The organism is Nevskia ramosa DSM 11499 (genome assembly GCF_000420645.1).
In the GTDB taxonomy this organism is placed as follows: domain Bacteria; phylum Pseudomonadota; class Gammaproteobacteria; order Nevskiales; family Nevskiaceae; genus Nevskia; species Nevskia ramosa.
This window is the reverse complement of the sequence record NZ_ATVI01000006.1, coordinates 736,518-847,577: the sequence shown is the minus strand read 5'-3', so window position 1 is coordinate 847,577 and position 111,060 is coordinate 736,518. Positions and strand designations below refer to the sequence as shown.

Annotated in this window: 114 protein-coding genes, 1 tRNA gene and 1 pseudogene (2 of these 116 running past the window's edge); 45 read left to right on the top strand and 71 right to left on the bottom strand. The window is 63.3% G+C overall.

Annotation, left to right across the window (positions count from 1 at the left end):
- Both G513_RS0110780 and G513_RS0110775 read left to right on the top strand, forming a co-directional pair.
- Positions 1-1,185, top strand: the 3' portion of a protein-coding gene (locus G513_RS0110780; protein WP_022976854.1) for a flavin-containing monooxygenase. 762 nt of this gene lie to the left of the window's left edge; the window shows 1,185 of its 1,947 coding nt (coding positions 763-1,947); its start codon lies off the left edge, out of view; it ends in the stop codon at positions 1,183-1,185.
- 8 nt (positions 1,186-1,193) lie between these two features.
- Complete coding sequence (locus G513_RS0110775; protein ID WP_022976853.1) at positions 1,194-1,664, top strand: nuclear transport factor 2 family protein; 471 nt, start codon at positions 1,194-1,196, stop codon at positions 1,662-1,664.
- Between the two features lies 1 nt (position 1,665).
- Here the strand turns inward: G513_RS0110775 and G513_RS0110770 are convergent, their stop codons facing one another.
- Positions 1,666-2,208 (bottom strand): HD domain-containing protein, encoded by a 543-nt coding sequence (locus tag G513_RS0110770; protein ID WP_022976852.1) that lies wholly within the window; start codon positions 2,206-2,208, stop codon positions 1,666-1,668.
- Between the two features lie 123 nt (positions 2,209-2,331).
- Between G513_RS0110770 and G513_RS0110765 the strand changes: the two genes are divergently transcribed.
- Positions 2,332-3,276: a helix-turn-helix domain-containing protein gene (locus tag G513_RS0110765; protein ID WP_022976851.1), complete on the top strand. Its 945-nt coding sequence runs from the start codon at positions 2,332-2,334 to the stop codon at positions 3,274-3,276.
- Here the strand turns inward: G513_RS0110765 and G513_RS0110760 are convergent, their stop codons facing one another.
- The 13 genes from G513_RS0110760 to G513_RS22535 form a co-directional block, all read right to left on the bottom strand.
- Positions 3,277-3,693 (bottom strand): tautomerase family protein, encoded by a 417-nt coding sequence (locus tag G513_RS0110760; protein WP_022976850.1) that lies wholly within the window; start codon positions 3,691-3,693, stop codon positions 3,277-3,279.
- 19 nt (positions 3,694-3,712) lie between these two features.
- Positions 3,713-4,468 carry an SDR family NAD(P)-dependent oxidoreductase gene (locus G513_RS0110755; protein WP_022976849.1) on the bottom strand — a complete coding sequence of 252 codons (756 nt, stop codon included), beginning with the start codon at positions 4,466-4,468 and terminating at the stop codon, positions 3,713-3,715.
- Between the two features lie 67 nt (positions 4,469-4,535).
- Complete coding sequence (locus G513_RS0110750) at positions 4,536-5,468, bottom strand: catechol 2,3-dioxygenase (RefSeq protein WP_028475401.1); 933 nt, start codon at positions 5,466-5,468, stop codon at positions 4,536-4,538.
- 82 nt (positions 5,469-5,550) lie between these two features.
- The gene (gene dmpG, locus G513_RS0110745) at positions 5,551-6,612 is read right to left on the bottom strand and encodes a 4-hydroxy-2-oxovalerate aldolase (RefSeq protein ID WP_022976847.1); all 1,062 of its coding nucleotides are present in this window, start codon (positions 6,610-6,612) and stop codon (positions 5,551-5,553) included.
- Entirely contained in the window at positions 6,609-7,517 is a 909-nt protein-coding gene (locus G513_RS0110740) for an acetaldehyde dehydrogenase (acetylating) (protein WP_022976846.1), read from the bottom strand. The genes dmpG and G513_RS0110740 overlap by 4 nt, the downstream gene beginning before the upstream one ends.
- Positions 7,514-7,768 carry a 2-hydroxymuconate tautomerase gene (gene thmT, locus G513_RS22550; protein WP_022976845.1) on the bottom strand — a complete coding sequence of 85 codons (255 nt, stop codon included), beginning with the start codon at positions 7,766-7,768 and terminating at the stop codon, positions 7,514-7,516. The genes G513_RS0110740 and thmT overlap by 4 nt, the downstream gene beginning before the upstream one ends.
- A 22-nt stretch (positions 7,769-7,790) precedes the next feature.
- A complete protein-coding gene (locus tag G513_RS22545) occupies positions 7,791-8,876 on the bottom strand; it encodes a Rieske 2Fe-2S domain-containing protein (RefSeq protein WP_022976844.1) in 1,086 nt (361 codons plus the stop codon).
- Between the two features lie 11 nt (positions 8,877-8,887).
- Entirely contained in the window at positions 8,888-10,021 is a 1,134-nt protein-coding gene (locus G513_RS22540; RefSeq protein WP_051144408.1) for a Rieske 2Fe-2S domain-containing protein, read from the bottom strand.
- A gap of 47 nt (positions 10,022-10,068) precedes the next feature.
- On the bottom strand, positions 10,069-10,851 hold the full coding sequence (dmpH, locus tag G513_RS0110720; RefSeq protein ID WP_022976842.1) for a 2-oxo-3-hexenedioate decarboxylase: 783 nt from the start codon (positions 10,849-10,851) through the stop codon (positions 10,069-10,071).
- Positions 10,852-10,867: 16 nt separating this feature from the next.
- Entirely contained in the window at positions 10,868-11,668 is an 801-nt protein-coding gene (dmpE, locus tag G513_RS0110715) for a 2-oxopent-4-enoate hydratase (protein WP_022976841.1), read from the bottom strand.
- 148 nt (positions 11,669-11,816) lie between these two features.
- A complete protein-coding gene (locus tag G513_RS0110710) occupies positions 11,817-13,328 on the bottom strand; it encodes a 2-hydroxymuconic semialdehyde dehydrogenase (RefSeq protein WP_022976840.1) in 1,512 nt (503 codons plus the stop codon).
- A gap of 17 nt (positions 13,329-13,345) precedes the next feature.
- Positions 13,346-13,780, bottom strand: coding sequence for a GlcG/HbpS family heme-binding protein (locus G513_RS0110705; RefSeq protein WP_022976839.1), 435 nt, complete (start codon positions 13,778-13,780; stop codon positions 13,346-13,348).
- Positions 13,777-14,154 (bottom strand): 2Fe-2S iron-sulfur cluster-binding protein, encoded by a 378-nt coding sequence (locus tag G513_RS22535; RefSeq protein WP_022976838.1) that lies wholly within the window; start codon positions 14,152-14,154, stop codon positions 13,777-13,779. The genes G513_RS0110705 and G513_RS22535 overlap by 4 nt, the downstream gene beginning before the upstream one ends.
- 197 nt (positions 14,155-14,351) lie before the next feature.
- Here G513_RS22535 and G513_RS0110690 point away from each other — a divergent pair, with 197 nt between their 5' ends.
- Both G513_RS0110690 and G513_RS0110685 read left to right on the top strand, forming a co-directional pair.
- A complete protein-coding gene (locus tag G513_RS0110690; protein ID WP_022976836.1) occupies positions 14,352-15,257 on the top strand; it encodes a LysR family transcriptional regulator in 906 nt (301 codons plus the stop codon).
- 789 nt (positions 15,258-16,046) lie between these two features.
- Complete coding sequence (locus G513_RS0110685) at positions 16,047-18,599, top strand: HWE histidine kinase domain-containing protein (RefSeq protein WP_028475396.1); 2,553 nt, start codon at positions 16,047-16,049, stop codon at positions 18,597-18,599.
- An 8-nt stretch (positions 18,600-18,607) separates the two neighbouring features.
- Here G513_RS0110685 and G513_RS24890 read toward each other — a convergent pair whose 3' ends face one another.
- From G513_RS24890 to G513_RS25780, 10 genes are all read right to left on the bottom strand, one after another.
- On the bottom strand, positions 18,608-19,720 hold the full coding sequence (locus G513_RS24890; protein ID WP_022976835.1) for an Rv3169 family protein: 1,113 nt from the start codon (positions 19,718-19,720) through the stop codon (positions 18,608-18,610).
- Positions 19,721-19,764: 44 nt separating this feature from the next.
- Entirely contained in the window at positions 19,765-20,025 is a 261-nt protein-coding gene (locus G513_RS22525; RefSeq protein ID WP_051144386.1) for a cytochrome C oxidase subunit IV family protein, read from the bottom strand.
- Positions 20,026-20,029: 4 nt separating this feature from the next.
- The gene (locus G513_RS0110670) at positions 20,030-20,635 is read right to left on the bottom strand and encodes a cytochrome c oxidase subunit 3 (RefSeq protein WP_022976834.1); all 606 of its coding nucleotides are present in this window, start codon (positions 20,633-20,635) and stop codon (positions 20,030-20,032) included.
- 136 nt (positions 20,636-20,771) lie between these two features.
- Positions 20,772-21,557: a hypothetical protein gene (locus G513_RS0110665; protein WP_022976833.1), complete on the bottom strand. Its 786-nt coding sequence runs from the start codon at positions 21,555-21,557 to the stop codon at positions 20,772-20,774.
- A gap of 85 nt (positions 21,558-21,642) precedes the next feature.
- A complete protein-coding gene (locus tag G513_RS0110660) occupies positions 21,643-22,113 on the bottom strand; it encodes a hypothetical protein (RefSeq protein ID WP_156891537.1) in 471 nt (156 codons plus the stop codon).
- Positions 22,110-23,279, bottom strand: coding sequence for a phosphotransferase family protein (locus G513_RS24885; protein WP_022976831.1), 1,170 nt, complete (start codon positions 23,277-23,279; stop codon positions 22,110-22,112). The genes G513_RS0110660 and G513_RS24885 overlap by 4 nt, the downstream gene beginning before the upstream one ends.
- Positions 23,279-24,181: an SDR family oxidoreductase gene (locus G513_RS22515; RefSeq protein ID WP_022976830.1), complete on the bottom strand. Its 903-nt coding sequence runs from the start codon at positions 24,179-24,181 to the stop codon at positions 23,279-23,281. The genes G513_RS24885 and G513_RS22515 overlap by 1 nt, the downstream gene beginning before the upstream one ends.
- Before the next feature lie 15 nt (positions 24,182-24,196).
- Positions 24,197-25,018 (bottom strand): enoyl-CoA hydratase/isomerase family protein, encoded by an 822-nt coding sequence (locus tag G513_RS22510; protein ID WP_022976829.1) that lies wholly within the window; start codon positions 25,016-25,018, stop codon positions 24,197-24,199.
- A gap of 47 nt (positions 25,019-25,065) precedes the next feature.
- Positions 25,066-25,593 (bottom strand): MarR family winged helix-turn-helix transcriptional regulator, encoded by a 528-nt coding sequence (locus G513_RS0110640; RefSeq protein ID WP_022976828.1) that lies wholly within the window; start codon positions 25,591-25,593, stop codon positions 25,066-25,068.
- 489 nt (positions 25,594-26,082) lie between these two features.
- Entirely contained in the window at positions 26,083-26,610 is a 528-nt protein-coding gene (locus tag G513_RS25780) for a hypothetical protein (protein ID WP_156891535.1), read from the bottom strand.
- Positions 26,611-26,899: 289 nt separating this feature from the next.
- Between G513_RS25780 and G513_RS0110635 the strand changes: the two genes are divergently transcribed.
- Entirely contained in the window at positions 26,900-27,817 is a 918-nt protein-coding gene (locus G513_RS0110635; RefSeq protein ID WP_156891533.1) for a hypothetical protein, read from the top strand.
- Positions 27,818-28,183: 366 nt separating this feature from the next.
- Here the strand turns inward: G513_RS0110635 and G513_RS0110630 are convergent, their stop codons facing one another.
- The 4 genes from G513_RS0110630 to G513_RS26395 form a co-directional block, all read right to left on the bottom strand.
- Positions 28,184-31,276, bottom strand: coding sequence for an AAA family ATPase (locus tag G513_RS0110630; RefSeq protein ID WP_022976826.1), 3,093 nt, complete (start codon positions 31,274-31,276; stop codon positions 28,184-28,186).
- On the bottom strand, positions 31,273-31,983 hold the full coding sequence (locus tag G513_RS24880; RefSeq protein WP_022976825.1) for an ABC-three component system middle component 1: 711 nt from the start codon (positions 31,981-31,983) through the stop codon (positions 31,273-31,275). Before G513_RS24880 ends, G513_RS0110630 begins: the two co-directional genes overlap by 4 nt.
- A gap of 2 nt (positions 31,984-31,985) precedes the next feature.
- On the bottom strand, positions 31,986-34,415 hold the full coding sequence (locus G513_RS0110620; protein ID WP_022976824.1) for an ABC-three component system protein: 2,430 nt from the start codon (positions 34,413-34,415) through the stop codon (positions 31,986-31,988).
- 577 nt (positions 34,416-34,992) lie between these two features.
- Positions 34,993-35,493, bottom strand: a complete 501-nt coding sequence (locus tag G513_RS26395) for a helix-turn-helix domain-containing protein (protein WP_084711445.1) — start codon at positions 35,491-35,493, stop codon at positions 34,993-34,995.
- Positions 35,494-35,573: 80 nt separating this feature from the next.
- Between G513_RS26395 and G513_RS0110610 the strand changes: the two genes are divergently transcribed.
- The 4 genes from G513_RS0110610 to G513_RS0110595 all read left to right on the top strand — a co-directional run bounded on the left by G513_RS0110610 (position 35,574) and on the right by G513_RS0110595 (position 38,179).
- Entirely contained in the window at positions 35,574-35,783 is a 210-nt protein-coding gene (locus G513_RS0110610; protein WP_022976822.1) for a hypothetical protein, read from the top strand.
- Between the two features lie 5 nt (positions 35,784-35,788).
- Entirely contained in the window at positions 35,789-36,868 is a 1,080-nt protein-coding gene (locus G513_RS22495; protein ID WP_022976821.1) for a replication initiator protein A, read from the top strand.
- A 313-nt stretch (positions 36,869-37,181) separates the two neighbouring features.
- Positions 37,182-37,922 (top strand): AAA family ATPase, encoded by a 741-nt coding sequence (locus G513_RS22490; RefSeq protein ID WP_022976820.1) that lies wholly within the window; start codon positions 37,182-37,184, stop codon positions 37,920-37,922.
- Positions 37,919-38,179 carry a ribbon-helix-helix domain-containing protein gene (locus G513_RS0110595; protein WP_022976819.1) on the top strand — a complete coding sequence of 87 codons (261 nt, stop codon included), beginning with the start codon at positions 37,919-37,921 and terminating at the stop codon, positions 38,177-38,179. Before G513_RS22490 ends, G513_RS0110595 begins: the two co-directional genes overlap by 4 nt.
- 603 nt (positions 38,180-38,782) lie before the next feature.
- Here G513_RS0110595 and G513_RS0110585 read toward each other — a convergent pair.
- Positions 38,783-39,568 carry a hypothetical protein gene (locus tag G513_RS0110585; RefSeq protein WP_022976818.1) on the bottom strand — a complete coding sequence of 262 codons (786 nt, stop codon included), beginning with the start codon at positions 39,566-39,568 and terminating at the stop codon, positions 38,783-38,785.
- 538 nt (positions 39,569-40,106) lie between these two features.
- Between G513_RS0110585 and G513_RS0110580 the strand changes: the two genes are divergently transcribed.
- On the top strand, positions 40,107-40,661 hold the full coding sequence (locus G513_RS0110580) for a CopG family ribbon-helix-helix protein (RefSeq protein ID WP_022976817.1): 555 nt from the start codon (positions 40,107-40,109) through the stop codon (positions 40,659-40,661).
- Positions 40,662-40,726: 65 nt separating this feature from the next.
- On the opposite strand, the pseudogene G513_RS26475 reads toward G513_RS0110580, so the two are convergent.
- The 5 genes and pseudogenes from G513_RS26475 to G513_RS0110555 all read right to left on the bottom strand — a co-directional run.
- Positions 40,727-40,798: pseudogene (locus G513_RS26475) on the bottom strand (DUF4113 domain-containing protein); the annotation flags it as partial.
- Positions 40,789-40,869 (bottom strand): DUF4113 domain-containing protein, encoded by an 81-nt coding sequence (locus G513_RS26470; protein ID WP_366511656.1) that lies wholly within the window; start codon positions 40,867-40,869, stop codon positions 40,789-40,791. The gene G513_RS26470 and the pseudogene G513_RS26475, both read right to left, overlap by 10 nt.
- Before the next feature lie 620 nt (positions 40,870-41,489).
- On the bottom strand, positions 41,490-42,179 hold the full coding sequence (locus tag G513_RS0110565) for a hypothetical protein (RefSeq protein WP_022976814.1): 690 nt from the start codon (positions 42,177-42,179) through the stop codon (positions 41,490-41,492).
- Between the two features lie 219 nt (positions 42,180-42,398).
- Positions 42,399-43,274: a peptide arginase family protein gene (locus G513_RS24875; RefSeq protein WP_022976813.1), complete on the bottom strand. Its 876-nt coding sequence runs from the start codon at positions 43,272-43,274 to the stop codon at positions 42,399-42,401.
- A 37-nt stretch (positions 43,275-43,311) separates the two neighbouring features.
- Positions 43,312-44,238 (bottom strand): tyrosine-type recombinase/integrase, encoded by a 927-nt coding sequence (locus tag G513_RS0110555; RefSeq protein ID WP_028475395.1) that lies wholly within the window; start codon positions 44,236-44,238, stop codon positions 43,312-43,314.
- 72 nt (positions 44,239-44,310) lie between these two features.
- On the opposite strand from G513_RS0110555, the gene G513_RS0110550 reads away from it, so the two are divergent.
- The 8 genes from G513_RS0110550 (at position 44,311) to G513_RS0110520 (ending at position 48,659) form a co-directional block, all read left to right on the top strand.
- Positions 44,311-44,775, top strand: a complete 465-nt coding sequence (locus G513_RS0110550; protein WP_022976811.1) for a hypothetical protein — start codon at positions 44,311-44,313, stop codon at positions 44,773-44,775.
- A gap of 203 nt (positions 44,776-44,978) precedes the next feature.
- Entirely contained in the window at positions 44,979-45,146 is a 168-nt protein-coding gene (locus G513_RS25775; RefSeq protein WP_022976810.1) for a hypothetical protein, read from the top strand.
- A gap of 174 nt (positions 45,147-45,320) precedes the next feature.
- Complete coding sequence (locus tag G513_RS0110540) at positions 45,321-46,499, top strand: AAA family ATPase (protein ID WP_022976809.1); 1,179 nt, start codon at positions 45,321-45,323, stop codon at positions 46,497-46,499.
- Positions 46,500-46,724: 225 nt separating this feature from the next.
- Positions 46,725-47,045 carry a helix-turn-helix domain-containing protein gene (locus G513_RS0110535; RefSeq protein ID WP_022976808.1) on the top strand — a complete coding sequence of 107 codons (321 nt, stop codon included), beginning with the start codon at positions 46,725-46,727 and terminating at the stop codon, positions 47,043-47,045.
- Between the two features lie 2 nt (positions 47,046-47,047).
- On the top strand, positions 47,048-47,770 hold the full coding sequence (locus G513_RS22480; RefSeq protein ID WP_051144384.1) for an ImmA/IrrE family metallo-endopeptidase: 723 nt from the start codon (positions 47,048-47,050) through the stop codon (positions 47,768-47,770).
- A gap of 77 nt (positions 47,771-47,847) precedes the next feature.
- The gene (locus tag G513_RS25450; RefSeq protein WP_084711443.1) at positions 47,848-48,063 is read left to right on the top strand and encodes a hypothetical protein; all 216 of its coding nucleotides are present in this window, start codon (positions 47,848-47,850) and stop codon (positions 48,061-48,063) included.
- Between the two features lie 10 nt (positions 48,064-48,073).
- Entirely contained in the window at positions 48,074-48,358 is a 285-nt protein-coding gene (locus G513_RS25445; RefSeq protein WP_084711442.1) for a DUF3892 domain-containing protein, read from the top strand.
- A 34-nt stretch (positions 48,359-48,392) separates the two neighbouring features.
- Positions 48,393-48,659, top strand: a complete 267-nt coding sequence (locus tag G513_RS0110520) for a YuaX family protein (protein ID WP_022976805.1) — start codon at positions 48,393-48,395, stop codon at positions 48,657-48,659.
- A gap of 143 nt (positions 48,660-48,802) precedes the next feature.
- On the opposite strand, the gene G513_RS0110515 is transcribed toward G513_RS0110520, so the two are convergent.
- The 9 genes from G513_RS0110515 to G513_RS0110475 form a co-directional block, all read right to left on the bottom strand.
- The gene (locus G513_RS0110515) at positions 48,803-49,756 is read right to left on the bottom strand and encodes a PD-(D/E)XK motif protein (RefSeq protein WP_022976804.1); all 954 of its coding nucleotides are present in this window, start codon (positions 49,754-49,756) and stop codon (positions 48,803-48,805) included.
- The gene (locus G513_RS0110510) at positions 49,749-52,064 is read right to left on the bottom strand and encodes a Z1 domain-containing protein (protein WP_022976803.1); all 2,316 of its coding nucleotides are present in this window, start codon (positions 52,062-52,064) and stop codon (positions 49,749-49,751) included. Before G513_RS0110510 ends, G513_RS0110515 begins: the two co-directional genes overlap by 8 nt.
- The gene (locus G513_RS0110505; protein WP_022976802.1) at positions 52,054-54,069 is read right to left on the bottom strand and encodes an ATP-binding protein; all 2,016 of its coding nucleotides are present in this window, start codon (positions 54,067-54,069) and stop codon (positions 52,054-52,056) included. The genes G513_RS0110510 and G513_RS0110505 overlap by 11 nt, the downstream gene beginning before the upstream one ends.
- The gene (locus G513_RS22475) at positions 54,066-55,745 is read right to left on the bottom strand and encodes a DNA cytosine methyltransferase (RefSeq protein ID WP_022976801.1); all 1,680 of its coding nucleotides are present in this window, start codon (positions 55,743-55,745) and stop codon (positions 54,066-54,068) included. Before G513_RS22475 ends, G513_RS0110505 begins: the two co-directional genes overlap by 4 nt.
- On the bottom strand, positions 55,742-56,368 hold the full coding sequence (locus G513_RS25440) for a very short patch repair endonuclease (RefSeq protein WP_022976800.1): 627 nt from the start codon (positions 56,366-56,368) through the stop codon (positions 55,742-55,744). Before G513_RS25440 ends, G513_RS22475 begins: the two co-directional genes overlap by 4 nt.
- Positions 56,369-56,376: 8 nt before the next feature.
- A complete protein-coding gene (locus G513_RS26545) occupies positions 56,377-56,742 on the bottom strand; it encodes a ParC-related protein (RefSeq protein WP_494921956.1) in 366 nt (121 codons plus the stop codon).
- 421 nt (positions 56,743-57,163) lie between these two features.
- Positions 57,164-57,394, bottom strand: a complete 231-nt coding sequence (locus G513_RS25770; protein ID WP_156891531.1) for a hypothetical protein — start codon at positions 57,392-57,394, stop codon at positions 57,164-57,166.
- Between the two features lie 98 nt (positions 57,395-57,492).
- Positions 57,493-58,029, bottom strand: a complete 537-nt coding sequence (locus tag G513_RS0110480) for a hypothetical protein (RefSeq protein ID WP_022976798.1) — start codon at positions 58,027-58,029, stop codon at positions 57,493-57,495.
- A complete protein-coding gene (locus G513_RS0110475; RefSeq protein ID WP_022976797.1) occupies positions 58,023-58,478 on the bottom strand; it encodes a DUF7673 family protein in 456 nt (151 codons plus the stop codon). Before G513_RS0110475 ends, G513_RS0110480 begins: the two co-directional genes overlap by 7 nt.
- A 56-nt stretch (positions 58,479-58,534) precedes the next feature.
- Between G513_RS0110475 and G513_RS26465 the strand changes: the two genes are divergently transcribed.
- Positions 58,535-58,822, top strand: a complete 288-nt coding sequence (locus G513_RS26465; RefSeq protein WP_022976796.1) for a helix-turn-helix domain-containing protein — start codon at positions 58,535-58,537, stop codon at positions 58,820-58,822.
- A gap of 34 nt (positions 58,823-58,856) precedes the next feature.
- Here G513_RS26465 and G513_RS22465 read toward each other — a convergent pair whose 3' ends face one another.
- The 3 genes from G513_RS22465 to G513_RS0110455 all read right to left on the bottom strand — a co-directional run bounded on the left by G513_RS22465 (position 58,857) and on the right by G513_RS0110455 (position 61,248).
- Complete coding sequence (locus G513_RS22465) at positions 58,857-59,975, bottom strand: tyrosine-type recombinase/integrase (RefSeq protein WP_051144406.1); 1,119 nt, start codon at positions 59,973-59,975, stop codon at positions 58,857-58,859.
- A gap of 94 nt (positions 59,976-60,069) precedes the next feature.
- Positions 60,070-60,146, bottom strand: a tRNA-Ile gene (locus G513_RS0110465).
- A 181-nt stretch (positions 60,147-60,327) separates the two neighbouring features.
- Positions 60,328-61,248: an AraC family transcriptional regulator gene (locus G513_RS0110455; protein WP_022976794.1), complete on the bottom strand. Its 921-nt coding sequence runs from the start codon at positions 61,246-61,248 to the stop codon at positions 60,328-60,330.
- A 224-nt stretch (positions 61,249-61,472) separates the two neighbouring features.
- Between G513_RS0110455 and G513_RS24870 the strand changes: the two genes are divergently transcribed.
- The 6 genes from G513_RS24870 (at position 61,473) to G513_RS0110425 (ending at position 67,357) form a co-directional block, all read left to right on the top strand.
- Positions 61,473-61,778 carry a hypothetical protein gene (locus G513_RS24870; protein ID WP_051144383.1) on the top strand — a complete coding sequence of 102 codons (306 nt, stop codon included), beginning with the start codon at positions 61,473-61,475 and terminating at the stop codon, positions 61,776-61,778.
- Between the two features lie 11 nt (positions 61,779-61,789).
- Entirely contained in the window at positions 61,790-62,680 is an 891-nt protein-coding gene (locus G513_RS0110445) for an HvfB family MNIO-type RiPP peptide maturase (protein WP_022976792.1), read from the top strand.
- The gene (locus G513_RS0110440) at positions 62,673-63,446 is read left to right on the top strand and encodes an HvfC family RiPP maturation protein (RefSeq protein WP_033417614.1); all 774 of its coding nucleotides are present in this window, start codon (positions 62,673-62,675) and stop codon (positions 63,444-63,446) included. Before G513_RS0110445 ends, G513_RS0110440 begins: the two co-directional genes overlap by 8 nt.
- A 15-nt stretch (positions 63,447-63,461) precedes the next feature.
- Positions 63,462-64,241: a DODA-type extradiol aromatic ring-opening family dioxygenase gene (locus G513_RS0110435; RefSeq protein ID WP_028475390.1), complete on the top strand. Its 780-nt coding sequence runs from the start codon at positions 63,462-63,464 to the stop codon at positions 64,239-64,241.
- Positions 64,242-64,480: 239 nt separating this feature from the next.
- Entirely contained in the window at positions 64,481-65,653 is a 1,173-nt protein-coding gene (locus tag G513_RS0110430; protein WP_022976789.1) for a hypothetical protein, read from the top strand.
- An 87-nt stretch (positions 65,654-65,740) separates the two neighbouring features.
- On the top strand, positions 65,741-67,357 hold the full coding sequence (locus G513_RS0110425) for a peptide chain release factor 3 (RefSeq protein ID WP_022976788.1): 1,617 nt from the start codon (positions 65,741-65,743) through the stop codon (positions 67,355-67,357).
- 23 nt (positions 67,358-67,380) lie between these two features.
- Here the strand turns inward: G513_RS0110425 and G513_RS0110420 are convergent, their stop codons facing one another.
- From G513_RS0110420 to G513_RS0110395, 6 genes are all read right to left on the bottom strand, one after another.
- Positions 67,381-67,911 carry a cytochrome b gene (locus G513_RS0110420; RefSeq protein ID WP_022976787.1) on the bottom strand — a complete coding sequence of 177 codons (531 nt, stop codon included), beginning with the start codon at positions 67,909-67,911 and terminating at the stop codon, positions 67,381-67,383.
- Entirely contained in the window at positions 67,908-69,026 is a 1,119-nt protein-coding gene (locus G513_RS0110415; RefSeq protein ID WP_022976786.1) for a catalase family peroxidase, read from the bottom strand. The genes G513_RS0110420 and G513_RS0110415 overlap by 4 nt, the downstream gene beginning before the upstream one ends.
- A 158-nt stretch (positions 69,027-69,184) precedes the next feature.
- Positions 69,185-69,955, bottom strand: coding sequence for a DUF899 domain-containing protein (locus G513_RS0110410; protein WP_028475388.1), 771 nt, complete (start codon positions 69,953-69,955; stop codon positions 69,185-69,187).
- A 2-nt stretch (positions 69,956-69,957) separates the two neighbouring features.
- Positions 69,958-70,641, bottom strand: a complete 684-nt coding sequence (locus G513_RS0110405; RefSeq protein WP_022976784.1) for a Vgb family protein — start codon at positions 70,639-70,641, stop codon at positions 69,958-69,960.
- 49 nt (positions 70,642-70,690) lie between these two features.
- Positions 70,691-71,911 carry a hypothetical protein gene (locus G513_RS0110400; RefSeq protein WP_022976783.1) on the bottom strand — a complete coding sequence of 407 codons (1,221 nt, stop codon included), beginning with the start codon at positions 71,909-71,911 and terminating at the stop codon, positions 70,691-70,693.
- A 56-nt stretch (positions 71,912-71,967) separates the two neighbouring features.
- Positions 71,968-72,639 (bottom strand): hypothetical protein, encoded by a 672-nt coding sequence (locus G513_RS0110395; protein WP_022976782.1) that lies wholly within the window; start codon positions 72,637-72,639, stop codon positions 71,968-71,970.
- 92 nt (positions 72,640-72,731) lie between these two features.
- On the opposite strand from G513_RS0110395, the gene G513_RS0110390 reads away from it, so the two are divergent.
- Positions 72,732-73,385 (top strand): glutathione S-transferase family protein, encoded by a 654-nt coding sequence (locus G513_RS0110390; RefSeq protein WP_022976781.1) that lies wholly within the window; start codon positions 72,732-72,734, stop codon positions 73,383-73,385.
- 27 nt (positions 73,386-73,412) lie between these two features.
- Here the strand turns inward: G513_RS0110390 and G513_RS0110385 are convergent, their stop codons facing one another.
- Entirely contained in the window at positions 73,413-74,144 is a 732-nt protein-coding gene (locus tag G513_RS0110385) for an SIR2 family NAD-dependent protein deacylase (protein ID WP_022976780.1), read from the bottom strand.
- A 191-nt stretch (positions 74,145-74,335) separates the two neighbouring features.
- On the opposite strand from G513_RS0110385, the gene G513_RS22450 reads away from it, so the two are divergent.
- Positions 74,336-74,899, top strand: a complete 564-nt coding sequence (locus tag G513_RS22450; protein ID WP_022976779.1) for a glycine zipper 2TM domain-containing protein — start codon at positions 74,336-74,338, stop codon at positions 74,897-74,899.
- A 49-nt stretch (positions 74,900-74,948) separates the two neighbouring features.
- Here the strand turns inward: G513_RS22450 and G513_RS0110375 are convergent, their stop codons facing one another.
- The 3 genes from G513_RS0110375 to G513_RS0110365 all read right to left on the bottom strand — a co-directional run bounded on the left by G513_RS0110375 (position 74,949) and on the right by G513_RS0110365 (position 77,678).
- A complete protein-coding gene (locus G513_RS0110375) occupies positions 74,949-76,283 on the bottom strand; it encodes an MATE family efflux transporter (RefSeq protein ID WP_022976778.1) in 1,335 nt (444 codons plus the stop codon).
- A 332-nt stretch (positions 76,284-76,615) separates the two neighbouring features.
- Positions 76,616-76,972, bottom strand: coding sequence for a glyoxalase superfamily protein (locus G513_RS0110370; protein ID WP_022976777.1), 357 nt, complete (start codon positions 76,970-76,972; stop codon positions 76,616-76,618).
- Positions 76,973-76,988: 16 nt separating this feature from the next.
- A complete protein-coding gene (locus G513_RS0110365; RefSeq protein ID WP_033417428.1) occupies positions 76,989-77,678 on the bottom strand; it encodes a hypothetical protein in 690 nt (229 codons plus the stop codon).
- Between the two features lie 41 nt (positions 77,679-77,719).
- Between G513_RS0110365 and G513_RS0110360 the strand changes: the two genes are divergently transcribed.
- Positions 77,720-78,001 (top strand): acylphosphatase, encoded by a 282-nt coding sequence (locus G513_RS0110360; protein WP_022976775.1) that lies wholly within the window; start codon positions 77,720-77,722, stop codon positions 77,999-78,001.
- A gap of 21 nt (positions 78,002-78,022) precedes the next feature.
- On the opposite strand, the gene G513_RS0110355 is transcribed toward G513_RS0110360, so the two are convergent.
- The gene (locus G513_RS0110355) at positions 78,023-79,009 is read right to left on the bottom strand and encodes an acyl-ACP desaturase (RefSeq protein WP_022976774.1); all 987 of its coding nucleotides are present in this window, start codon (positions 79,007-79,009) and stop codon (positions 78,023-78,025) included.
- Positions 79,010-79,137: 128 nt separating this feature from the next.
- On the bottom strand, positions 79,138-79,680 hold the full coding sequence (gene folE / locus G513_RS0110350; protein ID WP_022976773.1) for a GTP cyclohydrolase I FolE: 543 nt from the start codon (positions 79,678-79,680) through the stop codon (positions 79,138-79,140).
- 159 nt (positions 79,681-79,839) lie between these two features.
- Between folE and G513_RS22445 the strand changes: the two genes are divergently transcribed.
- The 3 genes from G513_RS22445 to G513_RS0110330 all read left to right on the top strand — a co-directional run bounded on the left by G513_RS22445 (position 79,840) and on the right by G513_RS0110330 (position 82,096).
- Entirely contained in the window at positions 79,840-80,640 is an 801-nt protein-coding gene (locus G513_RS22445) for a ParB/RepB/Spo0J family partition protein (RefSeq protein WP_022976772.1), read from the top strand.
- A 170-nt stretch (positions 80,641-80,810) separates the two neighbouring features.
- The gene (locus G513_RS0110335) at positions 80,811-81,593 is read left to right on the top strand and encodes a M48 family metallopeptidase (RefSeq protein WP_022976771.1); all 783 of its coding nucleotides are present in this window, start codon (positions 80,811-80,813) and stop codon (positions 81,591-81,593) included.
- Positions 81,594-81,694: 101 nt separating this feature from the next.
- Positions 81,695-82,096, top strand: a complete 402-nt coding sequence (locus tag G513_RS0110330) for a CBS domain-containing protein (protein ID WP_022976770.1) — start codon at positions 81,695-81,697, stop codon at positions 82,094-82,096.
- 14 nt (positions 82,097-82,110) lie between these two features.
- Here the strand turns inward: G513_RS0110330 and mnmG are convergent, their stop codons facing one another.
- From mnmG to G513_RS0110315, 3 genes are all read right to left on the bottom strand, one after another.
- Positions 82,111-83,994, bottom strand: coding sequence for a tRNA uridine-5-carboxymethylaminomethyl(34) synthesis enzyme MnmG (gene mnmG, locus G513_RS0110325; RefSeq protein WP_022976769.1), 1,884 nt, complete (start codon positions 83,992-83,994; stop codon positions 82,111-82,113).
- Positions 83,995-84,059: 65 nt separating this feature from the next.
- A complete protein-coding gene (locus G513_RS0110320; protein ID WP_022976768.1) occupies positions 84,060-84,392 on the bottom strand; it encodes an Mpo1-like protein in 333 nt (110 codons plus the stop codon).
- 25 nt (positions 84,393-84,417) lie between these two features.
- Entirely contained in the window at positions 84,418-85,782 is a 1,365-nt protein-coding gene (locus G513_RS0110315) for an NADH:flavin oxidoreductase/NADH oxidase family protein (protein ID WP_028475384.1), read from the bottom strand.
- A 1,041-nt stretch (positions 85,783-86,823) separates the two neighbouring features.
- On the opposite strand from G513_RS0110315, the gene G513_RS25435 reads away from it, so the two are divergent.
- Positions 86,824-87,786: a polysaccharide lyase family 7 protein gene (locus G513_RS25435; RefSeq protein WP_169560601.1), complete on the top strand. Its 963-nt coding sequence runs from the start codon at positions 86,824-86,826 to the stop codon at positions 87,784-87,786.
- Between the two features lie 36 nt (positions 87,787-87,822).
- Here the strand turns inward: G513_RS25435 and mutM are convergent, their stop codons facing one another.
- From mutM to G513_RS22440, 6 genes are read right to left on the bottom strand one after another with little or no spacing between them, the layout of a single operon-like run.
- The gene (mutM, locus tag G513_RS0110300) at positions 87,823-88,641 is read right to left on the bottom strand and encodes a bifunctional DNA-formamidopyrimidine glycosylase/DNA-(apurinic or apyrimidinic site) lyase (protein WP_022976764.1); all 819 of its coding nucleotides are present in this window, start codon (positions 88,639-88,641) and stop codon (positions 87,823-87,825) included.
- A 9-nt stretch (positions 88,642-88,650) separates the two neighbouring features.
- Positions 88,651-89,556 (bottom strand): DUF4340 domain-containing protein, encoded by a 906-nt coding sequence (locus tag G513_RS0110295; RefSeq protein ID WP_022976763.1) that lies wholly within the window; start codon positions 89,554-89,556, stop codon positions 88,651-88,653.
- Between the two features lie 16 nt (positions 89,557-89,572).
- Positions 89,573-90,958, bottom strand: a complete 1,386-nt coding sequence (locus G513_RS0110290) for a GldG family protein (RefSeq protein ID WP_028475383.1) — start codon at positions 90,956-90,958, stop codon at positions 89,573-89,575.
- A gap of 8 nt (positions 90,959-90,966) precedes the next feature.
- On the bottom strand, positions 90,967-91,710 hold the full coding sequence (locus G513_RS0110285; RefSeq protein WP_022976761.1) for an ABC transporter permease: 744 nt from the start codon (positions 91,708-91,710) through the stop codon (positions 90,967-90,969).
- Complete coding sequence (locus G513_RS0110280) at positions 91,710-92,660, bottom strand: ABC transporter ATP-binding protein (RefSeq protein WP_022976760.1); 951 nt, start codon at positions 92,658-92,660, stop codon at positions 91,710-91,712. The genes G513_RS0110285 and G513_RS0110280 overlap by 1 nt, the downstream gene beginning before the upstream one ends.
- Before the next feature lie 30 nt (positions 92,661-92,690).
- Positions 92,691-93,572: a lysophospholipid acyltransferase family protein gene (locus tag G513_RS22440; RefSeq protein WP_033417426.1), complete on the bottom strand. Its 882-nt coding sequence runs from the start codon at positions 93,570-93,572 to the stop codon at positions 92,691-92,693.
- Positions 93,573-93,609: 37 nt separating this feature from the next.
- On the opposite strand from G513_RS22440, the gene dtd reads away from it, so the two are divergent.
- The 6 genes from dtd to G513_RS0110245 all read left to right on the top strand — a co-directional run bounded on the left by dtd (position 93,610) and on the right by G513_RS0110245 (position 102,021).
- A complete protein-coding gene (gene dtd / locus G513_RS0110270; protein WP_022976758.1) occupies positions 93,610-94,056 on the top strand; it encodes a D-aminoacyl-tRNA deacylase in 447 nt (148 codons plus the stop codon).
- Positions 94,057-94,078: 22 nt separating this feature from the next.
- Positions 94,079-94,258, top strand: coding sequence for a hypothetical protein (locus tag G513_RS0110265; protein WP_022976757.1), 180 nt, complete (start codon positions 94,079-94,081; stop codon positions 94,256-94,258).
- A gap of 124 nt (positions 94,259-94,382) precedes the next feature.
- Positions 94,383-95,273, top strand: a complete 891-nt coding sequence (ttcA, locus tag G513_RS0110260) for a tRNA 2-thiocytidine(32) synthetase TtcA (protein WP_022976756.1) — start codon at positions 94,383-94,385, stop codon at positions 95,271-95,273.
- Positions 95,274-95,295: 22 nt separating this feature from the next.
- The gene (locus tag G513_RS0110255; RefSeq protein ID WP_169560599.1) at positions 95,296-96,225 is read left to right on the top strand and encodes a TraB/GumN family protein; all 930 of its coding nucleotides are present in this window, start codon (positions 95,296-95,298) and stop codon (positions 96,223-96,225) included.
- Positions 96,203-97,990 carry an autotransporter assembly complex protein TamA gene (locus G513_RS0110250; protein ID WP_084711438.1) on the top strand — a complete coding sequence of 596 codons (1,788 nt, stop codon included), beginning with the start codon at positions 96,203-96,205 and terminating at the stop codon, positions 97,988-97,990. The genes G513_RS0110255 and G513_RS0110250 overlap by 23 nt, the downstream gene beginning before the upstream one ends.
- Positions 97,987-102,021 carry a translocation/assembly module TamB domain-containing protein gene (locus G513_RS0110245; protein ID WP_022976753.1) on the top strand — a complete coding sequence of 1,345 codons (4,035 nt, stop codon included), beginning with the start codon at positions 97,987-97,989 and terminating at the stop codon, positions 102,019-102,021. Before G513_RS0110250 ends, G513_RS0110245 begins: the two co-directional genes overlap by 4 nt.
- On the opposite strand, the gene G513_RS0110240 is transcribed toward G513_RS0110245, so the two are convergent.
- The gene (locus tag G513_RS0110240) at positions 102,018-102,692 is read right to left on the bottom strand and encodes an alpha/beta hydrolase (protein WP_022976752.1); all 675 of its coding nucleotides are present in this window, start codon (positions 102,690-102,692) and stop codon (positions 102,018-102,020) included. The genes G513_RS0110245 and G513_RS0110240 overlap by 4 nt on opposite strands.
- Positions 102,693-102,808: 116 nt before the next feature.
- Here G513_RS0110240 and lptM point away from each other — a divergent pair, with 116 nt between their 5' ends.
- From lptM to polA, 3 genes are all read left to right on the top strand, one after another.
- Positions 102,809-103,057 carry an LPS translocon maturation chaperone LptM gene (lptM, locus tag G513_RS26460; RefSeq protein ID WP_156891527.1) on the top strand — a complete coding sequence of 83 codons (249 nt, stop codon included), beginning with the start codon at positions 102,809-102,811 and terminating at the stop codon, positions 103,055-103,057.
- 11 nt (positions 103,058-103,068) lie between these two features.
- Positions 103,069-104,316, top strand: coding sequence for a diaminopimelate decarboxylase (lysA, locus tag G513_RS0110230; RefSeq protein WP_022976750.1), 1,248 nt, complete (start codon positions 103,069-103,071; stop codon positions 104,314-104,316).
- A 72-nt stretch (positions 104,317-104,388) separates the two neighbouring features.
- On the top strand, positions 104,389-107,223 hold the full coding sequence (gene polA, locus G513_RS0110225) for a DNA polymerase I (RefSeq protein WP_022976749.1): 2,835 nt from the start codon (positions 104,389-104,391) through the stop codon (positions 107,221-107,223).
- Between the two features lie 438 nt (positions 107,224-107,661).
- Here the strand turns inward: polA and yihA are convergent, their stop codons facing one another.
- Positions 107,662-108,261, bottom strand: coding sequence for a ribosome biogenesis GTP-binding protein YihA/YsxC (gene yihA / locus G513_RS0110220; RefSeq protein ID WP_033417425.1), 600 nt, complete (start codon positions 108,259-108,261; stop codon positions 107,662-107,664).
- A gap of 176 nt (positions 108,262-108,437) precedes the next feature.
- Here yihA and G513_RS0110215 point away from each other — a divergent pair, with 176 nt between their 5' ends.
- The 3 genes from G513_RS0110215 (at position 108,438) to G513_RS0110205 (ending at position 110,193) form a co-directional block, all read left to right on the top strand.
- On the top strand, positions 108,438-109,067 hold the full coding sequence (locus G513_RS0110215) for a c-type cytochrome (protein WP_022976747.1): 630 nt from the start codon (positions 108,438-108,440) through the stop codon (positions 109,065-109,067).
- A gap of 18 nt (positions 109,068-109,085) precedes the next feature.
- The gene (locus tag G513_RS0110210) at positions 109,086-109,736 is read left to right on the top strand and encodes a thiol:disulfide interchange protein DsbA/DsbL (protein WP_022976746.1); all 651 of its coding nucleotides are present in this window, start codon (positions 109,086-109,088) and stop codon (positions 109,734-109,736) included.
- Positions 109,737-109,881: 145 nt separating this feature from the next.
- Positions 109,882-110,193, top strand: coding sequence for a hypothetical protein (locus tag G513_RS0110205; protein WP_022976745.1), 312 nt, complete (start codon positions 109,882-109,884; stop codon positions 110,191-110,193).
- 12 nt (positions 110,194-110,205) lie between these two features.
- On the opposite strand, the gene apaG is transcribed toward G513_RS0110205, so the two are convergent.
- Together apaG and sufT are read right to left on the bottom strand one after the other, a co-directional pair.
- Positions 110,206-110,589 (bottom strand): Co2+/Mg2+ efflux facilitator ApaG/CorD, encoded by a 384-nt coding sequence (apaG, locus tag G513_RS0110200; protein ID WP_022976744.1) that lies wholly within the window; start codon positions 110,587-110,589, stop codon positions 110,206-110,208.
- Positions 110,586-111,060, bottom strand: partial view of a putative Fe-S cluster assembly protein SufT gene (gene sufT / locus G513_RS0110195; protein WP_022976743.1) — the 3' portion only. 74 nt of this gene lie beyond the right edge of the window; the window shows 475 of its 549 coding nt (coding positions 75-549); the start codon falls outside the window, past its right edge; its stop codon occupies positions 110,586-110,588. The genes apaG and sufT overlap by 4 nt, the downstream gene beginning before the upstream one ends.

The following is a 111,060-nucleotide window of genomic DNA, read 5'->3' as shown; positions in this document are numbered from 1 at the left end:
GCCGCGGCGCAATGGAGGATCAAGCTCCGTGGCCCGAATGGAGAAGAGACTGCGCGAGCGAATGTCGTGGTCAGCGGCGTCGGTCAGCTGAACCGACCGAGCTGGCCGAACATCGAAGGCCGCGATTCCTACGCAGGTCAGCACTTCCATTCGGCGCGCTGGGATGCATCGGTGAATCTCGAAGGCAAGCGGGTCGGCGTGATCGGCACTGGCGCCAGCGCCACGCAGTTCATTCCGCATGTCGCGCGAGTCGCCGCGCAACTCGACATCCACGTGCGCACTGTGCCCTGGCTGCTGCCGACACCGCATCTGCACGCGCAGACCGAGGACGGCCTGCGCTGGCTGATGGCGAATCTGCCGAACTACATCCAGTGGCATCGCTTGTTCACGTTCACGCCGCAGCTGATCGGCTTTCTCGATTCCGCGACCGTCGACCCGGACTATCCACCGACCGAAACCGCGATCTCCGCTGCCAACGATGCCGTGCGTCAAGCCCTGACCGGCTGGGCTGAATTCCAGATCGCCGATCGTCCAGAGCTAAGGCCGCTGCTGGTGCCGAACGTCCCGCCCGGCTCCAAGCGCCTGCCGCGCGACAACGGCACCTGGGTCGCCACCTTGAAGCGCGACAACGTCCGCGCGATCACCACGCGCATCGAGCGGATCACGCCGAAGGGCATCAGGACCGTCGACGGCATCGAGCACGAATACGACGTGCTGATCTACGGCACCGGCTTCAAGGCCTCCGAATTCCTGATGCCGATGCAGGTGATCGGCCGTGACGGTCATGACCTGCACGCGGTCTGGAACGGCGACGCCCGCGCCTATCTGGGAGCCACGGTCAGCGGCTTCCCGAACCTGTTCTGCCTCTACGGCCCGAACACCAACCTGGTGCTGCACGGCGCCAGCATCATCTACATCTCCGAGTGCGCGGCGAACTACGCCGTCGACGCGGTGCGGCTGATGCTGGAGAAGAACCTAAAAGCGATCGACGTGAAGCCCGAGATCTACGCGCAATACAACCAGCGCATCGACGAAGCCAATGCGCTGCGCGCCTGGGGCTATTCGAAAGTCAGCAGTTGGTACAAGAACGCCAAGGGCCGCGTCACTCAGAACTGGCCGTTCACCGCGCTGGAGCTGTGGCGGCGCACACGAGCCATCGAGCCGCAGGACTACACACTGAGTTGAGAACCGCCATGCATGAACCTGTCTGCGCAACACTCACCGTCGCCGGCATCGAAGCCCACATTCGCGCCTACTTCGACGCCTGCAACAGCGGCAATGCCGAACGGATCGCCGCCTACTTCGAGCCGGACGGCGTGCACTACTTTCCGCCCGGCATGTACGAAGGCCCGTTTCGCGGTGCGCTGACCATCGGCAAACGCTGGCAGGCGGCGGTCGAAACCCTGGGTTCGTACTGGACCGTCGATCACGTGATCGTCGATCCCGTGACACGCCGCGCCGCGATCGAGTGGTCGCACTTCAAGCGCCGCAAGGGCGTGCTGCTCAGAGGCGACGAATGGTATCGGTACAGCGAGCGCGGCCTGATCCAGGATATCCGGGCCTATTACGCGAGCCCGCAGGATGCATCGCTAGAACGGCTCGAACTCGGCGGCTGGGATTACGCCGGGCTGGGCTATCCGCTGACGGCGCCGCCGGAGGCCTGAGCTACCACTTGATGAACGGCGGCGCGCTCAGCGGATGCAGCTTGAACCAGCCGCCGGCGAGGCTCATCAGCTTCTTGTGGAAGCCTTCGTTCGGCAAGCGGGTCTTGACCTCCTTGACGAACGCGCCCGGCAGGCCGAAGCGGACCAGGCCCAGCGATACGTCGACCAGATCGGCTTTGCGGAACACTTCGGCGAGCGGGTAGCGCGCGTCCTGGTAGGCGCGCAGCTTGTGGTGTTCGTCGATCAGGCGATCGACCAGCGGAATCCATTCGGTCTTGCCGCGCGCAGTCAGGTAATCCCGGGCGCGGACCTCGGACGGCGGCAGGTAATCGATGGTGCCATCGGACCAGATGCCGAGGTCATGGAAGGCGGCAGCGATGATCAGCTGCTCGCGCTCCTCGGCCGTGCAGCCGGGCTGCAGCGCAAAGCAGAAGTTCAGCATCCGCGTGCAGTGATTGCGATAGGGCAGCAGGTCCGGCCCGAGCTGGTCGGTCCACTGGCCAAGAATTTCGTCGAGCAGCGGGAAGTTCGGTTCAACGGTCATGGCTATGCGTCCTGGGCAGTGGCTGATGGCGATTATCGAGACCGCAGGCTTGCTACCGTCAGTGGCCCGAACGACAAAAGCCGATAGCATCGGGCCATGCCAGCCCTTCACCTTTCCAGATCGATGCCGATCGTGGTTGTCGTCGCCTTCGATCGCATCAGCCCGTTCCATCTCGCCGTGCCCTGCGCCGTGTTCGGCGAGGAGCATCCGGGCCTGACTCGCTTCGAGTTCAAGGTCTGCGCCTCGGAGCCGGGGCCGCTGCGGACCACGGCCGGCTTTTCCTTGAGCGTTGACCACGGCCTGGAGGCGCTGGACGACGCCGGCCTGATCATCGTGCCGAGCTGGCGCGATCCGGCCGAACGGCCGCCGCAGGCGCTGCTCGATGCCTTGCAAGCGGCGCATGCCCGCGGTGCGCGGATCGTCGGCCTCTGCCTCGGCGCCTGCGTGCTTGCCGATGCCGGTCTGCTCGCCGGTCGCCGCGCGACCACGCACTGGGGTTATGCCGCCGAGTTGGCGCGCCAGCATCCGGACATCGACGTCGATGCCGACGTGCTCTATCTCGACGATGGTCTGATCACCACCTCGGCCGGCACCGCAGCCGGGCTCGACTGCTGCCTGCACCTGCTGCGCGGCCTCTGCGGCAGCGAGATCGCCAACAAGGTCGCGCGCCGGCTGGTGGTGCCGCCGCACCGCCAGGGCGGGCAGGCGCAGTTCATCGAACAGCCGCTGCCGACCACCGGCGCCGATACCCGGCTCGATGCGTTGATCACCTGGCTGCACGGCCATCTGCATCAGCCGCAGGATCTCGATTCCCTGAGCGCCCGCGCGCTGATGAGCCGCCGCACCTTCACTCGCCGCTTCCGCGAACGCACCGGCATGACCTTGATCGACTGGCTGACCGCCGAGCGTCTGGCGCTCAGCCAGCGCCTGCTGGAAACCACCGAGCACCCCGTCGAGCAGATCGCGGTACTCGCCGGCTTCGGCTCGGCGGTGTCGCTGCGCCAGCATTTCCGCAAGGCGCTGGGCGTGTCGCCGGGGGCTTGGCGAACGAGTTTCAGCGGCAGCTGATCAGCAGGTCGCTGCGCGGGCCGCCACTTCGGCTGCCCGCACGACGCTGGCTGGCGTGCCGCCGATCGCCCAGTCTTCCGGCGGAATCGGCCAGCAACCGCCGCGCACCAGACTGCGCTCGACGCCGAGGCAATCGACGATCAGATCGGTGAAGCCGGTCAGCAGCGCATGGCGCTCGGCCAGTGAACGGCCTTCGAGCACCAGGAAGTGGAAGTACGGGGCATCCGGCGTGCCTTCACTGACCAGTTCACCGGCAACTGCGACCAGCCGCTGCGGATAGAACTGAAGGTAAGCGCGCACACGGTCCATCGGGCAGCGCAGTACGTGCGCGTACAGCTGGCTGGACTCGACCAGCAGGCGCCGCTGCTGTGCCTCGCTGTAGCGGCCTTCGGCAAGATGGAAATGGATGATCGGCATCGTCGTGCTCCGTTGCGGCTTACGGCAGACCCTTGCGGCGACCGGCATCCATGAACAAGGTGCCGCCGGCCAGGGCATCGGCTTCCGGCGCCAGCAGCAGCTCGATCGCCCAGGCGATCTGCTCGACGGTCGTGAAGGCGCCGATCGCCGATTCGGCGCGCATCTCGTCTAGCACCGCGTCGGCACTGATGCCGTCGCGTTCGCCGCGGGAGGTCGCGACCCGGCGCAGACGATCGGTATCGGCCGGGCCCGGCGCCACCAGATGCGCGGTCACGCCGCGCGATCCGTAAGCCCAGGAATACTGGCGGACGACATTGGCAAGCGCCGCGTTGGCGACACCGGCAGTGGCGGCGTAAGCGGTGGGCTCGAAGCCGTAGTGGCCACCGATCGCGACGATGCGCGAGCCGCATTGCAGTTGGCTGTCCGCTGCGCGTACCAGCCGAAGCAGGCCGCCGACCTTGATGTTCACGGCATCGACGACGGCCGCCGTCGGCGCGCTCATCACCCCGCCAGCGGTGGCAACGCCGGGGCCGTGCACGAGCATCCGCACCGGGCCGTCGATCATCGCGGTGATCGCCGCGATCGAAGTATCCGAAGCGATGTCGGCGACGCAGGCGACGATGTTGGGCTGACCTGCGGCAAGCGCGGCAATGCTGTCGGCACTGCGGGCGACGGCGATCACTTTCAGGCCGCGTGCCGCCAGACGACGGGCGATGACCTGGCCCATCGCGCCGGTGGCACCGACGACGATGGCGATGTCCTGTTTCTGGTTCATGGGTTTTCGTCAGATGTGAAAAGGGCGGGCCTGAGCCCGCCCCGAGTGTTGCCGGAAGCCGCCAGACTCAGGTCAGCACGTTCAGGAAGCTTTCGCGCGGGGTGAAATCCTGCGAGAAGGTGGCCGCGCCGAGTTCGGTCGTGTCCCAGACCAAGGTCGGCGTGTCCGGGTAGTGGATGTAGCCTTCGGCGAACACTTCATTGCGATTGCCGTTCGGATCGAAGAAATAGATCGTCGAGCCGCGCGTCACGCCATGACGATTCGGGCCGACATCGACCGGCACCCGATACTTGCCGATGCGATCCGCGGCCTTGACCACGTCGTGCGCCGATTCGAGCAGGAACGAGGCGTGGTGGAATTTGTTCTTCTCCGGCTGCAGCACGAAGGCGATGTCGTGCGGCGTGGTCGAGCAGCTCAGGAACACGGCCAGCGAAATCTTCGCTTCGTGATGGATGAGCTTCTCGGACAGATCGAACTCGAACACTTCGGTGAACAGCTTCACGCACTCGTCAAGATTGTCGCCACCGAGCAGCAGATGATCGAGACGGTTGATGTTGAGGCCGCGGACGACACCGTCGTCCGGCACCACACCCGGGTTGTGCAGACCCATGGTGTTGCCGATCTGATCCTTGTGCGCATAGAGCTGCATCGTGTGGCCGGACGGCAGCACGAACTCCAGACGCCGGCCGCTCTTCGGATAGACCCCGGCGGCGATGTGCTTCACCTCGATGCCGAAGGCCTTGATCTTCGGCTCCAGACGATCGAGCGTCGCGTCGTCGTAAACCTTGAACGCGAAGTAATCCATGCCCGGACGGTTGCTGGGAATCAGCACGATCGAATGATGATCGTGCTCGTCCCAGCACTTGTAATAGACGCGACCTTCGGCGTCTTCGAGCACTTCATGCAGACCCATGATGTGGTCGTAATGGTGTTTCGATTTTTTCATGTCGGTGACGCGGATCGCGATCTCGCCGACTCTCAGGACGCCTCTCATAGACATATGCTTTCTCCTCGCTTTATCGCTGACCGGATTCGGTCGTTGGCTGCTGCATTCGGTGAAGAATCTTCTGGCTCGATTCCGCTCAGGCCGCCTTGTCGCTGAGCAGACCGCGCTCGCGCGCCATGGTCAGTGCCGTGTCTTCGATCATGTCTTCCTGGCCGCCGATCATCTTGCGTTTGCCGAGTTCGACCAGGATGTCGCGCGCCGGCAGGCCATACTTGGCGCCGAGACGCTTGGCATGCAGCAGGAATGTGGAATAGACGCCGGCGAAACCGAGGGTCAACGACGCGCGATCGATGCGGACCATCTGATCCATCATCGGCACGATCAGGTCTTCGGCCATGTCCATCAGCTTGAACAGGTCGCAACCGGTGTCGATGCCCATGCGATCGCAGACCGCGACGAACACTTCCAGTGGCGTGTTGCCGGCACCGGCACCGAGGCCGGCAACGGAGGCATCGATGCGCGACGCACCTTCCTCGATCGCGGCAATGGAGTTGGCAATGCCCATGCCGAGGTTGTGATGGCCGTGGAAGCCGATCTGCGTTTCCGGCTTCAGCACGTCACGCAGCGCGCGAACGCGGCGCTTCACATCCTCCGGCAGCATGTAGCCGGCCGAGTCGGTGACGTAGACGCACTCGGCACCGTAGCTCTCCATCAACTTGCCCTGCACGGCCAGACCTTCCGGCGTGTTCAGGTGGGCCATCATCAGGAAGCCGACGGTGTCCATTCCCAGCTTGCGCGCGTAGGCGATGTGCTGCGGCGTGGTATCGGCTTCCGTGCAATGAGTCGCCACGCTGACGCTGCGTACGCCGTGGTCGTAGGCCGACTGCAGTTCCTTCATCGTGCCCATGCCCGGAATCAGCAGCACGGAAACCTTGGAGCGCTTGATGTGCGGCATCACCGCAGTCCAGTACTCCTCGTTGGAGTGCATGGCGAAGCCGTGCTGCAGCGAATTGCCGCCCAGGCCGCCGCCGTGGGCGACCTGCATCAGCGGCACGCCGGCCGCATCGAGCGCCGAGGCAACTGCGATCATCTGCGCCGTGGAAATCTGCTCGCGCTTGGCATGCATGCCATCGCGCAGGCTCATGTCGTGGATCAGAACCTTGCGGCCCTTGAGGTCGATGAAGCCGTCGTTGTTCATGCTGCCTCCTTCAACTTGATGCGTCCCGCAAGGATTCCTTCAGCAAACATCTCCGCCGTGCGCGTCGCAGCGGCGGTCATGATGTCGAGGTTGCCGGCATAGGTCGGCAGGTAATCGCCGAGGCCCTTCACTTCCATGAACACGGCCACCTTGTTGCCATCGAACACCGGGCCGTTGACCAGGCGATAACCGGGCACGTACTTCTGCACTTCGCCGATCATCTGCTGCACCGATTCGCGGATGGCGGCCTCGTCCGGCTTGTCGTCGGTGAGGCAGTAGATGGTGTTGCGCATCATCATCGGCGGCTCCGCCGGATTGACCACTACCAGCGCCTTGCCCTTGCGCGCGCCGCCGACGACTTCGATCGCATTCGATGTGGTGTAGGTGAATTCATCGAGATTGGCGCGGGTGCCGGGGCCGATCGACTTCGAGGCGACACTGGCGATGATCTCGGCATAGCTCACGCCCTGCACTCTCGACACGGCGCGGACGATCGGGATCGTCGCCTGGCCGGCGCAGGAAATCATGTTGAGGTTCATCGCGCCCTTGCTGGCGTGCTCGGCAAGATTCACCGGCGGCACGCACAGCGGGCCGATCGCCGCTGGCGTCAGATCGATCATCATCACGCCGAGCGCCGTCAGCTTGTCCGAGTTGGACTTGTGGACGTAAGCGGAAGTCGCATCGAAAGCGATCTGGATGCCGTCTTCGAGCACATGCGGCAGCAGGCCATCGACGCCTTCATGCGTGGTCTTCAGGCCCATGTCGCGAGCCATCCTGAGACCTTCGGAGTTCGCATCGATACCGACCATCCACACCGGTTCGAGCAGTGGCGAACGCTGGATCTTGTAGATCAGATCGGTGCCGATGTTGCCGGAGCCGATCAATGCACAGCGAATCTTTTTCATGATGCGGTCGCCTCCCGATGCAACTGGCCATTGACGCCGTTCACGGCAGCCGGCGTCGGCATCTTGCCGTTCTGTGCGGCGGTGACACCGCCGACGGAGAAGTCTTCGCCGCCCATCTCGTGGATCAGGATGCGGACGTTCTCGGGCTTGACGCCGAGCACCTCGACGACGGTCTCGGTGACGCGCTGGGCGAGCCTGCGTTTCTGCTCGACCGTGCGGCCTTCGAGCAGGTTGAACTGGATGATGGGCATGAGGGTTCTCGGGAAGTGGAATTCAGGGACTTTCGACGGCGGACATCGCATACACGCGACGGTTCGCAGCCGGCACTTGTCCTTCGGCGTCGATCATCTTGCGCAGCAGGCGCCGGACCTTGATCGGGCCCGCGTCGTTGCAGATCAGCACGGGATGCAGACCGAAGAAATCATCGGTGCCCATCTCGGCATGCACGGCTTCGATGACCGGTCCATCCTCGGTCTCGAACGCCGTATGCATGGCCTGGATCTTGGCCTTGTTGTACTCGGCGTCTTCCACCAGATGATTGCGTCGCGTCGCGAAGAAGTAGTGCGTGGTGTCGGCACTTTCCGGTGTGCAGGTATGCAGGTCGTACTGGCCGACGCAGTCGATGAGATCGAGATTCTTGCTGTCGTCCTGCACCGCGCCGACCGACAGCTGGATATTGGCGGGCGCCGTCCAGGTGATCTCGAAGTAATGGCGCGCGGGGCCCAGCGGCTCTGGCATGAACGGCGAAAAGATCATCAGCGGCGGTTGCTGCGTCCACTCGGATCGCGAGGTGATCGTGGTCGACGTCTCGGTCAGCTTCGGCGTCAGCGGCGATAGCTGGCCGCGTGTGGTGATGATCTCGCCATGCACGTGATCGATATGGCTCAAGTCCATCACGTTGTCGGTGATCAACTCGTAATTCGCCTTCATGTGCATGTAGGTCGCAGCCACCGCGTTGGGATGGCCTTCTTCAAGCGGGCTGAAGTCCGGCAGTTTTGCCGGGTCTGCGGCTGCCTCGCCCATCCAGATCCAGATGAAGCCGTAGCGTTCCAGTAGTGGGTAGACGCGCACGCGCGCACTCGGCGGCGTAGCGCCGGTGCCATGCGGGTTGAGCGTGCAGCGGCCGGAGCAGTCGAAGCGCAGCGCATGGTAGAGGCAGGACACTTCGTCGCCGACGCGCTTGCCGAGATGCAGCGGCGCGAAACGGTGCGGACAACGGTCATGCATCGCGACCGGCGTACCGTCCTGCTTCCGATAGATGAGCACCGAGGTGTCGAGAATCTTGCGATGGAACAGCGCAGTCGCGTCGACTTCAGTCGATATCGCAGCGACGTACCAAACGTTCTGAAGGGCTTTCATGGGTAGTCTCCTCAGGCCATCGCCGGTTCGGCGTGAGCGGCCGTACTGTTAGTCGCCGCGCCGTCGCCGTCGCCGGCTTCGGCTTCGGCACGCAGCATCTCGTCGAGCAGACGCAGGATCTTCGAAGGGCCGGCGTCGTGGATGATCGACACGGTCTGGAAGTTCGGCCGCTCGCTGACGCGGATGTGCTGCGCTTCCAGCACCTGACGATCTTCGGTGAAAGCATCGTCGAGGTTGTCGCGCAGCAATTCGGAAAGGCCCGGGAATTCGCAGTGCTTCGCCGCACCCCAGGAATAGTAGTAATCAACCGATTCGGCATCGTTCGGCGTCACCGCCTGCGAGGTCCAGGTGTCGGCGATCAACGGGCCGGTCGGCGCGCCTTCGTCACGGTCATCGGCGATATGCACGCGGAAATGCAGCACCCAGGTGCAGGGGATCGTGTGGGTGACGTCGAAGTGCAGATCGAACAGCGTGCCCGGCGGGAACAGGTGCGACAGGAAGGTGCTGATCGGCGACTTGCGCACCACGTACTCGGTGCGCATGCCGTTCGGCAGCATCGTGAAGGTCGGCTTGATGTGCGTGTATTTTTCGCGCGTCATCGGATCCGGCGCACCCAGCGTGTCGCGGTGGACCCAGACCAGATGGGTCAGATCGGCGAGATTGGCGATCTCCAGCCGATAGCTCGCGTTGACGTGCATCTGCGAGGTCTTGACGTTCCAGTCCGGATGGCTCGGACCGATGGCATGCGGGATCAGCTTCTCATCGGCCTTGGCCGGATCGCCCATCCAGACCCAGACCCAGTTGTCACGCTCGACGACCGGGAAGGCCCGCACGCAGGCCTTTGACGGAATGTGATCCTGACCGGGAATCTCGTTGCATTTGCCGTCCGGGCCGAAGCGCAGACCGTGGTACATGCAGCGAATGTTGTCGCCTTCCTTCTGGCCCAGCGACAGCGCCGCCTGACGATGCGCGCAGCGGTCTTCGAGCGCCACGATCGCGCCGGTCGGCTTGCGATACAGCACCACTCGTTCGCCGGCGATCTTGCGAGCGACCAGCGCACCCTTGGCCTGGCTGAGCGAGTTCTTCTGGCTCTGCGTGAACAGGTAGTCCCAGCCGGCGTTGTACCAGGCGTTCTTCACGAACATTGCACTCTCCTCCATCGCGGCTCTGCGGCCTTGTGTGGTTGCGAAACTCAGACGAAACGAAAGGACACCGAACCCATGTCCTGGAAGCGCGCGGTGATGCAGTCGCCCGCCACAACCGGGATCGCTTCGGTGATGCCGCCGGTCATCACGTAGCTGCCCGCCGGCAGCACTTCGCCACGTTCGGCGAGATGCTTGACCAGCATCACCACGGCGTTGGCCGGATGATTCAGCACGGCAGCGCTGGCGCCGAGCGCCATGATTTCGCCGTTCTTCTCGATGACCACGCCAATGGTGCGCAAGTCCATTTCGCGCGGATCGCGCGGCCGGCCACCAGTGACGTAGCGCGACGAGGAACCGTTGTCGGCGATCACGCTGACCAGATCGAACTTGAACTTCTCGTAACGCGAGTCGATGACTTCGACGGCCGGGATGATGTAGTCGGTCGCCGCCAGTACCTGCTCGACGCTGATGTCGCCTTTCAACTCGGCCTTGGTCACGAACGCGATCTCGGCCTCGACTCTCGGATGAACCAGTTCCTTGATGTCGATGGCGCTGTTCTCGGGCCGCGAGAAGCTGGCCATCAGGATGCCGAAGCTCGGTACATCGACGCCCATCTGCAGCATCTTGGCTTTCGAGGTCAGGCCGGCTTTCAAACCCACGCAGCGGTCGCCGCGGGCGATCCAGCGGCGGCGCAGTTCGTTCTGCACCGCGTAGCCATCTTCGATGCTCATCGACGGATATTCGTCGGTGAGCTTGGTCATGGTGGTCGCGTGATCCTGCGCATTGAGCACGCGGTCGGTCAGCTTGTTGATGATCGTGGTGTCGAGCATTGGCGTTTTCTTTCGATCAGACGAAACGGATATCGCAGCTGCCGAGGCCGCCGACGGTGCAACGCATGTGATCGCCAGCGACCACAGGAATCAGCGAGGACTGCGAGCCGGACAGGATCACTTCGCCGGCCTTGAACGGAATGCCGAGCGCACCGAGTGTGTTCGCGAGCCACACGACGGCATTGACCGGTCCGCCCTGCACCGCAGCGCCGGCCGCAGTGGAGAACAGATCGCCATTGCGTTCCAGCACCATGCCGGCGAGGTTCAGATCGAGATCGGTCGGCTTCTTCTTCGCCTTGCCGAGCAGGTAGACGCCGCAGGAAGCGTTGTCGGCCACGGTGTCCTGGATCTTGATCTTCCAGTCGGTGATGCGGCTGTCGACGATCTCGAAGCAGGCCACGACGTAATCGGTGGCGCGGATCACATCGGTTGCGGTGATGCCCGGGCCATTGAGATCGTGCTTCAGCACGAACGCCACTTCGGCTTCGGCCTTCGGCTGGATCAGGCCGGCCAGCGAGACATCCTGGCCTTCGACGAACGCCATGCCGGAGGTCAGCTGGCCGAAATCCGGACGGGTGACGCCGATCATGTCCTGCACCGCTTTCGAGGTGACGCCGATCTTCTTGCCGACGATGTGCTCGCCGGCTTCCAGACGCCGCGCGACCATGCGCTGCTGGATGCGGTAGGCATCATCGATGGTGATCAGCGGCTCGCGCGCCAGCAGCGGCGCAACGGTGGTGCGGGTGATCAGCGCGTTGTACAGCTCGTCGCCGTAATGCTGAATCTGGGCTTCGGTGAAGCCGGTCTTTCCGTCCATATTCATCTCTCTTTCGTAGGGTGGGAAAGCGGCTTCACCGCGCATCCCACCGTTTTCGGTGAACTCGTCACGAAACTGAGTTCACCTGGTGTTCAAGCTCCTCCAATCTGGCGGGATGCGCGGCCGAAACGCCGGCCGCTTTCCCGCCCTACAACTTGACGCAGACGTTGCGTAGCTCGGTGTAGAACTCCAGCGAATGCACGCCGCCTTCGCGGCCGATGCCGGATTGCTTGCTGCCGCCGAATGGAGTGCGCAGATCGCGCAGGAACCAGCTGTTGATCCAGGTGATGCCGACTTCGACCTTCGCCGCCACGCGATGGGCACGGGACAGGTTGCTGGTCCAGATCGCTGTCGACAGCCCATATTTCGTGTCGTTGGCCATGCGGATCGCATCGGCCTCGTCATCGAACGGCGTGATGTGGCAGCAGGGCCCGAAGATCTCTTCGCGGATCACGCTGGCGGTTTCCGGCAGGCCGGTCCAGATCGTCGGCTGCACCCAGGAACCGTTGGCCAGCGCGCCCGGCATCTCCGGCACGCCGCCACCGGTGACGATGGTCGCGCCTTCGGCCTTGGCCTTGGCGTAGTACGACAGCACCTTGGTCTGATGCTCCTTGGAGATCAGTGGGCCGAGGTTCACGCCCTTCTCTTCGGACGGTCCGGTCTTCAGCGCTTCGGCCTTGGCTTTCAAGGCGGCGACGAACTTGTCGAAGATCGGCCGCTCGACATACAGGCGTTCGGTGCCGAGGCAGACCTGGCCGCAGTTCAGGAACACCGAACGCATCGTGCCTTCGATCGCCGCATCGAAATCGCAGTCCGCGAAGATCAGGCCGGCGTTCTTGCCGCCGAGTTCGAAGCTGACATCGCGAATGCCGTCCGAGGTGTTCTTGATGATCGCGGCACCGGTGCGGGTTTCGCCGGTGAAGGTGATCGCGGCAACGCCTTCATGCTTGGTGAGGAATTCGCCGGCCGAGTTCGGGCCAAGGCCATGAACGACGTTGTAGACGCCCTTCGGCACACCGACCGCGTTCATCACTTCACCAAGCAGGGTTGCGGTGCCCGGCGTTTCCTCGGACGGCTTGACGATCACCGCGTTGCCGCAGGCCATGGCCGGGCCGACCTTCCAGGTCATCAGCAGCAGCGGCGCGTTCCACGGGCAGATCACGCCGATCACGCCTTTCGGCACGCGCAGCGCGTAGTTCAGGGCACCGGCGCCATCCGGCGTCGGCGTCATGAAGCTTTCGGTGGCGACGTTCTTGACCACGTCGGCAAAGATCTTGAAGTTGGCCGCGCCACGCGGGATGAAGGCGTGCTCCATCATCGATTTCGGCTGGCCGGTGTCGGCCATTTCGGCGGCGACGAAATCACCGAAGCGCCGGGTGATCTCGTCGGCCACCTTGTGCAGCAGGGCCGCGCGCTCATCGATGCTCATGCGGCCCCACGGCCCTTCCATCGCGGCCTTGGCGGCGGCGACAGCAGCGTCGATTTCCGGCTGGCCACCTTCCTGGACATGGCCGATCAGCGTGTTGTCCGCGGGCGAGCGCTTCTCGAAGGACTTGCCGCCTTTGCTGTCGACGAACTCGCCGTTGATGAAGTGTTTGAAGCTTTTCAGTGCGGCTGCAGCGGCAGGAGGCGCGCCGGCAGCAGAGGGATCATTGGCCATGAGTGGAGTCTTCGGGTTCAGGAATGGAGTGCTGCGGCAGCGGCTTCAGCGCAAAGAATGTCCTGCGCTTCCGAGCCGCCGGAAACACCGACGGCGCCGATCAGCTGCTCGTGGTCACGCAGCGCCAGCGCGCCGCGGATCAAGGTGAAGCCGGCGATGTTGAGCAGGCCTTCGCGCACCTGCGGACGTTCGGCGGCGAAGGCGCCTTCAAGGACTTCTGCCGGCAAGCCAGCTGCCGAAGCCACGCTCTTGGCCTTGGCGAGGCTGACCTCGTCCGAGATCAGAAAGGCATTCGGCATCCGCAGATAGGCAACCAGGCGCGCCGAGCTGTCGACGACGGCGACGCAGACGTTGATGCCCAGCGCTTCCGCCTTGGTGATCGCAGCGGCGGCCACGCGCATCGCGGCAGCGTGATGGATCACCGGGCGGGCCACGGACAAGGGCGTGCTCATGACGAGGTTCCGGCGGAGGAAGACGGGCTGCTGCGCGTGGTCAGGCTGCGGATCAGGTCTGCCGTGCTCTGCTGCTGCGCGCAGCGATTGACGCGTTTGCCGAGTGCCTTGAGATGGAGATCGCTGGTCGGCGTCAGCCGGCAGGCGAGCACGATCGCCTTGCTGCGGCATTCGTGGGTCACTTCGTCGATGCTCATCACACCCAGCTCGTAGCTGCCGGACAGCACCTGCACGCGGCAGACACCACAACCACCGCTGCGGCAGCCGATGGCGATCGCGGCATTGCTGCGGCCGGCCATCGCATCGAGCACCGACTGATCGCCGCGACAGGCGAACTCGGCACTGCTGTCTTCGATGGTGATGCGATGCTGCATCAGGCTCTCTCCTTGTCATGCGTCAGCGCCTCTGCGGGCGTTGTACGGACATCGTCCAGCTGGCGCAGCGAGTACTGCGCGTGATCGAAAAGGTAGGCCGTTCGACCTATACCGTCCATTACTTTTGGTTTGCCGTTGCGATACCTGAGCGGTATCGTTCCGCGGCTCAAACCCGAGCCGCTCGAATCGCCCTTCGCATGAAATTCGGCCCCATCGAGTTCCGTCACCTGCGCTACTTCACGGCTGTCGTGGAGTCGAAAAGCTTTCGCGCGGCAGCTCAGCGGCTGCATGTCTCGCAGCCGCCGCTGACCCGTCAGGTGCAGCAGCTGGAGGAATTGCTCGGCGTTTCCCTGCTCGAACGGCAGCCGCGTGGCGTCGAACTGACCGCCGCCGGCGCGGTGTTCTATGAAGAGGCGCGCAACCTGCTGGCGCTGGCCGAGCAGGCGATCGATCGCACCCAGATGGCCGCGCAGGGGCAGCTCGGCAGGCTCGACATCGGCGTGTTCGGCTCAGCGGTGTTCGATGCAATTCCGCGCGTGATCCAGGCGTTCCGGCTGGCCTATCCGAAAGTCGACATCGTGCTGCACAACCTCGATCGCGCCGGGCAGATCCGGGCGCTGCGCGAGCGGCGGCTGACCGTCGGCTTCAACCGCTTCTTCGTCGAGGAAGTCGATCTGCTCTGGGACGTGGTGCTGCACGAACAGCTGAACGTGGCCGTGCACGAAGCGCATCCTTTCGCGAAACGCGGGCGCCTGAGCTTCGACGATCTGGCCGATCAGCCGCTGATCGTCTACCCGCGCACCTCGCGGCCGAGCTTCATCGATCAGGTGCTGAGCATGTTCCACAGCCGTCATCTGACGCCGCGGATCGTTCAGGAAGTGGATGACGTGGTCACCGCGATCGCGCTGGTGTCGTCCGGCTTCGGCCTGACCCTGGCCAGCGATTCGGCGCTGACCCTGCGCCTGCCGGGCGTCGTCTACGTGCCGCTGGAAGCGACTGAGGCACAGATCGATCTGTGCATGATCCGTCGCGCCGACGATGAGTCCGCGCTGCTGCGGGCATTCATCGACGTGGTGCATGCGGTGCTGCCGCCCCGCGGCTAGGGCGCTGATCAGAAGGCCCGGCACGATCTTCACTACCGGGCCAAGCGCTTGATTTCAAAAGGCTCGGGGCATTTCTGCCCCTGACCGGTCGCCGATCGAAGTTCAACACCGGCGATCAATTATTTTTGACGGCTCCGTCAAATATTTTGTGCGTCTGCGACAAGCGGCTGATTTACAACGATAAATGGTTGACCATATTTCTTGACCTTGCCATCCACCGTGCTTATACTGCACCGCAACAACAGTCATTCACCGCAGTGCAAAAGTAGAAAAGCTCGATTGCACTGCGGATGTCTCCTCCAGAAAGGCCTAGCGCCTTTCTCGCACCTTGCCCCCTGATTCAGGGGGTTTTTTTTGGCGTCGATATTTCTTATGAGTTGTTATCGAGCGCTGCCGGAGTCTGCAGCATTCAATTTTGAGATTCAAGCCCAAAAAAGCCGATAGTTTTCGAAACCCGGCAGTTTTCGGGATGAACTTCGATCAGGACCGCCGTCGAACGCGCCGGAATCTGCTTGCAGGCGTTCGTCGACAAGCTTGTCGCGACGGTTCACGAGCCAGCCCTGCTGGCGATCTCGACCTTGGAATCCCGCTGCCTCGCCATCACGTGTATGTATGAGGCTCAGCCAGTGCACGCACGGGCAAGATGCGCCTCGATAAAAGGAATCTGCAACCCCATTTTCAAAGGCTTACGATGCGCAGCGCGACTTCGCTCCTGAACCCCGCAGTACCCATGAATGGCATGACCGGCCCCCTCACCGCTACGCGCGGCAATCAGCCCGAAGCGGCGCCATGACCGATCCATCTTTCAAGGTCGACCTCAGCAACTGCGATCGGGAGCCGATTCACATCCTCGGCGCGATCCAGCCGTTCGGTTTCCTGATCGTGCTCTCCTCGGACTGGAACATCGTCCGAGTCTCCGCCAACAGCGAGTTGCTGCTCGGCCTGACGCCGGATGCGCTGATCGGCAGGCACATCGTCGGGGTCTTCGCGGCCGAGGCGGTGCACAGCATCCGCAACCGGATGTTCAATCTGGTGACCGTGGATGTCGTCGAACGCATCTTCAAGCTGCCGCTGTTCGACGACGAACGCCTGTTCGACCTGGCGATACACATGTCCAACGGCCAGTTCATCTTCGAAGTCGAGCCCGCCAGCAGCGATTCGATCAGCCTGACCGGCACCCTGCGCAGCATGATGTCGCGCCTCGATGGCGCCAGAGGCATGAGCGATTTCTTCCGGGAAGGCGCCCGCCAGGTACGGGTGCTCACCGGTTTCGACCGGGTCATGGTCTATCGCTTCGATGAGAGCGAATCCGGCCACGTCGTCGCCGAGTCCGCGCGCAGCGGCATCGGCAGCTTTCTGGGGCTGCACTATCCGGCGTCCGATATTCCGGCCCAGGCCCGGGCGCTCTACATCCGTAACCTGTTCCGGGTGATTGCCGATGTCCGGGCGAAGCCGGTGGCGATCGTGCCGCAGCTGGACGAGAACGGCGCGCCGCTCGATCTGTCGCTGGCCGTCACGCGTGCCGTCTCGCCCATCCATATCGAGTATCTGACCAATATGGGCGTGGCCGCATCGCTGTCCATTTCCGTCGTGCTCGACGGCAAGCTGTGGGGCTTGTTCGCCTGCCATCACTACACGCCGCGCCTGCCGGGCCTTGAACGACGCTCGCTGGCCGAACTGTTCGGCCAGATGTTCGCGATGAAGCTGGAAAGCCGCGAGCGCCAGCTGATGAGCGATTTCCAGGCGCGGACGCGTGAAGTCTCGAGCAGCCTGCTCGGCGCACTCGCCAACGATGCCAAGCTGCTCGAAGATCCCGGCTGGCTGGGCGACACGCTCAACCGCGCGATCGAATCAGACGGCATGGGCGTGTCGATCAATGGTCGCGTGGCACTGGCCGGCCTGGCGCCCAGCGAAGCGGAGTTCGCGCAGATCATCAGGGCGCTCAATGGTGTCGCCTCCAGCAAGGTTTATGCGACGGACCGGATCGCAGATCTGCTGCCTGCGGCCGAACACTGGTCGGGCACTGCGACGGGCATGTTGTCGATGCCGATCTCGCGCTCGCCGCGCGATCACATCGTGCTGTTCCGTCAGGAGATGATCCGCACGGTGCGATGGGGTGGCGATCCGCACAAGCCCGTCGAGTTCGGCCCCAACGGCCCGCGCCTCACGCCGCGCAAGAGCTTCGAGAACTGGTCGGAACTGGTGAAAGGCCGTTCCAAGCCTTTCAGCCTCCAGGAAACCAATGCGGCCGAGATGCTGCGCACCACCTTGATCGAGGTCGTGCTGCGCTTCTCCGAAGAAACCAATGCCGAGCGGCAACTGGCGGCCAGCCGGCAGGAACTGCTGATTGCCGAACTGAACCACCGGGTGCGCAATATCCTGAGCCTGATCGGTGGCCTGGTTCGACGCACCAAAGGCAGTGCGGCGAATTTCGACGATTACGTCGAACAGATCGACAGCCGCATCAATGCCCTGGCCCGCGCGCACAACCAGATCACGCAGCAGCATTGGGGTGCGGCGCCACTCCGTTCGCTGATCGAGAACGAGACCGGCGCCTATTTCGTCGGCAAGCTCAACCACGTCAGCTTCTCGGGGCCGGATGTCCTGCTGGCGCCGCTCGCTTACTCCACTCTGGCGCTGGTGCTGCACGAGCTGCTGACCAATGCCTCGAAGTACGGCGGTCTGGCCGAGCACGGGCGCGTCCACCTGATCTGGCGTCTGGATGCGGCCGGTGATCTGTTCATCGATTGGCGGGAGAGCGGCGGCCCGGCGGTTCAGGCGCCGATCCGGCAGGGCTTCGGCTCGACCATCATCAACCGTTCGATTCCCTACGATCTCGGCGGCAACGCGGAAGTCCTGTTCAAGCTCACCGGCCTCGAAGCGAAGTTCTGCATTCCCGCCAGATTCGTGACGATCGATCGCTTCCCGGCCTCGACCAGAAGCACCCTCCTGTCGCCGGTGGAAGTGACCGCGACCGATCAACAGGTGCTGCTGGGCGAGACGGTGCTGCTGGTCGAAGACAGTCTCATCATCGCCCTCGATACCGAACAGGTCCTGAAGGATCTGGGCGCTGACCGCGTGTTGTCAGCCTCGAATGTCCAGCAGGCACTGGCGCTGATCGAAGACGAGCAGCCCAGCGTTGCCGTGCTCGATCTGAATCTGGGCGATCAGACCGCCATCCCGGTGGCGCTGCGCCTGCTGGAACTCGGCATCCGTTTCGTGTTCGCGACCGGCTATGGCGACAAGGCCGACTTGCCGCAGGCATTACTCGGCACGCCGATCCTGCAGAAGCCCTACTCGAAGGAGAGTATTGCCAGCGCGATCGGGCGGCTGGCTCAGTAGCACGCGCTTCAGATCGGCGGGTGCTGCTGCACCTGTTCGTACTTCGCGTAGCCCTTGCCGACGCCGTATTCCATGATGCCGTAGCCGATCTCGTCGCCGATCTTCACTTCGATGACGTGATCGCAGAGCGTGCGGGCCAGCTTGCGGATCGCCGGATCTTCGAGATTCCAGCGCTCGTGCTCGATGTGCAGCTTGCCCTTGTCGTCGCCGTGGAACCAGCCGTTCAGGCCGCCGTAAAGGCCGCCCTTGAGGTAGTAGCGGGCCGGCAGCGTGCGAATCTGCAGGTGATGCTTCGAGCCGTCGTCGAGCGACACATCGAAGCTCGCACTGCTGACTTTCTGGCCATTCGGATCGTCGGCCCAGACCACTTCGTGGCTGACGCCGCTCATGCGCTTGGCGCGGTTCGGCTTGGCTCCGAGCAGCGTGACTTCCTCGCCGGACAGATAGATGAACTCGCCCGGCGCCCGCTCCTTGAAGAACACGTGCAGGCCGCGATCGGCGAACTGCACCGTGGTCCAGGCGTAGAAGAACGGCGGATAGAACGTCAGCGGCGGTGCCGATTCATCGCTGCGCATCTCGGCGCGGATGCCCCAGCTGTGATCGCGCTGGCCGAGCCAGTCGTCCGGCGTGATCTCGTGACGCTGGCCATCCACTTCCAACCAGCCGCGATACGCGCCCAGTTGCTGACCACGCGCCATGTGCTCGGTGACCCGGCCATTGCGGCGACGGAAGTGCGGCTCTTCCTCATGTGCGTTCATGGTGCCGAGGAATTCGATCTCGAAGCTGAGTCCGGATTCGTTCGGCGCCAGGCTCAGACGATGCCGCTTCAGACCTTCGACGACCTCGATCTTCAGCGGGCCGACCGTGGTTTCCAAGGGGTTCGGCCGCAAGCGACGGGACGCCCGAAAGTTGTACTGCGTGCTGCCGATGGTGACGCCAGCGAAGGCGTCCATCACGTTGCGGTTCGGGTGATAGCCGAGGCCGATGTCGAAGATGATCTCTCCACTTCTCGGATGGCCGGTGTACCAGAGCCGTTCCATCCACGAGGGATCGCTGTTGCCGACGTGGTCGAAGGTGGTTGGCAGCTGATGGCCGATCAGGTCGTCTTGTGCAGTCAGCATTCAGTCTTTCTCCCGCGCTGCCAGGCCATGAAACGGAACAGCGCTCACATCAGGTAGATGCCCATCACGGTGCCCGCAGTCGCGATCACCCAGACCACGCCGGCGATCTGCCAGGGCCGCGGCGCTCCGCGCAGCTCCATGAAATGCGACATCACCAAGCCGACCTTGATCGCTGCGATCACCATCACCGCAACCGTGCCGGGCACCGGCGAAAACGTCGGCTGCGCGAACCACCAGGTCGAGGCGGCGGTGCTCAGCATCAGCACCAGCCACACGGCTACGACGGATTTGACTGCACTGTTCACGGGCTCACCTCACCAGATACAGCAGCGGGAAGATGCAGACCCACAAGAGGTCGACCATATGCCAGTAGGTGGCACCGCCCTCGTACATCGTCACGCTGCAACCGGCTTGTTCGGATCGGGACTTGACGGCCAAAACCGCGACGATGACCGTTCCCACCGCGACATGGCCGAGGTGCAGGCCGGTCATGATGAAGTAGTACTGGAAGAATGCGTTGCTCGTCAGGCCGATGCCGGCATCGAACTTGTGCCCGTATTCGAGAATCTTGGACACGATGAAGGCGACGCCGCAGGCCGCAGCACTACCGAAGAATCCAGGCGCGAGATGCGTGCGGCCAACCTTCAGCGCGTCCACGCCCAGCACCACCAGCATGGAACTGGTGAGCAGGATCAGCGTGTTGACACCGCCGAAGTTCAGGCTCAGCGCCTGGCGCGAGGTCTCGAACAGTTCCGGCGCGTGGTGCCGGTCCCACATGAAGCAGCCGAACATCAGCGCGAATACCGCCATGTCGGCATACACGAATACCCACACGCCTTCGACGCCGGGCAGGTGCCTGCGGCGCTTGCTTGCCGAGGGGTCCGTGATAGCTCCGGCCTCCAGATTTACAGTCATGTTCTCCCCCTGTGACGCTCCTTGGCGCCGGCGCACGCTCATGTCGGCTGGAACGCCGAACGAGTCATCGCTTCAACAGCTGACAGCCGACGGTCCGCGTGGGAGATCCGCTCCCCCATGCGGACCGTCGTGACGATTAGCTGATCGTCTGCCTCGCAACAGCCGCGGCAGGCCGCAGCGTGTTCGCGACCGGCAACGCTGCCTCCTCGCCTTCACCCACCTCGACGCGACGCTTGAGGTCGCCGAGCAGGTAATAGCTGGCCACGAACATCCAGATCAGCCAGGCCGGATACGGCACCCAGAAGCCGATCAGGCCGTCGTAGGCGAACGGGCCATTGCGAAGGATCGCGGTGAGGCTCGCCGGGAAGAAGGTGGCACCGCAGAAGATCGTCAGATAGCAGGCCCAGTTCGGCATCACCGGCACTTTGGCCTTCTTGTCATGCAGGATGCACAGCGCCATCGCCCACATCTGCAACGTGGTGCACATGTAGACGGTGTCGTTCATCAACCATCCGGCGTCGGTCAGCATCTGGGTGATTTCCGGCAGGCGTTCCGGCCGCTGGGCGGCGACCACCCAGCACCACATGCTGATCGACACCACCATCACGGTGAGGCAACCGCCGAGCAGCTGCGTATAGGCCAGCACCGGATAAGGGCCGGTCTCGATGCGCTTCATGCGTGCCGTCACGTAGCCGGTCCACGGCAGATAGAAGCAGATGGTGATCAGCGCCACCAGGAAGCCGACGCGGATCTCGGTCAGGTTGTTGACGTAACGATCGGTGAACGCCTGCGCCGGCCAATCCGGATGCGGCGGAGGCAGGTTATGCCCGAGGTAGGCCCAGAAGATCGCGAACGTCGTGACGAAGATCGGACCCATGTAGATCGACAGCTTCTGATAGAAAATCTTGGTTTGTTCATCCATCGCACGTCCTCCAGTGAAACTGTAAAAAGAGCCTGTCGCCAGGCCGATGAAGCGCTTCTGATCGGTTATCGAATGCGGTCGCGGACTATTCCGAACCGTTGGACATTTCCGCGAACATCGGCTTGGCCGAGGTCTGCAGTTCCCACTTGAGCTGGCGATCCATGTATTGCCGCAGCAGCATTTCGACGGCCTCGACGCGCATGGCATCGAGCTTCGGCGATTCACTCCACTCGATCAGCGCGCAGATCCGTCCATCGTTGTCATCGCGCACAGCTTCAAGGGCGCGTCCGCTCAGACCGGACGCGGCCACTTGCGGCAGCTCCGGCGCTTGCAGATCCAGCAGCAAGGGTCGCAGCGCTTCGCTCAGCGCGTATTGCGCAGCGAGCTGTTCGCCGATGAACGCCGGCGACCAGTCGGCGCGTAGCCGAATGCTGTTGAGCATGTAGATCAGGCCGAAAGCCTGGCCGCGGGCGAACTCGCTGCCAACCTGCGGAATCACTTCCTCGCGCAAGGTGGCAACCATGCCATCGATCAATCGATGCAAGGAACTATTCATGGCAGGAGCTTGGAAATCTGGCGCAGCACCGGCGCGATCTGCGTGCCCATTGCCGGCATCCGCATGTCGTTGAAGCGACCTTCCTCGAAGCAGCGCACGGCAGCGATATGGGTCAGTGCGAGCTTGACCAGCGAAAAGATCAGATAGAAGTGCAAGGACGCTGGCTGCACCTTGAAGCCAGCCTCGCGCTCGTACTGGGTGATGAAGTCCTCTTTCGACAACAAGCGGCAGACCAAACCCGAACCGCCGCTGTACTGCGGCAGAAACGCCCAGCCGAGGTCTTCGTGCGGATCGCCGAGGTGCACCAATTCCCAATCGAGGATCGCGGTGATGCGGCCGTCCTGCTCCAGAAAATTGCCGAGCCGGTAATCGCCGTGGACCAGGCTCACACGCGGTGCGACCGGCAGATTGCGGCGCAGCCAGCGCAGCGCCCAGGTGAGCATCGGATAAGGCTTCAGCGCCCAGCGCTGACGGTTCGCTTCCCATTCCTCGATCTGGCGGATCGCGGCGTTGTCGACGGTGATGCCGTTATCGGCAAAGCCTTCCCGGCCACGCCACTCGGCGGTGTGCAGGCCGGCGATCGCCGAGACGAATTGTGCGCCGATAGCCTTGCGCCATTCGTCGGTGAATGTACCGGCAGCGCTCTCATCGGCAGAAGTCCCGCCCGCCATCCCTGGCGCAGCCTCGCTCTCCGTTGGCACGCCCGGCCCGGACATCCCTGTCCGGGCGTTCGGAACTCCAGCGAGCGCTGCTCGCAAAGCGGAGTTCCTCACCCACGGCACGGGAGCCGAACCCGCCACCCGCTCACTGATGAAGAACGGCGCGCCCAGAATGGAGGAATCGTCACTCCACCAGTAAGAGCGCGGCGCTGGCACTGCCGTGCCTTCCAGCAGCTTGAGTGCTGCGTGCTGCGGCAGTGCGCTGTACGGCGCGAACAGGCCGTAGGGCGGACCCAGCCGCAGGATCAGGCCCTGCTCGACGCCGCCATCCTCGCGTGCATCGAAGCCATAGGTGATCCACGAGAAGCCGACGGCGTAGCGCGTGAACTTGCCGAGCGTCCACGAACGCGTTGTCTGCGCCTGCAGATAGCTCGCGAGACGCTCACGAATTCGAGCCTCGTCGGACAGCAGATCGGGCGCCTGGATATCGACGGCAGACATCGACATCAGCGCTTCTTGGCGCGAGTGGAGTGCTTCTTCGGTCCTTCGACCAGAACCTTGGGCGGTGTTTCGAGGTGAAAGCCGTCAAAAGCTTCGGAGTTGCATTCCTGTCGCAGCGGGCCCCAGCAGATGCGCGCGTTGGGCGAACCGCCATCGATGCGGATGCAGGCGCCTGTGACGTAGGCCGCGCCCGGCGACAGCAGATAGACGATGGCGCTGGAAATCTCCGACGCATTGCCCCAGCGCTGCAGCGGGATGGTCTTCGGAATCTCGCGGAAGTAGGCCTGCGCTTCCGGCTCGTAGGTATCCAGTCCGCTACTGGCGATGCAGCCCGGCGCCACCGCGTTGACTCGCACGCCGTAGCTCGCCCATTCGGAGGCCACGCTTTCGGTCAGCGTCCACATGCCGCCACGGGCCGAAGCCGAGTGCGCGTAGTTCGGCCAGCCGTTCCAGATGTCGGCGATCATGTTGACGATCGCCCCGCCATTGGCCTTCATCCAGCGCTTGTAGGTTTCGCGCATGAAAATGAAGCCGCCGACCAGATTGTTGCGGACCACGGCCTCGAAGCCCTTGGTACTGATGTCTTCGGCCGGCATGCGGTACTGACCGCCAGCGTTGTTGACCAGGCCGTCGATGCGTCCGTGCTGGGCGATGACAGCGTCGATCGTGTCGCAGACCTGCGCTTCCTCGCGGATGTCGCAGACATGGGTGCTGACCTTGCCGCCCACCGCTTCGATCTCGGCCTTCACGGCGTCGAGCTTGTCCTGCTTGCGGCCGACAATGGCCACCGTCGCGCCCAGCGATGCAAGTTCATGCGCGGTGCAGCGGCCGATACCGCTGCCACCGCCGGTGACGATGACCACCTGATCGGTGAACAGATCGCTGCGATAGATCGATTTGTAGCTCATGTCCCGTCCTTGTTTTCAGAGTGCGCTGGCGGTGTCGCCGGCGCGGCCACGATCTTTCTTGTCGAAGAATTGCTGCGAGCGTTCCATCACCGTCTGATTGCCGCCGCATAGCGCGTAGCCCCACATGGCTTCGACTCTCAGCTGGTCGTGCAACGGGCGGCCGATCACTTCGAGCAGGGTTTCCTTGGCCGAGACGATCGCCGCCTGATCGTTGCGCAGGATCCGCGAAACGAGGTCTTCGGTCGCCGGCATCAGCTCGTCGTGCGGCACCACCTTGTTGACCATGTTGTGCATCAGCGCGCGCTGGGCACTGAACGGTTCGCCGGTCAGGATCATCTCCATCGCGATGCCGACGCCGCAGGTGTTGAGCAGACGAACGATGCCGCCATCGGCCGAGTGCATGCCGCGGCGAACTTCGAAGGTGCCGAACTGGGCGCGTTCAGACGCGATGCGGATATCGCAGGCCATCGACAGCTCGATGCCGTGCCCGAGGCACCAGCCGTTGATCGCCGCGACGATCGGCTTGCCGATGCTCGCCAGCGGGCCGCGCGTGATGCCGCTCAAGCCGTCTTCCAGACGCTCGCGGCCGACCATCGGCCCCACCTTCTGCCATTCCGGCGCATGGGTCTTGAGGTCCGCGCCGGCGGTGAAGGCGTCGCCGCTGCCGGTCAGGATCGCCACCCGCAGCTTCGGGTCATCGCGGAAATCCCTCCAGGCCGCGCAGAGCAGCAAGTGAGTCTCGTAGTCGACCGCGTTCTTGCACTCGGGACGATTGAGCGTGACGTAAGCGACCTCGCCCTTCTTCTCGTACAGAACCTTTGCCGGCACTTTCGACATCGTCGATCTCCTCGAACGGAATAGCTGTTTTTCTTGGGCGCGCCGGCTCAGGCCGGAACGCGAGCAGCCTGGGGACTCTTGTCCAGCGACATGATCAGCTTGCGCAGTACACGCTCGAGCACGGCGAATTCCTCGTCATCAAGCCCGGAAAACGCGGCCTCGATCGGCTCGCGCAGGCGCGGCGCCGCTTCGAGCGCCTTGGCCCGGCCTTCGGCCGTGATGGTGATGACGTGACGGCGGGCATCGCGCGGATCGATGCTTCGGTCGACGTAGCCATCGTCGATCAACTCCTCGAGCAGCCGGGTCATGTTGGCGCGGCTGGTCCCGACCATTTCGCTCAGTTCACCCGGCGAGGCCGACGCGCTGTCGTTGGCGACCAGCAGACACAGCACGTGGAAGGTGTTCTCGGTCAGCCCCAGCGAACGAAACACCGGCTCGAAGTACCTGCTCAGCCCGAAACCGGTGATGCGCAGCAGACGCACCATCACCGTTCCCGGCATCGACAGCTCCGGCAACGCACGCGCCATCCGGGGCGTGCTGTCAGCAACCTGGGCCAGGCGTTCGGATCCTTTCATGATCGTTACGTAAATGTTTTACATGTGAACGATATGCTTGCAGACTTGTTGTATCGAGACAATGACCTCTCGTCGGAGTCAGCTGGCTGGAACGGCGATCGGTTCGCTGCGGCTTGCCGCAGCCCACTTGCGACCACAGCTGAACCGAAATCCGACGATTCGGTTCCAAGCTGTTGATGCTGCTGATTTAGTGGTGGGCCCTGTCGGACTTGAACCGACAACCAAGGGATTATGAGTCGGGCCCTCAAACACTAAGCCCATGATAGTTATGTGATTGTTGTTGCTTACCGGCATAGCCTAGTGCTGTTTAGAAACAGCGGGTTAGCGCAGTTTGGCGCGGTCGCGCATGCAGGATGTGTGTACCGCTGGCGTACCTCTCAGCAGCTTAGCTAGTACGAAGTCCGTGGTGTCGGGATGCTCGTGAAGGTCCCGTTACTGAAAAGGCCGCGTATAGACTCGGACAGGGTCACGTTCAAGGACCGGCACTGCTCAGCCGCTCGCTGTCCCGGAACCACCAGTATGGCCAAGTGACCCGTTGCAGCACGCGGCGTTTACCAACCGTCGCTTCGTGTCGCCGAACAGTTCCCTTACCGAATCCACCGCAGCACTTGGATCAGGCTCGTGCTGCCCCGTCAGCAGGATCGTTCTGCTTCCGCTGACTGCCACCGCGTCCGGCAGATACCCCTCACCAGACCATGTCAGCCGTACCGTCTTGACGGTCCAACTGCCCTCTCGCCAATTGGCATCGAACGAAATCCAGCGTGTCTTGCTTCCTAGCTCGGCAATTGCGTCCGGGGCCTGTTCGCAGGGCAACCTACCCGCGCAGTTATGCAGTGCTGGATGCTGAAATACCGCACTTTCGTATATCGACACGGCAACTTCCATGGGAGCACCACAGGCAACGCACTGATAACTGCCCGGCTTGCGCTTGGCGTAATCCGCGTGACGCATGGTCCCTTCGTGATCACTTGCGTACCGGACAGCTTCTCCCTCGTAGATCGCGATTCCAACTTTCAAGGTCGTCTCCTGGAAAAACCATTGGGAGACCGATTAAAAGTTGCGGAGAACCGCAGGAATAGGTGAAAACACGGTTCTTGTACCGTTCCGAATTCACCGTGCGATGACGCCAACCGAGCAGGACCTCCGAGCATTCCTCGACTGGCTTGCGTCCGAGCAACGAACGGATAGCGCTGCACGTGCAGCGCGACGCCTCGCCCAGCTCAGTCTGGAGGAGCTGGCGAATGGCCGACTGCCGGGGAAGTACCCGCGAGTTGCGCTTCGCGATTCCGGGCGAGATGTCGCCAGCATGACCGCCTCGGAGCAGGCGAAGGCGGATATTCGGACAACCGCACTTCATAAATTCTTCACTGGCAACCGCCGGCAGATCGAAAGCTGGATCGTGGCGAACGGACGCCAGGGAATCGTCGCGCTCCAACTTCGAGACCATCAGCCGGCCCAAGGTGCCGGCGGCGAAAAAGTCTTCTGGCTTGAACGCGCCGCGGTACCGACCACGGACACAGCGCCAACGCCAACCCCTGAAACCGACATCGGCGCCAACGTGCACGAAAGCTCGCCGTTGCCTGAGCAGCACTTGGTCGACTATCAGATGAGCTACTGCTCCGGCCCCGATCTGAGCGCATGGGGGCGGTTCATCTTTCGCGACGGCAGGCTGCGCCGCGGCCACTGGCGTTGGAAGCTGCTCGCTGCCCGGGTTCTCATCAGCGTTTTTGGCGCCGGGGCCGCTGTTGTCATCGCGCTGCTGATCGCTTTGACGACCAAGTCCGGTGATATCTCCCTGAAGCTGGCGTTCGAGGCGGCCATCTTCGCCGTCTTCTTGTACTTCAAGGCACGAGCATGGCACCAGACGATCGAAGATCGGTTGCGTAGCGCCCCTGACGAGCTGATAAGTCACGGCAACCCGACGCAACTCGAGATCGTTGGCGTCGGTCCGCAGGCCGAGTGGCGCATCGTTCGCTACACCAGTACCTGCACAGTCTGCTCAGGTGAGGTGCAGATCAGGCCGGGCGAGCCGGATTTCCCTCGGCGTATGGTCGGGCGATGCGCGCAAAGTCCGCGCGAGCACGTGTTCAGTTTTGACCGGATTACCCTGATTGGCGGCCCACTAATTATTCCACCGACAAGGCGCATGAAGGAGGCAGGCGAAGTTAGCGCCGAGCAGGATGTAGAGATGGGGCCGCCTGTAGCTGGTCCCTCGATTTTATGAAGATCAGGTGCAGATTTAGGCCGTAAATATCGCCTATCCTTGCTTCAATGCTGCTAATGACATCCTCCATGTTGGGCTGGTAGCAGCCCGGACGTTCGCTACGGCTGGAGTCCTGACGGCTTAAGCCAGGGTCGCGACCGCTTCGGTCGGCGCGTCGGATTTCGATCTCGTCCAAGGAATCAATCTGCACGAGCTGCCTGACCCCGAGTAGGCATGACTCCTGCTGGGCGGCCTGTCGAGAAAAACTGAGTTTCGGTCCTCTGGACAACCATGAAAACGTGGCCCCGCCCGCGGACCGAGCGCCGGCGGAAAACCGCCCGGGTGGTGCCGCCTATATTCCGCCCGCCGGTGCCTCGATGATCAAGCTCAAGCCGACTGCTTGATCTGCGTTGCTAGAAAGTTTCGAGCTGCTGCGTTGTGCTCGGGCGGGAGGTGCCTGACCCCTTGCTTCGACGGTGCCGTCAACGCGATGACCGAGCAGGGAATGCCTGCAGCGTCGAACTTCCGCCGAATGAACTCCGCCTCTCCCTGATCGTGGCTAGACATGATTAGCTGGTACTGCTGGATCTCAACCAAATTGCGCATCAGATCGACGAACGCAGCGGTGTGGATGATGTCGTTGTGCTGAAGCGGGTCGTCCATCAGCAAGGCGCGCCATCGTGACCACGGATAGGCAGTACTAGCGGCGCAAAGAATGCTGAACCCGTTCGCGGCGAGCTGTCCTTCGCTAAGCACTACCTGCGGTGGCAATCCCTTATCAATGAGGGCGTCATCAAGCTGATCTCGATTTCGAAGTAGCAAATCGAACTTCGTTCTATCCTTGTGATAGGTGGCGCTCAGATTGACCGATTCCCCGGGCGTGCACAGCAGCGCTTCATTGAAGTCGTCGATCAGGCTGTTCAGTGGCGTCAGGAATTGCTCGGAGAATCTTCTGGCTTCCTCCCTCAGCTTTTCGGCAAACGCTGCAACAGCATCGTGCGTTTCCTCCGTCAGCGCCAACGCACGACGAGCGGCGTCGCTGGCGGACTGGAGTTCGCCCTCGTGGATGTTCGGATCCGTTGATGCGCCCCTGCCCCCTTTTGCCTCCATGTCCGCTACCAGGTCGGACAATTCGACGTTCCGTGTCGAAACCTCAAAAGCGGTGGTGAGCACAGCCACTTCGCCTTCAAAGCGATCAATCGCTGACAATCTCTCCTGGAGATGCGATATCAGCTCTTCGACTGACTTTGCCTTTGGCGTTCCGGCAAGCCCAGACTGCTGCCACGTAAGCTGAAGTGCCGCCTGAGTCTCGGCCGCAGTCGCTTGCGCGCTCGCCGAGCGCTGCAACGCTTGCTGAGCTGCAAGGTGTCGCGTGCGTGCCGCCGCCGCTACTTCATCCGCGCGCCGGCGTTCGTCGGTCGCTGCCTGCAGTTCGACGCCGGAAACCGAGCGACGACCCCTTTCCTCGCCAAGTGTCGTCGTAAGCGAATCCGCTGTCGCACTCTCCATCCCGCCAGCGGAAAGACGTTCGACAGCAGACTGGCGCTCGGTTCCTACCACGAGCGTCTGGGCCTTGATCTCCGTGAGCTTGCGTTCCAGTTCGGCGATGTCGGTCTTCAGTTTCTGCCGGCTCGAGGTCTTTTCGGCCTTGCTTGTTTCGTCCCCCGCCGTAGCAGCTCTCGACGCCGCAAGCGCCTCCGTAGCCTGCTGTTCGCCGGCCAATGCAAACGCCGCTAGATCGTCGGTTGGCTTGGCTTGCGGGTGATGAAGCTGCGCTTCCAGTCGTGACACGGCGGTCGCGTCCGTGGTCGACGCAACGCGTGCCGCCTCGGCGCTCTGCAGGGTTACCTGAGCTTCCGCGATTCCACCGTTCGCCTTGGACAGTTGCTCCGACAGGTCCGCAAGATCCTGCTCGAGTCTAGACAGAGCTTCATCCTTGGACTTGGCCGTCTCGGCCGCGATCAAGCGCAGCTGCCCTACCTCGAATCGGCTTTTGCAGACTGGGCAATCCTGATCGTGGTCCTGCAAGTGGCTGGCGATAGCCGACACGGCGGCTGTCACCTTGGACGCCCGATCTTTGGCGGACGCTATTGCCACATTCAAGGTCGCCATGCTCGAAGCGAGACGGCTCCGCTCGGATGTCAGCGAGGCCTGTAGCGCCGTTGTTCGGGCGACGTCGAATTTTCGCAACGCGTCGGCACTGGCCGCAGCGCGCGCGCGCAGCGTAGGCAGCTGGCGGGCCAGATCCGCTTTTGTCGTTGCCGCGCGCGCGGTGGCTTCGAGACCTGCCAGTTCAGTCGCCCGGCCCTGGATCGCTGCGATCTCTGCCTCGAGAGCGCCGAGATTGGCACGATTCAGTTTGAGCGACTCGACTACCTGTGCCTCCTCAGTGCTGAGACGGGTCAACTCGGCGGTCAGCCGAGCCACCTCGCGGACGTCCACCAAGAAGGACTCCAATCGCACAATCCGTTGGTTGTCGGCCGAGACCGTCGCCGTCGCCGACGCCAAACGCGCAACCGCTGCCTCGACCGCGGCGAGCGCCTGCTGAAGGGTTTGCCGCTCCGCGAGCTCGGCGGCGCGCGCCGCAACCAGCGATGGCGCCTCCGGGTCGGCAAGAAGCGTCTCCGCGCCATACCTGGCGACGACTTCCGCTAGCGAGTCTGCACTGTGACGCGCGGAATTGAGATCGCTACGAACGCGCTCCAGGGATTCGCGCAGTCCAGCGAGGGCATCGCCAGAGGATTCACCTGGATCGAACTCGGAGACAATCTCGGTCACCTTCGAAATCAGCGCGTTCAGACGGGTCTCGAAGACCTCTGGCGCGAGGCCACCCGCGGCGCTCGTCGCTTCCCGAAGTCGCGCAAGGCGATTCCGGAGCTCTCGCCACTCGGCGAGCAGGCGGTCGGCTTCCTGAATTGCAGAGGTCTCGTTGCGAATCCTTCGATTGAAGGCCATCTCGGTCGCGCGCCCTCGAAGACCGGCTCGAACCTCCTCCAACCGATCGATCCCGCTGGGCCCTTTGAGCGACGCCCACTGTTGGTCACGCTCACGGCTCGTAAAGCGCTGCCCAGCGGATTGGCCCAGAAAGTGGGTAAAAGCGAGGTACGTGGATAGGTCCTGGATCTCGGCGGTCCAGGTGGGTCGCTGCAGGATCCGGATGACATCGAGCGAGTTCGGTTGCTCCAATTCGCTGCGGACGACAGCTTTTCCGTTGTCAAACCCCAGGGAGACTTTATGAGAGTCCGGCGGTGCGCCGCGTCGAGTTAGATAGCGGCCCTGTTCAATGGAGGTCGCGGCGCTCTTGAACCGACTGACCTCCCCGGTAAGGCCCCATTCCAGGGCGTCGAAAAAGCTGCTCTTTCCAAGCCCATTCATGCCGACGATAAGGGTCAGACCCGGAGCCGGAACAATCTCTGTCTCGAAAGTCCCGAACGTCCGAAAATTCTCAAAGCGCAACGAATTGAGGAATAGGCTGCTCACGATTGCTCCCTCCGAGACCATGATTCCACTAACTTCTGGACCAACTCGTCGGAGTCCTCGCTTTGACTTACGCCAAGCTCCATCCATTCATCCACGGTGTTTCGAGAGACCTTCACGTTCCAGGTCAAGGCAACGCGCTTGAGGTTGTCGAGCGCTGCCATAGTGAAGGTCCCTTCACTTCTCCAGGGCCGCGCAAGAAACGTGCGCTTCACCAGCTCATGGAAGCTGGCTTCATCGGCATCCTTGGATTCGGGCCGCAGCCAGACGAACTTTCTCGCGACACGGTCATCTCGCTCGACCGTCAGCGCTAGCGCTCTCCACTCTTCGTCGCGCTCACTTCCGCGAGGACCGATAAGGATTCCCTGCAGATCAAGTGCCTCGTTCGCCCGGAGATAGGAGCGCGCTACAACGCACTGGTTTCGGAATCGGCGCAAGGTTTCGTTAACCGCTTCTGCATTTGCATGGCTGGGCAGCATGCCGATTACGACCGAATAGCATCCCAGACGAACGGCCGCTATCGGTCGTAGTAGGTCCCCTGGACTCAGCCGTGCAGCGTCAGAATGTGCGCCGCCATTGAACTCCGGCTTGACCAAGGCATCCACGTCGGCCGAATTCAAACCCGCGATTTCTGCGGCCTTGATCAAGCGGGCGCGGGTTTCGATCAACTCGTTGTCACCCGAAGGTGCCGCAGCAGTTTCTATAGCCATGCCTACGCCACCTCGGCTCTGAGTCTCTCGAAATGCCTGTGCTCTACGCTCTTCACAAACTCGGTCATTGCCGCAAGCCCCGCCTCAGTAGCTGAATGAAACGCAGAGTCCAGAGCCATGAACATGCCGCCATTGCCGGGCTGCGACAGGCGAGGCTGCTTATCCCCTACTTCGGCTAGGCTGGACTGCGCCAGGAACTCGACCGTCGGCGGCGCAGTGAGGTGCGAAAGGAGGACAAAGTCCGTATTCCACATGAACGAAACCGCCGCGATGGACATAGGCCGACCGCCAATACGTTCGGCACCGCATGCATGACCAAAGGCGTCGAGCCCGCGCGAAAGATTGCCCGGCCGGCTGTTTCGCGGCGCGGTATCCTGCCAAGCAGCCGCGATCGCAAGCGCTGCTGCGACGGCTCTGGTAACGACCGACAGACGGTTCGGGCCCAGAAGAACCCGCGCCTCATCTTGGCGAGCGTCGTCGTCCTCAGCGCAGATCACGAGTCTCAGAAAGCGATCCAGCAACGCGTCATCAGCCTCGAACTGACCTCTCCAGACGTGCCAGATTGTCCGCATGGCGCTACGCAGATCCGGCGCAGCTACGAAGCCGACGGTATAGCTATCGTCGCGGCCTAAAGAAACAAATTTCTCGATAGTTACGTTCATTTGCCCCAGGAGCCATCGCGACATTCCCTTGTGAAGCGACAACGCAATGTCGTCCGACGTGGCGAGGGTTGGGTCTCGAGTCACACCACTCGGATTGGGGCGAATTGGCGGCGACGAGAGGTTTTCTGCGTGGGTCGATTTGCTCGTCCACTTTTCGACAAATGCCTTCCAGTCGGTAGGATCTCCGACGAAGCTCGCATTTCGTGCATGAAGGACGAGCCGCACCAGTGCCGCAGCAACGGGACCGAGCGAGTCAGGCGAGCCTGGAACCAGAACCTCTAATTCATTCTGTCCCGAATCCCAAAGTTGCGTGACCTCGGCAGGCGCGACATCGCCGGACCAGCGGATCATAGCTTCGTCTCGTTGGATTCTTACGGCATTCGGCTCATGCTGCCGGCGGTGGCGGACAGAGTGCTTTGCAGCGGGAATAAGAAATTCTCGAGCCTTAGCCTTGAGCGCAGCCCGAGCTGCTGCTCCGAGCCTGGGAACGATTGCATCCGTACCGTGTAAAGCCGACCAGTCCTTGTGGGCGTCCTCGTATCCAGCGAGCACGTTCGCAAAAGGCACACGAGCCGTGATTCGATCTGGACCTCGCCGAACGATAACTTTGTCCACCCCGAACCGCTGCCCACTACAGGTGAACCAATAGAGCGCGGGATACGGCAACGGAGAGGGAGCATCGCATTTCGCGATGTCCGCGCCGTGAAAATGCCTGAATTCAGCTTGCCCACCCAGCGCACATGCACGGATCACTAGGTAGGCCGCCACGCGATTGAGCGTCGCCGTCTCGATCGAGAACACTTCTGGTTTTAGCGTTTGAAGCGTGAGCCTCACCCCGCGTCGAAGTCTGCCGGCCATCCGTGCGATGAGTCCCATGCGTTCGAGATCGGGGCGAATACGGGCGTCGTACTCGCCGATGAAGTCAAACCCGCGGCCCTCGCGAAGTGCGGCGAGCGCCTCATGGTCAATGGCCAGTAGTTCGGAAGTGATACTGTCGATGTCCGGTTGATTGACGATTGCCTCGATGGTGCCGGCGTGATCGAAATTCGCGCTGGCTGCAGCAACCAAATCGATTAGACCGCCGTCCCCATTTCCGCTCACGAGGAATCGTGGAGTTGCGTTGCCTTCGAACTGCGGGCCGGGCACGCCCCCGTCTAGCCAGTAGCTGGTGTTTGGCACCCCGGGGAAGACCTCACCGGCTTCCAGCCCAAATCCGAAAGCCAGAAGCAACAGATCGACGACATTCCCGTCCTGAATTTGCCCGTCGATATCTCGGGATATTTCACCCACCCGGGGAGCGCGTCGAATATCCAGCTCCAACCGGCCACCAACGGGTCGGACGTCTCGAATGTTGTTTTGGGTATAGACGTTGAGCCGATGGGGAACCGCTTGTTTGATGGCAGCGAACTCGTCCGCAACGTCGTTGCGTACGTCGCGTGCAGGTCCAGATTTCCAATCCAACAGCGGGAGATCGGCTATCGAATCGTCGCTTGTGACATTCGGCCAACCATAGATGTGCGGGTCTAGGCGCCGCCGCGACGTAGCACGCTGCATCGGCAACACGTCGTCTTCACGCTCGTAGAGATGGACGTGCACATTACCCAGCAACGCTGCGGCTGCAGCGGCCGTAACGCCGGCTGCGCCGGCGCCCACAACTGCAACGTGCACGCCGTCGTTGAGAACTCCGGTCGCTTTTAGCGCGTGGACAATAGAGAGCGCCCTTACTTGTTGAGAGTAGAAGGTAATCCGGCTATCGAACGCACCGATCACGTATACCCGCGGATTGGTGGGTGAGCGTGCGCCTTCAAGAATGTCATGCGAATCCAGCGGAAAGCCCCCCAATCAGTTCATTTTTTAGTTTGGTCGCTCTCGTAATCGTTGCCAAACGACTGCGGTAGCGCCCCTATTCCAAATACGATCGCAGATGCCGCCAGAAGCAGCGAGCTGTAGCTTTTTCAATCATTTCGAACGAAAGGTCGGGAGTTCGTCTGCATCTACGAAGCAACGCCCGATAGGAAAGCTGTGGCTCTTTTTTGCCTCCGCCGCTAGCAACGATCCCCGCGGCGTCGGGGATATTTCTCAAGTCCACTCCGACGGGCTAGCCCGATTGATATTCCGGTCAGACCCGCGATGCCGACGACAAGCATCACCAACGCCCAACCCTTTTCAGCAGCCAATGCGCTGTCCCAAAGGGCCCATATCCCGATTACGCAGGCGACGCAAGACACACCGGCAAGCGCTCGCACCACAAACTGTATTCGGTCGACCGACTTACGGGTCCGCGCGCTGATATCAACTGCGGCGCGTTCTGCGTTCGCGATTCGAACTTCGTCTTCAGTTCGCATCCTTAATCCTTCGGTTCGACGTGTTGGATAAGGTTTTCGGCAGCACGCTGCATTTGCCCCTGAGATAGTTCGCCGTTGCGGATAGCGAGATCGACGAAGACATTGAAGAGCACCTTTTTCGCTTCCACGGGAACTGGGATCGCCGCCTTACTGAGCAAGGTCTCCCAAACGTCATAAGTTCGCTGCGCCATTTCAGCGGCGCCGGAGAGCCTATCCCCCGTCTCGGGCGCTACCGAGGGACCGAACAGCAGCCAGTCGCTGCTTGTGCAGTACTTCGAGTGCAAGGCTCGGAGAACCTCCGACGGGACGTCCTGCTTACCGCTCTCGTAGCTCTGAATGCTCCGGTACGAAACGCCGAGCTCTTCGGCCAGCTCGACCTGCGTCCTGCCTAGGCGCCCTCGCAGCTCCGCCAACCGGCGCCCTGTCTCAAGACGATGTGGATCAGCTTGTTGCAAACGATCCTCCAAGCGTGATAAAACGCATTGTATTGTGGTTACGCACATTTTTTTTCGTGTTCCGCCTCCGAGACACGCTCAGATGCGCCCACATTCAATAACCTTCACACGATACACGAGGACATGACATGAGCGAGGTTGTAATCCCGTCTCCGCTACTCACGCTCGAAAACTTGGCGGCGCTGCTGCATCGAACCCCTAGCGGCGTGCGGGCAACGCTTCATTGCCACACAGAATTTGCCGATCGGCTCAAGTCGGCGCGCGTAAAACTTGGCCGGCGCATTTACTTCCGACGCGACCTCATCGACCAACTGATCGTCGAATCGACCGGAATCTGAATCCCGTGAGGCAGCGCGAGTTCCGTCAGGACGAGCTTCGCGCGTTTGCGAGCAAGGACGACCAGGCTTCGATGGCCTTCCCGTTCTTTTCGCTTCGGAAAGGCGGGGAGAAGGAGCCGGTGAGCTTCGTAGACCCGCGAAGCGGCACGCGCATCGAGATCCTACCCTCGACGAACGGTTCAGCAACGATCTGGGACAAGGACATCCTGATCTACCTCGCGAGCCTCATCAGGAAGTCTTTGGACGCCGGGCAGATCATCAGCAACACGTTGGCCGTCACCGCAGCAGATCTGCTTGAGGCCATCCGGCGCGGTTCTGGTGGTCGGGACTACCGGGAACTTGAATGCGCGCTTGATCGACTCGTCGGCACCCGATTCAAGACGAATCTGCCGACCGGAATGATGGTGGAGAAGCAGAACTTCAGCGTCTTGACGGCATACGAGTTTCGCGAGTCGCGACAGGGCCGGATGACCTGCATCCACATCACCGTCAGCGAATGGTTCCTGCGCTCCATCCAGAGCAAGACCATCGTCACGATCGATCCGGACTACTTCCTGCTTGCCAGCGGCATCGCGCGGCGCGTGTACGAGCTGGCCCGAAAGCACCTCGGCGACCAACCGAGCTTCAAGATCAAGCTCACCCGACTTCAGCAGAAGTGCGGATCGACGCGAGCGCACCGTCAGTTCAAGCATGACCTCGGGCGAATCATCGGCGAGCGCCCCACTCGGCTGCTCGATTTGTGGGCTTTCCAGGATGGCGAAACGCTATTCGCCTTCCAGACTGAACTCGCGGCGAGTGCCGAAATCTGCGCGGCTGCCGCCCTCACCACAGTTCCGGCCATCGGGGTGTCCGCGATACCCCGATCAGCCGTGGTCGACGTATCGGCCAACAACGGGGCGGTTGTTCCATCAACGACGCGACAGTCGGACGCGCGCGGACCGAGGCCACTTCACGAGAATCGCGCGGCCAGCGGGGGCCAGGGCGCCGACCCAATCCTCCGAAGCGAGCGCATCAACGGCCCACACGACCCAGTGCGGCTTGGCGATGCCATCAGCGCTCTCTTGATTCAGGAGCGTCTCCGATGAGTCGCTCGTTCCCAACACATTCACCTGTGGATTCAATCGGGGGATCGCGGACGCCAACTCCGGGGTATCGCGGACGAATTCTCGGGGTATCGCGGACATCCATAACGGGGGATCGCGGACAGAAAGCGTCTTTTTCACGTGGGCAATCAATGGCCTGCAAAACCGTAACACGCGCGCGCGTCTTTAACTTTCTAACGAAAAGCTTTGGTAACGATTGGGGCCTGTGGATAACCACAGCTTTTTGGCGTCCCGGGCCGGCAAACAGCGGCGAGCGCCAAAGGATGCTCGGTGCAGTACCAGCGAGGCTCTGGTCGTGATCCTGACCGTAGCCAACACCAAAGGCGGCGTCGGCAAGACGACGATCGCGCTCAACATTGCCATTCGTCATGCAATGGCTGGCCGGGACGTCTGGCTGGTCGATGGGGATCGCCAAGCCACAGCGTCGAACGCAGTGGCAGTACGGTCTGAATCTGGCCGCACGCCCTCGATCGCCTGCTCCAGCTTTTCAGACGGCGTGCAGCTCCGCAGCCAAGTGCTTCAGCAGGCGCCGAAGTTCGCGGAGGTGGTGATCGATGTCGGCGGACGCGACTCATCTGCGCTACGGGCCGCGCTGGTGGTCACGGACGTGCTGCTGGTGCCCTTCCAGCCCCGCTCCTACGACGTCTGGGCGCTCGCGGATATCGCGCAGCTCATTCAGGAGGCCCGTTCGGTGCGCGATGGCCTGCAAGCGTTTGCCGTCCTGAACTGTGCCGATCCATCTGGCGGCGACAACCGCGAGGCTGCTGCAGCGGTTTCCGAGTATCCCGAGCTGGCCTATCTCGACTCACCGCTGCATCGGCGCAAGGCGTTCGCGAACGCCGCCGGGGCCGGTCTCTGCGTCTCGGAGCTGAAACCAGGAGACACCAAGGCCGACGCAGAACTCTCCCAGCTGCTACGGCGCCTGTATGTCACCGATCACCATTCGGCCAACGGTGATTCGTCGGTGATATGTAATGACAGGTCGGTGATTGGCGGTGATCAATTGATGATGTTCTCGCGCGAGACGCCGGTATGACCATCACTCGCGTAAAGCCCGGATTGCCCCGTGTCGATGGCTTCATCGCCGCTGCCCCCGATTCAGCTGCTGCCGGCCCCATGGAGCTCCCTGCTACCGGACTAAAGGCCAAGCGAGGAATCGATCGCAGCCAGATCTCGGTCGTGCTGCCCGATGCCGTGCGGACCAGGCTCGATGCCGAGGCCGAACGGCGATACATGAGCCGATCAGCGCTGATCACCATGCTGATCAATCAATTCCTTGAGCGCGGACAGTAGCGCGGCAACATGCCTGAATCGCACATCGCACCAAGTGCCGCCGCACCCCACCCGCCATCGCAAGGGTGGTCACCGGTGACTCACCGAATAGTCATTACATGTCGATGACTACGGGTAGTCCCGCCGGCTGCATGCGGCAAATGCCAAAGGTCACGTCGAGACCGGTTCCGAGTGACGCCCTTCTGAGCACGCACAATATCCCGCCGCCAGCAGAGGCTGTGCCATCGTCGGCCCGATCGGCGACCAACTTACCCACCGCCTGCGGGCTCAGTCTTGAGACCCTGCGGCCGTGGATAAGCCGGCCGCAGCCCCAGGGTCTTCGCCCAAGCAACGCTGCTCCGCTTCCCTGATTGGCCCGCCATCGTTCACCTTCAGACCGTCCGGCGCGCTGGAAGAATCCGCCAAGCATCACGGTCGAAATACCCTGGCTGTCCCGGTACTTCGCGGACCATGTTCCCGACCGCGCATGGCCATCGTCGCGGGCGATCGTTGGCTCATTCAGGTGGAACAACTGATGGGCCAGAGAGCCGACTTATCCGCGGCCTAAGGGTCCGTCAGTGATGCCCATAGACGGTGGGTAAGTCTGGTCGGACCGGACCGAGGCTAGCCCGTCGGCCGGAACATCCATGCCGCGTTCGGCGAGCCAGCTGGACGCTGTTCAAACTGAAAGCCCTCGACCCTGCGCGCGACGTCCAGCAGCCCCTTCTTCGGCAAGTCCGAGGACTCGCGCCGCGCGACTTGGCCGGCTGGCGCGAAGTGTGTCCAGCCCTCGGCGTCATGGCGTTCGCGGTGCAGCCTGCGCATCACCGCGGAGAGGATGTTCTCGACGGAGTCGGGCGGCATCACGACCGAGACTTCGATCGGTGTCTCGTCGCCGAGATGCCGCTCCATCGCCGCCATCAGCGCCGTACCTTCCGACAAATCTGCCCCGGCATTCTCCCAGCCTTCGACGAATGCGCGGACCATCTTGAACATGATCCGAGTCGCCATTGCGACTTCGGCGGCCACGATCTCGGCATCGGCATAGTCCCGGTCCAGCCGCTCGATGCAGGCGGTGCAGTCCTCGTCCGTCTGTAGCGCGCCATGGGTGGACAGCAGGTGGTGCGTCAGCCAGTTTCTGGCTTGCACGAACTCCTCGATTCGCCGCTCCCGGTCCGCCGATTTTTCGGCATCGACGCCGTCCAGATACCCAGCGATCAGCGTGCCGAGCGTCTGGTTCTGCAACCGATTCGACCGCGCCTTGAGGTCGGCAATTCCCGCATCGCTGAGTTCAATTTTCCGGAGAGGCAGCAGCGCTTTCAGACGCAGCTCGATCAGCTGACAGCGGAGCAGATTGCGGCCAATGCGCTGCTCGACTACGGGCTGCAGGTTTGACTTGATTGGGTGCATGTATTGGGCAGGGGAACAGGGTTATCCGCCGATTTTGACCGCGCCTGGAAGCATGGTCGGCGACACGCATCTTCGCCCACTCCGCAATCATCTTTCGCTGGAAGCCTTGCCGGTTTTCGCCCAAAAAGTTGCCGGAATCGTCCCAGATTCTTGCCGGAATTCGCCCGAAAATCTTCCGGCGTTTGGTCATTGAAATAGCGCCCTTGGACCGACTTCCAGAACCTGTCTAAACCACAGAACAGACCGAGAGCACCCCATCTCCAAAAAGCGGAGATGGGGTCGATAGCGACTGGCTTTCCGACCGGTGCCCCCCGCGAGCGGGTCCCTTCAGATGATCACACCCAACGCACCAATGGGGTGCTTCAACAAAAGTGACGTAAGCCTATGTTTCTCATGATTAAGAACATATAAAATTGGTCAGACGTATGTCTGACAAAGAGAACACAATCAGCCTACAAATTCAATAAAACCATGTTTTTATTGATTATTTTTGTGGTCTCTGTGCTCATATTCGTAACCCAGTCCCCGAGGATCTGAAGTGGACGACCGCATCACCATCAGGGTCCCCAAGAAGCTGCTCAAATCTATAGACGGCTACTGCGCCGCCAGCGGAAAGGGTCGATCCGAGGCCATCCGGTTCCTCCTGGAGCGGGGCGCCAAGGAAGTCAGCACGCGCTACAGCTGGAACGACCAGAGAGCGGACTGGACGAGGTTGCTGCGACCGGTCATGCGGTATTTCGACAATACCGCCCGGCAGGTTTTGGACGAGGCTGCGAAGCGAATCATCGACGAGCTTTACGTCGCCATGGCAGGTCTACAAGATGATTTCGCTCGAACTCAGCAGCAGCAGGGAGACCTGATCGAATCGATCGATGGACTGCAGCAGCAACTTAATAACAGCCCTGTCTGGTCGGCCGAACTCGCGTTGACGCTTGCCGAAGTCCGCGGGATGACCGCAGCGCTGATCAATGAAAAGAACTACGACAAACGCGCGTTTGTAGACATGGCGGTCAGTAGCGCGCGATCGATCGGCAAGCGCCTCGGGGTGAAGTCCGAGGTATTCCCAGGCCATGATTCGGCCCCAAAGGCATGAGCGCCGGACTGCAGCCTAGATCCTGATTCGCTCGATCTTTGCTGTGATCAAAGCCTGATGATTTGTCAGCTCACGCGCGGCAGTTCTGACCAGCCAGTTGTCCATGCCGGCGACCGATTTTCGGCCTTCAGCGACCATGTCTTTTTTCGCGTCCGACGCCAGCCAGCGCGACAGTTCGCCGCCCGTATTTCTGGTTGATTCGATCCACCCGAGTTGAGCCGCGTTCGTCGTTCTAGGCCGGCCGCGTCCTCGAATAGGGTCGCCTGCCGCTGGGTTTTCGGGCTCCGCTCCAGCAGCATCGTCCCGCTCTTCTTGTACCGGTACCCACTCAGTCGTTCTTCTTCTTGGTCTTATTTTTAAGTCTCTCAATCCGCTCCATCAACTCGGCTCGCTTAACCAGGCTCGCGGCCTCGGCCCTAAGTTCGCGGGGGGTCTTGTTCTTGGATCCCACAGGACGTGCCATTGGCGGCCCTCCTTAGCCAGTGGACACCTGCGCCCGTATGGGTTTGTCGCGACCCGCCAGCTTGTACCGCGCGAGTCGCTCCTTAAGCTTGGCCTCCTTGATCAGGTTCGTCCCTGCCGTTTTGAGTTCGCGCGGGGATCGATTCGTTGCGCCCTTGGTCCGCATCTGCAACTCCGTTAGCTCTGAGTACGCCTCGATTCTAAAATAGATATAGGGTAGAAGTAAAATGGAAATATAGTTCCCGGACCCGTCTCCGTCCAGATGTTTGGAGGTTGCATCAGCTGGATGGCACGACAACTAGAGGCGAATTCTCCCGACTTCATCAAGGCTGCCTCTCCCGGCCCTGCGCATCGTGCGGTCAAGCATCAATACTCGATCCGCAGATCGAGTTTGACGGCGTCGACGCGAACCCCGGCCAGGCTCGCGATTTGTACGCGCGACCAGTCCATCACTTCGGCGATGGTGCTCGGCACGGCCATGGACGGTGCCGCATCATCATCGATGACCTCATCTGCGACGGGCGCTGAAATCGCCACGCCGCCGATCTCTTCGATGAGCTTTTGGATCATGAAGACCGCGATCGGCGGGTATTGAGTGGCGATGCCGGCGCCGACGCTGGATGCGATGCCACGAGGATCTTCGTCCAGGCACACCCACATCCCGAAGTTGTCCGGGATCTTGTGGCCGTCCTTGATCCGAGCCGCATAGGCTTCGTTGAAGCGCTTCCTAACCTCGGCGGCCGGGAACAGGAAGACCTGGACGCTTTTCGGGTCATCCTTCGAGTCGGTGACAGCGACGAGCACTACGTCGGCGCCATCGAGCGTTTTCCAGCGGGTGCCGCCGTCGAGCGGGGGGAATGCGAACCAGCGGTCCCGGCTCGTCCGGATCGAGGCGACCTGCTTCTTGCCGTCTTTCTCGATGTTCCAGACGTTCGAGAGGCCGCGCCCGGGAACGCGGGAGAGCTTGTAGCCCTGCTGGCCCGCAGCCGTTTTGGCCGCTTCCACCATCAGGCGCCAGCGTACCGATTCAGAAAGTTCGTTGAAATGAGTGCTCATTGGTGTCTCCGTATATTTGGCGCGGACGATTCCGCGAGCGGATAATCCCCCAAATGCTATACAGCGTCAACACCATTTAATCAGTTTGAATTATGATGCTGTCTCGGCTCGGCTCATCCGGCGCGTTGCGGAAACAAATGGCGATTTCTTCAGAAGGTACGAAACCGTATGAATACCAAATAAACAAAATGGCCTTTTTGAAGCAAATGCTGGATGCCCTCACCGCTCGATGTGGCCGAGTAGCTCCTTCAAAAGGTCGCTAGAACTCATGCTGTCTTCTTCATCTAGCCACTCCTCGTCGACGCATTCGGCTTCGGTGGCTATGGTGATGGCCACGGCGTTCCTGATCAGGCGATGGAACGTCGAAGGGTCCCGAGGGTTAATGGCCCGACGCGAATGGAAGGCGTCGAGATCGATGTCCAAAATGTACGGAGCCGCTTCAAGGCTCGATAGGCCGAAGCACCGTGAAATCTCGGCACCTCGCGCGAGCTGATCATCGAGATACATCGTTTCGATGATCTCGTCGGAGTGCCGCACGTTGCACTCGTCGTTGTGAGGCATGGTGCTGCAGCCAATGAAGCAGTCGAAAGGCAAGGCGTAGATACGGTTACTGGCTGGCACATAGGTCATCGGCCGCGTCGGCGTTGCGACCGTCGCTCCGTTGGGCCAGTTTTCCTGACGGCTATTCCTGAAAGCGATTTCTTCGATCGATGGCGTTGCGCAGGAGTCGCTCAGTTGGATGCAGAAGGCGTTGTCGAGCACGCAGGAACATGCGGCCGCGTCGATGTGCTCGTCGTGTCGCAAGTTGGCAATGGCATCTGCAATGCTTTTGTTGCTGTGCCAATCGATCCGCGCCACGAGTCCTAGTCGGAATACTTCCCGGTCCTTTACGTGGCCTTCGTGGGTTTCCCAATGGGCGTGCCCCCGAAAGGCTTCGCTGGTGTCAGTGTGGTGGTCAATCGTGATCAGATTCGGAGGTTCGGCCAGAGATCGGCGGACGAGAGCCCATGCGGCTAACGCCTTGTGGTGGTCATCGACGACATAGATGTCCTTGCCCTTGATGACATGGTGTTGGAAGAACGAGGTGAGGGACATGGCGAGCGTTTGGCTTCTGAGCTTTGGGTGATTTTCTTCAAATCATGATCCGCTCAACCTCATCGAGGCTAACCTGATCGTCGCGCCGGTCGTAGAGGCCGGTGGTCCGCGCCGATTCGTGATTCGCCATCTGCTGGGCGACTTCGAGCTTGCCGCCGTTGCGCAGGTACTCGGTGATGCCGGTGGCCCGGAAGGTGTGACAGCCGATCTTGGTGGCGATGCCGGCCTTGATCGCACGCCGGCCGATCATCCGGTACACGTCCGACTGGCTCATCGGCTTTTCGGTGAGCTGCCCAGTGCGGCCAACTGCAGACCGGAACAGGTAACCCTTCGCCGCATCGAGCCCGGCCGCCGTCATGTAGGCATGCAGGTACTCATCGAGGTTGTGATGGCAGGGCATCTCGTGTCGCTTGCCGCCTTTCTCGTGCAGCCGCACCCAGGTGCGCCGGTTCTGCACATACACGTCCTCGACGCGCATCTTGATGACCGCGCCGACGCGGGCGAAGGTGTAGACCATCAGCCCGATCAGGGCGCGATCACGCAGGCCGACCAGCGAAGTCGTGTCGATCGCGTCCAGCAGCTCGCGCGCCTCGTCGGCGCCGAGCACCGGCGTCTTGCCCTTCTTCACCGAGTGCCGGGGTCCTCGCACCGAGCTGGCCGGGTTCATGGGAATGACCTGGCCGACCACCAGCCAGTCAAACAGCATCCGGATCGCCGCCAGCCGCAGCTTCACCGAAGGCGCCGCCAGCTCCAGACCCTCGACCCAGGTCGCGACATGCACCGGCTGCACCAGGCGCAGATCCTCGATGCCGACCGTCTTGCACCAGCTCGCGAACTCGGCTGCGGCCTTGGCATAGGCCTTCCGGGTGTTCGGGTTGCGGACATGAGCAGTGAAGAACTCCACCGTGCGCCGGGCCGCGTGGTCGTCGCCGGCATAGAGCGCCGGCACGGACTGGCTTGGCATACGCTTCGTTGCTGGGGCGTTCGTCGGAACGGCGACCGCTTTGTTCTCAGTCATATCGGCCTCGGTGAACGAATGGCAAAACCAGCAAAAGCGCCCGCCAGACAGGCGAAAGAGACCCGCATGCAACGGCTACGGCGCCGGCGCAGGGAAGGCGGCAACAAGCAGATCACGACTTACCTCTCAGCCGAGGCCGCGGGGCTGCTGATCCAGATGATCCAGTTCTCCGGGGAAACCCAGAAAACGCTGATCGACGAAGCGATCCAGCGATTAGCGTTCGACTACTCGTACTGGGGCGTTCAGCGTCGCTATGACGATGACGACGACTGGTTCGATAACCGAGACAGCTCGCATTACAGAGACTTTTACGGCCACTGGGTCGAGAACCCTCGTTATGGAAAGCCAACCCCGCCATGGATTGTCCGGCAGGAAAGGGAGCTGAGCGCGGAGAGCCGCGCCCTCCAGGCGGCGTGCACCGCCGAGGATGCCGACGGGCGAGAGGTCTATCGCCAAGGAGTCGACCGTAACAGGTTACGATAAATCCAATAAGTATCTGATATTTTTGATGTTGTAGATTGGTATTGACCAGCGTCGCAGAATTTGAGACCATTTTCTCAGTTGGGAGATTTGCGTCTCCGAGAAGCCCGCCATAGAGCGGGTTTTTTTGTGCCTGCAATTCCGCCCAGCGATCGGACCCGCCATCAGGCGGGTTTTTTGTTTCCAGCTGCAGGAAGCTAAACCCGATGCTCGCCTGGCTGGGCGGCGCTCCTTGGTCTGTTGTCGTTCTCGTTGTTGTCCTCCGCATGATCCGCATCCGTTTTGCCCGCACCGTCGAGGGCAAGAAGATTCGGACGGAGTTCGAGATCGGCATCAACGACCAGGGCAAGCCCCGTCCCCCTGTAACCCCGTAGGGGTCTAACTCCGAATTTTCAGCTGGTGGTTCGACGGCGATCACGGTCGCCTAATTATGACTGATAACGTCCTTTATCATTGATTAAAAAAGGTCTATGAGCTGTTCCTGTGGGGGGTTATCAAAAATTATGGTGGGCCTATAATTATCCTTACGGAATAACCGAGGCTAATTTATGAGCGCCATCTACAGTCGCCCCGAACTTGCGCGGGATATGGCGGGCCAGCTGCTGAAACCAGGCCCCCTCGATGAAGGCCTGCGCTCGGGATTGTTCCTTTCAGGGATTCGACGAACGGGAAAGACGACGTTTCTATTGAATGACCTGATCCCTGCGCTTGAGGCAGCGGGCGCCTTGGTGATCTACGTCGACCTGTGGAGCGACACTCAAGCCAGCCCCTCGACGTTGGTGCACACCGCCATAGCGAAGAAGCTCGACGAAATCCGAAGGCCTGCATCGGCGCTGCTGCAGAAGCTCAAACGCGTAACCGCCGCAGACGTCGAGGCGTTTGGCATTAAGTTTGGCTTCGAACTCAAAGCCATCGGCAAGGAAGGCGGCCCAACGCTCGCCGAAGCACTCACGGCCGTCGTTGACCAGGCCAAGGTGGATGTCGTCCTCATCGTCGATGAGGTGCAGCACGCAATTACCTCCGAAGAGGGCAATCAGCTTCTTCTTGCCTTGAAGGCAGCCCGCGATGCGATCAATCCACGGCCGGTAACACCAGGACACTTCATATTCGTCGGAACGGGCTCCCATCGTGCTCACGTCAACGAACTAACGACAAGGCGTAACCAAGCGTTTGCCGGTGCTACCTCTATCCCTTATCCGGTATTAGGGAAGGATTACATCGCCTACCTCATCGACCGAATCGACCGCGAACTTCCTGGACGCTGGCCCTCACTGGATGTGGCATTTCAAGCCTTCCAGACCCTTGGGAACCGGCCCGAGGAAATGTTGAAGGCGCTGCGATTACTGCGGCAGCAGATCACTACAGCTGGGGCTCCTGATCAGGTTCTCCCCGTGATTGCTGCGACGCTGCGATCAGCAGCTGCCGATGTCGAACTGGCGAAGGTCGAGAACCTAGGGAGCCTTGCGCAGGCGATTTTCGATCGGATCACCCAAGCACCAGAGAACGCCAAGGGAATTTTCTCCGTAGAAGCGGCGGCTGCTTATTCGGCTGCTATCGGCAGAGAGGTCCGGGTGGAAGAAATTCAGCCCGTTGTAAATGCACTCGTGGCGGAAAATATCATCATGCGCCCAGCGCCCGGTCGGTACAGCGTCACTGATCCGTTCGTGCAGGAGATCTGGAACGAGCGCAAGGCGCTGACTAGGCAGCCTGATGGGGGCAGAAACTGAAGATGGTGTGTGTGTCTTCTGCCACTTTAACTGGGATGCCTTTGAGGTTGGTCTTATCGCCTGCCCAAAGTGCGGGGATCACATGTCCGTCTCGACGCGGGAAATCCTGACGCCGCCGTCGTATTGCCCCTTCCGCTTCGTTCTGTCGGGCAGGTGACTAAAAATCCGAACGCGGTATAAAGTACCGTCCTCCGGTTCCCAAATCCGCTGATACCAAGACTTGCCATGAAAACCTTCGGGACCATCCTTTCGGAAGCCCGCAAAGCAGCAGGAGTAAGCCAGAAGGAATTGGCGGCGCAGGTGCACAAGGAAGATGGGCAGGCGATTTCGCCGCAGTACCTGAACGATGTCGAGCACGACCGCCGCAATCCGCCGTCAGAGTTTTTGATCGGTCAGTTTGCGACAAGGCTTAAGGTGTCGAAGGACATGCTTTGCGCGGCAGCAGGAACACTGCCAGACGATCTAAGGAAACTCGCCGCGGCGCAGCCCGAGAAATTTGAGCAGGCGTTTCAGGCATTCAGACGCACGGTGAAGACCGGGAAGTGACAGTGCGCTGGATAACTGACAAGACCAAGCGTTTCCAGCAGCGCCCGTACTACACGGAACCTGAACTCGACCTTGAATGCGAGAGGGTGATTTCGGACTTCCTTCGGAAAAAGTATGGCCGTGTCGAGTATCCGATTTCGACCGACGATCTGACCGTTCTGATCGAAAAGAAGGCAGATCTCGATGCCTACGCCGATCTTTCTGGCGAAGGGCATGACGTAGAGGGGGTCACGGAATTTCGGCCTGGGAAGCGACCGATGGTCAAGATCTCCGAATACTTCGGGGACCAAGCCAGCCGCGAAAATCGTTTGAGGACAACGCTGACCCACGAGTTCGCGCATGTTCATTTTCACGGGATCATGTTCGATTCAGAGTTGCAGAGCTGCTCCTTGTTCCCGGCAACTACCAAACCCGTCATCAACAAGTGCAACAGGGACAGTCTTCTCAGCGCCCAGGAGACTGACTGGATGGAGTGGCAGGCGGGGTACGCCTGCGGGGCTCTTTTGATGCCGATTTCGGCCTTGAACAAGGTAGTTCTTGAGTTCTGCGCCAACCACAGTATCTCCCCCAAGGGAATCGGAACACTCACGGCCTTAGGTCAGCAACTCATCGCTGCCGTGTCGATGAAGTTCAAGACGTCAAACGATGCTGCGCGCGTAAGGCTCATCAAGAAGGGCATTCTCGTTGAGGGCGATCGATTTCCGGAGGGAGACCTGCTGTCTTGACACAGTGTTTTTGTAGGCCTATAACTACTCAAATCCGCTGATTAGCCGTTTCGAGTACAACTGAAGGAGGCACTGCGATGGCGAAGAAGGAAAGCTGTTCCACTGGCTTGGATGGGCGCTGCCGAGATCTCGATGGCGAGATTCGCCAGAAGCGCGGAGACACCCTTGTTCGTACCCTCCGCGAAACCTATGGCGAAGACTTCGCTTCGGGGGTTCGGAGCGATATGCGTCTCGACACCCTCCGCGATCGAACCGGCGGTCTGTCTCTGTCTCAGATCCTCAAAGCCAAGTAGGAGGTGACCAATGGCTGACTGTGAAATCACCTGCATCACCAAGCCCCACCCCAGCAGTGCCCATGAGCACATCAGCCACGTCGGAGATCCGCGTGTTCCTTGGAAGTGGCCACGCGAACAAGTTGTCGCCAGCATCGAAGCGAAGACCAATACGTTCTTCGTGCGCGATTCTCAGACCGGCAAGCGTGCCGACGTTGGCGTTGTAAGGGCCGCTGGGAAAGCTCCGTACCTTCGGACCTACGCGGATGGTGTTTGGACGGACAATCTGCTGTCTCTGAATCAGTGCCCTATCTAGCAGTTCCTCTCCCTGGCAGCACCGGAGATCGTCAATGCTTTCCATCAAAACGAGTGGCTTAGACAAACTGCAGCGCGAGCTAAAGGATGCCCAGGCGGCCATGTCTTCTCTCGATGGCACGATTGCTACGCTGAAGTTTGATCCCGAAGACCCGGCAAGCGTGCAGGCCGCAATTCGGCAGATGGAAAGCGCGATCGATTCAAAGGTCGGCCGCTTTCGCCAGAATCCGATCGTTGGCCCCTTGATCGTAGCGACCAAGAAGCAGTTTCGTGATCGCATCTTGGGTATGAGGAAATCCTAGCGCCGAATTACTGCACCTCTGCATCAGATCCTGATGCGTTCGATTGAAGGTCAAACCGTCCTCGATTGCGGCCGACGCGGCTTTCGCCTTGAATTCGGCAATAGGGAGACACCTCTAGACCTTGAGCCGATGAAAGACCGCTATCACATTGTTGCGACAATCGCAGCGGTTTGTTCGGTGCTCAGCGCGGGGCATGCGGAGACGTCGATCACATACTTGATCGCCGTGACTCCCCGAGGCGAAACGTAGTCGTCAGGAAGGCGGGGGAATGTCCCCTCGACGAGAAACACATTTACATCGCGCAGGGAGAAGCGGAGCAACGCGCCGGATTGCCGCAGTCCGTCATGCCACCCGATTTTTCGGAGTGCGACGTCGAGGTTGTCGATTGCCCGACCCTCACTCGCCAGCAGCTCAATGACGTTGTCGATCAGGTCGGCCACCGTGGTCTCACCGCCAATCGACCGCTCGACCATCACGCTCGCAAGCAACAGCTTCTTCCCTAGGGGCGCCCGGAGCTGATCCAGCCGAGAGATCTCATGCTTTTCTTCTGAGCGTGTTGTGGTTTTGACCTCAAGGTGTGCGCCTAGACCGGCAAAGTCGTGCCGCTCCCGTGCGGGGCCACTCCAAATATCGACTGAGCGTGAGCCCAACTGGGGGATCAACACATTCGCGAGCACCCAAAGTTCGCCGAACAATCCGATTTGCTCGGTCACTCCGAGTTCCGACTGTACGGGCCTGAATGCGGCCCGCACGTCATCGATCGTTGATTCAACCGAGACCACTGGGTCTCGGCCAGCAACCAGGATCGCAACCAGAATCTTGTTCACCAACATCGTGAAGAGATCCTCATGATGGTTTTTGGCCGAGACATCCAGCCATACGCGGTCATCCTCCAATACTCGTACCTGGATGCTGGCCAAATCCGGCGGGAGGCCGAGTGGTTCCATCGCGACGGCGACAAGGAAATGTAGTCGCGCATCGTCTCCAACCCCCAGAAGGAGACCTTCCCGTTCCGGCGAAAGGGGCTCTACGTAGAGCGACTCCGTCGTACGCCTGAGTCGCAACGAGTCCCATCGATCGGCGCCGAGTTCAACCATTGAGCAGGCCGCGGTTGACGATGTAAGCCCTCCCGTCATCACTTGTCAGGGGGAGCGATAGAGCAGCGCCCAGGACCGCACGTGTTCCTGCCTGGAGTGGCACAGGATCGAGTGGATAGAGAAGCAGCAGGCCTCGATCAGACGGCCGATCCTGTCGCATCGCCCGCGCATTGAAGGAGCGGCCGGAGCGGTAGTGATCGGGCCCGCCATTGAGATCTGCGCCCTCATGCCGGGGTTCCGTTAGGATTCCGATGCCGTCGCTACCAGACAGCGAGCGCTGTACCAACCCGTAGGAGCGTCCACCAATTCTGACTCGTCGCTCTCTTTCCGGGTTTGCGACGAAGATCGTCCATGTCGTTAGCTCGCCGGCGGCGGCTCGCTCGTTAATCCAGTCGGCGAGTTCTGCACCCTGGAACGCGATGGCATTGGGATGCCCAACGAAGCTCCGCAGAAAGTTCGCGACATCGTCGGCGGGAACGTCGTGGGAGAGAGTCCCGCCGAAGGCCGACTGAGTCGGAGGATGGGCGGTCAGTAGCCTGTCTGCCAGGGACAGGTTGTGCTCCAGGGCCTCAGTATCCTGCAGAGGAAACAGAATGGTCTGAGGATTTTCGGCAGACCAGGAACGCGCCACTTCCTCAAGCATCCGACTTTTGACCTTGCTGGTCAGCAGCAGGCGCGAGTGGGCGCGCATGCGGATCGCCATTTCATCTGGGCGACGTCCCGCTCGGTTCAGTGCAACGATTGAGTCCCTCAGGCTCTCTTCGACGAGGGCTAGTTCGACGAACCATTGCGCAATACCGTTGGTCGTCCAGATCCGGATGAGATCGTCGTATCCGGTTCTGAAGCCATACCACCGGGCCATCTGAAGCAAGGCGTCCGCCATGGTCGTAGTCCGCAGGAAATAGGCGACCGTCAGTCCCTCCAGCGTCAATCCTCGCGACAACCGGTTTCCGCCGACGGCAATGAGCTGGCGTCCTGGAAATTCTTCATAGGCAAGTTCATCGCCAGTCGTGCTGTTTAGTACGACGACCTGCAGTCGCGCCAAGTTGGTTTTGGCTTCACTAAGAACCGATTCGACCTCACCCGGCAACACCACCTCGCCAAGATCCGTCAGCGCCGACCGCATCATCTTCTGGATCACGCCGGGCTCGGCACTTTCGTGATTGAACCAAGCGCGAATGCGTTCGTCGATCGCGGCTCCGATACGGATCTGATCCGCCTGCAGACGGGAGACATGAACCAGCATCGTGTGAGGACTATCGCCATGGCCGCGCAGCTTGCGAATGCCGCCGATCAGGGCGAAGGTGAGCAGCGCGTCGCAAATCGACTGGGGCAGATCGGCCGGTCCGTATGCAATCAGCGGCTGTCCCCGCTTGCGTGGCTTGGATTTCAGTCCCCGGACATCGTTGTCGTCGACGACACGAAGGACGTTGCGATGGACTGCGTCTACCCCGAACAATTCCTCGGTCCCGGTGTAGCCGTCGGGCCGTGGAAGCTGGACCACGAAATCCTTCGGGAACAGGTCCTCACCTACCCGCGCGTCCGTGGCCGTAGGATCGATCAGGATGTTGGCGAAGGGCGTTGCGGTGTAGGCGATGTAGGTGGCGCGAGGGGCACGTGCGAGCAGGTCGCGGATCAACTCATTGGTGGGGGAGGGTGCATCTGCATCAACGGCGCTGCCGTCGTCGACGCTGGCATCGGTTCGGTTGCCCCGCGTGTTGATCGACGCCTGATCGGCCTCGTCATCAATCACCAGCAGGGGCACACTGCCGAGTCGCCCCTCCAGCTTTGCGAGCCAGCGGTTGAGTCGCTCGAGAATCGGCACGATCTTCTTCGCCACGATCAGCACGGTGCCGGCGGCTTCGAATCCATCGGCCACAGCGGGTTCGACGAAATCCGAGTTGCGGTCCGTCAGCGACTGCCAATCAACACCCACGTTGATGAGTTCGCGCTCCAGGCGCTGCTGCGTCTGATTCCTCAGCGAGTCATGGATACCCGACAGGACGATGATGAGCTTGTATCCGACATCGGCGCCCCGCGCTGCAACGGCGGTGAAATTGGCGGTCTTGCCGGATTGCACGTATCCGACGACTAGGCCGCGGCACTGAAAGGCGGACCGGCTCAGCGGTGTGGTCCTGGCGATGATGCGCAGGGACTCGTCGGCAACCGAATCGACCTGATGGGGTTTCCACCTGGACTGCGCCCGCAGAAAGGACTCGTGTCTCGACCAGTTCGTCCACCGCGTCCCGTCGGTCCAGAGCGGGATCTTCGGCCTCAACGAAAATGTGCGGTTTTTCTCACCCGGCATCGGGTGATCCCACCAGCACCGACATCACGCCGGCGATCTCGAGCACGCGGAGAAACTCCGAGAGGGCGGCCTTGGCGTTGGCGTCCTTATCCAGGGTTTGGATGAGCGCCACCAGTTCCGGGATGCGCTGGGAAACCTCGACCTGCTCGCCCGCAAACCCGTTCTTACGCTCCCACGGCAGGGTTCCGCTCTCCACCAAACGAAACGGCGATCGTTCCTTGCGTGTCGGTGTCGTTGAAGCCGCGGGTGGGCGGGAGACGGGCGTCGGCGATGGCGATGTGCCCGCCGGTGAGGTCGGTGCGTTCGGTGTTGAAGGCACGGTGCCACCGCGCGCGACGCTGCCGGCGGTGGGAGCAGGTGGCTTGTAGCGATTCCGCGCATCGCTTCGCGGGGTTTTCAAGATCTCCAACAGCTTGTCCGAAACCGCGGGTGGAAGCCGAACCAGTTGCTTGCTGATATCCACTTGTAAATGCTCGTCGGCGAGCCGATCGAAATCGATCGCCACGCGGAGCAATTTCGTGTGCTCGTCTCGAGTAAACAGACCTTCCCAACCGCCCCATTTGATGAGCCGATGCAGGCGGTAGAAATAGAGGCCCTGTGCGTCGTTGGCGCGGCCGTTGAGGCTGAGGCGATCTCGTGCGGTCCTGAGTTGCTCCGGCGTGTCGGATTTGTGGTGCGCCTCGAACTCCGCTTCGTGGGGCGTCACATAGGCCCGCACCGTCAGGATGGCCGACGCGCCAGACTCCTGGTGAGAAGGAAGCTCGATGGTCCGTGAATCGTGGGGCCGGACCAGAACATGGCCCATGGGGTCGTTGGGGACCAGTGGCACCCCATTCATGTTGATCGTGACCTTGCGGCGTCCGGGAACCTTCCCCTCCAGATACCGATGAAACACCAGTTCCAGGTGACGGCAGACCGCAGCCCGTTCCTGCGCGTAGGGGTCCAGCCCCCTTCCGCGAAATTTCTCGACCGGTGGACGCATGTTGGTCAGCAGCACCGCCGTACCCGATGATCCGAGTTCAACGGCCTTAGCGTAGCGACCATCGACTGGATCGGACAGCAATGCCCAGCGCCGCGTCTTCGCCAGATGGTACTTGTCCCAGGTCAGTTGCGTTGCTTCGCTGTCGACGGTCTTGGAGACCACCGTGAGCGTGTCGGCCTGAGACCATGCCGCGCCTTTCAATCCGTAGCCGAACTTCCCCAAGTCGGCGTGATCGTAGTCGCGCTGATGGCCGATGCGCATGGCATTGCGCAGCTGCGCCACATTCATGCCCACGCCGTCGTCGTGGATGCACATCCAACGTCCGCCCTCGTTGGGATTGGGAAAGGAGATGTTGATCTCCTCGGCGTCCTTCGAAAGGCTGTTGTCGACCAAGTCGGCCACCGCGCTCGGCAGACTATGGCCGGCGCGGGCAAGTATGTTGAACAGGCCCAGGGGATCGGGCGCTGCTTCATCATCATCCTCCTCGCCTGATGAAACGCGGGTCGGGCCGCCAGGAGGTGATGCAAAAAGGCTGGGAAAGTGCTCGGCGAGGATGCCTCGGCAGTGGTTTGCCTCCTCACCATGAAGGGCGATCATCGCGGACTTGTTCAACCTCGCGGCTTCGCCGTGGTTCACGATTGCGGAGCGCGCCGGATGATCAATGGGGATGACCACCCAGGCGGCGTTCGCAGGCGTGATCGTCGAGTCCACGACCATCGCAAAGAGGACGCCCGGTTTGACGAAGGCGTACCAGGCACTGTTAGGACAGTACCCTTCAAGACGCCAGTTCTTGTCCTGCTTTTTCAGCCACTGCTCCTGGGTCACGACCGACGTGGCGTCCTCCAGGCAACGGCAGGTGATGTAGATCCGCTGTGAATCCTGCGCGGCGGGAAAGACCCGGTCGACCACATCGCCGTCGAAGTTGATGGCCCGCTGCCGGGACTTCTCCAGTCCGCTGCGGCGATATTCATGGAACATCCCGAGTTCGGAATGCGTGAGCTCGCGCAGGATCGTGAAGATCATCGAGTGCCCTCGGTCGTCATGATCTGCTCCGGCTCAACATTGAACAGGGACGTTCGCATGTCGTTGGCCACGGGAATGCCCAGGCTGCTTCGCATCGCGGTTGCGACTGCGTAAGCCATCAAGGGGGGAACCGCATTGCCAATCTGGCGGAAGGCGGGATTCATCGAACCCTTGAATACAAAGCCATCCGGGAATGATTGAAGTCGGGCGGCCTCTCGAACCGTGATCGTGCGCGCCTGCGCCGAGTCATAGTGAATGTGCGAGTAGGAGTCCTTGCCCAGGTGCGCCATCAGCGTGCGCGCCGGCTTTTCCGAGTGCAGTTTCCACCACTTGTTCGGAAACTTGTTGGGATCGTAGGGAATCCGCCAAGACGCGATGTAGTCGCGCACATCGGCGGTTCGGGCATCGGTGCTTAATCCCCTTTGCTTACGTTCCGAAAGCCAAGCTGAGATTTTCTTCTCGACGTAGGCATGGACCTCCGGGTACTGCCAGCCCTGCTCCATCTCCGCGAAGATCTTGTAGTCGCGCGGCAGGTAGCGGAAGACGTGACCGGTAGTGTGGCTCGTGGCAAAGCCGACCCATTCGCGCATTAGGCGGGCGTAGGCGGTGGCAGGCCGTGAGGCATATGCGATGGTCTCGGATGGATCTTTGGCTCCGCGACGCAGTTGTCCCGAGCCAAGCAGATCCAGGGCATTGAGGGGCGGAAGGTCGGCCAAGGCAGCGGACGCCGTCGTCCCCGGAATTGCAGTCGACGCCGGATCGGCCACCCAGCGATGATGCTCGGACCCCTTCTCTTTCAGCACCCGGCGCGCGGCGTTCTTCGTGCCGGCATACCCGGATGGTAGATCCACATAGTGGGTCGGCACCGGGAAAGCGGGTGCGATGCCCGCGTCGCGGTGAAAGCCGATCAGGAACATCCGCTCGCGGGTTTGAGGCACGCCGTACCAAGCGGCATTGAGCAGGGTGTAGGAAACCTCATACCCCTCCTCGGACAAGCTCTTGGCCACCAACTCGGCGACGTTGCTGCCGCCGTGATTCAAGATGTCGGGAACATTTTCCATCAGCAGCGCGACGGGCTTGGTTGCGCGAATGAAGTGGACGTAGCGCTCCCACAGATTCACACGGCCATCGACCATGAAGGCCTGTTCGGCCGTCGCCTCCTGCCGACGATGGGCCTGCTCTCGGAGTTTGGCGCGCCCCACGCGGGCGAAGGCTTGGCAGGGAGGGCCGCCGACCAGCACGTCGATCTGATCATCAACAGAACCGCTCAAGCCTATGTCCGCGAAAACGCTGGCCGCGTCCTCCGCGGTTGCATCACGCGGGCGATGATGGGCCGGACCATCACCGCCGGCAGTTCGGGGGCCGAAGTTCGCGCCATGGGACTTCGCGGCCCAGGGATCATTCTCGACTGATGCCACTGGCGTAAATCCAGCGGAGAGAAACCCCAGAGAAATACCGCCGCAACCCGCGAACATATCCATATAGCGGATGGAACCGCCCGCCCGGATTCGAGCGAGTTTCCTGACGATCAGACTCGCCCGTGATGCCTCGGGCAAGTTGAGCGCGTGCAGACCTTTCGTGGCCTTTGTATCGACGCGTAGACGCGCAGACGAGACCTCTGGAGCGGGCAATGTTGCTCCGAATTTGTTGGACTGCCTGGAAACCAAAAGCGTCACGTCGCATCCCCTTTTTTTTCACCGCTTCGCAACGCACGCTTGAATGATCGTGCAGGCCGTCGGGGGCGATTGACGCCCGCTCTCTCGCGTGGCTTGTTCGTCACCCGCTTCCCCGATTGAAAATCCATCACGACGGATGGATTGCCGAGCGACACGAATTCGCGTCGTTCCTGACCGTCGTCCGCTTCCAACACCCGTATCACCCGCTGTTGTTCGAGCGGCTTCTCGTCATGACCCTGCAAGGCCCTCTCGACGCGTTGAACGGATTCCGCCAGGTCGACAATGATTTCGTGTTCCCACAGACGGACAACGCTCCACCCTGAACTCTTCAGGTCCTGTGTTTGACGAGCGTCCCGAACGACGTTCTCGACGAGCTTCGACGACCAGAACGCATCATTGGAACGTGGCCGCGAGTAATGTAGGGGGCACCCATGCCAGAAGCATCCATCAACAAATACGGCGAGCTTTCGTTTCGGAAACACCAGGTCAGGTCGGCCTACCGGCGAGCGGGCGCTCAGGCGGTATCGAGCCCCGCGAAACCAGAGGGAACGGCGCAACAGCAGTTCGGGCCGGGTGTTACGGCTAGTGATGCAGGACATCTGTTCAGAGCGAGTCAATCCCATGGCGGCAACTAGAGCAGTGAGCTTTGTTTGGGTCTGGTCCAGGCACGACGCAAGGCTTCCGAACGATCAGGCCTTGGCCCCCGCACGCGACCCGGGACATGCTTCGTTACGTCCACGGTGAATCTCTGCACTCCGAGCTCGCGAAGAAAACCAGCTGCCGTGTCAATGGCGGCAAAGCGCCGGATTCCGCCGCGGGAGGTGCTAAGAATCCGCCGCGTTCGCTGATCGGATGAGCCGCAGGCTGCGGTGACGCTAAACCCCCCTTCTGGTAGCCCGACCACACAGAAGTCGCGCGCTGCCGAGACCGCACAAAGTTCTCTGAGCGAACTCTCCGGCAGGGGCGTGGGTGGTTCTTGCTCAGCGACAGACACCATACGGCAGCACTTAATATTAAACGATCCAGCGTTTATCTTAATTTGTCGCGCCCGAACATAAAAGGGTTGCGACTGTCCTCTGGTCGGTTCGCCTCTTTCGCCTGAGGTATCGAGAGCACTTCAGATTCGGTGCGTTGCGGTGCTCAAAGTGTGGCGACCATCTTCTGCGCGATCTCCGGCCTGCCGCCGTTGCGCAGGTATTCGGTGTCGCCGGTCGCACTGAAAGTGTGACAACCGATCCTGGTGGGGATGCCGACCGATCGGCGAACCGTGTCCTTGTCGAAATTGGTTGGGGCGCCGCCATGGGAGCGGACATCTCGCCATTCCCGACTTCCACGACCATCACGTACTTCGGTTCGGTCAAAGGCCAGCTTTGGCCACGCCGTTGCACATGTGCAACGGTCTGGCCAAGCGGGAACAGTCACCAGAAGTAGATATGCGGCTTGTGATTGCCGAGCGGCCAGACGACCCCAGCGGGATCGAGTCCTTGAGTGACCAAGTGGCAGAGATGGCGATTTAGGTGACGCCGCGGCCGGTTCATATGCAGCGTCACCCAGTAGCCTGGGGTCGTCATGATGCTGTTCGGGCCACGGTACTTCCGCTTGAGGCGGCCGTGCTCGTCCCGATCGCGACGGCGATTGGTTGTGGACATGCTTTAGCTCCTTGTTAGGTCCTAAAGCACGGCCCGCCTCCTGGTCTGGCTCGGGTGATTCATGGCGGGATTATCTCGCGGTGGCGGGCCGGGTCAGGCTATCGCCCACTTCGCGGGGGAAAGTGTTCGGGTAATTCGAACTTGTCGTCGACGCGCTGCATCGTGGCGTAGTGCTGCCCATTGCTGAAGCAGACATTGATGCTGTCGGGTGTGATGTCGCCGATGATCCGGGCGTCCCCATCCGGTAGCTGCGAACCGTTACCGTTGACCCAGTAGAACTTCTCCCCCAGCGGATCTGCGGCACGGTACGCACCGTCCATCATGACGACCCAGGTGCGGTTGCTGATGAACCAGCGACCGAAGGTTCCGCGAGTGCTGACAAGGCCATTGGGCCACTTCGCGTCGGGCTTGGTGAAGCCGCGCACGAACAGGTTCACGTGACCGTCCGGCATGAATTGGCGAAGCCATACCTGCTTGGTGCCGTCGTCTAGTTCGTAGGTCCAGGTCCAGTTACCGACCAGCACTTCATGCGGGATCGGTTTGCCGCCTGCCGTGCAGTCGAGCTGGTTCGATTGTCCTTGGCAGCCACTGGCAACCAGCAGGACAGCAAAGCCGGCGATTACTCGTCTCAGCATGCGGCGCCCTCGGCAACGACCATTCTCGCGATTATCTGCGGGCGCTTGCGAAGTACGAGGCGCAGGAATCGGGCGCCGCCGTCCTGGAAGTCATCGAGCTGCAGGCCCGCGACGCTGCCGACCCATTCCAGCACCGCGTGGGCAGCCGGCTTGCTGTCCTCGCTGAGCTGCCAGAGGTGGGTCAGCTGGACGGGAGTATCCATCGCTCCGCAGCACCCTGCGAGCAGCGCGCGGACGTTCTGGCTGTCGTGCATCCGATGCTCGATCCGGTCGAGCAGGAAGTCGACGGCCTTGCAGGCCGAGACGCCGGGTTCGTGTCTCGCCTTCCATAGGAGCGGCGCATCGGTCCAGATTGGTCCGAGGGCGTAATAGAGCAGCTCCAGGTCATTACCGATTTCAAGAAGCTTTTCGTGGTGGCCGACGCTGACTTCGATCGTCTCTTTTTGCATGTGTGCTAAACACCGTTGTTCTAAACCAAGTGGTGTTATATCGCACCATTCTGAGAATGGCGAGGATGCGCAAACAGCATCCCTCCATAGAGTTAGTTGGTCGTTCGATCCGGTCTCGACGGGAGGCGCTGGGCCTGTCTCAGGACGACTTCGCCGAGAAGGTGAACGTCGATCGGGCCTACTACAGCCATGTCGAGCGTGGACGGTACAACATCACGCTCGAAGTGCTTTTTCGAATTTCCGCAGGGCTAGGCTGCCCGCCTGCGGAGCTAATGCCGGATCTGTCGGAGTTGACCGATCTACCGCATACATCGCGCGCTCGCGGTCGCCGAAAGCTGTCTTAAGAACTAACCCGACATCACACCGCAGCCGCCACCGCTAGATCGGCCGCGATTTCACTCGATCCCGGCGGATCGTCGTTAACTCTTCGAGCCGCATCACGAGATCTTCCGCTCGAAGATGGGTGTAACGCTTGAGCATCTGCATCGATTTGTGGCCGCTGATCGCGGCGACCTCTTGGTCGCCAAGGCCTGCCTCGACGAAACGGCTGACGGCTTCGTGTCGCAGGTCATGGAAGCGAAAGTCCTTGATGCCGACCTCTGCCTTCACGCCGGTCCAGACCTTGTTGAATTCGTAGGGCCTACGGATTCCGTCGCGGCCCGGCTCGCCGAAGAAGATCAGATCGGTGTCGATAGGGCGAACTGGATGATGAAGGGCTTCCTCGAAAAGCGCTGCCGCGGCCATGGTCAGCGGGACGGTTCTCGGCGAGGTGTTCTTGGTTTCCAGCAATCGAACGATCCGGCGCTGGATGTCGACTTGGCTCCGGCGCAGCGAGGTGATCTCCGACGAACGCATCCCTGTCTCTAGGGCGATACGGACGATCCACCGCAGCATCGGATTGCTGTGGCCGTCGATGCGCGCCAGCAACTTTGCTTCCTCATCTGGCGAAAGCCGACGATTGCGCCCGGGCCCACGGGCTGGCTTCCGGATGTTCTGGACCGGGTTGTACACGAGGCCCAGCCGCCATTCCTTGATCGCCACAGTGAACACGTGACTCAGTAGCGCAAGCTCCAAACGTACCGTGTTCGCCGCCCTCGGCCGACGCAGGCCGGTTCTGGGATCGACATCACCGGCAAGGCGACGGTCCCGAAAATCGGCAACCAAGTCCGAAGACAGGGCGGCCATCGAATACCCACCGAGCAAGCGCTTCAGCGAATCGATCCGGCGGAGCTCGGTTGCCTGAGAGCTGGCCTTCTTCGTGGGGGTCACTTCCCGAGCGTAGCGATCGAGCGCGGTGCTCAGCGTCATACGCTCAGCCGGAGCCCGCTGGATGAAGACGCCGCGGATCATTTCGTCTTCGGTCCGCCGCGCCCAGTCTTCGGCGTCCTTCTTGAGGCGGAAGGTCTTGCTGGTCGTCGGCCAGCCGGTGAGGCGGACCAGCGCCTTGTACCTGAATTCCTGCCTGCGGCTTGCACCCTCCGACAGAGGCGCCGTCATCTTCGGCTTCACAGGCACTTTCACAATGGTCGCCACGGCAATCCCCGGTGCACCGCTGTACCAGATTTGTACCTGCGGCCAGTTTCTCGGTGAATGGTGGGCCCTGCCGGACTTGAACCGGCAACCTAAGAATTATGAGTTCTCTGCTCTAACCAATTGAGCTAAAGGCCCTTTATCGACATTCACCGTCTTAGGGAAATTTGAAGGAGCGCGTGCCTGCCGTCAATGACTTAGGGATTATGAGTCCCCTGCTCTAACCAATTGAGCTAAAGGCCCGTTTGCGCCGACTGCATGGATCGCGGCGGTATTGTGCCAGCGTCCGGGCCGGTTTCCGGTGTGGTTTCGACTTGGTTCAGCGATTCGCGGCCGCGGCACTCGGTACGGCGTCGATCTGGGCGCTGCGGGCGGCGCGGCGGGTGCGGCCGGGGCCGTAGCCGTGGATTTTCTTGAAGGCGCGGCGGAACGCGGCTTCGGTCTGGTAGCCGAGCTTTTCGGCAATCGTCGCCGCGGAGGATTTCGGATCGGCGAGCAGGCGCAGCGCTTCGGCCATGCGCCACTCGGTGAGGTACTGGTAGGGGCTCACACCCAGCACTTCGTTGAAGTGTTGAGCGAAGGCGGTCCGCGATTGATGGGCGAGTTCGGCGAGCATCGCCACGGTCCAGGCGCGGCCGGGGGCGGCGTGCATGGCTTCGAGGACGCGGGCCATGCGCGGGTCGATCAGCGCGGCGATCAGGCCGCGGCGTTCGTTGCTGCTGGCGATGTGCTGGCGCAGCGCCATGACGAACAAGGCGTCGGCGAGCTTGTCGAGTACCAGCTGCCGGCCGAACGATTCCTGGCGCGCCTCGTGGGCCATCAGCCGGGCCAGATGGCGGAACTGCTGCTGGCTGTCGGCTTCACGGACGACGATCCAGTCTGGCAGCGCGTCGAGAATCGGATTGCGGCTGCCGGTGGCGAACTCGAATTCGCCGCACAGGATCGAGGTGAAGCGATTGGCAGCCGGGCCGGCATCGGTATCCGGCGGGCTGCGCAGGGTATGCGCGGCGCCATGCGGAAACATCACCAGATCGCCGGAATGCAGCAGGAGTGAATCGCCGGTACGGGCGAAGTCGACCATGCATTCGCCTTCGTCGATCAGATGGAACATGCCGTGCGGCAAGGCACGTTCGGCCTCGACGAAGCTGCCGCAGTAGTGCGGGTTATCGCTGATGTAGGCGCGCAGCTGATGGGCGCCGAGCACCGCGGCAAACGCGGCTTCGGCCGAGCGATCGAGCATGGGTGGACAACTCTTGCGCCGCCGATGCCGGAGCGGCGTGGGTCAGCACGGGCAGTATAGGAAATCGGCTGCGCAGCGATCTGCCGGTTGAACGGACGGCCGCGCTTCGTGGTCACTTCCCGGCGCGTCGAGTGGCCAGCCGTAACACCGGCGGTCAGCGGGAGCCGGTACAGTTCGATACCACCTTCAGCCCTCGCGGGCTCATTCGAAACAGGAGCAGACAGATGAGCATCATCAACAAGCGCAAGCCGCTGGCCGTGGCCCTTGGCGTGGCATTCGCGATCGGCGGCGCGGCACAGGCTTCGTCGTTGTTCGTGGCCAGCGATCTGGCGGCCGGCTACATGGTCGCTTCGATCGGTGACAAGGCTGGCGAGCATTCCTGCGGCGAAGGCGGCTGCGGCGGCGACATGAAGGCCACGCCGGCAGCGGCCACCAAGGACGCCGCCCAGAAGAACAGCGCCGAAGCCAAGGCGGCTGCTGACAAGGCTGCTGCCGACAAGGCCAAGGCCAGCGAAGCCAAACCGAAGTAAGCGGATCGCTGATGCCGAACCCGGCCACGACCGTCGCCGCGCCGCGTCTCGCGCAGCCGGCGGCGGTGCGCGGTGCCGGGCTGGGCCTGCGTAGAGCACTGCTGGAGCCGCTCGCGGAGTTGAAGGCAGGTGCGATCGATTTTCTCGAGATCGCTCCGGAAAACTGGATGCAGCTGGGCGGCCGATTCGGCCGGCAATTCCGGGCGCTGACCGAGCGTTATCCGTTCGCCGCCCACGGCCTGAGCCTGTCGCTGGGCGGGCCGGCACCGCTCGATGAAAGCTTCGTGCTGGCGCTGAAGCGCTTTCTCGACGAGCACGGCATCGCCGATTACAGCGAGCATCTGAGCTACTGCAGCGATGCCCGCGGCCAGCTGTACGACCTGATGCCGATCCCGCATACCGAGGAGGCCGTGGCGCACGTCGCGGCCCGCATCCGCCGCGTGCAGGATCTGCTCGAGCGACGCATCGCGGTCGAGAACGTCAGCACTTATGCCGCACCCGGCCAGCGGATCAGCGAGCTGGCGTTCATCAACGCGGTGATCGCCGAGGCGGACTGCGATCTGCTGCTCGACGTCAACAACATCCACGTCAACAGCATCAATCACGGCTACGACGCCAGCGCCTTCCTCGACGGCCTGCCCCTGTCGCGCGTGCGCTACGTCCACATCGCCGGCCATCACGCCGAAGCGCACGATCTGTGCATCGACACCCACGGTGCCGACGTGATCGATCCGGTCTGGGCACTGCTCGCGCAAGCCTGCGCGAAGCTCGGCCCGCTGCCGACTCTGCTGGAACGGGATTTCAATCTGCCGCCGCTGGCGACCTTGCTAGTCGAGATCAACCAGATTCGCGCCGTGCAGGCGCGCCATGCACCAGCTCAGGCGGCGACTGCGCGTGGCTGAGGATGACCTGCAGACGCAGCAGGCGCGCTTCGCCGCCCATCTGCGTGACCCGGACACCAATCCGCCGCCGGATGATGTCGCGCCGGAACGCATGGCGATCTATCGCCTGCTGTTCTTCAACAACATCGAAAGCCTGCTCGCCAAGGCTTTTCCAGTGCTGCGCCGGATTCTGGCCAATGAGCACTGGCTGGCTCTTGTGCGGGATTTCTACGCCCGGCACCCGACGCGTACGCCGCTGTTCCACAAGCTGGCCGAGGAGTTCGTCGACTGGCTTGCCGATGGCCGTGGCGAGCATCCGGGCGATCCGCCGTTCCTGGCGCAGCTCGCGCACTACGAGTGGGTGGAACTGGCGCTGAGCACGGCCGAAGACCCGCTGCCCGCCGCCTTGCTGGTCAATCCGAACGGCGATCTGCTGAACGCACCGCCGGTGATTGCCCCGCTGTGCTGGACCTTGGCCTATGACTGGCCAGTGCAACGCATCGGCCCGGATTTCCAGCCCACCATTGCCAGCGGTGTGCAGACCTTCCTGCTCGTCCACCGCAACCGCAGTGACGAGGTGAAATTCGTCGAGATCAACGCCGTCACCGCGCGGCTGCTGACCCTGGCGGAAGAGCAGCCGGAGGCCTCGGGCATCGAGCTGCTCGAACAGATCGCCGACGAATTGCAGCATGACGATGTCGACGCTGTGGTCGCTGGGGGTGCTGAGATCCTTGAAAGCCTGCGCGAACGCGGCATCTTGCTCGGTACCCGACGTCGCTCGTCCTGAATGCCTGAAGCCGCCATGTCCAGCCCCAAGCCCGCTTACCGCAGCCTGTTCCTCAGCCATGGCGCGCCAAGCCTGGCGATCAGCCAGCACACCGCCAATGCCTTCCTGCGCACGCTCGGCAAGACCTTGACCAAGCCGAAGGCGGCGATCGTGGTGTCGCCGCACTGGATGACCCGCGGCTTCCCGGTGAAGCAGGCGGCGCGCTATCAGGCCTGGCATGACTTCGGGGGTTTTCCGGCCGAGCTGTATCAGTTGCAGTACTCGCCGGCCGGCGATGCTGCGCTGGCCGAGCGCGTGCAGCAGGCGATCCGCAAGGCCGGCCTGCCGACCGCGACCGACAGCAATCCGCAGATCGATCACGGCGTCTGGGTGCCGCTGATGCTGATGTGGCCGGAGGCCGATGTGCCGATCGTCCAGGTCAGCACGTCCAACGGCGATGCCGCGGCGCACTGGGCGCTGGGCGAGGCGCTGCGGCTGCTGCTTGATGACGGCGATGTGCTGCTGATCGGCAGCGGCAGCCTGGTCCACAACCTGCGCGAGATCGGCCCCGAATTCTCGCCAGCCACCGACTGGGCGATGGCCTTCGATCACTGGATGAGCGACAAGCTGCTGACGGCCGATCGCGCCGCCCTGCTCGACTACCGCGCGCAAGCGCCATCCGCTGTTCGCGCTCACCCCACCGACGATCACCTGATGCCGCTGTTCACGGCAGCCGCAGCCGGCAATGCCGCCACCAAGCTGCATGAAAGCTATGCCTTCGGCGGCCTGAGCATGTCGGCTTACGGCTTCGCCTGAGCCTCAACTTCTGGCCTCGCGGCACGCTTTGCGACGATTGGCCCGAGCTTTGCGAACCCTACTGACAGGCCGCGCCGAGCGGCGCTGACGCGCAGCCGGCGCCTGAACAAGCGCTGGGCAACAGGGGCAAAGATAGGCAGCCGGGGAACTTTTACCCGTCTGCTGGGGGTCGCAATGAGGTGAACAGGAAGTTGCCAAGCCGGCGAAGGATCGCCAGCGTACGAAACTGTGCGCTGCCGATGGTGCTGCTGCCCGTCGTCCTCGTGGTCGGTGGCTGCGCTTCGCAGTCCACGGAACTGCCGGGATTGATCGATCCCGGCCGCTACCAGCTGGCCTTGAACACCGACAACCCCTTGCAACGCGGCAGCCTCGATCGCAACTCGCTGCTCGATGGCGCGCTGCGCTTCGCGGCACCGTCCAGCCTGCTCGACTACGACGCCCGCTACTCGCTGCTGCCGTCGCTGCCGCCAACCGATGTCGGCGTTGGCATCGACGCCCCGGGCAGCGAAGTCGCGCTCATGCCGTCGCAGTTGCTCGGCAACGAAAGCCTCCAGCAGAACCTGAAGATGCGGGTGCCGTTCCTGTTCGAGCAGCCGCTGATGATCACGGCCGAGGAGCGCACTCGCGGACTGCTGACGCCGGAAACCCTGGCGACCAGTCGCTCGGCGCAGGTGAAATGGGCACCAGCGCCAGTGGCACTGGGCCTGCGCTGGACGCCGGCGGACGCGGCCGTGCTGGCACTGCCCTTCAGCTGCCAGCTCAGCGGCACGCTTGAGCTTCCCGGCACGCGGCTCACCGGCCGCGACGACGACGGCCTGAAGCTGCAGGGCCAGGGCTGCCGGGCCAGCGCACCGGATCGCGGCCTGCCCGATGTCGATGTCGGTCGCTACTCGGCTACCTGGCAATGGCAGCGCAAGCGCTCGAACAGCAGCGTGCATCTGCTGGTGCTGGAGGCGGCGGATCGTCTGAACGCCGACGCGTCCCCGCAGACACCCGGCTACGAGTTCGGCGTCAGCCGCTCGCAGTCCATCGGCGAGGTGACCGCAGGTTCAGCGGTTGCCCTGCGGCATGCCAGCAGCCCCGGCGATGCCCGAGCGCCGTTCGACTGGTCGGGCCGCGCCAGCGTCAGCCGTCAGTTCACGGATGTGTTGCTCTCCGCCTCGCTGCAGCGCGAAGCCGATCCGCTGTGGTTCCTGCCCAACGAGACGGCACGCATCGGCCTCAGCACCAACAGCGTCGAACTCGGTGTGGGCTTCGATCGCTGGATCGCCCGGCAGCTGTCGACGAAGCATGTCGGGCTTGGTCTGGTCGGGCGCTGGACCGAAATGCCCAACCTCAATCAGAGAAGCAGTCAGGCCGTCGATCAGACCTACGACTACCAGGTGCTGTGGAACCTGACGTTGACGCCCTGAGCATTTGTATCTGGACGGCCGACCCCAGACCCTGCGATACAATCGCGGCCCGCAAGTTTCCCGTGCTTCCCCCGGCTGCCCGTTGCCATGACTGCTGTCTCCCCCCTCGCCGAAGCCGCCGCGCTGCGCCGCACCTTCGCGATCATTTCCCATCCCGATGCCGGCAAGACCACGCTGACCGAAAAGCTGCTGCTGTTCGGCGGCGCGATCCAGCTCGCCGGCACCGTGAAAGGACGCAAGGCCAGCCGTCATGCCACCTCGGACTGGATGGCGCTGGAACAGCAGCGCGGCATCTCGATCACCACTTCGGTGATGCAGTTCCCGTACAACGGCAAGATCGTCAACCTGCTCGATACGCCGGGCCATGAAGACTTCAGCGAAGACACCTACCGCACGCTGACGGCGGTCGACTCGGCACTGATGGTCATCGACGCCGCCAAGGGTGTGGAGCCGCGCACCATCAAGCTGATGGAAGTCTGCCGCCTGCGCGACACGCCGATCATCACCTTCATCAACAAGTTCGATCGCTTCGGCCGGCCGCCGCTGGAGCTGCTCGACGAAGTCGAGAAAGTGCTTGGCCTGGCCTGCACGCCGATCACCTGGCCGCTGGGCATGGGCACCGAGTTCGAAGGCGTCTATCACCTGCTCGAAGACCGCTTCTATCTGTACAGCGGCGACAAGCACAAGGTGTCGGACATCGAGACCGTCGACGGCCTGCACGCGCCCGGCCTCGCCGAGCGTTTCGGGCCGGTCTACAAGACCTTGCTCGACGAGATCGAACTGCTGCAGATGGCCGGCACCGCGTTCAACATCGATGACTACCGCGCCGCCAAGCTGACGCCGGTGTTCTGCGGCTCGGCGATCAACAACTTCGGCGTGCGCGAACTGCTCAACGGCTTCGTCGACTGGGCGCCCGGCCCGCAGCCACGCAAGGCGACGTTCAACGCCATCGAGCACGACATCTATCCCGAGCACAAGAAGTTCTCCGGCTTCGTGTTCAAGATCCAGGCGAACATGGATCCGAAGCATCGCGATCGCGTGGCCTTCCTGCGGGTCTGCTCCGGCACCTACAAGAAAGGCATGAGCCTGCACTCGGTGCGCCTCGGCGGCCCGGTGCGGATCAACAGCGCACTGACCTTCATGGCGGCGGATCGCGAAGCCGTCGAGGAAGCCTTCCCGGGCGACATCATCGGCCTGCACAACCACGGCACCATCGCCATCGGCGATTCGTTCACCGAAGGCGAAGCCCTGAACTTCACCGGCATCCCGAACTTCGCACCGGACCTGTTCCGCCGCGTGATCCTGAAAGACCCGCTGAAATCCAAGCAGCTCAACAAGGGCCTCGATCAGCTCTGCGAAGAAGGCGCCACCCAGGTCTATCGCCCGATCACCAACAACGACGTGATCCTCGGCGCCGTCGGCGTGCTGCAGTTCGAAGTGGTGCAGTACCGGCTGCGCGACGAGTACAGCGTCGAATCGATCTTCGAAGCGGCCACCGTTTCCACGGCACGCTGGGTGTCCTGCGACGACCCGAAGAAGCTCAAGGAATTCCGCGACAAGAACGAACTGCGCCTGGCCATCGACCACGCCGGCTATCTGGTCTACCTGGCCAGCAGCAACGTCAACCTGCAGATGACCAAGGAACGGTTTCCGGATATCCGGTTTCTGGATACGCGGGAACAGGGGGCCGCCGTCGAGCGCTGAAGCGCCACAACGGCGACAAGGTTCTAGTCGCCGCCAGCCATGCTCTGAAACACGCCGTCACGCCGCACCCAGGCATGGAACAGCGCGGCGGCGAGATGCAGCAGCACGGTGGCGAACAGCAGGAAGGCCAGCCAGGTGTGGGCGCAGCGGAGCACGGCGTAGAGCGCCGGATCGTGCGGGACGATCGCTGGCAGGTGCACCGAGCCGAACATCGGAATCGGATAGCCGCCGGCTGACAGCATCGACCAGCCCACCAGCGGCATCGCGAACATCAGCGCGTAGAGCAGCAGGTGCGACAGCTTCGCGGCGATCGACTGCAGGGTCGGCAGATCGGCCGGCAACGGCGGTGGTGGTGACAGCAGGCGATTGATCAGCCGCACGATCACCAGCAGCAGGATCGCGATGCCGACCGGCCGATGCAGATCGACCAGCCACGGCCGCTGGGTGATCGACGCGACCATGCCGACGCCGACGAACAGCATGGTCAGGATCATCGCCGACATCAGCCAGTGCAGCAGGCGCGCCGGCAGATTGAAGTGCTTGGACGTGCTCATGGCTTGCCTCCGGTCGAGTTGCCCGCTTGGCCGGTGGCGTCCGGCGCCTTGCCGGTGCCGATCTCATGTTCGCGACGGTTGAACGACACCGAATAGATCGCCGAGCGCGCCGCGAGGATTGGATCGTCCGAAGCTTCGATGCCGGCCGGCAGCACCAGCGGATCGAAATTGATATCGCGGCAGGCGCCGTTGATCTGCGGTTCGGTGCGATCGACGACCAGAGTGCCGACGACGATCTGCTGCCGGTCCTCCGGCCAGGCCTTGGTCGGATCGGCCACCGGATCGTCAGCGCCGGCAACGGTCACCACCAGATCCCAGCGCAGCGGGCCTTCGGCCAGACGCGTGGCGAGATCGGCACTGAGGAAATTCGGGTCTGCGGCCTTGAGCTGTTCGGCGTCCATCGCTTCGAACGGCGTCTGCGGGCGCATCGACCAACGCACATAACGGTGACCGCCTGCAGCATCGACGAAGCGGAACGCATTGACACCGTTATAGGTGGTGCTGGCCAGGCTGGTCGACCACGGCGCGGTCTTGGCCCATTCGAAGAACGACGCGGCTTCCGGGTGCGCCTGCCCGAACGCGGCCATCTTCGCCGGGTCCGGCTTGCCGGTCGCGGGATCGGCTGTCGAGGCCACGTTCAAGTCGTAGAAGCCTTGCGCGGTGGCGACCATGAACACCGGAAAGCTGTTCATCGCCGTGCGCCATTCCTGGCCGTCATCGGCAATCAGCTGCAAGGACAGGCTGCGAACGCGACCACCGCTGTCCGCCGCATGCGGCGAGCCGCCGCCGATCGACATCCGCCCGAGTACCGGCAGCTTGCCCGCCGCGAACACCCGCGCCTTCGATAGGGCCACTCCGGCGCCATTGCTCTCGAAGCTGCCGGCCACGCACAGGCCCTTGGCATGCGCGCGGCGATAACCCGCGCTGACCTCGCCATTGGCTTTCTCGATGACATCGACGAAGCGCGCCGGCGTCAGCTTCGCTGGCGTCAGCCAGCCGCCGACCCAGGCGAAGGCCAGCGCCATCGCTGCGACGATCGCCGCGATGGCGGCCAGTGCCGGCAGCGGATTGCGGCGCGGCTTGCCGGCCTCGGGAGGAGTTGCGGGGTCTGGCATGGTCGGCTCTGGCGAATGGCTGTCTGGCTATCTTGCTTGCGCCCTGGCGGCACGCTAGGTCCGCCTACGCAAAATTCTTCTGCAGTGTGCACTGTGCCGGCCATTGGCGATGGCTTCTGTCCGCTGCCGTACCAATCAGGGCACGGCCGCAGACAGGCTCATCCGCGAGCCGCGCAACATGCACTGGCCGACATCGCCGGGCCGGACGGTCGCTGCGGGTAGCGATCGTGATGGCGCACCCACTCCATCTTGTAGGGCACTTCGCGTTCGTCACGGCCCTTGGGCACGAGGTCCAGAAGGGCGTAGGTGCCCATCATCACTTCGACACCGCGGCCGTAGGTCGAATAGGTGCGGAAGATGTCGCCGGCATCGTCCTTGTAGAAGACGCTGATGCCCGGCGCTTCCTCGCCCTGGAAGGCCTGCGTGTCGAAGTTGTAGACGGGCTGCCCTCCGGCCTTGTCTTCCGGCGTGAAGCTGACGCGGAAGTCGTAGTTGAAGTCGTTGCCCTGCGAGGAAACCCACGGGAACTGCCAGCCCATGCGGTCGCGAAAGCGCTGGATCTCCGCCAGCGGCGCACGCGAGACCGCCAGCAGGGTGACGTCGCGATTGGCCAGATGCGGGTTCATGCCGTCGCTGTGATCGGCCATGAACGAGCAGCTCGGGCAACCCTGCGGCCAGCCCGGGCCGAGCATGAAGTGCTGCACCAGCAGCTGACTGCGGCCGTCGAACAGCTCGGCCAGCGTGCGCGGTCCGTGCTGCGTGTCGAAGACGTAGGCCTTGTCGACACGCAGCCACGGCAGTGCACGGCGCTTGCGGGCGACTTGGTCGCTCAGACGGCTCAGCTCCTTTTCGGCGTCGAGCAGCTCCATTCGCGCCGCCAGCCAGTCTTCGCGCGTTGCCGTCCGGTGGTCAGTGATCGGAAGGCTCATGGTCATTCTCCGCTTGGACGGCGCACGGCGCGGACCTTGCCGCTCGGCCCGCCACCGCAGTAGAAAAGCGCGGCGCCGTCGGACTCCATGCCGCTGACGCCAACGCCCGGCGGCATTTCCAGCCGCTCGAGCACGGTGCCGCTTTCCGGGTTGATGCGGCGGATATCGCTTGCGTCGCCTTCCCAGGTGCCGTGCCAGAGCTCGCCGTCGACCCAGGTGACGCCGGTGACGAAGCGGTTCGATTCGATGGTGCGCAGTACCGCGCCGGTTTCGGGATCGATCTGGTGGATCTTGCGCTCGCGGTACTGCCCGACCCACAGGCTGCCCTCGGCCCAGGCCATGCCCGAGTCGGCGCCGTGGCCGGGTGCCGGGATCGACGCCACGATGTCGCCGGTGGCAGGGTCGATCTTGTCGATCCGTGCTTCAGCGATCTGATAAAGGTGAGTGCCGTCGAAGGCGGTGCCGGCGTCGCCGCTGCGATCGAGCGTGCGGGCGATCCGGCCGCTCTCCGGATCGAACGCGAGCAGCTTCGATCCGGTGGCGGCCCAGACACGCTTGCCGTCGTGGCTGACGCCGTGAATGGCGCCGATGCCGGCGAACGGGCCGTACTCGCGAACGATTTCCGCCGCACGCACGCGTGCTGCTGCCGGGGTCTTGCCAATCCGTTCTGCTTTGCTCTGGTTCATGGTCTTTGCTCCTGGTTGATGCGCTGCTGAGCAGCGCGGCAAGGCCAATCTAGGCTAGCGCCAGCGCAGCAGGGAGTAACAAGTTCGTCGTGAATCCTGTCAGCGGTGGCGATAGCCAGCGTTGCGATCGTGCGAGGCCGATCGAGCGCACGCGCCCTTCGGCCTCAAGCTCGACGAGCGCCCGCTGCACCGTGCGCTGACTGTCGCCGAGTGCCAGCGCGAGCGCCGAGGTCGACCAGGCCATGCCGTCGGCCAGCAAGGCCAGCAACGAGGCCTGATCGCCTTCGATCGGTGGCAGCAGGACAACGACGGCGTGATTGCCCAGCGGCCTGAGTGCGAAGCCGCGCGCACTGGCCTCGATGCGCGCCAGCGGTGCCGCGATGGCGCGCAGACGGCCGATCTCGACCCGCAGCCGGGCCCTGTGCGTTTCGTCGAGATGACGAGTACTGAAAGCACGTGTGATCAGCAGATTGCGATCGACATCGCCAGGCCAGGCTTCTGCCAGAGCGCGTGCCAATGCGAACAGCAGCGGCCGCCGCGCCAGCGGAAGCCAGTTGCTACCAACCCGCAAGCCGCGGCGGCAGCCGTCGATCACCAGCGCACCCGAAGCATGCAGCGCTTCCACTTCATCGAGCCGCAGCAGCTTCTCCTGGCCGGCCTGGATCGAACGGGCCGCGGGACGATCGAGCGCGGCGCGCGCTTCAGCCACTTCGGCCAGCAGCGACGGCACTCGCGCGTGCTCGGCGGCCTCCCGTGCACGAGCGAACGCGGCGCGCGCCACCGCCGTGTTCAGCAAGCGCAGCGCCACTTCGGCAGCGGCCAGTTCGGCCACCGCCAGCAGCGACGGCGGCGCGCCTTGCGTATCGAGGCTGCTCAGCGCGGTGGCAGCCTCATCGACATGACCCAGCAGCAGCAGACGACGCGCACCGATCAGGCGGGCGTGCAAGGCATTGGCGCGATCGGCGCGTGCCTCCAGTGTCAGCGCCGCGACGGCCAGCGTGCGCGGCGAGCCGCGAAGATCGCGCATCGCCAGGGCCACTTCGGCTTCGGCGACGACACAACGGGCGCGGGCCCGCTCTTCGTGCGCGCCGAAGCCACGGGCAGCTCGGCGCAACAGATCGCGAGCGCGTGCATGTTCGCCGAGCTGGGCCATGGCGATACCCCGCAGTGCGAGCGCCGGCGGATCTTCTCGAAGGGCGACGCGCTTCAATGCACCGAGCGGATCGCCGGTAACCAGGGCACGCGCCGCAGCGGCGATCAGGGAGTCCATGGCGACAGGCTACCTCGACTTTCGACAGCGGCAGCGCGTGCAAGAAATCGAACGGCTCACACGAGCAGCACGACCGCCCAGATGGCACAGAACCAGGCAAATCCGCCTGCTGTAACCGGGTGAATGCGACGTTCGACAAACCAGTCGTAAGCGAACAGCGACAGGAAAAGACTGCTCCAGACCAGTACGAAGAATATCCACCAGTAAAAGTCGATCTGGCTTTCGGAGAGACCGGTCAGCAAGGGCTCCAAAGGATCGAAGGCCCGCGACAGGACCGGCTCGAGCATGAACAGCGTTGCGATGTAGACGAAGCGCCTGTGCCAGTCCGGCCGCTTACGGTTGAGATATCCCAGCAGCACCAGCAGCGAATAGCTGGGCAAGAGCAGCCGGTTGGCTTTCAGATAGAACGCCATCGCGTCCCAGCCTTTCCAGACCACCACGAAGATGTGGATGGTACTGAGCGTCACGCCCAGGGCGGCGATCAATCCGACGATGCCAAGCGTGCGATGCAGCCGGACATTGCCTGCACGCACGAGGCTGGCCTGCACGAACAGCATCAGCACCCAGGCGAGGCAGAACAGCCCATGGATGATGAATTTCGGATCGTGATTGCTGGCTTGTCCGACGTTCCAGATGAGGTTGTCGGAGAAGCCCCAGAGCGATAGCGCGAGGACAAACGCGCTGACCGAGGAGAAGTAGTATTTCCGCAGCCATCTGCTGGCGGGCATGGCCTGCGGTCGTTGTCTCGATTGCATATCGCCCCTCGCCCGGCTCGGCGTTCAATGTGCTCCCATTCTGGAGCCTGCACTGGAGAAGCGACATGAAACCCAAGCTCTACGCGCACCCCTTCTCGTCGTACTGCCAGAAGGTGCTGGTCGCGCTGTACGAGAACGACACAGCGTTCGAGTTGCGCCTGCTCGGCGAGCAGGCGGTGGATGCCGAACTGGCGGCGCTGTGGCCGCTGAAGCGGTTTCCGGTATTGGTTGATGGCGACCGCACGGTGCTGGAGGCCAGCATCATCATCGAGCATCTGGGGCTGCATCATCCTGGCCCGCTGCACTTGATTCCCGATGATCCCAAGGCAGCGCTGGAAGTGCGGCTGATGGATCGCTTCTTCGACAACTACGTTCAGACGCCGCTGCAGAAGGTGGTGTTCGACAGCATCCGGGCGCCGGAGAACCGTGATCGGCAAGGTGTCGAAGACGCGCAGGCGATGCTCGGCCTCAGCTATGGCTGGCTCGACGGCGTGATGGCGGATCGCGAATGGGCGGCCGGTGATGCGTTCACGCTCGCCGATTGCGCGGCGGCACCGGCGTTGTTCTATGCCGATTGGGTGCGGCCGATCGACGAATCGTTCGCCCATCTGCGCGCTTATCGCAAGCGCTTGCTGGCCCGGCCTTCGATGGCGCGGGCCGTGGACGAAGCACGGCCGTTCCGTGCGTATTTCCCGCTGGGCGCGCCGGATAGGGACTGAACAGATCGAGCATCGCTGTTACAGCGCTCAGCCGCCGATCGGAAACGCCTCCGGCAAGGCCGTCGAGGCTGGCAAGCGGATGTGCTGGCCATACAGCGCCGATGCTTCGTTATTCTCTGGATTGATCTCGACCATCCGCGCGCCACGCTGGCGGGCGCGTTCGGCGAAACCCGCCGCCGGCCAGACCGCACCGGAGGTGCCGATGCCGACGAACAGCTCGGCATCGTCAACCAGCATCGCCGCATGCTCGAATACGGCTTCGTTCACGGCATCTTCGAACCAGGTGATGTCTGGCCGTAGCCAGGGTGCGCGATCAGGTGGGCAATCCGGGCAATGCCGATGGGCGTAGGCACCCACCGCCAGATCGTCGCGAATGCCATGCACCGGGCAGCGCAGGCGCCACAGGCTGCCGTGCAATTCGGCGACGACGACGACACCGGCGCGTTGCAGCAGACCATCGATGTTCTGGGTGATGACGTGGATGCCCGGATGCTCGGCCTGCATCGCGCGGATGTGCGCGTGGCCGGCGTGTGGCGCGCAGCTCAGCACCTTGGTGCGACGCAGTTCGTGGAAGTCCAGCACCTGCACCGGGTCACGGTCGAAGGCACGCTGGCAGGCGTAGTCCTGATAGTTGTATTCGCGCCAGATGCCGCCGGCACCGCGATAGGTCGGCACGCCGCATTCCGCCGACAGGCCGGCGCCGGTGAACAGCACGATGTTGCGGAAATCTCGCCAGTGGCTGAGCGCGGCGGCGGGCATTGGGGTCGGTGATGGTGTCGTGACTGGACGGAGTTCGATCGAATTCCCGGCACAAGCTTGCCTCACTCCGGATTACCGTCGCCGAACCATCTGCGTCGCCGCCGGTCGATAAGGCTAATCGACAGGTCAGTTCTCGTTCAGCTTGCGGTGCTAACCTGCAGAAACTTTGCAACCTGTTGAGGGAGACCCCGATGTACAAGAAATCATTGCTGGTGCTGGCGCTTGCCATCCTGACCGCTTGCGGCCCTGCTCCACAGCCGCCGGCCGATCCCGCTGCTGCGCCGACTGAAGCGGCCGCCGCCGCGCCGCCAGCCGCAGCACCGGCCGCAGTCGAAGAAGCGCCGGCTCCGAGGCCGAAGCCGAAACCGCGTCCTGCCCCGGCTCCGGAGCCTGTTGCGGCAGCCCCGGCTCCGCCGCCGGTTTGCGGTGATTGCGGCGTGATTTCGTCGGTTGCCGATGAGCGCGTCAGGGGCGAAGCCTCGGCACTCGGCACCCTCGGCGGCGCCGCTGCCGGTGGTGTGGCTGGTTCCCAGTTCGGCAAGAAGTCCGGCAAGATTCTGGCGACCATCGGCGGTGCGGTGATCGGCGGTTTCGCCGGCCGTGAAGTCGAGAAATCGGCACGAGCCGAATGGGTTCACCACGTCACGGTGTCGATGGATGCCGGCGGTACGCGTACGGTGACCTTGCCGCGCATGGGCGGTCTGGCAGTGGGCTCGAAGGTTCGCGTGGTCGGCAACGACCTGGTTCCGAACTAAGCCTCAACGGAAGTACCCAGGGTCTGAGCTGTCCCGGCAACGGGGCAGCTCAGACCCTTATTTTTGCCCAGCGTTTCTGTTTCCAGAGCCAGGCGAAGATGCCGGTCTGGAAAGCGCGGTAGCCGGTCATCAGGATCCAGATCCCCGGCAGGCCGCTGCCGAGCAAGGTCACCGCGGCATAGCTGCCGGGCAGAAAGAAACCCCATTGCAGGCCGACAGCGACCAGCGCCACCGCGCCGCTGGCGCCGACACCGAGCAGCGCATTCATGAGGATGAAGCCGAGGCCATCGAGCGTGACGGCGAGGCCGATCAGGCGCAGCGGCAGCCGGCCGACATCGACCAGCACATCGGCTGTGGCCGGATCGGCGAAGAACACGCGCAGGACGGCGTCCGTCGCGAACAGCATCGGCACCGCGAGCGCTGCGAACACCCACCAGGTTGCTCGGAACACGTCCCAGGCCCAGGCGTAGGCGTCGTCGATATCGCCACGGCCCAGTGCGGAGCCGGTCAACGCCGCAGCCGCCAGCCCGAAGGCGATGCCCGGCAACACGGCCGCCAGGGTGATGTTGATCAGCACGTTGGTGACCGCCAGTTCCGCCGTGCCGATCTGGCCGATGATCCACAGCAGCACCGAAAAGCCGCCGGCGAACAGCAGGTTCTGCACGCAGGACGGCAGGCCGATTCGCAGCAGATCACCGAGTTGCGTCATCGACGGCAGGCGGCGCATGAAGCCGGCCGGCCGGGCTTCGCGCCAGGCCAGCAAGAGGTAGGCGCCGGCACCGGCGAGTGTGCTGATCAGGTTCGCCAGCCCGGCGCCGCGGGTGCCCATTTCCGGCAGGCCCAGCTTGCCGAAGATCAGCAGCCAGTCGAGCAGGATGTTCAGCGCGCTCATGCCGCCGAGCACGTAAAGATAAAGCCGCGCACGGCGGATCGCGCTCCAGTAGCCACGGAACGAGAAGTTGATGCCGACGGCGACGATCGCCGCCAGCCGGAACTGCAGGTAAACCGTGCCCTCGGCGCCGACTGCCGGGTCTGTGTAGAGCGTCGAGAACAGCCAGGGGGCAGCAGCGATCAGCACCAGCGACAGCGGCAGGCCGATGGCGATCGACAGCAGCAGCCCGCCATTGAGCGACAGCGCGGTTTCATCGAGCCGGCCTTCGCCGTAGCGCCGCGCCGCCATCGCCTGCACGGCGGACGACAGGCCGGTGATCGCCGAGAACGCAGTGAAATGCAGGAAGCTGGCGGCGCCGACGCCAGCCAGCGCATTGGCGCCCAGATGGCCGACCATCGCCAGATCGACCAGATTCAGCAGTACCTGGGACAGCATCGCGCCGAGAATCGGCAGCGCCAGCGACCACACTTCACGGAAACGCTGGGCAGGCACGGGGGAGATTCGATCCTTCGGAGGGAATGAGGGAAAGACGCCGCGCTGTTCGGAGCCGGGCAGGCCTGACCGGTCGCGATGGTACGCGAGCAGCGTGACAAGCCGGCATTACCGCGAACGCCAGCCCGCCGGGCTTTGCTGCATGTTGCACTGCGGGTCTAGGCGGCCGTAAAAAATGAGGCTAGTCTCCGCTCCATCAAGCCTTCTGCTGCAGCAAAAGGTTCGAGGTTTCCGGCCACCGCGGCTCGCCGGATCATTTTTGGGGGGAGGGTTTGAGGCGGGGACCGAAAGGTTCCCGCTTTTTTGTTGGCCGCGAGAGCCCGCCGGGTGCCTCAGTCCCCGGTGAAGGTCAGGCGATTACCGAAGGGATCGCTTACCGACAAGTCCCGGCCCCAGGGCATCGGCTCGATGCCGGGCCGCGCATAGGGGTAGCGCTTTGCCAGCAGCTCGCGATGGAAAGCACCGAGATCGTCGACCGGAATCCGCATCGCCGCACCCGGGCTGCAATCGCCGTGATGCTCGGACAGATGAAGCAGGCAATCGCCTTTCGATACCTGCAGGTAGAGCGGCAGATCAGGTTCGAAGCGATACTCCCAATCAATCCCGAAACCCAGGAAGTCGACGTAGAACTCTCTCGCCTTGGTCTCATCGAAGATGCGGAGTATCGGCACCGGCTTGCCGAAGTTCATCTGTAAACCTCCTGCGCTAGCGCCGCTTTTCCTCGGCCACGTTGACCACCGCGGCCACCAGCTGGAACGGCTGATCACCAAGCAGCGCACTGACGGCTTTCGGCAGATGGCGCTTGTCGATCTGGATCAGCGAAACCTGGGCGAAACCCGGCGTCAGGCCACCGGTGGAGCCGGCCCAGGTCTGCGCCAGCGGACCGTCGCCGACCACCGTGGTATCGATGCCGAGTGCTTTCAGCTGCTCGCTTTCCGGCAGCAGCGCGCGAGCACCGTCGACGAGATCGGCGGTCGAGGCGCGAACATCGACCCAGGTATTGACGTCATGACGGATCAACGGCGCCGCCACGCGGCGAATCGCCGGCACTTTGAGCGTCATCCGCAGCAGGCGGCCGACACCAGCGGCGGGCAGGCTTTGCGTGTCCGGGCCGGAGAGCGCGTCGCGAGCCTTGCCCGGGGATGGCAGCGGCGTCAGCGCGCTGGCCAGATGCGCCTGCAGATGCGCGCGCAGCCGGAAGCGGCCGCCATCGCCCAGTTCCTCGCTGAGCATTTCCAGCTTCAGGCGCAGCAGCGGCGCATCGGCGGTGAGTCCCGGCAGTTCGGCGGACAAGGAAAACGATTCACGGCCAGCCAGATCCATCGCCCGGCCGGCGATGGCATCGAAGCCTTGCCCCAGCCCTCGACGCAGGCGATCTATGATTGCCAAGGCCATGATTGACTCCCTCTGGCGCTCACGAAAAACGAATTGCCGACATGCAGGAATCTTACCGCTTCGTCGTCACCGGCCGGGTCCAGGGCGTGGGCTTCCGGGTCGCGACCCGGCGCAAGGCCCAGGCGCTGGGCCTGCTCGGCTGGGTGCGCAACTGCCCGGACGGTTCGGTGGAAGGGCTGGTTGCCGGCGCCAGTTTCGACGCGGTGATGAGCCTGCGCGACTGGCTGCGCCGCGGACCGCCGACGGCCCAGGTCGAAACGCTGGAATGGCGCGCCGTCGATGCGCCGGTGGCGGACGACGCCGGCTTCGTCGTGCGGCGCTGAAGCAGCGCCGCACGACGAAGACTAGATCGTGATCACGCGCTTGTAGATGAAATCGAAGCTGAAGTCCCGGGTGCCGACAGCCTTGCCGTCCAGGTAATCGGCCATCCGCGCCAGACGAGCCGGAATCTTCATCAGCTTGTCCTGGTACTCGCGGCCGCTGGGTGACAGACCGGTCATCGCGCCGATCTGCCAGTGCTCGAGCAGTTCCTCGACGATCGCCTGATAGTTGCGCGGGCCGTAGATCTCGGCACGGCGGACGACATCGGACATGTGGTCGTAGCCCGGCATGTTGTGGCCGGGCATCGCCAGCGCCGGCATCACCTTGAGCAGCGAGTACAGCGCGTTGTTCGGATCGCGCTCCAGGATGCCGCCGAAGCAGGCGCGGTAGAACGCGTAGTGGCGCGACTCATCGCCGGCGATGTGGGCGAGGATGCGCTGGATGCGCGGCTCGTACTTGCCGCAGGTGCGGCCGGTGTTGGCATGGGCAACCTGGGTCGCCTTCTCCTGCATCGAGGTGTAGGCGAGCAGGCGATACGGGTCCTGCTGCCAGTCCGGATTGAAGCCGGCTTCGATGTAGTGGTACTGCATCTTCTCCAGCGCGCCCATGTTGAAGATGCGGGCGTCGCGGCAGTAGTCGCGCATCGCGCAACCGTGGCGGTCTTCCTCGGCCGTCCACATGTTGTTCCAGGTGCTCCACGGCGATTCGTTGCCGAGATGCGTGGCGATCAGGCGATGGAAGTGCGGCAGGCCTTCCTCGGTCAGCAGGTTCAGGGCCAACGCGACACGGATGGTGTCCGGCAGGCCGCGCGCGGCTTCGCGCACTTCGGCGATATCGGCATCGGCGGCTTCGACGTCATGCGCGTCCGCAGACAGCAATTCGTTCGGGAACCACAGCTTGCGGCGTTCGAGATGCTCGGCGGTCTGCCGCTCGACAAAGGCTTGGAGATCGACCATGACGGCGATCTGGTCCGGCGTGCCGAACGTGTGACGAGGCGCTGCGCTGCCCATGGCTCTGACTCCGGAAATACAGGGCGCGGCAATCGATATGATCGCTACGCCGGATTGGAACTACGGCGATTATACGAACGTGACGCCGGCCCGTAACAATCGATACGGTGCCTGACCTCCGATCGGATTCAGCCGCGGATCAGGGTCAGGAACTCCTGGCGGGTGCGCGGATCGTCCCGAAAGCGGCCGAGCATCATCGATGTGGTCATCGACGAGTTCTGCTTTTCGACGCCGCGCATCATCGCGCACAGATGTTTCGCTTCCACGACAACGGCCACGCCCTTGGCATCCGTCACTTCCTGCACGCAGTTGCCGATCTGCTGGGTCAGCTTCTCCTGAATCTGCAGGCGGCGCGCAAACATGTCGACGATGCGCGGAATCTTGGACAGGCCGATGACCTTGCCGTTCGGCAGATAGGCAATATGAGCCCGCCCGAGGAAGGGCAGCAGATGGTGCTCGCACATCGAATACAACTCGATGTCGCGGACGATCACCATCTCGTTGTTCGAGGTGGTGAACACCGCATCGTTGACCAGTTCCTTCAGATCCTGCTTGTAGCCCTGGGTCAGGAATTCCATCGCTTTCGCGGCACGCTGGGGCGTGCGCAACAGGCCTTCGCGATTCGGGTCTTCGCCAACGGCTTCGATGATCGCCTTGTAGTGCTCTTCCACGGACGTTCCTAATTGAATGAAAAATGATTCGGGACAGGTCCGGCGCGCAGATTGCAGCGACTCGAAGACCGATGTTCGGATGGCGACCCGCGCTGACCGCATGGCCGCGCGCTTTGATGGTTCAATATCGGGATTATCCCACAGGGATCAAGCCACCCCTTGACCGTACCGGGCGAAACCATCCGCCGCATTCCGCTGGACCTGATCCGTCCGGGCACCACCCAGGCCCGGCGCCGTTTTGCGGCCGACGCGCTGCGCGAGCTGGCCGAGTCGATCCGCGAGTCCGGCATCATCCAGCCGCTGGTGCTGCGCTCGCTCGGCCATGGTCCGCGCCGCGAGTACGAGCTGCTGGCCGGCGAACGTCGCTGGCGTGCTGCGCAACTGGCCGGCCTCCACGAAGTACCGGCGCTGATCCGCGACGATCTCGACGAAGCCGAAGCCCGCGTGCTCGGGCTGATCGAAAACCTGCAGCGCGAATCGCTGTCGCCGATGGAAACCGCCGATGGCCTGCGCAAGCTTGGCGAGGCGCACACCTTGACTCACGAAGCGATCGGCACCCGCATCGGCAAGTCCCGCGCTTACGTCACCAATTTCCTGCGTCTGCTGGCACTGGCACCGGCGGTGCAGACGATGCTCGACGAAGGCTCATTGAGCCTCGGTCACGCCAAGGTGCTGGCCGGCCTGCAGACCCAATCGCAACTGCGCTGGGCCGAAGCCTGCGTGCGCGAGCGGCTCAGCGTGCGGGCGCTCGAACGACGGCTGGCCATCGGCGCACGCGTGCTTGCCGCCTCGACCAAGCCGGACGACTGGCAGAAGCTTGCCGGCAAGCTGTCCGATCATCTCGGCTACACCGCCGCGTTCAAGCCGGGCAGTGCCGGCAGCGGCGAGTTGCGCGTGAAGTTTCATGACCTTGACGAACTCGATGGTCTGCTCGCCCGCATCGGCTATCGCGAAGGCTGAAGCGGCCGCGCTGCACCGTTCGTAGCGTCCATTGGCACGTTTGACGCGTAGCACGAATACAATTCCCCAACTGTTGCAGCCTTGCGCCTCATGATTGCTTCCCTCTCGATGAACCTTGCCGTGACCCGCGAAGCTTCGGCTCGCGCTGATCGCGTGCTCCGGCTGCACTGATGGCCGATCTGCTCGGACCCTTTGCGCCGCTGCAGCTGACCGAACGCGTCAGCGCGCGGGCCCGCAACATCCGCATTGAAGTCCGGCCCGATGGCAACGTGCTGCTGGTGATTCCGAAGCGCGTGCCGCGGGGCACGGCGCACGCCTTCCTGAAGAGCCGTGAGGAATGGATCCGCATCAAGCTCGTGGAACTGAAATCGCGTGCCGCTCGAGTGCCGACGCATCCGCCGCTGCGCTGGGATGGCAGCGACACCATTCCGCTGCGCGGTCAACAACTGCCGCTGCGCATCGTGCTGTCGCGCATCGCGCGGCCGCTGGTCCGCTTCGATCATGAAGTCAGCGTGTTCTGCTCGACCGCCGACAGCGTCCGTACCGAACTGCTGGCGCAGACGCTGCGCGCAGCGCTCAGCAAGCTGGCCCGCAACGATGCCCGCAGCCTGCTCGAAAGCGAATCGCAGCGGCTCGGCGTGAGCTTCATCGGCCCGCGCATCGCCGATCAGAAATCGCTGTGGGGCAGCTGCACGCCAGATGGGCTGATCAGCCTGAACTGGCGGCTGGTGATGGCGCCACGCGAAGCGCTGCGCTATGTGGTCATCCACGAGCTTTGCCATCGCCGCCATCTCGATCACTCGCCGCGCTTCTGGCGGCTGGTCGAAAAGCAGATGGACGATCACGTGCACTGGCGCGCCTACCTGCGCGAGCACGGTGCGGCCCTGCATGCGGTGCTGCCGAAGGCGGGCATCGAACCGCCGCCGTCAGGATTGTTCGACGGCGCGCTATGACGGGAAAGCGGGCTCGCCCCCTACCTCAGATCGAGTGATCCCGGTTGTTTCCGCTGCACCCCCGCGCTACTGTCGCCGCAGGTGCAGGGGAGAAAACTAGAATGGCAACGCTTGATTCGGTCAAGGTCCGCGATTACATGACGACCAAGCTCGTCACCTTCCGGCCGGACATGGAAGTGATGCACGCCGTACACACGCTGGTCGAGAAGGGCATCTCCGGTGCGCCGGTCGTCGATGCCAAAGGCAACCTGGTCGGCATCCTGTCGCAGCGCGACTGCCTCGAAGTGGCGCTGACCGCCGCACAGGACACCTGCATCGCCGGGCCGGTCGCCCAGTACATGAGCGAGAAACCGGTGACCGTCGATCCGGAAACCAATCTCACGCAACTGGCGACGATGTTCACCACCGCGCCGTTCCGTCGCTATCCGGTGATCGAGAACGGCCAGCTGGTCGGCCAGATTTCGCGCTCGGACGTGCTGCGCGCGATCAGCCACCTTTGCTGATTGAGGAGCTGAGCTCAGGCTGTGCGCCTGAGCAGGCCAAGCTTCTTCAGATGCACCAGCAGCAGTGACACGGCCGCCGGCGTGACGCCGGAAATGCGACTGGCCTGCGCGACGGTCTGCGGCCGATGCGCCGCCAGCTTCTGGCGCACTTCGTTGGAAAGACCGCTGACCGCCGCGTAATCGAGATCGACTGGCATCGGCGCATCGTCATAACGCACGGCGCGCGCGATCTCGACCTGCTGGCGCTCGATGTAGCCGGCGTACTTGACGCGGATTTCGACCTGCTCGGCCACTGCGTCGTCGATGTCTTCGCTCATCAATCCGAAACGCTTCAGCGCAGCGATATTGGCTTCCGGCCGGCGCAGCAGATCGAGTGCCGAGGCACCGTTGTCGGCCGACGCCGGACCAAAGGCCTCGACCATCGCCGGCGTGCCGAGCTGTGTGGGCTTCAGCCAGTGCGCTGACAGCCGCGCGCTTTCGACATCGATCGCATCGCGCTTAGCCCTGAACGCTTCCCAGCGCGCATCGTCGACCAGATTCATCTCGCGGCCTACCGGCGTCAGCCGCAGATCGGCGTTGTCCTCACGCAGCAGCAGGCGATGCTCGGCGCGCGAGGTGAACATGCGATACGGCTCGGCCGTGCCGCGCGTGATCAGATCGTCGACGAGCACGCCGATATAAGCCTCATGCCGCGCCGGGCACCACGGCGCTTCATCGCGTGACTTGCGGGCGGCATTGATGCCGGCCAGCAGACCCTGCGCCGCCGCTTCCTCGTAACCGGTGGTGCCATTGATCTGGCCGGCGAAGAACAGGCCGGCGATGACCTTGGTTTCCAGGCTCATCTGCAGATCGCGCGGATCGAAGTAGTCGTACTCGATCGCATAACCCGGCCGGGTGATGTGGGCGCGCTCGAAGCCCTTGATCGAATGCACCAGCGCTTCCTGGATGTCGTACGGCAAGCTCGTGGAGATGCCGTTCGGATAGACCTCATGGGTGTTCAGACCTTCCGGTTCGATGAACACCTGATGCGAAGTCTTCGAGGCGAAGCGATTGACCTTGTCCTCGACACTCGGGCAATAGCGCGGCCCGGTGCCTTCGATGATGCCGGTGAACATCGGGCTGCGATCGAAGCCGCTGCGGATGATCTCGTGCGTGCGCTCGTTGGTGTGGGTCATCCAGCAAGACACCTGACGCGGATGTTCGGCGACCGATCCGAGGAACGAGAACACCGGCGTCGGCGTGTCGCCTGGCTGCTCGATCAGGCCGTCGTAGTTGATCGTGCGGCCATCGATGCGCGGCGGCGTTCCGGTCTTGAGGCGGCCCACGCGCAGCGGCAGTTCGCGCAGACGCGCAGCCAGCGCATTGCTCGGCGCATCGCCAGCCCGGCCACCCTGGTGATTGACCATGCCGACGTGAATCTTGCCGGCGAGGAAAGTACCGACGGTCAGCACCACGGCGCGTGCGGTGAAGCGCAGGCCGGCGCGGGTGACGACACCACGCACTGCTTCGCCTTCAACGATCAGGTCATCGACTTCCTGCTGGAACAGCGACAGGTTCGGCTGATTTTCGAGCAGCTCGCGCACAGCAGCGCGATAGAGCATGCGATCGGCCTGGGCGCGAGTCGCGCGCACCGCCGGCCCTTTCGACGCATTGAGGATACGGAACTGGATGCCGGCGCGATCGGCTGCATGCGCCATCGCACCACCAAGGGCATCGATCTCGCGGACCAGATGGCCCTTGCCGATGCCGCCGATCGCCGGGTTGCAGGACATCTGCCCGAGCGTCTCGATGTTCTGGGTGACCAGCAAGGTGCGGGCACCGCTGCGCGCCGACGCGAGCGCGGCTTCGGTGCCGGCGTGGCCGCCGCCAATGACGATGACATCGAAATGCTGCGACATGAGACCACCCGAACGAACTGCGCGCCTCGCGCGGGGCGAATTCTACGCCCCGCGTCCGTGCCAGTTCAGAACGGAATGCGCCCGGTGAGCATGTCCTTGAACATCACGAAATCGCCGGCGAGGCTGTAGAACGGTGCCTTGAAGGTCGCCGGGCGGTTCTTCTCGACGAAGAAATGGGCGACCCAGGCGAAGCCGTAGCCGAACAGCGGCATGAACCACAACGCGGTGTAGCGGCCGGTGAGCAGCGCGTAGACGGCCGTTGCGATCACCAGGCTGGTGCCGATGAAATGAAGGCGCCGGCAGGTGCGGTTCGCGTGCTCGCCGAGATAGAACGGATAGAACTCGCGGAAGCTCGCGGTGGGTGGATTGGCTGCTGCTGCGTCGCTGGTCTTGCTCATCGCTGATCTCCTGGCTTGAACGCGGTCAGGCGGATTTCGCCGTAGCACGCCGGGCGCTATGCATGCGCCAGGCTTTCTTGTACTCGTCGAACAGGTAACCGACAAATGCGCCGAACACGCCGAGCTTGAAATTCGGCTTCAGGCCATCGGCCAGGCGCATCACCTGCAGGTAGTACCAGCCCTGCTGGCCGAACACGTTGATCAAGCGCAGCAGATGCACCTTGGTGGTCGGCGCGAAGATGCCGGGGCCAAGCTGCATGCGCTTCTCGTAGCGCGGCAGTTCGCTGATCGCGCCGCTCAGCAAGCGCTTCGGCAGATCCGGCTCGCCACACAGCGGCCGGCCGAGGCCGATCAGATCACAGTCGCCGCTGGCCAGCGCTTCGTCCATGCCGGCGCGGGTGCGGAAACCGCCGGTGACCAGCATCGGCATGGTCGCGACCTTGCGGATGGCCGCCGCATATTCGAGGAAATAGGCCTCGCGCTTGCGCGTGCTGTCCAGCTGTTTCGGGAGCTGCGGCTGCGCTTCGGCCTGATCCGGCGCGCGATAACCGGCCACGTCCCTGGCCTTGCCCTCGTAGCCGAGCAGACGCGGCTGCTCGTAGCTGCCGCCGGAGACTTCGAGCAGATCGATACCGGCCGCGTTCAGCCAGTCGACCACCTTCAGGCATTCCTCGTTGGTGAAGCCGCCTTTCTGGAAGTCCGCCGAGTTCAGCTTGACGCTGATCGGGAAGTCCGCGCCGACGGCCTTGCGCGTCGCCTTGATCGTCTCCAGCAACATCCGCGCGCGGTTCTCCAGGCTGCCGCCCCAGGCGTCGGTCCGCAGATTGGTGACGCCGGACAGGAACGACGACAACAGATAGCCGTGCGCACTATGAATCTGCACGCCGGTGAAGCCCGCTTCGCGCGCGGTAGCCGCGACATTCGCATAGCGCTGAATGAAATCGAGGATCTCGGGCTCGGTGATTGCCCGCGGCTTCGCGTAGTTGGCGAGCAGCTTCAACTGCACCGCGCTGGGCGCCAGCGGCTCCATCGTCACGTACATCGGTGACTGCCGGCCGGCGTGGCTGATCTGCATCCAAAGATGGTTGCCGGCGACAGTGCCGGCCTTCGCCCAGGCCTTGAGCCGCTGCATCGTCTCGGCATCCGGCCGCGCCGGGTCGATCGCGACGTTGCCCGGCCGTTCCAGCACCCGGCGATCGATCTGCACGTTGCCGGTGATCAGCAAGCCCGCGCCGCCCTCGGACCACTGGCGATACAGCACCTCGTGGCGAGAAGTCGGTCGCAGATATGCATCGGCCACACCCTCGGTCATCGCGCTCTTGCACAAGCGGTTGGGCAGCACGGCGCCGCAGGGGAGGGTGAGCGTGTCGGCGAGTTGCGGGGTGGGCACTTCGAACTCCTGTCTCGATGATCTGGAACATTCCGCTCGCCCGCCATCATGGGCGTCGTCGGCAAGTAGGGCGACGAAGACTAGACGCTCTCGGCGAGCTGACGCTATGGCGGATGCTCGTCAGCTGAAGCAAGCGAATACAGACAGCGAAGAACATCGAGCCGAATGACCTCCCCGTTCAGCGCAGTGGTTCGAGAGGTGAACGGCGGCTGCAATCGAAGCAATCCCCTCACGGGCGGAATCCTGATTTTTCAAAACTGTCGCTGAGCAAAAGCTTGTTCATCTGCGTCCGGTGAAGCAGATCGGATCTGACCTCTGTCATTGCCGAGCAAAATAAAATTTCTCGCTCGAGTACCTTTTTAACCAGCCCGCAATAGTCCGAAGTTATCTTTGGACATCAATTTCTTGGGTCAGGTACCTAAACTATTTTCTTCGATGTCTGTCCAGGCGAGGCTCAGAACGCATTATTCAGGTACGAATATTGCTGGATACATGAAGATACTTGTTCACTGTAATTTTACTTTTCTTCGGAAAGACTTTTACTGGTTCTTGGAGATATTCAGGAAAGATAGGCTGGGAAAGCGAGTGAAAATGAACTCTTCAGCGCTTTACACGGCTTTTTTCCTGATGCTTGTTGTATTTTTCCATATACTGCTTTCCGCCAGCGACCAGCTGCAAGACTGCCTTTGAAGGCAGCAAGGATCGCCCAGGCACTACGTTTCAGATTCTGGCTGTCCGGACATCGCTGTCGTTAACGGGATAGATGCCTTGGATTAGTCATGACGTACTGGCGGGCAATCTCGTTTGCCCGCTAATTTCAAGTTGTCATCGGGGGATACTATGTTTGGGACCAGAGCGATCTATTTCGCAGCCGCGCTCGTGCTTGCTGCTTTCCGCCCCGTCGGCGCCGCCGCTCCCACTTGTAGTGCATCCGACATCCAGTGCATCACCAATGCGACGCCTGGATCCACGCAGACCAGCGGAACCCGAGCCGCGGTTGCCGGTACCGGTCTAGGACGCATATTTCCGTCCAAGATTTCCGTGAACACCGGGAGCTATCGCATCAATAGCGGTGCTTTCACCTCGGCGCCAGGAACCATTGCGAACGGCGACAAGGTCACGCTTCGCCTCGATGCCTCCAGCTCTTACAGCGCCGCCGTGACGCAGACGCTGAGCATCGAGGGTCAACCCAACAGGATTTTTCGGGTCATCACCCTGGAAACCGATCCCAATCCGCCGCCGCCCCCACCGGTCGTCGTTCCTGAACCTGTCGCGATACGTTGGTCTGCATACGGGAAACTGACCCTGCCAGTCGACCAGGATGGGAAAGCCGGCGCCGATGAAATCGAAGCTTCCGCTCTCGACAACTACTCGTCGACTTACTGGTACCAACCTACATCCGGCCAGCGGGCACAGTCGGGATATAGCGCCACAGGAGGGGAAACAGTGTTCTGGACACCCGTGAACGGCGATGGAACCACCGAAAGCTCCTCGTATGCACGTACCGAAATGCGCGAGCAGGTGGTGTCTGGCAACAATCGCATCAACTGGGGCCTCGCCGGCACCCATATCCAGAAGGGAACAGTGGTGGTGTCCCAACTTCCGACCGCGATCAGTTCGACGTCGAAAACGTTCTTGGTTTTCGGGCAAATGCACAGTGTCGATAACTCGCCGCCGATGAAAATGATCTTCCAGCGCCTGCCGAACGGCACCACGGAAGTCATGTCGAACTACAACACCAAACGGGCAGGCGGCGCGTCACAGAACTCCACCGTGCGGGTTCCAATCCGGATCGGTGAGAAATTCACTTATGAAATTCGCCTGATCGATGGAACGATCACGACACTGGTCAACAACATCGTGCTGGATGTCCGCGACATGTCTTCAGGCTGGAACGGCGCGCAGTTGTTCTTTAAGGCAGGCAGTTATCTTGGAAACAACGCGCAGACTGCGACCGGCTACGGAGAGGTGGTGTACTCGACTTTCGAGGTCGTCCACCAGTAGCGCACGGCGCGGCCGTGGCTCCCGCCGGTCGCGACTTCAGCGCTGGCAACCCGGACACCAGCAACTAGCCCGGTTGCCCAGCCGCAAGCCCTTGATGATCGTCCCGCACTTCCGGCAGGCCAGGCCCTCGCGGCCGTAGACGTACAAATCCTGCTGGAAGTAGCCCGAGGCGCCATCGGCACCGGCGAAGTCACGCAAGGTGGTGCCGCCCTGAAGGATCGCTTCGCTCAGCACCGAGCGAATCTCGGCGGCCAGGCGCGCGTATTCGGCGCGGGTGACACGGCCGGCGGCACGCTTCGGCCGGATGCCGGCCCGGAACAGCGATTCCGCCGCATAGATATTGCCGGCACCGACCACCACCTGACCGTCCATGACGAAGCTTTTCACCGCCACCTTCTTGCCACGCGAGCGCTGGTACAGGTAGTCGCCGCTGAAGGCTTCCGAGAACGGCTCGGGGCCCAGCGAATCGATCAGCACGTGGCCGATCTCGGCCTTGGGCCAGGACAGCACGGCGCCGAAGCGGCGCGGGTCGTGATAACGCAGCAGCCGGCCGTCATCGAGCACCAGATCGACGTGATCGTGCTTCTTCAGCGGATGACCCGCGTCGAGCACCAGCACCCGGCCGGTCATGCCGAGGTGGACGATGATCCGGTCGCCGCCTTCCAGCGCGAACACCAGATACTTGCCACGCCGCGTGACGCCCTCGATCCGCTGGCCACAGGCATAGACCGCGAAATCCACCGGCACCGGCCAACGCATCCGCGGCTCGCGGACCACGACCTCGGTGATGCGACGGCCGACGACATGCGGCTCGACGCCGCGGCGGACGGTTTCTACTTCGGGGAGTTCGGGCATGGCTGAAGCTTAAGGGCGCGGCGCAGCAGCAGGCGCTGGGACCAGCTTCAGCAAGCTTTCCGCAAACCCCGGATCCAGCTGGTAACTCACGGGCAGATCGAGCCGCTGCAGATAGCGGCCACCCGCCTTGTCGATCAAGGCGTAGCGGTACTCGCTGCCATCGGCGAGCGTGATGCGAACATCCGTCTTCGCAGCAGCGCTGCTCTCGGCCATCGGCGGCAAGGTCGAGATTGCCCGTGCGCTGCGCCAGCCGTCGACCAAGGCTTGCAGTGCTGGCGAGGTCGCGGCTTCCGTAGCAGGCGCTGAAGTCCAGCCGGGACCGACCGGGCTTTTCGAGACGATGAGCCCCGGTACTTCGATGCGGGCGATATCCGCCTCGAACGGCAGCAGGGCCTTGTTGGCGAGATCGGTGAATTCGCCGTCGACCAGCTCGGGTGGGAAATCATTGATCAGGCGGATGCGCGCATCCGGCTTGCCGGGATTCACTTCGACGTAACGGCTCTGCTTCAGCGGCTCGATGTCGCCGATGGCGAGCACGGTGCCGTCGAGTTCGATGAGGCTGTGCGGCGGATCGAGGCCGAGTTTGGCGCGCTCGATCTTGCTGCCGTCGATGTCGCCATGGGTTTCGGCGCCGAGCAGTTCGGTGATGGCGCCGATCTCGACCAGATCGGCCGGCAGCTGCACCGGCGCGGTCAGCTGCCAGCCGATCGCGGTCTTTTCGAGCTGGATGTCCGGGCTGCCGGCGTTGTGCAAAACGATGTGGCGCACGGCGTTGCCGTCGATGGCGGTCAGCGGCGGTTTCGGCGCGATCGCGGCGGACAACTTCTCTTCCTGCTTGGTCTGGTCGACGACGACAAGGCTGGCCAGACCGACGGCGGTGATCGCCAGCAGCAGATTGACGGTAGCGGTTTTCATGGCGGGTTTCCGGATGTCACTGGCGACGGCGGATCAGCCAGCGGCCGATGCCGAAGCCGAGCAGCAACAGCGGAATGATCGCGGTGAAGCCGGCGCCGGCCAGCCAGAACGCCCAGGGCGGCAGGTTCAAGGCGATGTCCGGTGCGCGCGGCACATCGACGTCGATCAGGGCATCGCGCGACGACAGCCATTGCAGCAGAGCGACCGCGAGGGCCTTGTTGCCATCGCGCTCGAGCATCAGGTCGGACAGGAAATCGCCATCGCCGAACAAGGCGATGCGCTGATTGCGTTTGGCTTGCTCGCCAGCGGCCGGAAGTTCGCGGCTCATGCTCAAGCCGATGGTCAGCGGGCCACGGCGGTCGACGTCCTTGTCGAAGGCGACCTCGCCGTCGATGCTGCCGGTCTCCAGCCAGGCGTCGGCCTGGGTCTCGATGATCGGCGCGTAAGTCCAGCCGGCCACCTTCGGAAGCGCAGGCGTATCGAACTCGAGGGCGCGCGCCAGCGGGAACGAGGTGATCTTCGCAAACTGCCCCGCCGAGGTTCCGGTGATCGGGTTCGGCGGATAGCTGGCGGTCAGGAACACGGCCGGGCTCGGCGAGCCGACGGCGGCGTAGTTGGCGAAGATCACCGTGCCGTTGAGCCAGTGAACGCCGAGACTTTGGGCCAGCGGTTCGAGGCCAGCGGGGTAGTCCGGATCGGTCAGCCACAGCAGATTGCCGCCGGCCTCTACATAGGCGCGGATCGTCGCGATTTCGCCGTCGAGCAAGGCTTGAGTCGCGCTGGCGATGACCAGCGCCGAGGTGTTGTCGGGAATCTTCGGCGTGGTCAGCAGGTTCAGCGGCAGCACTTTCAGACCTTTCTCGGCTAGCGCTTCGGCGAGCAGAGTGAGATCGTACTGGGTAGCACCCGGCCCCGGCGTGATCGAGCGTTCGCCGTGGCCCTGCAGGAACAGCACGTAGCGTTCGCCGGCGTCGGCGAGCCGTTGCAGGCTGGCGGCGATTTCCGCTTCGCCGAGCTGCTCCAGCGTCTCGTGGCGGCCCTGATATTCGAGCACCGCGACACCGGCCCGGCTGATCTTGTGGCTGCGCGCCTTGATCGGCTCGGCACCGGGATCGATGAACTCCAGCGACAGGTTCTTCTTCACGCGCTGATAGCGCGCCACCAGCGCCTGCACTTCGCCGCGGGTTTCGCTGTTCGGGTAGTCGAAAACCAGCACGCGGATCGCATCCGGCATCGCCGCCAGCTGGCGGCGGCTGCCTTCGGTCAGCGTGTTGCGATTGCCGTAGGTCCAGTCCGCCTCGATCTTGTAGCGCGTCGACACCATCGCCGCGAGCAGCACCACGATCACAATCAGCACGGTGTTCAGGCGGCGCTGGAAACGCCGGCTTGCGAGTGTCTTCATGAGCGCCATCAGTTGCGCTCGCTGTCCAGCTGCAGCACGGCCAGCCACAGGAACAGGATCGTGAACAGCAGGTAGTAGACGATGTCGACCGAGGAAAAGATGCCGCGCCGCAGGTTCTCAAAGTGGCCGACCATCGCCAGATAGCCGAGCAGCTTGCCGATCCAGCCCGGCTGCGAACTGAGCACCTGCATCAGCCAGAGCATCAGCAGCAGGCCGAAGCTGGCGACTGCGGCAATCGTCGGTTCACGCGTCAGCGTGGAGACGTACAGGCCGGCAGCGCCGAGCGCCATCATCATCAGGCTCAAGCCCAGCAGGCCGGCAGCGATGCGGCCGAGATCGAGGTTGGAGCCAACCAGCAGCATCAGCGGCATCGCCGCCAGCAGCAGGATGGTCGCGGCGATGAACGCGAACAGCCCGAGGAACTTGCCGAGCACGATCTCGATCAGCGACACCGGCGACGCCAGCAGCAAGGTCAGGCTGCCGTTCTTCCGCTCCTCGGCGAACAGCCGCATGGTCAGCAGCGGCATCACCAGCAGCAGGACCAGGGTGGCGAACGAATACAGGCCGCCGCCGATGTAGTCCGACAAGCCGACCGAGGATTCCGGCCCGCGCGGGTTCTGCGCGTAGTCGAGGATCAGCAGCAGGAAGACCACGCCGAGAATGCTCTGCAGCACGGCGAGCACGGTCCAGGCGAGCGGCGAGACGAAGATGCGCCGCGCTTCGGTGCGGGCGATGGTGAAGACGATCGGCATCAGGCGGCCTCCTGCAAGGCGTGGGCGTCGCCAGCGCTGAGTTCGACGAAGATTTCTTCCAGCGTTCGCCGTTCGGCATGTAGCTCGATCAGGCCCCAGCCACGCGCAGCAGCAGCGTCGGCAATCGCGGCGCGCGGATCATCGCCGCTGTTGGTGACGGTGATGCGAACCTGGCTGCCGGTCAGCGTTTCGATCTCGCCGACACCGGGCAAGCCCAGCAGCACATCGAAGGCCGGCATTCGCAGGAAGCCGGCGATGATCGTCCGGAAGCCTTCATTGCCTCCTGTGGCAAGCGGTTCGGCGTACACCAGCCGGCCGCGGTGAATGATCATCACCCGGGCGCAGACCGCCTGGATTTCCGGAAGGATGTGGCTGGACAGGATCACGCCGTGCTCCTGGCCCAGCGCCTTGATCAGCCGGCGGATTTCCAGGATCTGGATCGGATCGAGGCCGACCGTGGGTTCGTCGAGAATCACCACTGCCGGGCGATGGATGATCGCCTGGGCAATGCCGACCCGCTGCTGATAACCCTTCGACAAATTGCCGATCAGCCGCCGCGAGACCTCGCTCAAGCCGCAGGACTGTTTCGCCCGCTGCAGGGCCGCTGCGCGTTCGCTGCGGCGCAGGCCATGCAGGCCGGCGCAGTAGCGCAGGTATTCGTCGACGGTCAGCTCCGGATAGACCGGCGGCAGCTCGGGCAGATAGCCGAGGCTCTGCTTGGCGCGCTTCGGATCATTGGCCAGCGACACGCCGTTGATGGTCACCGTGCCGCTGCTGGGCGCGAGCACGCCGGCGAGCATCTTCATGGTCGTCGACTTGCCAGCGCCGTTCGGGCCGAGCAGGCCGAGGATTTCGCCCTTGCGCAGCGACAGGCTGATGTCGTGGGCAGCAACGTGGCTGCCGTAGCGACGGCTCAGCCCGCGTGCTTCGATCAGGAATTCGTGGGCCATGGTTGCGGAGTGGTTGGACAGGACAGCGGTCTACGGCTGGCGGTAGAAATCCGGCTCGCCCGACGGTCGCCGACGATAGCGCTTGTAGCTCCACCAGTACTGCTCGGGGAACGCCCGCACGCAGGTTTCGACCGCAGCGTTCATCACTGCCGGGCCGGTTGCTGCATCGGCGATGTCGGCGGGCGCCGGCCACAGATGAAAACGGAAGCCACGCGCGCCTGACAGGCGCTCGGCCACGATCAGCAGCACCGGCGCGCCGCTGCGGGCAGCGAGCTTGGTGACCAGATCCATGGTGTTGGCCGGAATGCCGAACATCGGCGCGAACACGGTGCCGGAAGACTCCGGCGGATCGTGATCGGGCAGGATGCCGACCATCTCGCCGCGCTTCAGCGCCGCCAGCAAGGCCTTGACGCCGGCGCCGGTGGTCGGTACCGGCGTCACCAGGGCGCCGCGCGCGCGACCCTCGCGGATCAGCGCATCGGCAGCACCCTTCTGCGGCTTGTAGAGCACGGTGATCGGCGCGGCCTGCGCGCAGAAGAAACTGGCCAGCTCCCAGGCGCCCTGATGCGGTGTCAGCAGGATCACGCCCTTGCCCTGCGCCTGCGCGGCCTGGATTGTCGCCAGCGCCGCGGGATCGGCCAGCCAGCGCCTGCGCCGGCCGACCGGCCCGAACCAGACGGCTGGCGCTTCGAGCACCGCTTTCGCGCTTTCGATCAGGCTGGCGCGGGCGATACGGCTACGGGCTTTGTCATCGAGTTCCGGCAGGCAGCGGGCCAGATGCAGCTCGGTGACCCGCCGCAGGCCGTTCGGCAGCCACCACAGCAGCCGGCCCAGCACGCTGCCGAGCGCATGCAGCAGCACCAGCGGCAGATAGCCGAGCAGGAGGAACAGCGCGCGAAGTACAGTCTGCATCCCGCCATTATTGCCCGACCGCCTCTCCACGCTCTCGATGATCGGACTCCTGCAACGTGTGAGTGGCGCCAAGGTCGAGATCGACGGCCGGACGATGGCGCGCATCGAACGCGGCCTGCTGGTGCTGATCGGCATCGAACGCGACGACACCGCCGCCCGTGGCTCGCGCCTGCTCGAACGCCTGCTGAGTTATCGCGTGTTCGAGGACGACACAGGCCGGATGAACAAGAGCCTGCGTGATCTCGGCGCCGAACGCGGTGGCCTGCTGCTGGTCTCACAGTTCACGCTGGCGGCGGATACCCGCTCCGGCACTCGCGCCAGCTTCACGCCGGCCGCAGCCCCGGACGAAGCCCGGGCGCTGTATACCGGCCTGGTCAGCGAAGCTCAGAAGATCTGGCCTGGCACCGCCAGCGGCGTGTTCGGAGCGGACATGCAGATCAGTCTGGTCAACGATGGGCCGGTGACGTTCTGGCTGGAAGCCTGAAACCCTTCAAGGAATCGAATAGATGACCGACAAGCCGAAGCACGATGACGACGACCAGGCCAGCGCCGACGAGCACGGACGCACCCCCCTCGACCCCGAGCAGCTCGCCTTCCTGACCCGTCACATGGGCCGGGTAATCGGCGACGACGAGTGGGGTGCGGCGCTGGGTCCGCCGAAGGACAAGCCGCCGGGCGGCGGCTGATGGGCGATCCCGGCTTTCGACAAGCCGGCTATCGCTACCGCATCATTCGGTCTCGCCGTTTGCCCAAGTGTTCCGTATGTCTGCCGTAAGCCTTTCCGATCTTGTCGCCGAATCCCCCTCGGCCATGACTCCCGCTGCGCCGTCGATCGACCGCGATCCGCGCCAGCGCCTGGAGCGCAACAAGCTGGTCAAGCGTCTGCGCCGGCAGATGGGCCAGGCGATCATGGATTACCAGATGATCCGTGACGGCGATCGGGTGATGGTCTGCCTGTCCGGCGGCAAGGACAGCTACACGATGCTCGACGTGCTGCTGATGCTGCGCGATGCCGCACCGGTGAAGTTCGAGGTCATCGCCGTCAATCTCGACCAGAAGCAGCCGGGTTTCCCGGAACACGTGCTGCCGGAATACCTGGAAGCGCGCGGCGTGCCGTTCCACATCATCGAGCAGGACACCTATTCGGTGGTCAAGCGTGTGGTACCGGAAGGCAAGACCATGTGCGGCCTGTGCTCGCGGCTGCGGCGCGGCGCGCTGTACTCATGGGCGGAGGCAAACGGCTACAACAAGATCGCGCTCGGTCATCACCGCGACGACATCGTCGCCACCTTCTTCCTGAACCTGTTCTTCAACGCCAAGCTGGCAGCGATGCCGCCGAAGCTGAAAAGCGACAACGGCAAGCACATCGTCATCCGGCCGCTGGCCTATGTGCGCGAGGCGGACATCATCGAATACGCGCGCATCGCCCGGTACCCGATCATCCCCTGCACCCTGTGCGGCTCGCAGGATCAGTTGCAGCGCGTGCAGGTGCGCAAGCTGATGAGCGACTGGGAGAAGACCCACCCGGGCCGCATCGAGCACATCTTCGCGGCGCTGCAGAACGTGGCGCCATCGCAGCTTGCCGATGCCAAGACCTTCGATTTTGCGGGCCTCGACGGCGGTCTTGATGGGGGCGCCGCACTCGGCAACTGGCTGAAATCGGACAGCAGCACGGCCACCGAAGCTGATGATGCTGCTTGAGCCGCGGCATCGAGGCCGCGTGGTGACCGCTGCGCGCGGCTTGCTGCTCGGCCTGTGCGTGCTGCTGGCGAGCAACGCTGCGCAGGCCGAATCCGACGCGCCTTTCCTGTGGCAGGTAAAGGGCGCGAAAGCCACCCACTATCTGCTCGGCTCGGTGCATCTGCTGCCGAGTGCGGCGGGGCGCCTGCCGACGGGCATCGTCCAGGCCTATCGCTCGGCCGATGCGCTGGTCTTCGAATCCGATATCGACGCCTTGCAGGGCCGCAAGCTCAGCGCGCAGATGCTGGAAGCGGCCACGGCGCCGAAAGGCATTGCCGCCGAGATCGATGTCGGCACCCTGCGCCGCCTGCGCCAGCGGATGCGCGTGCTGCGCATGCCGACCGCGCAATGCGAGACCTATCGACCCTGGTTCTGTGCGCTGTCGCTGGAGCTGTACGCCTACCAGCGCGCCGGCTTCAGCGGCGAGTACGGTCTTGACCGCCGCTTGCACGATGCCGCCGTGGCCGATGGCCGGAGCATGGCCTGGTTCGAAGCCCCCGAGCGCCATATTGCCCTGTTCACCGACATGGCCAAGCCGCTGTCGACGCAGTTTCTCGACGCCGCGCTGGCCGACAACGGCCTGAAGGCCGAGGAACCGGTGGAGATGTATCGCGCCTGGCGCAACAACGACAGCAGCGGCATCGAAGCCTTGATCGCCGAGATGAAACACGACTATCCGGCGGTCTACGAACATCTGCTGGCCGGGCGCAATCGCGCCTGGCTGCCGGAGCTGAAGCGCCGGCTGAAACTGCCGGAGCGGCAGCTGATCGTCGTCGGCGCAGCGCACTGGCTGGGGCCGGATGGCTTGATCGCCAGCCTGACCGCGGCCGGTTATCAGGTGCGCCCTTATCTGGCGATCGACATCGATCAGAAAGCAGGCCTTGAGCTCGATGCCGTCATTGCGCGCCGCTAGTTGCTGGCCGCGGCTCGGCTGGCTGGCCGGCCTGGTGCTGCTGGCCGCAGCAGCGCCTGTGAAAGCCGGCGTCGACGTGCGCGTGCGCAACCTGGGGCCGGACGAGCGCAACAACGCCTACGCGAAGTTGTCGATCCTCGAATACGCCAAGCGCATCGACGCCGACAAGGGCGAATACGACACTGCCGATGTCGAGCGTCTGTTCAAGCAGGGCGAGCGGGAAATCCTCAGCGCCCTGCAGCCGTTCGGCTGGTACAACGCCAAGGTGACGGCGAAGCTCGAAGGCGCGAAGCCGGACTGGGTCGTCGAGTATCAGATCGATGCCGGGCAGGAAACGGCGATCTCGCTGATCGATTTCCAGATCATCGGCGATGGCGCTGAAGACCCGCCGCTGAACCAGATCAAGAACCGGCCACGGCCGCTGAAGCTGGGCGAGCGGATCAAGCACGAGGAATACGAGACGCTGAAGACGCGCATCGTGCAGACCGCCTACAGCCTGGGCCTGCTCGACGCCAAGCTGACCCGGCGCGAGCTGAAGATCGACGTGCCGAACAACAGCGCCGAAATCCTGCTGACGCTCGACAGCGGCCGCCGCTACCAGTTCGGCGAGATCAGCATCGAGCAGGAAGGCGGCCTCAAGCTGCGCGATGCTTTCCTGCGCAACTACCTGACCTTCGAGCCCGGCGAAAACTACGATCCAGCGAAGGTCTTGAGCACCCAGTTCGCGTTCAGCGATCTCGACTACTTCCAGACCGTCGACATCGAAGGGCTGAAGGAAAAGGCCGATGAAGACGGCCGCATCCCGATGGTGATCAACACCACCGAACGCGCGCCGCGCAGCTATCGCTACGGCCTTGGCTACGGCACCGACAGCGGCCCGCGCGCGTCAGTCGGCGCCGACTTCCGCCGCATCAACAGTCTCGGCCACAAGCTGCGCACCGATCTTCGCGTGTCGCCGCGCATCTCCACCGCGGTGGCCGAATACCGGGTGCCGTTCGGCCATCTGCCGAGCGATTCGGTGAGCTTCACCACCCAGGCACTGACCCAGGATTTCAGCGACATCAAGGAAACCCTGTACCGGATCGGCACCAGCTACAACCGCCGCGGCAAGACCTGGCAGCGGCGCGTCTATCTCGAATACACCTTCGATGAATATTCGATCAAGGAAAGCCCGCGCCAGCGCTCCAAGCTGCTGGTACCCGGCATCTCGCTCGACCACACCGAGGGCGACGATCCGATCTTCCCGCGGCGCGGCTGGTATGCGTTCACCGATCTCCACGGCGGTTCGGACCTGCTGCTGTCCGATACCAACTTCGTGCAGGGCATGATCAAGCTGCGCGGCGTGCTCGATCTCGCCCGGCGTCTATTCCTGAGAGTCCGCGTCGACCAGGGCGCAACCTGGGTCGGCAGTTTCAACAACCTGCCGCCGTCGCAGCGTTTCTTCGCCGGCGGCGACGGCAGCGTGCGCGGCTACTCGTATCAATCGCTCGGCCCGCGAGACGCCAACGGCCGGGTGATCGGCGGCCGCTATCTGACCACCGCGAGTGCCGAGCTGGACTGGTACTTCCTGCAGGAATACGGCGTTGCCGCGTTCGTCGATGCCGGCGATGCCAACGACAAGCCTCTGGTCGACCCGAGCGTCGGCGCCGGCCTTGGCTTCCGCTATCGCGCGCCGTTCGGGGCCTTCGCGCTCGATCTCGCCCATCCCTTCGATCCCGGTTCGCCACCGGTGCGCTTGCATCTCGGCGTGCAGGTGGGCCTGTGAGCACGACCACGCCGGACAGCCCGATGGAAAGCCCGCCACCGCGTCCGCCACCGCGCCCACCGGTGCGCTGGGGCCGCTGGCTGTTTGCCGGGCTGAGCGTGCCGGTGCTGCTGCTGATCGCCACGCTGATCTTCGTCATCGGCAGCGAACGCGGCCTGCGCTTCGGCCTGGCGCAGCTCAGCAGCCTGACCGGCGGGATGATCACCGTCGGCCGCGCCAACGGCCGGCTGCTCGACAACGTCGAGCTGCATGATTTCCGCTACACGAGCAGCGACGGCCTGCTGGTCACCATCGGCCGGCTGAAGCTGCGCCACCAGCCGGCCAGCCTGCTGCGCGGCCGTCTGCATGCGGAGCTGATCGAGATCGACGAGCTGGCAGTGACGCCGGGCCGGCCGGCCGATCCACCACGCCCGCCGACGCCGACACAACTGCCGGCGAAGTTGCCGGTCGACGTCGTCATCGACAGCGCGACCCTGACCGGCTTCGTGCTGCACGCCTCGGCCGATGCGCCGGCCGGCAGTCCTGATGTGCTGGTGATCGACAGCACCCGGCTGATCGCCAGCTGGCTCGGCAGCCAGCTCAGCGTCACCACGCTCACGACCAGCGGCCTGCCGATCACCGGCCCGTTGCAGGCAAAGGCCGAGGCGCAGATGGGCGTCGAGCAGATCGATTTCCAAGAGCTCAGCGTGACCGGCGCCGATCCGGCGGCGGACGGCTACAGCCTGCACGCCAAGGGCCGTTACGGTCTGAACGCGGTGGCCAGCGCGCTGAAGCTGGAGTGGACCGGCCTGCGCTGGCCGCTGGTGCTCGAAGACAAGCAGCAGCCGATGGTCAGCGACCTGATTGGCGCTGCCACTTTCGACGGCAGCTTCGACGACTACCGCTACACCCTGGCGACCAGCGCGACGATGCAGGCGTTCTCGGCCAAGCTGGTGACCGGCGGCAGCGGCAGCCTGGTCAGTGCCAAGATCGATTCGCTGAAGCTCGATGCGCTGCCGGTCGCACTCGCGGTGACCGACAAGAAGCGCAAGGCCGCGCCGCAGCCCGGTTCGATCAACGCCAGCGGCGAAGTGCGCTGGTCGCCAGCACTGTCGGCAGAGATCGTCGCCAGCTTCGAGCATGTCGATCCTTCCTGGTTCGTCGCCGATTTCCCGGGCGATCTGAACGGCCGGATCACCACCACGACGAAGATGATCGGCGAGGAGCCGCAGATCGCTTTCGATGGCCGCTTCGAGAAGTCCTCGCTGCGCGGCCAGCCGTTCAGCCTGGATGCCAACGGCGTCACCGACACCCGTGAAGCGCAGCTCGAAGCGCTGAAGCTGGTGGCCGGCAAGGGCAAGGTCGAAGCCAGCGGCAAGGTGCGCTGGACGCCGGAACTGAAGCTGAACTTCCAGGCGCTGATCAGCCATCTCGACCCCGGCCTCGTCGCACCCGACTGGCCCGGCGACATCAACGGCAAGGTATTGATCGCCACCGATGATGATCCCGCCGCACCGCTGCGTTTCGACGCGCTGATCGACAAATCCCGCCTGCGCCAGTATCCGCTGAAGCTCGCCGCTGTCGGCAGCGCGCTGCTCGCTCCGGAAAGCACGGTGGTCACGCTCGACACCGTGCAGCTGGAAACCGGCGGCACCAGGTTGAATGTATCCGGCCAGCCGACGCCGCCGTTTGCATTGCGCGGCAGCTTCAACAGCCCGGACCTGGCCGCGCTGCTGCCCGAGCTGCGCGGCCGCGCCGCGTTCGATTTCGCCCTCGACGGCAGCATCGAGCAGCCTCATCTGGTCTCGAAAGGTGAACTCGGCAACATCGTGTTCGGCGAGCAGACCGTGCAGCACCTGGACTGGACGGCGGACCTCGATCCGCTGGTCGCCACCTCGAACCTGAAAGTGACGCTGCGCGAGGCCAATGTCGGCCTGAAGATCGCCAGCGCAAGCCTGACCGCCACGGGGCAGGAGGTCTATCACGGCGTGGTGCTCGAAGCCGCCACCGAGCGCGGCGGCGCCAAGCTCGGCCTGCAGGGTGGTTATGACCGGGTGCGTGGCGAGTGGGGCGGCGAGCTGAACCAGCTGGCGCTGACGCCGGATGGCCTGTCAGCCTGGGCACTCGACAAGCCGGCCGGCATCCTGGTCGGAGAGAAACGCCGCGCCCTGGAACTGGCCTGCCTGACCAGCACGGACGGACATGCCTGCTTCAATCTCGAACAGAACGTGCTCGCCGACGGCGCCCGCATCGGCTGGAACATCGATCGCCTGCTGCTTTCCGCGCTGCAGCCGTTCCTCGATCCCAAGACACGGATCAGCGGCAGCATCGACGGCACCGGTTCGATCGATTTCAGCAGCGGCAATCTGCAGAAGGCCGAAGCCGCACTGAATCTCCGAGAGGCCTCGCTGCAATTGCCGGACGCGCCGCTGCTGAAACTGGAAACCGGCAGCGTGCAGGCGCGCCAGGTCGATGGCCGTCTGGAAGCGACGGCGGACCTGAAGATGGCCGGCGCGTCGCTGGAAGCGAAGCTGAACGCCGCACCCGGCGATGATTTCAAGGCGCGCGCGCTGGGTGGCAGCATCCGCCTCGATGTGCCGAGCCTCGCGTTCCTGGAACCGCTGCTGCCGCAGCTGGACAAGCTCGATGGCCGGCTGGCCGGCGATCTCGTGCTGTCCGGCGTCGTCGGCGAGCCGCGCCTGGAAGGTGATCTCAAGCTCAGCGAAGGCCGCGCCAAGCTGGTGGTCGCCGGCATCGAACTCACCGATGTCGCGCTGCAGATGCATGCGCGCAATCAGGCGCCGCTGGCGCTGGAAGGCAGCCTGAACTCCGGCGGCGGCACCCTGAACATCGCCGGCACGCTGGATCCGTATTCGACGCCGCTGTCCGCCGATTTCACGATCAAGGGCAAGGACGTGCAGGCGATGAATACCGCCGAAGCGCGCGCCTGGATCGATGCCGACCTGCGCTTGGTCCGCAATGCCGAAGGCGCAAGGCTGACCGGCGAACTCGGCGTGCCACGCGCCGACATCACGCCGAAGGGTCTGGGCGGCGACAGCGGCATTGATGCCAGTGAAGACCAGGTGCTGGTCGGCGTCGTGGTGCCGCCGAAGGAAGTGCCGCTGCCGGTGTTCGTCGAACTGCGCCTGACCTTGGGCGACAAGGTGCGCATCGAGGGCTTCGGCCTGAAGACGCGCATCGAAGGCGGCGTGACGGTGTCGCAACGGCCGGGCTTCGATGCATTGGGCCGGGGCGAACTGCGCCTGATCGACGGCCGCTATCAGGCTTACGGCCAGGATCTGAGCATCGAGACCGGACGGCTGATCTTCAGCGGCGGGCCGGTGAAGACGCCGGCCGTCGATCTCTATGCCACGCGCCAGCCACGCGAGGACATCAAGGTCGGCGTGCGGGTGCGCGGCACCTTGGCGAAGCCGGAACTGAGCCTGCAGTCGAGCCCGATCCTGCCGCGCGAGCAGCAGCTGAGCTGGCTGGTGCTCGGCCGTTCGCTGGAAACCAGTTCCTCGCAGGATCGCAGCATGGTGTCGAGCGCCGCGCTCAGTCTCGGCCTCGGCGGCGGCGACTACCTGGCCGGTCTGCTCGGCAAGAAAGTGGGACTGGACGAGCTGTCGGTCGGCAGCGTCGCCGAGACCAATTCCGAGGTGGCGGCGAACGCCCAGAGCATCGCCGGATCGCAAAGCGCCAGCGGCGGAGTCGATGCCAACGCCCAGGCTGCCCAGCTGACGCTCGGCAAGTACTTGACGCCGAGACTGTTCGTCAGCTACGGCATCAGCCTGTTCCAGGAGGGCTACACGTTCCGGATGCTGTACACGCTCGGCCGCGGCTTCAAGCTGTCGACCGAAAGCGGCACCGCCAGCGGCGGCGACCTCATCTACACCACCGAGCGCGGCTTGCAGAAACCGGCCGCCAATCCGCGGCCCGGTGTCGATGCCGTACCCAGTGCCGGGCCGGCGCCGGATCCGGAACGCAGCCCGGATGCCGTCAAGTCCAAGCCGGTGCTGGAGCGCGAACCGGAGCCCGCCAAGTCGCCCTAGACGAGCACCTTCGCCAGCCAGGCCGAGATGTCGTCGACTTCCTCGGCGCAGACCGAATGACCCATCGGGTATTCGTGCCAGTCGATCTTCAGGCCCCAGCTGCGCAGGCCATCGCGGCTGTCGGTACCGAGCTTCAGCGCCAGTACCGGATCGGCGGTGCCGTGGCACATCAGGATCGGCGTCGCCTTGCCGGCTTCGGTCAGCTCTTTCGGCAGCGTGTCGTGCAGCGGCAGATAGGTCGACAGCGCCATGGTGCCGGCCAGCGGCTCGGCGAGCCGGCAAGTAGCGTGCAGCGCGATCGCGCCGCCCTGCGAAAAGCCGGCGATGACGATGCGCTTCGCCGCGATGCCGGCCTTGCGCTGCTCGGCGACCAGCGCCATCAGGGTCGCAGCCGAGGCGCGGATGCCGACGTCGTCCTGCTGATCGCTGCGGGTCAGGCTCTTGATGTCGTACCAGGCGCGCATCCGGGCGCCGCCGTTGAGCGTGACCGCGCGCACCGGCGCATGCGGAAAGATGAAGCGCGCCTCGATGCCGGCCGGCAGGCTCAGCTCGGGGACGATCGGCACGAAGTCATGACCATCGGCACCAAGGCCATGCAGCCAGATCACCGCGGCATTGGCGGGCGCTGCCGGTTCCAGCGTGACTGCGGCATCGGTTTCGATCTTTTTCACGCGGGCGTTCCTGAAGTTTTCGGTTCGGCCGCGATTGTGTGGGCGCGCAGGAGCCACGGCAACGGCTGCTAAACTTGAGTTCGCAGTTTCGCCATCGCTTCATTCGGGGTTCTTCGATGTCTGCTCGTGTGCTGGTCGCCGTTTCGTTGCTTGCCACGCTGGCTCTGAGCCAGATTCTGGCCGGCTGCGGCCAGACCGGCCCGCTGCACATGCCGGCCGATGCGCCGGCAGGCGAGGGCTATCTGATCGGCAGCAATCCGAACGTGAAGAAGAAAGCTGACGCCAAGCCCGCTGCCGCTCCGCCAGCTGCTGCAACTCCAGCCGCAACGCCGGCCGACGCCGCACCCGCCTCGACCACACCCTGATCGCGTCATCCATGGACTCATTCGAATACCGCGACGGCGCGCTGCGCGCCGAAGCCGTGCCGCTGTCGGCGATCGCCGCCGCTCATGGCACGCCGACCTACGTCTATTCCCGTGCCGCGCTGGAACGCCACTACCGCGCGTTCGATGAAGCGCTGAACGGCGTCGAGCACCGCGTCTGCTACGCGGTGAAAGCGAACTCCAACCTCGCCGTGCTGCAGGTGCTGGCGCGGATCGGCGCCGGCTTCGACATCGTCTCCGGCGGCGAGCTGCAGCGCGTGCTCAAGGCCGGCGGCGATCCAGCGAAAGTGGTGTTCTCCGGCGTCGGCAAGACTGCTGCCGAGATCGAGCTGGCGCTGAAGGTCGGCATCTACTGCTTCAACGTCGAATCGGAAGTCGAGCTGCATCGCCTGTCGGCACTGGCGACGAAGCAGCGCAAGACCGCGCGCATCGCCTTCCGGGTCAATCCGGATGTCGATGCCAAGACCCATCCGTACATCTCGACGGGCTTGAAGGAAAACAAGTTCGGCGTCGACATCGCCGAAGGCGAGCGTCTCTATCAACTGGCCGCGACCTCGCCTGGCATTGCCATCGATGGCGTGGCCTGCCACATCGGTTCGCAGCTGCTGGAGCTGTCGCCGTTCCTCGATGCCCTGGATCGGGTGCTGGCGTTGATCGATCGCCTGGCCGAGCGTGGCATCGTGCTGCATCACATCGACGTCGGCGGCGGCCTTGGCGTGCGCTATGACGATGAAGTGCCGCCCACGCCGCTGCAATGGGCCGCGGCGATCAAGCCGAAGCTCGCCGGCCGCAAGCTGGTGGTGATGACCGAGCCAGGCCGCGCCATCGCCGGCAATGCCGGCGTGCTGCTGACCCGGGTCGAGCTGCTGAAGCCGGGCGCGCACAAGAACTTCGCGATCATCGATGCCGCGATGAACGATCTGATCCGGCCGAGCTTCTACGACGCCTGGCATGCAGTGATACCGGTCGCGCAGCACAGCGACGCGGAAGCGAAGACCTGGGATCTGGTCGGTCCGGTCTGCGAGACCGGCGACTGGCTGGCCCGTGATCGCGAGCTGGCACTGACCGAAGGCGATCTGCTGGCGTTCCGCACGGCCGGCGCCTACGGCTTCACGATGAGCAGCAACTACAACTCGCGCGGCCGCGCCGCCGAGGTGCTGGTCGATGGCGACACCATGCACCTGGCCCGGGCGCGGGAAAGCTTCGACGATCTGGTGCAGAACGAGACCTTGCTGCCCTGATCGCCTAGGTTGTCGCCCGGTTCATCCGGCCGCTGAGTTAGGCTTTGCGGCCGTGAACCCGAGGCTGCCGCGATGACGACGAACCCTGCTGCCAAGCCCCTGGTGCTGATCGACGCCGCCGGCTGGCTGTTTCGCGCCTATCACGCGCTGCCACCGCTTTCGAACCCGCGTGGCGAGCCGACCGGGGCGATCTTCGGCATGGTCAACATGCTCAAGCGCCTGCAGAAGGACTACGCGCCGGAGCGCATCGCGGTGATCTTCGACGCACCGGGCAAGACCTTCCGCGAGGACATCTATCCGGCCTACAAGGCCAATCGCGATGCCACACCGGCGGACCTGCTGCACCAGTGGCCGATCATCGTCGAGATGGTCAAGGCGATGGGCCTGCCAGTGCTGTCGGTGTCCGGCGTCGAAGCCGATGACGTGATCGGCACCTTGACCCGGATCGGCGAAGCGGCCGGTCACGAGGTGCTGATCGTCACCAGCGACAAGGACATGGCGCAGCTGGTCAACGAGCGCGTGAAGCTGGTCGACACGATGAAGAACCGGGTGATGGACCCGGCTGGCGTGGTCGAGAAATTCGGCGTGCCGCCGGAACGCATCGTCGATTACCTGGCGCTGATCGGCGACACCAGCGACAACATCCCGGGCGTGCCGAGCGTTGGCCCGAAGACCGCCGCGAAGTGGCTGACCGAGTACGGCTCGCTGGACGCGATCATTGCCCGGGCCGAGGAGATCAAGGGCAAGGTCGGCGAGAAGCTGCGCGATGCGATTGCGCAGATTCCGATGTCGCACGATCTGGCGACCATCCGTTGCGATGTCGAGCTGCCGCTGAAGCTCGAGGAACTGGTGCCAGGTGCGCCGGACATCGACAAGCTGGCGACGATCTATCGCAATTCCGGTTTCCATCGGGCGCTGGAGGAACTCGGCAATCTGCCGCAGCCCAAATCTGCAACGGCTGCCCCTGCGATCGCCGCGGGCGACAGCTCGCAGACGGAACTGACGGTGCTTCCCGAGTTCGCACCGGAAGAGGCGCCGAAAGTTGCAGAGCTTCCACCCTCCGCCAAGACCCAGGCCATCGCAGTCCTCGACGAGGACGCGCTGGCCGACATGATCGCCAAGCTCGAAGCCGCCGAGCTGATCTGCGTCGATACCGAAACCGATGCGCTCGACGCGATGCAGTCCGGCCTGGTCGGCCTTGCCTTCGCAACCGAAGCCGGCCATGGCTGGTATGTGCCGCTGACCCATGACTATCTCGGCGCGCCGCAGCAGCTCGATCGCACGGCGGTGCTCGCGCGGGTCAAGCCGCTGCTCGAAGATCCGAAGAAGCCGAAGGTCGGTCAGCACATCAAGTACGACCTGAACGTGCTGGCGCGCCACGGCGTCGACGTGCGCGGCGTGGCGTTCGACACGATGCTCGAAAGCTACGTGCTCGATGCCGCCGGCAATCGCCACGACATGGACACGCTGGCCGAGCGCTACCTCGGCCACAAGACCATTTCCTTCAGCGACGTGGCCGGCAAGGGCAAGAGCCAGATCACCTTCAACCAGGTGGCGATCGAGGAAGCGACGCAGTACTCGGCCGAGGACGCCGATATCACCTTGCGCCTGCATCAGGCGCTGTATCCGAAGATCGCCGCGGAAGCGTCGCTGAAATCCGTGTTCGAGACCATCGAGATGCCGCTGGTACCGGTGCTTGCGGCGATGGAATTTGCCGGCGTGAAGGTCGATGCGCCGCTGCTGGTCAAGATCAGCGGCGAACTGGCGCGGCGCATGGACGAGCTGCAGCTGGAGGTGTTCAAGGCGGCGGGCGGCGAGTTCAACCTCGGTTCGCCGAAGCAGCTGCAGATCATCCTGTTCGATCAGCTGAAGCTGCGCGTGGTCAGCAAGACGCCGAAGGGCGATCCGTCGACTGCCGAGAACGTGCTCGAGGAACTGAGCAGCGAACATCCGCTGCCGCGCCTGATCCTCGACTGGCGCGGCCTGGCCAAGCTGAAATCGACCTATGCCGATAACCTGCCGAAGCAGGTCAATCCGCAGACCGGGCGCATTCACACGTCCTACCACCAGGCGGTGGCGCAAACCGGGCGGCTGTCGTCGAACGATCCGAACCTGCAGAACATTCCGGTGCGCACGGCCGATGGTCGGCGCATTCGCCAGGCGTTCATTGCCGAAGACGGCAACGCGCTGCTATCGATCGACTATTCGCAGATCGAACTGCGGCTGATGGCGCATTTCTCCGGCGACGAGCGCCTGCAGGACGCCTTCAGGCGCGGCATCGACATTCATCAGGCAACCGCCGCCGAAGTGTTCGGCCAGCCGCTCGATCAGGTCAGCGCCGAATCGCGACGCTCGGCGAAAGCGATCAACTTCGGCCTGATCTATGGCATCTCGGCGTTCGGCCTGGCCAAGCAACTCGGCATCGGCCGCGGCGACGCGCAGGACTACATCGACCGTTTCTTTGCCCGCTATCCGGGCGTCAAGCGCTTCATGGAGACCACCAAGGCGCAGGCCCATGAACTCGGCTATGTCGAAACCATGTTCGGCCGTCGCCTGTATCTGCCGGAGATTCAGAGCCGCAACGCCGCCCAGCGTCAGTACGCCGAGCGCACTGCGATCAACGCGCCGTTGCAGGGCACCGCGGCGGATCTGATCAAGCGGGCCATGATCGATGTCGCCGAGTGGCTGCCGACCCACGCGCCGGACCTGCGGATGATCCTGCAGGTGCACGATGAACTGGTGTTCGAGGGGCCGCGCGCGCAACTTTCCGAACTGGGGCCGACGATCGCTTCCCGGATGTGCCAGGCCGCGCAACTGGCAGTGCCGCTGGTCGCCGACTGGGGTATCGGTGCGAATTGGGATGCCGCCCATGTGGCGACCGGCCATGCGAGCAGTGCGGCGAGCTGAGTTCTTGCCGGGCTGAGGACGCCGGAAACGACAAGGCCGGTCCCCCCCGGGACCGGCCTTTCACAGCCTTGCAGCGCCACAACCCCAAAATTCCGAAAAATACTTCGAAAAATAATCCTTTCAAAATCCGCTATTTGCGATCTTTTTGGAAGAATTTTCGACTTTCGCCGAATTTTTTCGCAACTCCCGCCGAACTAATTCCACGGGCTCCAGTCTGATATTGCGAATGGTGACTCCCTTCCCATTCTCCGCCCCCACTCCCTGGGCGGATGCCCCTCCGGCTCCCCCAAGCCGGAAATCGTTGCCCGGTGGATTCCCCCGATCCACCGGGCATTTTTTTGCCCGGCGATCAGCGGCCAGCCAACAACCAGGACTTGATGCTAATCGAGCGCGGGCAAACCTGCCAATCCGTTCAGGCTGGTTGTAATTACCCGGGTGTCAGCCGGGTTCGTCGATCGGGTCCGAAACAGGCGCCGCGAACCCCAGCCAGTCATCGAGCCGCGCCCGCGCTTCGTCGACGCCGGTCTTGGCGGTCGCCGAAAACATCTGCGTGGTCATGTTCGGATCGAAGTCCTTCAGTTCGCGCTGAACTTTCAGCATCGTGTTCTTGGCGGCGCCATAGCTGAGCTTGTCTGCCTTGGTCAGCAGCACATGCGCATTGAGCAGGCGATCGCGGCACCATTCGAGCATCTGCACGTCCAGCTCTGTGAGCGGATGGCGGATGTCCATGACCACGATGATGCCTTTCAGCACGTCGCGCTTCTCGACATAACCACCCACCAGCTGGCCCCAGGCGTTGCGGACCGCGATCGGCACCTGGGCGAAGCCGTAGCCGGGCAGATCGATGAGGCGGGCACGATCCTCGATGTCGAACAGATTGATCAGCTGGGTGCGGCCGGGCGTTTTCGATACGCGCGCAAGACCATGTTGCTGACAGATGACGTTCATCGCGCTCGACTTGCCGGCGTTCGAGCGGCCGACCAGCGCCGCTTCCGGCCAGCCATCCGTCGGCAGCTGGCTGAGCTGGGCGGCGGACATCCGGAACCTCGCACGGGCGTAGAGATTCGGCGGCGGTGTCGGGGCCGGCTCTTTGCTTGCCGCTTTCGTTGTTGCTTTCGTTGTACCGGGGGTCATCGTGTAAGATTCGCGCTCCAATTGATCATTATGCGCGTAGTGCGGCCTGCACCACGCGCCTTTGCCTGCCGGAGTGTTTCATGAAGCGTGTACTGCTCGCCCTCGCACTGTGCGTCCCTGTCGCCGCGTTTGCTGAAGGCGCCGCCCAGGATCCGTTCGTCAAGGGCGATGCTGCCGCCGGCGCGACCAAGGCCGCGGTCTGCGGCGCCTGCCACGGCGCCGGTGGCAACGGTGGCATCAATCCGGAGTGGCCGAAGCTCGCCGCCCAGGGTTCGAAGTACGTTCACAACCAGCTCGTCGCCTTCAAGGGCGGCAAGCGCGCCAATCCAGTGATGGCCGGCCAGGCGGCTGCGCTGTCGGATCAGGACATGGCCGATCTCGCCGCCTATTTCGCGGCCCAGCCCGCCGTGCCGGGCGTCGCCAGCGAAGCTTCGGTGCCGGTCGCCCAGAAGCTGTATCGCGCCGGTGATGCCGCACGCGGCCTGGCGGCCTGCTCGGCCTGCCACGGTCCGAAGGGCGCGGGCAATCCGGCCGCGGCCTACCCGCATATCGGCGGCCAGAACAGCGGCTATGTGGCGACCCAGCTGCGTGCGTATCGTGCTGGGGAACGCGGCAAGGAAGGCAATGGTCTGATGATGGCCGCCGTTGCGAAGTATCTGACCGATGCCGAGATCGACGCGCTGTCTTCCTACCTGTCAGGCCTGCAGTAAGGCCACCCAAGGAGCCTCATGCGTACCCTCAAGAACTTCGTCGCTGGCGGCCTGCTCGCCACGCTTGCCCTGTTCAGCGTGGCCTGCAGCGCCGCTGACAGCACCCCGTCCGGTGATTTCCAGCTGGGCAGGGACTACACCGAAGTGCCGTCGCCTCAGAAGCCGGCCGATCCGAAGCGGATCACGGTGGAGGAGTTCTTCTGGTACGGCTGCCCGCATTGCTTCGCGCTGGAACCAACCGTCGAAGCCTGGCTGAAGACCAAGCCGGCCGACGTCGATTTCATCCGCGTGCCGAACACGCTGGGCCGTCCTGAAGGTGAAGTGCACGCTCGCGCGTTCTACATCGCCCAGACGCTCGGCATTCTCGACAAGACCCACAAGCCGCTGTTCGCCGCGATTCACGAACAACATCAGCAGATGGCATCGCTGGAAGCGATCCGCGAGCTGTATGTCGCCGTCGCCGGCATCAAGCCGGCTGATTTCGATGGCATTGCCGCGAGTTTCGTCGTCGATTCCGGCATGCGCCGCGGCGAAGCGCTGGCTCGCACCTACGTGATCCGCAGCGTGCCGATCCTGATCGTCGGTGGCACCTACGCGGTTCCCGGCTCGCCAACCGCCGCAAAGACCGTCGATTTCCTGATCGACAAGATCCGCAAGAGCCGCAAGTAAGCATTTGATGCCTAGCCTCCGGACCGGTCGCGCACCGGTTTCGGAGGCTGGATATCGAAACGCGGGGAACGGCTTATCCTCGGCCACGGTCTGAACGGTGCTGTTACCGCACCGTTTCCGATGCGGCCATGACGGAGAACCCGCGATGAACAGAAGCCCTGTCCGCCAGCTGCTGGCCAGCCTTGCGCTCGGTTCGCTGCTGCTTGGCGCCGCATCTGCGGCTGAACCCGCAAGCCCGTCGACCCCGACCGAATCGGCTCCCGCCAGGAACGATAGCGATTCACGGCAGCCGAACTGCGTGCGCGACACCGGCACGCGGATCAAGTCGAAGAAGCGCGACTGTCTCGGCGTTGCCGGACGCAGCTACAGCGCAGAAGAATTGAGGCAGACCGGTGAGACCAATCCGCTGGATGCGCTGCGCCGCATGGACCCGAGCATCACCGGCTCGGTTCGCTGAAGCGAGTTCGCGTCAGTTGAGAACGCGCGGCACGGCAAGCCGGAATGGCTCGATCAGCGCGTCGAAGTTGTCGCCACCATCGGTGACCATCTGGTAGCTGCCATGCATGGTGCCGACCGGCGTGGTCAGCGGGCAGCCGCTGGTGTACTGGAACTGTTCGCCGGGTTCGAGCTTGGGCTGGAAGCCGATCACGCCAAGGCCGCGCACTTCCTCGGTCTTGCCTTCACCGTTGGTGATGATCCAGTGCCGTGACAGCAGCTGCACGGTCTCGTCGCCATCATTGCGGATCGTCACCTGGTAGCTGAACAGGTAGTGCGAACGCGAGGGCTCGGACTGCTCCGGCACATAGCGAGGCGCCACGATCACGCGCACGCCGCGGGTCAGGGTGTTGGTCACAGGAAGCCCGCCTGCAGCTTGGCCGCGTCGCTCATCATGTCCTGCGTCCACGGTGGATCGAAAGTCAGCTCCACGTCCGCCTCGCGCACCATCGGCACTTGCAGCGCCTTGGTCTTGACGTCGTTTACCAGCACGTCGCCCATGCCGCAGCCGGGGGCAGTCAAGGTCATCACCACGTGCAACTTCCAGCCGTCGTCGGCGGCCGGTTCGAGGCGACAGTCGTAGACCAGGCCAAGCTCGACGATGTTGATCGGGATTTCCGGGTCGTAGACCGTTTCCAGCTGCTTGCGCACCGCAGCGGTCACTTCCTCTTCGCTGGCATCGGCCGCAAGAATGATGTCGCCGGTCGGCTCGAAACCGAGCGCGTCGGCATCCTTGCCGTCGATGCGGAACAGATGGCCCTGCACCTCGACCGTGTAGCTGCCGCCCAGTGCCTGCGTGATGGTTGCATCCGCGCCCTCGGGCAGCTCG

What these genes read in the sequence shown, in the direction of transcription:
- G513_RS0110445 (WP_022976792.1), top strand. Translation starts at nt 61,790, where the DNA reads ATGCCGAACCCGGCCACGACCGTCGCCGCGCCGCGTCTCGCGCAGCCG.
- G513_RS0110405 (WP_022976784.1), bottom strand. Translation starts at nt 70,641, where the DNA reads ATGAACCAGAGCAAAGCAGAACGGATTGGCAAGACCCCGGCAGCAGCA.
- G513_RS24870 (WP_051144383.1), top strand. Translation starts at nt 61,473, where the DNA reads ATGAGCATCATCAACAAGCGCAAGCCGCTGGCCGTGGCCCTTGGCGTG.
- G513_RS22450 (WP_022976779.1), top strand. Translation starts at nt 74,336, where the DNA reads ATGTACAAGAAATCATTGCTGGTGCTGGCGCTTGCCATCCTGACCGCT.
- G513_RS22545 (WP_022976844.1), bottom strand. Translation starts at nt 8,876, where the DNA reads ATGAAAGCCCTTCAGAACGTTTGGTACGTCGCTGCGATATCGACTGAA.
- G513_RS0110515 (WP_022976804.1), bottom strand. Translation starts at nt 49,756, where the DNA reads ATGGTTGAACTCGGCGCCGATCGATGGGACTCGTTGCGACTCAGGCGT.
- G513_RS0110425 (WP_022976788.1), top strand. Translation starts at nt 65,741, where the DNA reads ATGACTGCTGTCTCCCCCCTCGCCGAAGCCGCCGCGCTGCGCCGCACC.
- G513_RS0110775 (WP_022976853.1), top strand. Translation starts at nt 1,194, where the DNA reads ATGCATGAACCTGTCTGCGCAACACTCACCGTCGCCGGCATCGAAGCC.
- G513_RS0110455 (WP_022976794.1), bottom strand. Translation starts at nt 61,248, where the DNA reads ATGCTCGATCGCTCGGCCGAAGCCGCGTTTGCCGCGGTGCTCGGCGCC.
- polA (WP_022976749.1), top strand. Translation starts at nt 104,389, where the DNA reads ATGACGACGAACCCTGCTGCCAAGCCCCTGGTGCTGATCGACGCCGCC.
- G513_RS0110685 (WP_028475396.1), top strand. Translation starts at nt 16,047, where the DNA reads ATGACCGATCCATCTTTCAAGGTCGACCTCAGCAACTGCGATCGGGAG.
- G513_RS25450 (WP_084711443.1), top strand. Translation starts at nt 47,848, where the DNA reads ATGGCGAAGAAGGAAAGCTGTTCCACTGGCTTGGATGGGCGCTGCCGA.
- G513_RS0110280 (WP_022976760.1), bottom strand. Translation starts at nt 92,660, where the DNA reads ATGGCCCACGAATTCCTGATCGAAGCACGCGGGCTGAGCCGTCGCTAC.
- G513_RS0110295 (WP_022976763.1), bottom strand. Translation starts at nt 89,556, where the DNA reads ATGAAAACCGCTACCGTCAATCTGCTGCTGGCGATCACCGCCGTCGGT.
- G513_RS0110360 (WP_022976775.1), top strand. Translation starts at nt 77,720, where the DNA reads ATGCAGGAATCTTACCGCTTCGTCGTCACCGGCCGGGTCCAGGGCGTG.
- G513_RS26545 (WP_494921956.1), bottom strand. Translation starts at nt 56,742, where the DNA reads ATGGTGTCTGTCGCTGAGCAAGAACCACCCACGCCCCTGCCGGAGAGT.
- G513_RS22440 (WP_033417426.1), bottom strand. Translation starts at nt 93,572, where the DNA reads ATGCAGACTGTACTTCGCGCGCTGTTCCTCCTGCTCGGCTATCTGCCG.
- dmpG (WP_022976847.1), bottom strand. Translation starts at nt 6,612, where the DNA reads ATGAACAACGACGGCTTCATCGACCTCAAGGGCCGCAAGGTTCTGATC.
- G513_RS0110370 (WP_022976777.1), bottom strand. Translation starts at nt 76,972, where the DNA reads ATGAACTTCGGCAAGCCGGTGCCGATACTCCGCATCTTCGATGAGACC.
- G513_RS0110535 (WP_022976808.1), top strand. Translation starts at nt 46,725, where the DNA reads ATGAAAACCTTCGGGACCATCCTTTCGGAAGCCCGCAAAGCAGCAGGA.
- G513_RS0110475 (WP_022976797.1), bottom strand. Translation starts at nt 58,478, where the DNA reads ATGCAAAAAGAGACGATCGAAGTCAGCGTCGGCCACCACGAAAAGCTT.
- G513_RS0110760 (WP_022976850.1), bottom strand. Translation starts at nt 3,693, where the DNA reads ATGCCGATCATCCATTTCCATCTTGCCGAAGGCCGCTACAGCGAGGCA.
- G513_RS0110430 (WP_022976789.1), top strand. Translation starts at nt 64,481, where the DNA reads ATGGTGCTGCTGCCCGTCGTCCTCGTGGTCGGTGGCTGCGCTTCGCAG.
- G513_RS0110395 (WP_022976782.1), bottom strand. Translation starts at nt 72,639, where the DNA reads ATGCCCGCCAGCAGATGGCTGCGGAAATACTACTTCTCCTCGGTCAGC.
- G513_RS0110595 (WP_022976819.1), top strand. Translation starts at nt 37,919, where the DNA reads ATGACCATCACTCGCGTAAAGCCCGGATTGCCCCGTGTCGATGGCTTC.
- G513_RS26395 (WP_084711445.1), bottom strand. Translation starts at nt 35,493, where the DNA reads ATGTGCGTAACCACAATACAATGCGTTTTATCACGCTTGGAGGATCGT.
- G513_RS24885 (WP_022976831.1), bottom strand. Translation starts at nt 23,279, where the DNA reads ATGTCGATGTCTGCCGTCGATATCCAGGCGCCCGATCTGCTGTCCGAC.
- G513_RS22535 (WP_022976838.1), bottom strand. Translation starts at nt 14,154, where the DNA reads ATGCAGCATCGCATCACCATCGAAGACAGCAGTGCCGAGTTCGCCTGT.
- G513_RS0110415 (WP_022976786.1), bottom strand. Translation starts at nt 69,026, where the DNA reads ATGCCAGACCCCGCAACTCCTCCCGAGGCCGGCAAGCCGCGCCGCAAT.
- G513_RS0110210 (WP_022976746.1), top strand. Translation starts at nt 109,086, where the DNA reads ATGCGTACCCTCAAGAACTTCGTCGCTGGCGGCCTGCTCGCCACGCTT.
- G513_RS0110555 (WP_028475395.1), bottom strand. Translation starts at nt 44,238, where the DNA reads ATGCCAAGCCAGTCCGTGCCGGCGCTCTATGCCGGCGACGACCACGCG.
- dmpE (WP_022976841.1), bottom strand. Translation starts at nt 11,668, where the DNA reads ATGGACGGAAAGACCGGCTTCACCGAAGCCCAGATTCAGCATTACGGC.
- G513_RS22515 (WP_022976830.1), bottom strand. Translation starts at nt 24,181, where the DNA reads ATGAGCTACAAATCGATCTATCGCAGCGATCTGTTCACCGATCAGGTG.
- lptM (WP_156891527.1), top strand. Translation starts at nt 102,809, where the DNA reads ATGTCTGCTCGTGTGCTGGTCGCCGTTTCGTTGCTTGCCACGCTGGCT.
- mnmG (WP_022976769.1), bottom strand. Translation starts at nt 83,994, where the DNA reads ATGTCGCAGCATTTCGATGTCATCGTCATTGGCGGCGGCCACGCCGGC.
- G513_RS0110540 (WP_022976809.1), top strand. Translation starts at nt 45,321, where the DNA reads ATGAGCGCCATCTACAGTCGCCCCGAACTTGCGCGGGATATGGCGGGC.
- G513_RS0110585 (WP_022976818.1), bottom strand. Translation starts at nt 39,568, where the DNA reads ATGCACCCAATCAAGTCAAACCTGCAGCCCGTAGTCGAGCAGCGCATT.
- G513_RS0110510 (WP_022976803.1), bottom strand. Translation starts at nt 52,064, where the DNA reads ATGCCGGGTGAGAAAAACCGCACATTTTCGTTGAGGCCGAAGATCCCG.
- G513_RS0110505 (WP_022976802.1), bottom strand. Translation starts at nt 54,069, where the DNA reads ATGATCTTCACGATCCTGCGCGAGCTCACGCATTCCGAACTCGGGATG.
- G513_RS0110290 (WP_028475383.1), bottom strand. Translation starts at nt 90,958, where the DNA reads ATGAAGACACTCGCAAGCCGGCGTTTCCAGCGCCGCCTGAACACCGTG.
- G513_RS22540 (WP_051144408.1), bottom strand. Translation starts at nt 10,021, where the DNA reads ATGTTCGTGAAGAACGCCTGGTACAACGCCGGCTGGGACTACCTGTTC.
- G513_RS0110205 (WP_022976745.1), top strand. Translation starts at nt 109,882, where the DNA reads ATGAACAGAAGCCCTGTCCGCCAGCTGCTGGCCAGCCTTGCGCTCGGT.
- G513_RS0110215 (WP_022976747.1), top strand. Translation starts at nt 108,438, where the DNA reads ATGAAGCGTGTACTGCTCGCCCTCGCACTGTGCGTCCCTGTCGCCGCG.
- G513_RS0110320 (WP_022976768.1), bottom strand. Translation starts at nt 84,392, where the DNA reads ATGAGCAAGACCAGCGACGCAGCAGCAGCCAATCCACCCACCGCGAGC.
- G513_RS0110335 (WP_022976771.1), top strand. Translation starts at nt 80,811, where the DNA reads ATGGCCGATCTGCTCGGACCCTTTGCGCCGCTGCAGCTGACCGAACGC.
- G513_RS0110435 (WP_028475390.1), top strand. Translation starts at nt 63,462, where the DNA reads ATGTCCAGCCCCAAGCCCGCTTACCGCAGCCTGTTCCTCAGCCATGGC.
- G513_RS0110410 (WP_028475388.1), bottom strand. Translation starts at nt 69,955, where the DNA reads ATGAGCCTTCCGATCACTGACCACCGGACGGCAACGCGCGAAGACTGG.
- G513_RS0110400 (WP_022976783.1), bottom strand. Translation starts at nt 71,911, where the DNA reads ATGGACTCCCTGATCGCCGCTGCGGCGCGTGCCCTGGTTACCGGCGAT.
- thmT (WP_022976845.1), bottom strand. Translation starts at nt 7,768, where the DNA reads ATGCCCATCATCCAGTTCAACCTGCTCGAAGGCCGCACGGTCGAGCAG.
- G513_RS0110690 (WP_022976836.1), top strand. Translation starts at nt 14,352, where the DNA reads ATGAAATTCGGCCCCATCGAGTTCCGTCACCTGCGCTACTTCACGGCT.
- G513_RS0110390 (WP_022976781.1), top strand. Translation starts at nt 72,732, where the DNA reads ATGAAACCCAAGCTCTACGCGCACCCCTTCTCGTCGTACTGCCAGAAG.
- G513_RS25775 (WP_022976810.1), top strand. Translation starts at nt 44,979, where the DNA reads ATGCTCGCCTGGCTGGGCGGCGCTCCTTGGTCTGTTGTCGTTCTCGTT.
- G513_RS0110565 (WP_022976814.1), bottom strand. Translation starts at nt 42,179, where the DNA reads ATGAGCACTCATTTCAACGAACTTTCTGAATCGGTACGCTGGCGCCTG.
- G513_RS0110520 (WP_022976805.1), top strand. Translation starts at nt 48,393, where the DNA reads ATGCTTTCCATCAAAACGAGTGGCTTAGACAAACTGCAGCGCGAGCTA.
- G513_RS24890 (WP_022976835.1), bottom strand. Translation starts at nt 19,720, where the DNA reads ATGCTGACTGCACAAGACGACCTGATCGGCCATCAGCTGCCAACCACC.
- G513_RS0110420 (WP_022976787.1), bottom strand. Translation starts at nt 67,911, where the DNA reads ATGAGCACGTCCAAGCACTTCAATCTGCCGGCGCGCCTGCTGCACTGG.
- G513_RS0110365 (WP_033417428.1), bottom strand. Translation starts at nt 77,678, where the DNA reads ATGGCCTTGGCAATCATAGATCGCCTGCGTCGAGGGCTGGGGCAAGGC.
- G513_RS0110740 (WP_022976846.1), bottom strand. Translation starts at nt 7,517, where the DNA reads ATGAAAAAGATTCGCTGTGCATTGATCGGCTCCGGCAACATCGGCACC.
- G513_RS0110550 (WP_022976811.1), top strand. Translation starts at nt 44,311, where the DNA reads ATGGCAAAACCAGCAAAAGCGCCCGCCAGACAGGCGAAAGAGACCCGC.
- G513_RS0110635 (WP_156891533.1), top strand. Translation starts at nt 26,900, where the DNA reads ATGACCGCCTCGGAGCAGGCGAAGGCGGATATTCGGACAACCGCACTT.
- yihA (WP_033417425.1), bottom strand. Translation starts at nt 108,261, where the DNA reads ATGTCCGCCGCCCAGCTCAGCCAGCTGCCGACGGATGGCTGGCCGGAA.
- G513_RS22510 (WP_022976829.1), bottom strand. Translation starts at nt 25,018, where the DNA reads ATGTCGAAAGTGCCGGCAAAGGTTCTGTACGAGAAGAAGGGCGAGGTC.
- dmpH (WP_022976842.1), bottom strand. Translation starts at nt 10,851, where the DNA reads ATGCTCGACACCACGATCATCAACAAGCTGACCGACCGCGTGCTCAAT.
- G513_RS0110750 (WP_028475401.1), bottom strand. Translation starts at nt 5,468, where the DNA reads ATGTCTATGAGAGGCGTCCTGAGAGTCGGCGAGATCGCGATCCGCGTC.
- dtd (WP_022976758.1), top strand. Translation starts at nt 93,610, where the DNA reads ATGATCGGACTCCTGCAACGTGTGAGTGGCGCCAAGGTCGAGATCGAC.
- G513_RS0110640 (WP_022976828.1), bottom strand. Translation starts at nt 25,593, where the DNA reads ATGAAAGGATCCGAACGCCTGGCCCAGGTTGCTGACAGCACGCCCCGG.
- G513_RS24880 (WP_022976825.1), bottom strand. Translation starts at nt 31,983, where the DNA reads ATGGCTATAGAAACTGCTGCGGCACCTTCGGGTGACAACGAGTTGATC.
- G513_RS25770 (WP_156891531.1), bottom strand. Translation starts at nt 57,394, where the DNA reads ATGTCCACAACCAATCGCCGTCGCGATCGGGACGAGCACGGCCGCCTC.
- G513_RS24875 (WP_022976813.1), bottom strand. Translation starts at nt 43,274, where the DNA reads ATGTCCCTCACCTCGTTCTTCCAACACCATGTCATCAAGGGCAAGGAC.
- G513_RS0110385 (WP_022976780.1), bottom strand. Translation starts at nt 74,144, where the DNA reads ATGCCCGCCGCCGCGCTCAGCCACTGGCGAGATTTCCGCAACATCGTG.
- G513_RS0110610 (WP_022976822.1), top strand. Translation starts at nt 35,574, where the DNA reads ATGAGCGAGGTTGTAATCCCGTCTCCGCTACTCACGCTCGAAAACTTG.
- G513_RS0110250 (WP_084711438.1), top strand. Translation starts at nt 96,203, where the DNA reads ATGCCGTCATTGCGCGCCGCTAGTTGCTGGCCGCGGCTCGGCTGGCTG.
- G513_RS0110705 (WP_022976839.1), bottom strand. Translation starts at nt 13,780, where the DNA reads ATGAGCACGCCCTTGTCCGTGGCCCGCCCGGTGATCCATCACGCTGCC.
- G513_RS0110670 (WP_022976834.1), bottom strand. Translation starts at nt 20,635, where the DNA reads ATGACTGTAAATCTGGAGGCCGGAGCTATCACGGACCCCTCGGCAAGC.
- G513_RS0110355 (WP_022976774.1), bottom strand. Translation starts at nt 79,009, where the DNA reads ATGGGCAGCGCAGCGCCTCGTCACACGTTCGGCACGCCGGACCAGATC.
- G513_RS0110480 (WP_022976798.1), bottom strand. Translation starts at nt 58,029, where the DNA reads ATGCTGAGACGAGTAATCGCCGGCTTTGCTGTCCTGCTGGTTGCCAGT.
- mutM (WP_022976764.1), bottom strand. Translation starts at nt 88,641, where the DNA reads ATGCCCGAACTCCCCGAAGTAGAAACCGTCCGCCGCGGCGTCGAGCCG.
- G513_RS0110265 (WP_022976757.1), top strand. Translation starts at nt 94,079, where the DNA reads ATGACCGACAAGCCGAAGCACGATGACGACGACCAGGCCAGCGCCGAC.
- G513_RS26465 (WP_022976796.1), top strand. Translation starts at nt 58,535, where the DNA reads ATGGCGAGGATGCGCAAACAGCATCCCTCCATAGAGTTAGTTGGTCGT.
- G513_RS0110710 (WP_022976840.1), bottom strand. Translation starts at nt 13,328, where the DNA reads ATGGCCAATGATCCCTCTGCTGCCGGCGCGCCTCCTGCCGCTGCAGCC.
- G513_RS22465 (WP_051144406.1), bottom strand. Translation starts at nt 59,975, where the DNA reads ATGACGGCGCCTCTGTCGGAGGGTGCAAGCCGCAGGCAGGAATTCAGG.
- G513_RS0110755 (WP_022976849.1), bottom strand. Translation starts at nt 4,468, where the DNA reads ATGAACCAGAAACAGGACATCGCCATCGTCGTCGGTGCCACCGGCGCG.
- lysA (WP_022976750.1), top strand. Translation starts at nt 103,069, where the DNA reads ATGGACTCATTCGAATACCGCGACGGCGCGCTGCGCGCCGAAGCCGTG.
- G513_RS0110765 (WP_022976851.1), top strand. Translation starts at nt 2,332, where the DNA reads ATGCCGATCGTGGTTGTCGTCGCCTTCGATCGCATCAGCCCGTTCCAT.
- G513_RS0110285 (WP_022976761.1), bottom strand. Translation starts at nt 91,710, where the DNA reads ATGCCGATCGTCTTCACCATCGCCCGCACCGAAGCGCGGCGCATCTTC.
- ttcA (WP_022976756.1), top strand. Translation starts at nt 94,383, where the DNA reads ATGACTCCCGCTGCGCCGTCGATCGACCGCGATCCGCGCCAGCGCCTG.
- G513_RS25445 (WP_084711442.1), top strand. Translation starts at nt 48,074, where the DNA reads ATGGCTGACTGTGAAATCACCTGCATCACCAAGCCCCACCCCAGCAGT.
- G513_RS25440 (WP_022976800.1), bottom strand. Translation starts at nt 56,368, where the DNA reads ATGGGATTGACTCGCTCTGAACAGATGTCCTGCATCACTAGCCGTAAC.
- G513_RS0110330 (WP_022976770.1), top strand. Translation starts at nt 81,695, where the DNA reads ATGGCAACGCTTGATTCGGTCAAGGTCCGCGATTACATGACGACCAAG.
- G513_RS0110770 (WP_022976852.1), bottom strand. Translation starts at nt 2,208, where the DNA reads ATGACCGTTGAACCGAACTTCCCGCTGCTCGACGAAATTCTTGGCCAG.
- G513_RS0110660 (WP_156891537.1), bottom strand. Translation starts at nt 22,113, where the DNA reads ATGAATAGTTCCTTGCATCGATTGATCGATGGCATGGTTGCCACCTTG.
- G513_RS0110665 (WP_022976833.1), bottom strand. Translation starts at nt 21,557, where the DNA reads ATGGATGAACAAACCAAGATTTTCTATCAGAAGCTGTCGATCTACATG.